At 74.1% G+C, this 113801-nt stretch carries 95 protein-coding genes and 5 tRNA genes (1 of these 100 running past the window's edge); 41 read left to right on the top strand and 59 right to left on the bottom strand.

Going from position 1 to position 113801, the window contains the following annotated elements; translation table 11 throughout:
• A protein-coding gene (locus tag AB6N24_RS00500; protein WP_412867508.1) for a glycoside hydrolase family 15 protein crosses the window boundary here: on the top strand, positions 1-1770 show its 3' portion. Its footprint begins 69 nt before the window's first position; the window shows 1770 of its 1839 coding nt (coding positions 70-1839); its start codon lies beyond the left edge, outside the window; its stop codon occupies positions 1768-1770.
• Complete coding sequence (locus AB6N24_RS00495; RefSeq protein WP_412867507.1) at positions 1767-2474, top strand: MBL fold metallo-hydrolase; 708 nt, start codon at positions 1767-1769, stop codon at positions 2472-2474. The genes AB6N24_RS00500 and AB6N24_RS00495 overlap by 4 nt, the downstream gene beginning before the upstream one ends.
• A gap of 109 nt (positions 2475-2583) precedes the next feature.
• On the opposite strand, the gene AB6N24_RS00490 is transcribed toward AB6N24_RS00495, so the two are convergent.
• The gene (locus tag AB6N24_RS00490; RefSeq protein ID WP_412867506.1) at positions 2584-3435 is read right to left on the bottom strand and encodes an aldo/keto reductase; all 852 of its coding nucleotides are present in this window, start codon (positions 3433-3435) and stop codon (positions 2584-2586) included.
• 67 nt (positions 3436-3502) lie between these two features.
• Here AB6N24_RS00490 and AB6N24_RS00485 point away from each other — a divergent pair, with 67 nt between their 5' ends.
• Together AB6N24_RS00485 and AB6N24_RS00480 are read left to right on the top strand one after the other, a co-directional pair.
• Positions 3503-3799, top strand: coding sequence for a YciI family protein (locus AB6N24_RS00485; protein ID WP_412867505.1), 297 nt, complete (start codon positions 3503-3505; stop codon positions 3797-3799).
• A 198-nt stretch (positions 3800-3997) separates the two neighbouring features.
• A complete protein-coding gene (locus tag AB6N24_RS00480; protein ID WP_412867504.1) occupies positions 3998-5248 on the top strand; it encodes a BaiN/RdsA family NAD(P)/FAD-dependent oxidoreductase in 1251 nt (416 codons plus the stop codon).
• A 90-nt stretch (positions 5249-5338) separates the two neighbouring features.
• Here AB6N24_RS00480 and AB6N24_RS00475 read toward each other — a convergent pair whose 3' ends face one another.
• From AB6N24_RS00475 to AB6N24_RS00425, 11 genes are all read right to left on the bottom strand, one after another.
• Positions 5339-6073 (bottom strand): Type 1 glutamine amidotransferase-like domain-containing protein, encoded by a 735-nt coding sequence (locus AB6N24_RS00475; RefSeq protein ID WP_412867503.1) that lies wholly within the window; start codon positions 6071-6073, stop codon positions 5339-5341.
• A gap of 115 nt (positions 6074-6188) precedes the next feature.
• Positions 6189-7247 carry a TerC family protein gene (locus tag AB6N24_RS00470; RefSeq protein ID WP_412867502.1) on the bottom strand — a complete coding sequence of 353 codons (1059 nt, stop codon included), beginning with the start codon at positions 7245-7247 and terminating at the stop codon, positions 6189-6191.
• A gap of 320 nt (positions 7248-7567) precedes the next feature.
• Positions 7568-9673 (bottom strand): excinuclease ABC subunit UvrB, encoded by a 2106-nt coding sequence (uvrB, locus tag AB6N24_RS00465; protein ID WP_412867501.1) that lies wholly within the window; start codon positions 9671-9673, stop codon positions 7568-7570.
• A gap of 137 nt (positions 9674-9810) precedes the next feature.
• Positions 9811-10449 carry a pyroglutamyl-peptidase I gene (gene pcp, locus AB6N24_RS00460; RefSeq protein ID WP_412867500.1) on the bottom strand — a complete coding sequence of 213 codons (639 nt, stop codon included), beginning with the start codon at positions 10447-10449 and terminating at the stop codon, positions 9811-9813.
• Positions 10446-11075, bottom strand: coding sequence for a dephospho-CoA kinase (gene coaE, locus AB6N24_RS00455; RefSeq protein ID WP_412867499.1), 630 nt, complete (start codon positions 11073-11075; stop codon positions 10446-10448). The genes pcp and coaE overlap by 4 nt, the downstream gene beginning before the upstream one ends.
• Before the next feature lie 97 nt (positions 11076-11172).
• Positions 11173-12654 (bottom strand): 30S ribosomal protein S1, encoded by a 1482-nt coding sequence (rpsA, locus tag AB6N24_RS00450; RefSeq protein ID WP_412867498.1) that lies wholly within the window; start codon positions 12652-12654, stop codon positions 11173-11175.
• Positions 12655-12853: 199 nt separating this feature from the next.
• A complete protein-coding gene (locus AB6N24_RS00445) occupies positions 12854-13879 on the bottom strand; it encodes a 6-phosphofructokinase (protein WP_412867497.1) in 1026 nt (341 codons plus the stop codon).
• Between the two features lie 127 nt (positions 13880-14006).
• The gene (locus AB6N24_RS00440; RefSeq protein ID WP_412867496.1) at positions 14007-15752 is read right to left on the bottom strand and encodes an ABC transporter ATP-binding protein; all 1746 of its coding nucleotides are present in this window, start codon (positions 15750-15752) and stop codon (positions 14007-14009) included.
• A 5-nt stretch (positions 15753-15757) separates the two neighbouring features.
• Entirely contained in the window at positions 15758-16696 is a 939-nt protein-coding gene (locus AB6N24_RS00435) for an ABC transporter permease (RefSeq protein ID WP_412867495.1), read from the bottom strand.
• Positions 16693-17697, bottom strand: a complete 1005-nt coding sequence (locus AB6N24_RS00430; protein WP_412867494.1) for an ABC transporter permease — start codon at positions 17695-17697, stop codon at positions 16693-16695. The genes AB6N24_RS00435 and AB6N24_RS00430 overlap by 4 nt, the downstream gene beginning before the upstream one ends.
• A gap of 15 nt (positions 17698-17712) precedes the next feature.
• Positions 17713-19350, bottom strand: a complete 1638-nt coding sequence (locus AB6N24_RS00425) for an ABC transporter substrate-binding protein (protein ID WP_412867493.1) — start codon at positions 19348-19350, stop codon at positions 17713-17715.
• Positions 19351-19520: 170 nt separating this feature from the next.
• On the opposite strand from AB6N24_RS00425, the gene AB6N24_RS00420 reads away from it, so the two are divergent.
• Complete coding sequence (locus AB6N24_RS00420) at positions 19521-20336, top strand: class I SAM-dependent methyltransferase (RefSeq protein WP_412867492.1); 816 nt, start codon at positions 19521-19523, stop codon at positions 20334-20336.
• Between the two features lie 163 nt (positions 20337-20499).
• On the opposite strand, the gene AB6N24_RS00415 is transcribed toward AB6N24_RS00420, so the two are convergent.
• From AB6N24_RS00415 to polA, 3 genes are all read right to left on the bottom strand, one after another.
• Positions 20500-22158, bottom strand: a complete 1659-nt coding sequence (locus AB6N24_RS00415; RefSeq protein ID WP_412867491.1) for a solute symporter family protein — start codon at positions 22156-22158, stop codon at positions 20500-20502.
• Complete coding sequence (locus AB6N24_RS00410) at positions 22155-22490, bottom strand: DUF485 domain-containing protein (RefSeq protein WP_412867490.1); 336 nt, start codon at positions 22488-22490, stop codon at positions 22155-22157. The genes AB6N24_RS00415 and AB6N24_RS00410 overlap by 4 nt, the downstream gene beginning before the upstream one ends.
• A 181-nt stretch (positions 22491-22671) precedes the next feature.
• Positions 22672-25428, bottom strand: a complete 2757-nt coding sequence (gene polA, locus AB6N24_RS00405; RefSeq protein ID WP_412867489.1) for a DNA polymerase I — start codon at positions 25426-25428, stop codon at positions 22672-22674.
• Here polA and AB6N24_RS00400 point away from each other — a divergent pair.
• Positions 25427-25843: a PaaI family thioesterase gene (locus AB6N24_RS00400; RefSeq protein WP_412867488.1), complete on the top strand. Its 417-nt coding sequence runs from the start codon at positions 25427-25429 to the stop codon at positions 25841-25843. The two genes, polA and AB6N24_RS00400, sit on opposite strands and share 2 nt — an antisense overlap.
• Here the strand turns inward: AB6N24_RS00400 and AB6N24_RS00395 are convergent.
• Positions 25756-26472 carry a GNAT family N-acetyltransferase gene (locus AB6N24_RS00395; RefSeq protein WP_412867487.1) on the bottom strand — a complete coding sequence of 239 codons (717 nt, stop codon included), beginning with the start codon at positions 26470-26472 and terminating at the stop codon, positions 25756-25758. The genes AB6N24_RS00400 and AB6N24_RS00395 overlap by 88 nt on opposite strands.
• A 331-nt stretch (positions 26473-26803) precedes the next feature.
• Between AB6N24_RS00395 and AB6N24_RS00390 the strand changes: the two genes are divergently transcribed.
• Genes AB6N24_RS00390 through AB6N24_RS00375 form a run of 4 tightly spaced genes read left to right on the top strand, consistent with a single transcriptional unit; the run spans position 26804 to position 31011 of the window.
• Entirely contained in the window at positions 26804-28210 is a 1407-nt protein-coding gene (locus AB6N24_RS00390; protein ID WP_412867486.1) for a branched-chain amino acid ABC transporter permease, read from the top strand.
• A 14-nt stretch (positions 28211-28224) separates the two neighbouring features.
• A complete protein-coding gene (locus AB6N24_RS00385; RefSeq protein WP_412867485.1) occupies positions 28225-29211 on the top strand; it encodes a branched-chain amino acid ABC transporter permease in 987 nt (328 codons plus the stop codon).
• Complete coding sequence (locus AB6N24_RS00380) at positions 29201-30160, top strand: ABC transporter ATP-binding protein (RefSeq protein WP_412867484.1); 960 nt, start codon at positions 29201-29203, stop codon at positions 30158-30160. Before AB6N24_RS00385 ends, AB6N24_RS00380 begins: the two co-directional genes overlap by 11 nt.
• The gene (locus AB6N24_RS00375; RefSeq protein ID WP_412867483.1) at positions 30157-31011 is read left to right on the top strand and encodes an ABC transporter ATP-binding protein; all 855 of its coding nucleotides are present in this window, start codon (positions 30157-30159) and stop codon (positions 31009-31011) included. Before AB6N24_RS00380 ends, AB6N24_RS00375 begins: the two co-directional genes overlap by 4 nt.
• A 519-nt stretch (positions 31012-31530) precedes the next feature.
• On the opposite strand, the gene AB6N24_RS00370 is transcribed toward AB6N24_RS00375, so the two are convergent.
• Together AB6N24_RS00370 and AB6N24_RS00365 are read right to left on the bottom strand one after the other, a co-directional pair.
• Positions 31531-32790 (bottom strand): ABC transporter substrate-binding protein, encoded by a 1260-nt coding sequence (locus AB6N24_RS00370; RefSeq protein WP_412867482.1) that lies wholly within the window; start codon positions 32788-32790, stop codon positions 31531-31533.
• 197 nt (positions 32791-32987) lie between these two features.
• Positions 32988-33665 carry an ANTAR domain-containing response regulator gene (locus tag AB6N24_RS00365; protein WP_412867529.1) on the bottom strand — a complete coding sequence of 226 codons (678 nt, stop codon included), beginning with the start codon at positions 33663-33665 and terminating at the stop codon, positions 32988-32990.
• A 111-nt stretch (positions 33666-33776) separates the two neighbouring features.
• Here AB6N24_RS00365 and AB6N24_RS00360 point away from each other — a divergent pair.
• The 5 genes from AB6N24_RS00360 (at position 33777) to AB6N24_RS00340 (ending at position 35589) form a co-directional block, all read left to right on the top strand.
• A tRNA-Leu gene (locus AB6N24_RS00360) sits at positions 33777-33850 on the top strand.
• Positions 33851-34091: 241 nt separating this feature from the next.
• Positions 34092-34478 (top strand): hypothetical protein, encoded by a 387-nt coding sequence (locus tag AB6N24_RS00355; protein ID WP_412867481.1) that lies wholly within the window; start codon positions 34092-34094, stop codon positions 34476-34478.
• 55 nt (positions 34479-34533) lie between these two features.
• A complete protein-coding gene (locus AB6N24_RS00350) occupies positions 34534-34665 on the top strand; it encodes a hypothetical protein (protein ID WP_412867480.1) in 132 nt (43 codons plus the stop codon).
• Between the two features lie 236 nt (positions 34666-34901).
• Positions 34902-35420 carry a SixA phosphatase family protein gene (locus AB6N24_RS00345; protein ID WP_412867479.1) on the top strand — a complete coding sequence of 173 codons (519 nt, stop codon included), beginning with the start codon at positions 34902-34904 and terminating at the stop codon, positions 35418-35420.
• A gap of 19 nt (positions 35421-35439) precedes the next feature.
• Positions 35440-35589 (top strand): hypothetical protein, encoded by a 150-nt coding sequence (locus AB6N24_RS00340; protein ID WP_412867478.1) that lies wholly within the window; start codon positions 35440-35442, stop codon positions 35587-35589.
• 52 nt (positions 35590-35641) lie between these two features.
• On the opposite strand, the gene AB6N24_RS00335 is transcribed toward AB6N24_RS00340, so the two are convergent.
• Both AB6N24_RS00335 and AB6N24_RS00330 read right to left on the bottom strand, forming a co-directional pair.
• Positions 35642-37183: an MFS transporter gene (locus AB6N24_RS00335; RefSeq protein WP_412867477.1), complete on the bottom strand. Its 1542-nt coding sequence runs from the start codon at positions 37181-37183 to the stop codon at positions 35642-35644.
• 318 nt (positions 37184-37501) lie between these two features.
• Positions 37502-38254 (bottom strand): NAD(P)-dependent oxidoreductase, encoded by a 753-nt coding sequence (locus AB6N24_RS00330; RefSeq protein WP_412867476.1) that lies wholly within the window; start codon positions 38252-38254, stop codon positions 37502-37504.
• A gap of 96 nt (positions 38255-38350) precedes the next feature.
• Here AB6N24_RS00330 and AB6N24_RS00325 point away from each other — a divergent pair, with 96 nt between their 5' ends.
• The 4 genes from AB6N24_RS00325 (at position 38351) to AB6N24_RS00310 (ending at position 43554) form a co-directional block, all read left to right on the top strand.
• Complete coding sequence (locus tag AB6N24_RS00325; RefSeq protein ID WP_412867475.1) at positions 38351-39067, top strand: TetR/AcrR family transcriptional regulator; 717 nt, start codon at positions 38351-38353, stop codon at positions 39065-39067.
• Positions 39068-39169: 102 nt separating this feature from the next.
• On the top strand, positions 39170-39838 hold the full coding sequence (locus tag AB6N24_RS00320) for a GAP family protein (protein ID WP_412867474.1): 669 nt from the start codon (positions 39170-39172) through the stop codon (positions 39836-39838).
• A gap of 16 nt (positions 39839-39854) precedes the next feature.
• Entirely contained in the window at positions 39855-41657 is a 1803-nt protein-coding gene (locus AB6N24_RS00315) for a SulP family inorganic anion transporter (protein ID WP_412867473.1), read from the top strand.
• Positions 41658-41958: 301 nt separating this feature from the next.
• Complete coding sequence (locus AB6N24_RS00310; protein WP_412867472.1) at positions 41959-43554, top strand: CYTH and CHAD domain-containing protein; 1596 nt, start codon at positions 41959-41961, stop codon at positions 43552-43554.
• A 75-nt stretch (positions 43555-43629) separates the two neighbouring features.
• Here the strand turns inward: AB6N24_RS00310 and AB6N24_RS00305 are convergent, their stop codons facing one another.
• The 5 genes from AB6N24_RS00305 to AB6N24_RS00285 form a co-directional block, all read right to left on the bottom strand.
• Complete coding sequence (locus tag AB6N24_RS00305; RefSeq protein WP_412867471.1) at positions 43630-44061, bottom strand: VOC family protein; 432 nt, start codon at positions 44059-44061, stop codon at positions 43630-43632.
• Positions 44062-44228: 167 nt separating this feature from the next.
• On the bottom strand, positions 44229-45176 hold the full coding sequence (locus tag AB6N24_RS00300) for a carbohydrate ABC transporter permease (RefSeq protein ID WP_412867470.1): 948 nt from the start codon (positions 45174-45176) through the stop codon (positions 44229-44231).
• On the bottom strand, positions 45176-46099 hold the full coding sequence (locus AB6N24_RS00295) for a carbohydrate ABC transporter permease (RefSeq protein ID WP_412867469.1): 924 nt from the start codon (positions 46097-46099) through the stop codon (positions 45176-45178). Before AB6N24_RS00295 ends, AB6N24_RS00300 begins: the two co-directional genes overlap by 1 nt.
• Positions 46099-47358, bottom strand: a complete 1260-nt coding sequence (locus AB6N24_RS00290) for an ABC transporter substrate-binding protein (protein WP_412867468.1) — start codon at positions 47356-47358, stop codon at positions 46099-46101. Before AB6N24_RS00290 ends, AB6N24_RS00295 begins: the two co-directional genes overlap by 1 nt.
• A 31-nt stretch (positions 47359-47389) precedes the next feature.
• On the bottom strand, positions 47390-49564 hold the full coding sequence (locus AB6N24_RS00285) for an alpha-galactosidase (protein ID WP_412867467.1): 2175 nt from the start codon (positions 49562-49564) through the stop codon (positions 47390-47392).
• A gap of 279 nt (positions 49565-49843) precedes the next feature.
• Between AB6N24_RS00285 and AB6N24_RS00280 the strand changes: the two genes are divergently transcribed.
• Positions 49844-50983: an ROK family protein gene (locus tag AB6N24_RS00280; RefSeq protein WP_412867466.1), complete on the top strand. Its 1140-nt coding sequence runs from the start codon at positions 49844-49846 to the stop codon at positions 50981-50983.
• 5 nt (positions 50984-50988) lie between these two features.
• Here the strand turns inward: AB6N24_RS00280 and AB6N24_RS00275 are convergent, their stop codons facing one another.
• Complete coding sequence (locus AB6N24_RS00275; protein ID WP_412867465.1) at positions 50989-51492, bottom strand: GNAT family N-acetyltransferase; 504 nt, start codon at positions 51490-51492, stop codon at positions 50989-50991.
• Between the two features lie 65 nt (positions 51493-51557).
• Between AB6N24_RS00275 and AB6N24_RS00270 the strand changes: the two genes are divergently transcribed.
• From AB6N24_RS00270 to larC, 3 genes are all read left to right on the top strand, one after another.
• Complete coding sequence (locus tag AB6N24_RS00270; protein ID WP_412867464.1) at positions 51558-52214, top strand: trimeric intracellular cation channel family protein; 657 nt, start codon at positions 51558-51560, stop codon at positions 52212-52214.
• A 186-nt stretch (positions 52215-52400) separates the two neighbouring features.
• On the top strand, positions 52401-53840 hold the full coding sequence (gndA, locus tag AB6N24_RS00265; protein ID WP_412867463.1) for an NADP-dependent phosphogluconate dehydrogenase: 1440 nt from the start codon (positions 52401-52403) through the stop codon (positions 53838-53840).
• A gap of 154 nt (positions 53841-53994) precedes the next feature.
• On the top strand, positions 53995-55416 hold the full coding sequence (gene larC / locus AB6N24_RS00260) for a nickel pincer cofactor biosynthesis protein LarC (protein WP_412867462.1): 1422 nt from the start codon (positions 53995-53997) through the stop codon (positions 55414-55416).
• 94 nt (positions 55417-55510) lie between these two features.
• Here the strand turns inward: larC and larB are convergent, their stop codons facing one another.
• The 3 genes from larB to uidA all read right to left on the bottom strand — a co-directional run bounded on the left by larB (position 55511) and on the right by uidA (position 58992).
• Positions 55511-56203 (bottom strand): nickel pincer cofactor biosynthesis protein LarB, encoded by a 693-nt coding sequence (gene larB / locus AB6N24_RS00255; protein WP_412867461.1) that lies wholly within the window; start codon positions 56201-56203, stop codon positions 55511-55513.
• Positions 56196-57077, bottom strand: coding sequence for an ATP-dependent sacrificial sulfur transferase LarE (gene larE / locus AB6N24_RS00250; RefSeq protein WP_412867460.1), 882 nt, complete (start codon positions 57075-57077; stop codon positions 56196-56198). Before larE ends, larB begins: the two co-directional genes overlap by 8 nt.
• Positions 57078-57210: 133 nt before the next feature.
• Positions 57211-58992, bottom strand: a complete 1782-nt coding sequence (uidA, locus tag AB6N24_RS00245; protein ID WP_412867459.1) for a beta-glucuronidase — start codon at positions 58990-58992, stop codon at positions 57211-57213.
• Positions 58993-59118: 126 nt separating this feature from the next.
• Here uidA and AB6N24_RS00240 point away from each other — a divergent pair, with 126 nt between their 5' ends.
• The 3 genes from AB6N24_RS00240 to AB6N24_RS00230 all read left to right on the top strand — a co-directional run bounded on the left by AB6N24_RS00240 (position 59119) and on the right by AB6N24_RS00230 (position 62928).
• On the top strand, positions 59119-60354 hold the full coding sequence (locus AB6N24_RS00240; protein ID WP_412867458.1) for a LacI family DNA-binding transcriptional regulator: 1236 nt from the start codon (positions 59119-59121) through the stop codon (positions 60352-60354).
• An 80-nt stretch (positions 60355-60434) separates the two neighbouring features.
• A complete protein-coding gene (locus tag AB6N24_RS00235) occupies positions 60435-61727 on the top strand; it encodes a lactate racemase domain-containing protein (RefSeq protein WP_412867457.1) in 1293 nt (430 codons plus the stop codon).
• 124 nt (positions 61728-61851) lie between these two features.
• Positions 61852-62928, top strand: coding sequence for a DNA polymerase IV (locus AB6N24_RS00230; RefSeq protein ID WP_412867456.1), 1077 nt, complete (start codon positions 61852-61854; stop codon positions 62926-62928).
• A 60-nt stretch (positions 62929-62988) separates the two neighbouring features.
• Here the strand turns inward: AB6N24_RS00230 and AB6N24_RS00225 are convergent, their stop codons facing one another.
• Together AB6N24_RS00225 and AB6N24_RS00220 are read right to left on the bottom strand one after the other, a co-directional pair.
• Positions 62989-64446, bottom strand: coding sequence for an amino acid permease (locus AB6N24_RS00225; RefSeq protein ID WP_412867455.1), 1458 nt, complete (start codon positions 64444-64446; stop codon positions 62989-62991).
• 168 nt (positions 64447-64614) lie between these two features.
• The gene (locus AB6N24_RS00220) at positions 64615-65079 is read right to left on the bottom strand and encodes an HNH endonuclease (RefSeq protein WP_412867454.1); all 465 of its coding nucleotides are present in this window, start codon (positions 65077-65079) and stop codon (positions 64615-64617) included.
• A 183-nt stretch (positions 65080-65262) separates the two neighbouring features.
• Here AB6N24_RS00220 and AB6N24_RS00215 point away from each other — a divergent pair, with 183 nt between their 5' ends.
• A complete protein-coding gene (locus AB6N24_RS00215; protein WP_412867453.1) occupies positions 65263-65520 on the top strand; it encodes a hypothetical protein in 258 nt (85 codons plus the stop codon).
• Positions 65521-65531: 11 nt separating this feature from the next.
• Here the strand turns inward: AB6N24_RS00215 and AB6N24_RS00210 are convergent.
• The 9 genes from AB6N24_RS00210 to fucP form a co-directional block, all read right to left on the bottom strand.
• A tRNA-Arg gene (locus AB6N24_RS00210) sits at positions 65532-65607 on the bottom strand.
• A 36-nt stretch (positions 65608-65643) separates the two neighbouring features.
• A tRNA-Met gene (locus AB6N24_RS00205) sits at positions 65644-65720 on the bottom strand.
• A 50-nt stretch (positions 65721-65770) separates the two neighbouring features.
• A tRNA-Pro gene (locus AB6N24_RS00200) sits at positions 65771-65843 on the bottom strand.
• A gap of 58 nt (positions 65844-65901) precedes the next feature.
• Positions 65902-65974: transfer RNA gene (locus AB6N24_RS00195), tRNA-Arg, on the bottom strand.
• A 326-nt stretch (positions 65975-66300) separates the two neighbouring features.
• A complete protein-coding gene (locus tag AB6N24_RS00190) occupies positions 66301-66453 on the bottom strand; it encodes a hypothetical protein (protein WP_412867452.1) in 153 nt (50 codons plus the stop codon).
• 134 nt (positions 66454-66587) lie between these two features.
• Positions 66588-67166 (bottom strand): DUF4334 domain-containing protein, encoded by a 579-nt coding sequence (locus AB6N24_RS00185; protein WP_412867451.1) that lies wholly within the window; start codon positions 67164-67166, stop codon positions 66588-66590.
• On the bottom strand, positions 67163-68035 hold the full coding sequence (locus tag AB6N24_RS00180; RefSeq protein ID WP_412867450.1) for a DnaJ family domain-containing protein: 873 nt from the start codon (positions 68033-68035) through the stop codon (positions 67163-67165). Before AB6N24_RS00180 ends, AB6N24_RS00185 begins: the two co-directional genes overlap by 4 nt.
• Before the next feature lie 172 nt (positions 68036-68207).
• Entirely contained in the window at positions 68208-69236 is a 1029-nt protein-coding gene (locus AB6N24_RS00175; RefSeq protein ID WP_412867449.1) for a substrate-binding domain-containing protein, read from the bottom strand.
• 14 nt (positions 69237-69250) lie between these two features.
• Positions 69251-70579, bottom strand: a complete 1329-nt coding sequence (gene fucP / locus AB6N24_RS00170; protein WP_412867448.1) for an L-fucose:H+ symporter permease — start codon at positions 70577-70579, stop codon at positions 69251-69253.
• A 134-nt stretch (positions 70580-70713) separates the two neighbouring features.
• Here fucP and AB6N24_RS00165 point away from each other — a divergent pair, with 134 nt between their 5' ends.
• A complete protein-coding gene (locus AB6N24_RS00165; RefSeq protein WP_412867528.1) occupies positions 70714-72261 on the top strand; it encodes an ATP-dependent DNA ligase in 1548 nt (515 codons plus the stop codon).
• On the top strand, positions 72258-72584 hold the full coding sequence (locus tag AB6N24_RS00160) for a hypothetical protein (protein WP_412867447.1): 327 nt from the start codon (positions 72258-72260) through the stop codon (positions 72582-72584). Before AB6N24_RS00165 ends, AB6N24_RS00160 begins: the two co-directional genes overlap by 4 nt.
• Positions 72585-72636: 52 nt before the next feature.
• On the opposite strand, the gene AB6N24_RS00155 is transcribed toward AB6N24_RS00160, so the two are convergent.
• Positions 72637-73620, bottom strand: coding sequence for an endonuclease/exonuclease/phosphatase family protein (locus tag AB6N24_RS00155; RefSeq protein WP_412867446.1), 984 nt, complete (start codon positions 73618-73620; stop codon positions 72637-72639).
• A gap of 421 nt (positions 73621-74041) precedes the next feature.
• On the opposite strand from AB6N24_RS00155, the gene AB6N24_RS00150 reads away from it, so the two are divergent.
• Both AB6N24_RS00150 and AB6N24_RS00145 read left to right on the top strand, forming a co-directional pair.
• Complete coding sequence (locus AB6N24_RS00150) at positions 74042-78055, top strand: endo-1,4-beta-xylanase (RefSeq protein WP_412867445.1); 4014 nt, start codon at positions 74042-74044, stop codon at positions 78053-78055.
• Positions 78055-79323, top strand: a complete 1269-nt coding sequence (locus AB6N24_RS00145) for an endo-1,4-beta-xylanase (RefSeq protein WP_412867444.1) — start codon at positions 78055-78057, stop codon at positions 79321-79323. The genes AB6N24_RS00150 and AB6N24_RS00145 overlap by 1 nt, the downstream gene beginning before the upstream one ends.
• An 84-nt stretch (positions 79324-79407) precedes the next feature.
• Here AB6N24_RS00145 and AB6N24_RS00140 read toward each other — a convergent pair whose 3' ends face one another.
• Positions 79408-80763 (bottom strand): S8 family peptidase, encoded by a 1356-nt coding sequence (locus AB6N24_RS00140; protein WP_412867443.1) that lies wholly within the window; start codon positions 80761-80763, stop codon positions 79408-79410.
• A 140-nt stretch (positions 80764-80903) separates the two neighbouring features.
• Here AB6N24_RS00140 and AB6N24_RS00135 point away from each other — a divergent pair, with 140 nt between their 5' ends.
• Both AB6N24_RS00135 and AB6N24_RS00130 read left to right on the top strand, forming a co-directional pair.
• Entirely contained in the window at positions 80904-83645 is a 2742-nt protein-coding gene (locus tag AB6N24_RS00135; protein WP_412867442.1) for a CHAT domain-containing protein, read from the top strand.
• A gap of 184 nt (positions 83646-83829) precedes the next feature.
• Positions 83830-84282 (top strand): hypothetical protein, encoded by a 453-nt coding sequence (locus tag AB6N24_RS00130; RefSeq protein ID WP_412867441.1) that lies wholly within the window; start codon positions 83830-83832, stop codon positions 84280-84282.
• Here AB6N24_RS00130 and AB6N24_RS00125 read toward each other — a convergent pair.
• The 8 genes from AB6N24_RS00125 to AB6N24_RS00090 form a co-directional block, all read right to left on the bottom strand.
• Positions 84279-84872, bottom strand: a complete 594-nt coding sequence (locus AB6N24_RS00125) for an RNA polymerase sigma factor (RefSeq protein WP_412867440.1) — start codon at positions 84870-84872, stop codon at positions 84279-84281. The genes AB6N24_RS00130 and AB6N24_RS00125 overlap by 4 nt on opposite strands.
• Positions 84873-84972: 100 nt before the next feature.
• Positions 84973-85371: an OsmC family protein gene (locus AB6N24_RS00120; RefSeq protein WP_412867439.1), complete on the bottom strand. Its 399-nt coding sequence runs from the start codon at positions 85369-85371 to the stop codon at positions 84973-84975.
• Between the two features lie 103 nt (positions 85372-85474).
• Positions 85475-85621, bottom strand: a complete 147-nt coding sequence (locus AB6N24_RS00115; RefSeq protein ID WP_412867438.1) for a hypothetical protein — start codon at positions 85619-85621, stop codon at positions 85475-85477.
• Entirely contained in the window at positions 85618-86271 is a 654-nt protein-coding gene (locus AB6N24_RS00110; protein WP_412867437.1) for a DsbA family oxidoreductase, read from the bottom strand. The genes AB6N24_RS00115 and AB6N24_RS00110 overlap by 4 nt, the downstream gene beginning before the upstream one ends.
• Positions 86272-86383: 112 nt before the next feature.
• On the bottom strand, positions 86384-87055 hold the full coding sequence (locus tag AB6N24_RS00105; protein ID WP_412867436.1) for a thymidine kinase: 672 nt from the start codon (positions 87053-87055) through the stop codon (positions 86384-86386).
• A gap of 27 nt (positions 87056-87082) precedes the next feature.
• Positions 87083-88357, bottom strand: coding sequence for an alkaline phosphatase family protein (locus AB6N24_RS00100; protein WP_412867435.1), 1275 nt, complete (start codon positions 88355-88357; stop codon positions 87083-87085).
• Positions 88354-88929, bottom strand: a complete 576-nt coding sequence (locus AB6N24_RS00095; RefSeq protein WP_034633606.1) for a DUF5998 family protein — start codon at positions 88927-88929, stop codon at positions 88354-88356. Before AB6N24_RS00095 ends, AB6N24_RS00100 begins: the two co-directional genes overlap by 4 nt.
• A gap of 41 nt (positions 88930-88970) precedes the next feature.
• On the bottom strand, positions 88971-91718 hold the full coding sequence (locus AB6N24_RS00090) for a bifunctional acetate--CoA ligase family protein/GNAT family N-acetyltransferase (protein WP_412867527.1): 2748 nt from the start codon (positions 91716-91718) through the stop codon (positions 88971-88973).
• 272 nt (positions 91719-91990) lie between these two features.
• Here AB6N24_RS00090 and AB6N24_RS00085 point away from each other — a divergent pair, with 272 nt between their 5' ends.
• On the top strand, positions 91991-94462 hold the full coding sequence (locus AB6N24_RS00085) for a DNA gyrase/topoisomerase IV subunit A (protein WP_412867434.1): 2472 nt from the start codon (positions 91991-91993) through the stop codon (positions 94460-94462).
• A 247-nt stretch (positions 94463-94709) separates the two neighbouring features.
• Here the strand turns inward: AB6N24_RS00085 and AB6N24_RS00080 are convergent, their stop codons facing one another.
• Positions 94710-95741, bottom strand: a complete 1032-nt coding sequence (locus tag AB6N24_RS00080) for a GNAT family N-acetyltransferase (protein WP_412867433.1) — start codon at positions 95739-95741, stop codon at positions 94710-94712.
• 307 nt (positions 95742-96048) lie between these two features.
• A complete protein-coding gene (locus tag AB6N24_RS00075) occupies positions 96049-98175 on the bottom strand; it encodes a DNA gyrase/topoisomerase IV subunit B (protein WP_412867432.1) in 2127 nt (708 codons plus the stop codon).
• Positions 98176-98340: 165 nt separating this feature from the next.
• On the opposite strand from AB6N24_RS00075, the gene AB6N24_RS00070 reads away from it, so the two are divergent.
• Together AB6N24_RS00070 and AB6N24_RS00065 are read left to right on the top strand one after the other, a co-directional pair.
• Positions 98341-98568 carry a DUF7455 domain-containing protein gene (locus AB6N24_RS00070; RefSeq protein WP_258723523.1) on the top strand — a complete coding sequence of 76 codons (228 nt, stop codon included), beginning with the start codon at positions 98341-98343 and terminating at the stop codon, positions 98566-98568.
• A gap of 305 nt (positions 98569-98873) precedes the next feature.
• On the top strand, positions 98874-99770 hold the full coding sequence (locus tag AB6N24_RS00065; protein WP_412867431.1) for an NAD(P)H-binding protein: 897 nt from the start codon (positions 98874-98876) through the stop codon (positions 99768-99770).
• Positions 99771-100028: 258 nt separating this feature from the next.
• Here the strand turns inward: AB6N24_RS00065 and AB6N24_RS00060 are convergent, their stop codons facing one another.
• The 3 genes from AB6N24_RS00060 to AB6N24_RS00050 all read right to left on the bottom strand — a co-directional run bounded on the left by AB6N24_RS00060 (position 100029) and on the right by AB6N24_RS00050 (position 103504).
• Positions 100029-101540 (bottom strand): RNA polymerase sigma factor, encoded by a 1512-nt coding sequence (locus tag AB6N24_RS00060; protein ID WP_412867430.1) that lies wholly within the window; start codon positions 101538-101540, stop codon positions 100029-100031.
• Positions 101541-101881: 341 nt separating this feature from the next.
• Positions 101882-102280 (bottom strand): universal stress protein, encoded by a 399-nt coding sequence (locus tag AB6N24_RS00055; RefSeq protein ID WP_412867429.1) that lies wholly within the window; start codon positions 102278-102280, stop codon positions 101882-101884.
• Between the two features lie 96 nt (positions 102281-102376).
• Positions 102377-103504 (bottom strand): DUF4192 domain-containing protein, encoded by a 1128-nt coding sequence (locus tag AB6N24_RS00050; RefSeq protein WP_412867428.1) that lies wholly within the window; start codon positions 103502-103504, stop codon positions 102377-102379.
• 138 nt (positions 103505-103642) lie between these two features.
• Between AB6N24_RS00050 and AB6N24_RS00045 the strand changes: the two genes are divergently transcribed.
• Together AB6N24_RS00045 and AB6N24_RS00040 are read left to right on the top strand one after the other, a co-directional pair.
• Positions 103643-104200, top strand: coding sequence for a hypothetical protein (locus tag AB6N24_RS00045; protein WP_412867427.1), 558 nt, complete (start codon positions 103643-103645; stop codon positions 104198-104200).
• Between the two features lie 19 nt (positions 104201-104219).
• On the top strand, positions 104220-105338 hold the full coding sequence (locus AB6N24_RS00040; protein ID WP_412867426.1) for a polyprenyl synthetase family protein: 1119 nt from the start codon (positions 104220-104222) through the stop codon (positions 105336-105338).
• A gap of 63 nt (positions 105339-105401) precedes the next feature.
• On the opposite strand, the gene AB6N24_RS00035 is transcribed toward AB6N24_RS00040, so the two are convergent.
• Positions 105402-105821 (bottom strand): Rv2175c family DNA-binding protein, encoded by a 420-nt coding sequence (locus AB6N24_RS00035; protein WP_412867425.1) that lies wholly within the window; start codon positions 105819-105821, stop codon positions 105402-105404.
• 162 nt (positions 105822-105983) lie between these two features.
• Between AB6N24_RS00035 and AB6N24_RS00030 the strand changes: the two genes are divergently transcribed.
• Positions 105984-107228 carry a LysM peptidoglycan-binding domain-containing protein gene (locus AB6N24_RS00030; RefSeq protein ID WP_412867424.1) on the top strand — a complete coding sequence of 415 codons (1245 nt, stop codon included), beginning with the start codon at positions 105984-105986 and terminating at the stop codon, positions 107226-107228.
• Positions 107229-107276: 48 nt separating this feature from the next.
• The gene (pknB, locus tag AB6N24_RS00025) at positions 107277-109289 is read left to right on the top strand and encodes a Stk1 family PASTA domain-containing Ser/Thr kinase (RefSeq protein WP_412867423.1); all 2013 of its coding nucleotides are present in this window, start codon (positions 107277-107279) and stop codon (positions 109287-109289) included.
• Between the two features lie 166 nt (positions 109290-109455).
• Here the strand turns inward: pknB and AB6N24_RS00020 are convergent, their stop codons facing one another.
• From AB6N24_RS00020 to AB6N24_RS00010, 3 genes are all read right to left on the bottom strand, one after another.
• Entirely contained in the window at positions 109456-110808 is a 1353-nt protein-coding gene (locus AB6N24_RS00020) for a class II 3-deoxy-7-phosphoheptulonate synthase (RefSeq protein ID WP_412867422.1), read from the bottom strand.
• Positions 110805-112025 carry a pyrophosphate--fructose-6-phosphate 1-phosphotransferase gene (locus AB6N24_RS00015; protein WP_258723534.1) on the bottom strand — a complete coding sequence of 407 codons (1221 nt, stop codon included), beginning with the start codon at positions 112023-112025 and terminating at the stop codon, positions 110805-110807. Before AB6N24_RS00015 ends, AB6N24_RS00020 begins: the two co-directional genes overlap by 4 nt.
• 145 nt (positions 112026-112170) lie before the next feature.
• Entirely contained in the window at positions 112171-112968 is a 798-nt protein-coding gene (locus AB6N24_RS00010; protein WP_412867421.1) for a lysophospholipid acyltransferase family protein, read from the bottom strand.
• 76 nt (positions 112969-113044) lie between these two features.
• Between AB6N24_RS00010 and AB6N24_RS00005 the strand changes: the two genes are divergently transcribed.
• Positions 113045-113677, top strand: a complete 633-nt coding sequence (locus AB6N24_RS00005) for a hypothetical protein (protein ID WP_412867420.1) — start codon at positions 113045-113047, stop codon at positions 113675-113677.
• The last annotated feature ends 124 nt before the right edge of the window (positions 113678-113801 follow it).

Raw genomic sequence — 113801 nt, 5'->3', positions numbered from 1 at the left:
GTCTCCCGCCGCGGCTCGGTCGACTGGCTCTGCCTGCCCCGGTTCGACTCCCCCGCGTCGTTCGCCGCGCTGCTCGGCACGCGCGAGCACGGGCGGTGGCTGCTCACCGTCCCCGACGCGACCGACGTCACGCGCACCTACGCCGGGGACTCCTTCGTCCTGCGGACGACCTACACCTCCCCCACGGGCACCGCGGTCGTCACGGACGCGATGCCCGTCGGCGACGGTCGGGCCGACCTCGTCCGGCGCGTCGAGTGCACCGCGGGCACGGTGGCCGTCGAGCACGAGTGGGTCGTGCGCTTCGGCTACGGCGCGATCGTGCCGTGGGTGCATCACGTCCACGACGTCAACGGCGTCGAGGGCATCCAGGCCGTCGCCGGACCCGACTCGCTGCTGCTGCGCGGGGACCGCCTGCCCGTGCCGCACGGGCGGGTGCACCGCGACGAGTTCGAGCTGGCCGCCGGTGAGAGCGTCGAGCTCGCCGTCACCTGGACGCGCTCGTGGGACGAGGTGCCGCGGCGGCTGACGATCCCCGACCGCGTCGACGCGACCCTCGGGGCATGGGGCGAGTGGGCCCGGCGCTGCGACTACACCGGCTCCTACCGCCCGCAGGTGGTCCGCTCGCTGCTCGTGCTCCGCCTGCTCACGCACGCGGAGACCGGAGGCATCGTCGCGGCGCCGACCACGTCGCTGCCCGAGGACTTCGGCGGCGAGCGGAACTGGGACTACCGGTTCTGCTGGCTGCGGGACGCCGCGATGACGCTCGAGGCGCTGCTCGAGCACGGCTACCGCGACGAGGCGACCGCGTGGCGGGGCTGGCTCCTGCGGGCCGTGGCCGGCGACCCGGCGGACCTGCAGATCATGTACGGCGTCGACGGCGGGCGCGACCTGCCGGAGCGCACGCTCGACCACCTGCCCGGCTACGCGGGCTCGCGCCCGGTCCGGATCGGCAACGCGGCCGTCGGGCAGACCCAGAACGACGTCCTGGGCGAGGTGATGTGCGCGCTGCACGAGGCGCGCGCGGGCGGGCTCGCCGAGTCGGACGACTCGTGGGCGATGCAGCGGCACCTCGTCCGGGACCTCATGACGAGCTGGCGCGAGCCGGACCGCGGGATCTGGGAGGTCCGCGGCGAGCCCCGCCACTTCACGCACTCGAAGGTCATGTCCTGGGCCGCGCTCGATCGCGCCGTGCGGGCCGTCGAGGACCACGGCCTGCCCGGACCGGTCGACGAGTGGCGCCGCGAGCGCGACGCCGTGCACGCGGACGTCCTCGAGCACGGCTGGGACGAGGGGCTCGGGACGTTCGTGCAGCACTACGGCGCGACCCACACCGACGCGGCGCTGCTCCAGATGCTCCAGGTCGGCTTCCTGCCCCCGGACGACCCGCGCATGGTCTCGACGGTGGCCGCGATCCGGCGCGAGCTCGAGGTCGCGCCGGGCTTCGTGCTCCGCTACCGTGCCGAGCGCACCGACGACGGGCTGGGCGGCAGCGAGCACCCGTTCCTGGCGTGCTCGTTCTGGCTGGCGGACGCGCTCGCTCGCCAGGGCGACCTCGCCGGGGCGAGCGAGGTGCTCGACACCCTGACGGCGCTCGGCGGCGAGCTCGGCCTGCTCGCGGAGGAGTACGACCCGGTCGAGGGGCGCATGGCCGGCAACTACCCCCAGGCGCTCTCGCACCTCGCCCTCGTGCGCGCCGTCCGCAGCCACGACCGGGCGCTCTCCGGCGCGGAGCTGCTGCCGGTCGGCACGACCCCCGACGGCGCGTCGTGACGTACACCGGGGACGTGCGCCCCGGCGGCCCGGCGGACGTGCGCGAGCTCGACGAGGTCGTGGTCCGCAAGCTCGCCGTCGGGCCGATGGCGAACAACGCCTACCTGCTGACGTGCCGCCGCAGCGGCGCGCAGCTCCTGGTCGACGCCGCCGACGAGCCCGCCCGGCTCGCCGGGCTGCTGCACGACGTCTCCGCGGCCTCCCGGCTCGACGCAGTCGTGACCACGCACCAGCACGCGGACCACCACCGTGCGCTCGCGTCGGTCGTCGCGCTCACCGGCGCGCCGGTGGCCGCCGGGGCGGACGACGCCGACGCGATCACCGCCGCGACCGGGGTCCCCGTCCAGCGCCGGCTCCGGCACGGCGACACGCTCACGGTGGGGCACCTGGTCCTCGAGGTCGTCGCGCTGCGCGGGCACACCCCCGGCTCGGTCGCGCTCGCCTACCGCGAGCCCGAGCACGTGCAGGCCGAGGAGGCCGTCGCCGGGCGGGTGCACCTGTTCACCGGGGACTCGCTCTTCCCCGGTGGCCTGGGCGCGACCGGTGGGGACGCCGCCCGGTTCGCGGCGCTGCTGCGCGACGTCGTCGACCGCGTGCTCGACCGGTTCGGCGACGACACGTGGGTCTACCCGGGGCACGGCGCCGACACGACGCTCGGCACCGAGCGACCGCACCTCGACGAGTGGCGCGCCCGCGGCTGGTGACCGGGACGGGCGTCCGCCCGGCACCGGCGCCGGGCGACGGGCGGTCGTCGGGCGTCGGCCGGGCAGCGGTGCGACGTGCTGCGCCGGACGTGCCGGGCGGGTGCCGCGCTCAGGCGCCGAGGACGTCGGGGTCGGGACCGACCCGCTCACCGCGGTCGAGCCCGGCGACGAGCCGGTGGTCCTCGTCGGTGAGCTCGAAGCCGAAGACGTCGACGTTCTCCCGGATCCGCCCGGGCGTCACCGACTTCGGGATCACGAGCGTGCCCAGGTCGAGGTGCCAGCGGAGCACCACCTGCGCGGGCGTCACCCGGTGGCGCCGGGCGACGGACACGATCACCGGGTCCGCGAGCACGCCGTTCCCGGCCCCGAGCGGCGCCCACGCCTGCGTCGCGACGCCGAGGCGCGCGTGGTGCTCCCGCAGCGCACGCTGCTGGAGGTACGGGTGCAGCTCGACCTGGTTGAGCACGGGCACGACGCCCGAGTCCTCGACGATGCGCGCGAGGTGCGCGGGCTGGAAGTTCGAGACCCCGATCGAGCGGACGCGACCGTCCTCGCGGAGCCCGACGAGCGTCTGCCACGTCTCGACGTAGAGGTCCTGGCCCGCGCACGGCCAGTGGATCAGGTAGAGGTCCGGCGCGCCGACGTCGAGCCGCGCGACGGAGGCGTCGAACGCGCGCAGCGTGCGCTCGCGTCCCTGGTCGTCGTTCCACAGCTTGGTGGTGACGTGGAGCTCGTCGCGCGGGATGCCCGACTCCCGCAGCGCGCGACCCACGCCGGCCTCGTTGCCGTAGAGCCTCGCCGTGCCCACGAGCCGGTACCCGGCGGCGAGCGCGGTCGCGACGGCGTCGCGCGCACCGTCGTCGTCGACCTTGTACACCCCGAGCCCGAGCTGCGGGACTGCGGTCCCGTCGAGCAGCGCGACGTCGGGGACCGGGGGTTGCGTGGGAGCGGTCGTGGTCACACCCGCACTCTCTCACCGGCCCCGGCGGCCCGCGAAGCCGGGCCGGGCGGTGCGGCAGGATGTCGGCATGTCGATCTTCGCCGTGCAGTACACCTATGACGAGCGCCGCGCCGAGCAGGACGCCGTGCGCCCCGAGCACCGCACGTACCTGCGGGGGCTCGCCGCGCAGGGCACGCTGCTCGCGTCGGGGCCGTGGGCCGACGGCGACCCGGGCGCCCTCCTCGTGTTCCGGACCGACGACGAGGCGACGCTCGACGCACTGCTCGCCGCCGACCCCTTCGCGCGCGAGGGCCTCGTCGCGTCGACGACCGTGCGGGGGTGGAACGTCGTGATCGGCGGCTGGCCGGAGCCGGCGCCGCGCTGACGGTCCTCGGCCCCTCCTGACGCGCGGCACCGGGTCGACGGTCGGTCGACCCGCCTCACGCCCGCGCCGCGCCGACCGTCCACCGCCCGCCGGACGGGCCCGGCACGTCCGCACGCACCCGGCGCTCGCCCCGGACCGGCGGGCACTGGGCTAGCGTCAGCGGGTGCGTCCCCTCCGCCTGCCCGCCCGGCCCTGCTCGTGAGCACCGCAGCGGTGGTCGGCGGTGGGCCGGCCGGGCTCGTCGCCGCCGAGGTGCTGGGCCGGGCGGGAGTGACGGTCACCGTCTACGACCGCATGCCCTCGCCGGCCCGCAAGCTCCTGCTGGCGGGGCACGGCGGGCTCAACATCACGCACTCCGAGGACCCCGGGCCGTTCCTCGCCCGGTACGGCAGCGCGTCCGAGCGCCTCGCACCGGCGCTCGCGACGTTCGGCCCGCAGGACCTGCGCGACTGGTGCGCGGGGCTGGGTGAGCCGACGTTCGTCGGGTCGAGCGGGCGCGTGTTCCCGCGGTCGTTCCGTGCCACGCCGCTCGTCCGCGCCTGGCTCGCACGCCTCGCCGACCTGGGGGTCCGGATCGAGCGGCGGCACCGGTGGACCGGTTGGGGGGAGCAGCCCGGAACCCTGCGCCTCACGCGGGCGGACGGGTCGGAGACCGAGGTCACGAGCGACGTGACCGTCTTCGCGCTGGGCGGGGCGTCGTGGCCGCGGCTCGGATCGGACGGCGGGTGGATCGACCCGTTCGTCGAGCGGGGCGTCGTGGTCGCGCCGCTGCGGCCCGCGAACGTCGGGGTGCAGGTCGGCTGGACCGCCACGTTCGCGGACCGGTTCGCTGGGTCCCCCCTCAAGCACGTGGCGCTGTCCGTGCGCGGGGGGTCACCCGGCGCCGGCACGTCACGGACCGTGCGCGGCGACGCGATGGTCACCCGCAGCGGTCTCGAGGGCGGACCCGTGTACGCGCTCGGCGCCGCAATCCGGGAGGCGCTCGACGCCGACGGGCGAGCCACGCTCGAGGTCGACCTGCGCCCCGACCACACGGCCCGGCAGCTCGCCGACCGGCTGCGCGAGCGGCGGCGCCCCAAGGACTCCGGCGCGACCTGGCTCCGCCGCGCGGTCGGCCTCGACCCCGCCGGCATCTCGCTCGTCCGCGAGGCGGGCGGCGGTCCCCTCCCGAGCGACGCGGACACGGCCGCCACGCTGGTCAAGGCCGTGCCGGTCGAGGTGACCGGGACGATGCCGATCGACCGCGCGATCTCGACCGCCGGCGGCATCGCGTGGGCCGAGGTCGACCGGGCGCTCATGCTGCGCCGGCTGCCGGGCACGTTCGTCGCGGGCGAGATGCTCGACTGGGAGGCACCCACCGGCGGCTACCTGCTGCAGGCGTCGTTCAGCACCGGGGTCGCCGCCGCGCACGGGGCCCTGGCCTGGCTCGACGGCACCGCGGCGGGCTGACCCGCCGGGACGGGCGTCGCACTGTCGGGACGTCACCGCCGCGGCGTGCGACGGCGTCCCGGTGCGGCCCGACGCGCGTACCGGAGCGGCTCAGCGGGTCGCGGGCAGGCGCCGCGGCTCGAGCCGCTCCTCGACGGCCCGTGCGCCGTCCCGCCGCACGACGTACGCGCCCTGCCCCGGCCGCTCGGAAACCGCCTCGACGAGCTCCGTGCCGCGGTACACGAGCCCGACCCCGTCGTCCGTGCAGTGCGTCGTCGGCAGCGTCCCGTCCGCGACGAGCGCGTGCACGAGCGGACGGCGGCGCGCCTCGGAGTCGTAGTGCACGCCGTTGCCGTACGGCAGCAGGGCCAGGCCGTTCGTCACGGGGCGCAGCTCCGGACCGAACGAGTCGGTCGTGCCGCCGACGTACCAGCAGATGGACCCGGCGCTCACGCCGGCCAGGACCACGCCGGCCTCCCAGACGCGGCGCAGAATCTCGTCGAGCCCGTGCACGCGCCAGACGGCGAGCAGGTTCGCGACCGAGCCGCCACCCACCCAGACGACGTCCTGACCGAGGAGGTGTCCTTCGACGTCCTCGATGTTCGGCATCGAGAACAGCGTCAGGTGCGTGAGGTCGACGCCGGCGACCTGCGCGGCGTCCTGCAGGTCCGCCCGCCCCCACGCCTGGTCCCCGCCCGCGGTGCCGAGGTGGCACACCCGCGGCCGTCCCGCCCGGCCCGCGAGGTCGATCGCGTGGTGGACGAGCGGTCCGAGCTCGAGCCGGGTCCGCCGGCCGGCGACGTAGCCGCCCGAGGTCGCGACGATGGTGGGGGTGTCGGCAGTCATGGCGGCACGCTACCGAAGCGAGCACCGGCCGCCCCGGACGACGCGACGCCCGGCCCACCCGCGGGTGCGGGCCGGACCGGGCGCTGCGTGGTGCCCGCCGCGTGCGGGCGACGGCTCAGCTCGCGGAGCTGGTGACCTCGACCGGGTCGTCGTCGCCGCGGTCGGCACCGACACGGCCCGCCTCGGGGCGCGCGTCGTTCCGGGTCTTGAGCAGGCTCGCGACCGTCGCGACCGTGAGCGTCGCGAGGATGACCGACAGCGAGAGCCACGTCGGGATCTCCGGCGCCCAGTGGAACGGCTCGCCCCCGTTGATGAAGCCGAGCTCGTTCGTGTGCATCGCGTGGAGCACGAGCTTCACGCCGATGAAGCCGAGGATGACCGAGAGCCCCTGCGACAGGTACACGAGGCGCTCGAGCAGTCCGCCGAGCAGGAAGTAGAGCTGGCGCAGGCCGAGGAGCGCGAACGCGTTGGTCGTGAAGACGAGGTACGGCTCCTGCGTGAGGCCGTAGATCGCCGGGATGGAGTCGAGCGCGAAGAGGATGTCGGTGCTGCCGATCGCGGCCATCACGAGGAGCATCGGCGTGACGAGCCGCTTGCCGTCGATCACGACCGTCAGGCGGTCGCCGTGGTACTTCTCCGTCGTCGGCAGGACGCGCTTGAGCATGCGGACCGCCAGGCTGTCCTTCTCCTCGACGGCCTCGTGCTCGACGTCACCGTCGTGCTTCTCGCGGGCGAGCTTGATCGCCGTGTAGATGAGGAAGCCGCCGAAGACGTAGAAGACCCACGACCACTCCTCGATCGCCGCGGCGCCGAGCAGGATGAACACGGTCCGGAGCACCAGCGCGATCACGACGCCGACGAGCAGGACCTTCTGCTGGTACGCCCGCGGCACCGCGAACTTCGTCATGATGATGAGGAAGACGAACAGGTTGTCGACCGACAGGCTCTTCTCGGTGACGTACCCGGCGAAGTACTCGCCGCCGAACGTCCATCCGGAGACGACGCCGACGCCGACCCCGAACAGGATGGCGATCGCGACGTAGAACACCGACCACGTCGCGGACTCGCGGAAGGTCGGCTCGTGCGGCTTGCGCACGTGGGCGAAGAAGTCGAACAGGATCATGCCGACGACGAGCGCGGTCGTCGCGCCCCACACCCACAGGGGAACAGACACAGGTACACCTCCGGTACACAACGGGTACCGGAGGTCTCTCCCTGTCCTGACGCTCGGCGTCCGGACCGACGCGACCGGGCCGACTACGGAGTCGACCGTGATGACGAGCGCGTCGTGGCGGGATACTCCCCTCCAACGTGGTCGAGCATAGGTCATCCACCACCGTCGTCGCGCGCCCGACGCAAGGGACCTACGTCACACGCGGGAATGGCTCCGCTCCGACCACCGCGCACGCGACAGGGCCAGTGGTGCGCGACGACGACGGCGCGCGCAGGCGCGGACGGCCCGCCCAGGACGCCGGGCGGGGTGCATCGCCGAGGTCAGGCGGTGGCCGCCTGCATCTGCCGGAGCTCGCGCTTCAGCCCCGAGATCTCGTCACGCAGCCGCCCGGCGAGCTCGAACTGGAGCTTCCCGGCAGCGGCGTGCATCTGGTCCGTGAGCTCCTGGATGAGGTCCGCGAGCTCGCTCGCCGCGGCCCCCGTGAGCTTCGTGCGCTCCGTCCGGGTGCCGGCCTTCGAGCCCAGCCCGGGGACGGGTGCCTTGCCGCGGCTGGACTGCCGCCCTGCGCCACCGAGCAGCTCGGCGGTGTCCGCGTCCTCGCGGGCGAGCAGGTCGGTGATGTCGCCGATCTTCTTCCGCAGCGGGGTCGGGTCGATGCCGTGCTCGAGGTTGTAGGCGACCTGCTTGGCCCGGCGCCGCGTCGTCTCGTCGATCGCGAGGGCCATGCCGTCGGTGATCCGGTCGGCGTACATGTGCACCTGGCCGGAGACGTTACGGGCCGCACGGCCGATCGTCTGGATGAGCGACGTCCCGGACCGCAGGAAGCCCTCCTTGTCGGCGTCGAGGATCGCGACGAGCGACACCTCGGGCAGGTCGAGGCCCTCACGCAGCAGGTTGATGCCGACGAGCACGTCGAACTCCCCCATGCGCAGCTCGCGGAGCAGCTCGACGCGGCGCAGCGTGTCCACCTCCGAGTGCAGGTAGCGCACGCGGACGCCCTTCTCCAGGAGATAGTCGGTCAGGTCCTCCGACATCTTCTTGGTCAGGGTGGTGACGAGCACGCGCTCGTTGCGGTCGGCGCGCTCGCGGATCTCGTGCAGCAGGTCGTCGATCTGACCCTGGGTCGGCTTGACGACGATCTCCGGGTCGACGAGACCCGTCGGGCGGATGATCTGCTCGACGACGCCGTCGGACATCGACAGCTCGTAGTTCCCCGGGGTGGCCGACAGGTACACCGTCTGCCCGATGCGGTCGACGAACTCCTCCCAGCGCAGCGGGCGGTTGTCCATCGCCGACGGCAGCCGGAAGCCGTGGTCCACGAGGTTCCGCTTGCGCGACATGTCACCCTCGTACATCGCACCGATCTGCGGGACGGTCACGTGGGACTCGTCGATGACCAGCAGGAAGTCCTCGGGGAAGTAGTCGATCAGCGTGTGCGGCGCGGTCCCGGCCTCACGACCGTCGATGTGCCGCGAGTAGTTCTCGATCCCCGAGCACGAGCCGATCTGCCGCATCATCTCGATGTCGTAGGTCGTCCGCATGCGCAGCCGCTGCGCCTCGAGCAGCTTGTTCTGCCGCTCGAGGTCCGCGAGCCGCCACTCGAGCTCGGCCTCGATGCCGCCGATCGCCCGCTCCATGCGCTCGGGGCCGGCGACGTAGTGCGTCGCCGGGAACAGGTGCACCTGCTGCTCCTCGCGCAGCACGTCGCCGGTGAGCGGGTGGAGCGTCTGGATGGCCTCGATCTCGTCGCCGAAGAACTCGATCCGGATCGCGTGCTCCTCGTAGACCGGGATGATCTCGACGGTGTCCCCCCGCACGCGGAACGTCCCACGCGTGAAGGCCATGTCGTTGCGCGTGTACTGCATCGCGACGAACCGGCGCAGCATCTGGTCGCGGTCGACCTGGTCCCCCACCGAGATCTGGACCATCCGGTCCACGTACTCCTGCGGCGTGCCGAGACCGTAGATGCACGACACGGACGCGACCACGACGACGTCGCGCCGGGTGAGCAGCGAGCTCGTCGCCGAGTGCCGCAGCCGCTCGACCTCGTCGTTGATCGACGAGTCCTTCTCGATGTACGTGTCCGTCTGCGCGATGTACGCCTCGGGCTGGTAGTAGTCGTAGTACGACACGAAGTACTCGACCGCGTTGTTGGGCAGCAGCTCGCGGAACTCGGTCGCGAGCTGCGCCGCCAGCGTCTTGTTGGGCGCCATGACCAGCGTGGGTCGCTGGAGCTCCTCGATGAGCCACGCGGTCGTCGCGGACTTGCCGGTCCCGGTGGCGCCGAGCAGCGTCACGTCCTTCTCCCCCGCGCGGACCCGCTTGGCGAGGTCGGCGATGGCGGTGGGCTGGTCGCCCGACGGCGTGTACTCCGACACCACCTGGAACGGGGCGACGGTCCGCTGCAGATCGGTCACGGGGCGCATGTCTCTACGCTACGTGCCGCCACCCACACGCACCCCCGCCGGACGGCCCCGTTCGCCGAGGGCGCGACGCGCCGGCCGGCACCGCCGCGCGGGCCCCGTCGAGACCCCCGGCCCGGCGGTGCCGGGCGCCGCACCCGTCAGCCGAGCGACCCCGCCGCGACCCGCACGTCGGTCGTCGTCGCGAGCGCGGCCCGCAGCACCGCGAGCAGCCCCCGCGCGGCCACGTCGACCTCGAGCGCCGGCTCCCCCACCCCGACCTGCTCCGGCAGCCGCGGCACGTGCACGAACCCGCTGCGCACGCCCGCCCGACCGTGCAGCAGGTGCTGCAGCGCGTAGAACGTCGCGTTGCAGACGTAGGTCCCGGCCGTGCCCGACACCTCGGCCGGCGCACCGGCCTCGCGCGCAGCGGTCCAGCACGCCTTGACGGGGAGCGTCGAGAAGAACGCGGCCGGCGCCCCGGCGATCACGGGCACGTCGACGGGTGCGGACCCGTCGGCGTCCGGGATGCGGGCGTCGATCACGTTGACCGCCACGCGCTCGACCCCGACGGCGGCCCGCCCGCCGGCCTCACCGGCGCACACCACGACCACGGGCGCGAGCTCCGCGACCGCCGCGCGGAGCTCCTGCCGCGCCCGGCGGAACGACACCGGCAGCACCCGCACCGCGAGCGTCGCCGGGCCGTCCCACGCGGCCTCGACCCGCCGTACCGCCTCGAGCGACGCGTTGACCGACTGCCCGTCGAACGGCTCGAACGCCGTCAGCAGGACCGTGCTCACCGCACCTCCGCGGCCAGCTCCTCGGCCCGCTCGGCGGCGAGCCGCGCCCACAGCGCGTCGACCTGCGCACGCAGGTCCGCGTCGGTGCCCGTGCCGTCGAGGACGACGTCGGCTGCCGCGGAGCGCGTCTCGTCGCTCGTCTGCGCGGCGATGCGGCGCTCGGCCTCGTCGCGCGCGAGCCCACGGCCCTCGACCAGCCGCTCGAGGCGCTGCCCCACGGGCGCGTGCACGACGACCAGGACGTGGAACTCGTCCCCCCGGCCCGTCTCGACGAGCAGCGGGATGTCGTGCACGACGACCGCGCCGGCGTCCGCGGTAGCCGCCGCCGCCTCGCGCTCGGCCGCGAGCCTGCGGACGACCGGGTGGATGATCCCGTTGAGCCGCTCGAGCGCAGCCCCGTCGGTGAACACGAGCGCCGCGAGCGCGGCCCGGTCCAGGGCGCCGTCGGCGTCGATCACGCCCGGCCCGAACGCCTCCGCGACCTCGTCGAGGCCGACCGAGCCGGGCTCGACCGCCTCCCGCGCCAGCTGGTCGTAGTCGATGACGACCGCACCCAGCTCGGCGAGGCGACCTGCCGCCACCGACTTTCCTGCTGCGATCCCGCCGGTCAGTCCGATGCGTTGCATCGGACCATCCTGCCCGACGCGGAGGCGGACGCACGACGGGCCGGCCACCCGAAGGTGACCGGCCCGTCGTGGTGAGCCCGCGGAGGGGCTCGGTGGATCAGTTGCCCGTGAGCTTCTCGCGCAGAGCGGCGAGCGCCTCGTCGGACGCCAGCGTGCCACCGATCTCCTCGACCGGAGCCGACGAGTACGTGGACGCCGACGCGCCGCCGCCGGTGCTGCCACCGTCGCCGTTCGCAGCCTCCGCGTCGGCCTTGCTGGCCTCGGCGACCTGCTTGCGGTGCGCCTCCCAGCGCTCGTGGGCCTGCGCGTACTGCGCCTCCCACACCTCGCGCTGCGCCTCGAAGCCCTCGAGCCACTCGTTCGTGGTCGGGTCGAAGCCCTCGGGGTACTTGTAGTTGCCCTGCTCGTCGTACTCCGCCGCCATGCCGTACAGCGCGGGGTCGAAGTCGTCGCTGTTCGGGTCGACGCCCTCGTTCGCCTGCTTGAGCGACAGCGAGATGCGGCGACGCTCGAGGTCGATGTCGATGACCTTGACGAAGACGTCGTCGCCGACCTGGACGACCTGCTCCGGGATCTCGACGTGGCGCACGGCCAGCTCCGAGATGTGCACGAGGCCCTCGATGCCGTCCTCGACGCGCACGAACGCACCGAACGGGACGAGCTTCGTGACCTTGCCCGGGACGACCTGGCCGATGGCGTGCGTGCGGGCGAAGGCCTGCCACGGGTCCTCCTGCGTCGCCTTCAGCGACAGGGAGACACGCTCGCGGTCGAAGTCGACGTCGAGGACCTCGACGGTGACCTCCTGGCCCACCTCGACGACCTCGGAGGGGTGGTCGATGTGCTTCCACGACAGCTCGGAGACGTGCACGAGCCCGTCGACGCCGCCGAGGTCCACGAACGCACCGAAGTTGACGATCGAGGAGACGACACCGGGGCGGACCTGGCCCTTCTGCAGCGTCTGCAGGAAGGTCGAGCGCACCTCGGACTGCGTCTGCTCGAGCCAGGCGCGGCGCGAGAGGACGACGTTGTTGCGGTTCTTGTCGAGCTCGATGATCTTGGCCTCGATCTCCTTGCCGACGTACGGCTGGAGGTCACGGACCCGACGCATCTCCACGAGCGAGGCGGGAAGGAACCCGCGCAGGCCGATGTCGAGGATGAGGCCACCCTTGACGACCTCGATGACGGTGCCGGTGACGACGCCGTCCTCCTCCTTGATCTTCTCGATCGTGCCCCACGCGCGCTCGTACTGCGCACGCTTCTTGGACAGGATCAGCCGGCCTTCCTTGTCCTCCTTCTGGAGGACCAGGGCCTCGACCTCGTCGCCGACCTTGACGACCTCACCGGGGTCCACGTCGTGCTTGATGGACAGCTCGCGGGAGGGGATGACGCCCTCGGTCTTGTAGCCGATGTCCAGGAGCACCTCGTCGCGGTCGACCTTGACGATGGTGCCCTCGACGATGTCGCCATCGTTGAAGTACTTGATGGTGGCGTCGATCGCGGCGAGGAAGTCCTCGGCCGAGCCGATGTCGTTGATCGCGACCTGCGGCGTGGCGGGCTTCGCGGGGGTGGAAATGCTCATGTAGGGATGGGCTCCGTTGCGGACAGGATGTAGGACGGACAGGGATGCTGCATGGTGTGCGGTGCCGACCGTCCCGAAAGGGGTTCACGGGCGGGATCCCTGCGGGGACCCTCACGAGCAGACCGTCGCCAAGGCGCGCGGCACCGCCGTCTACCTTATCGGTCCCGCGTGGAGCGGGTCAAAGGCAGCCGGGACGACCTCAGGCCAGCGCGCGCGCCACCTGCAGCAGCTCCGCGGGCACCTGCTTGACCTTGCCGGCGATCTCCGCGAGCGGCACGAGCACGACGTCCTCGCCGCGCAGCGCCGTCATCATGCCCGTCTCGCCCCGGCTGATCGCGTCGATGGCCGCGGTGCCGAAGCGGCTGCCGAGGATGCGGTCGTTGTGCGTCGGGATGCCGCCCCGCTGGACGTGCCCGAGCACCGTCACGCGCGTGTCGAACCCGGTGCGCTCCTCGATCTCGACCTTGATCCGCTCGCTGATGGCGCCCGCGACGATCTCGCCGAACTTCCCGACCGGCGCCTCGTAGGACATCGCGCTGCCCTGGAGCGGGACGGCACCCTCGGCGACCACGATGATCGAGAAGCTCGCGTGCGCACGGTGGCGGTGCTTGAGGAACTTCACGATCTTCTCGATGTCGAACGGCTCCTCGGGAGCGAGGACGAGCTCCGCCCCCGACGCGATCCCGGCGGTCGCGGCGATCCACCCGGCGTGGCGGCCCATGACCTCGACGAGCATCACGCGGTTGTGGCTCTCCGCGGTCGTGTGCACGCGGTCGAGCGCCTCGGTCGCGGTGCCGACGGCGGTGTCGAAGCCGATCGAGCGGTCCGTCCCCCACACGTCGTTGTCGATCGTCTTGGGGATCGCGACGATCCGGACGCCGGCCTCGGCGACCTTGCTCGCGGCGTGCAGCGTGCCGTCGCCGCCGATGCAGATCAGCGCCTCGATCCGCTCGGCCTCGAGCGTCGCCAGCACGCCGTCCATCCCACCGTCCTTGGCGTGGGGGTGGTACCGGGCCGTGCCCAGCAGGGTCCCGCCCTGCGTCAGCACGTTGCGGATGTGCTGACGCCCGAGCGGGAAGACGTCGCCGTCGACCACGCCGCGCCAGCCGTTGCGGAAGCCGATGATCGAGTGACCGTACTCGCCCTCACCCTGCTTGACGACGGCACGGATCGCCGCGTTCAGCCCGGGGACGTCGCCGCCGCCCGTGAGCAGTCCGACTCGCACTGGAACTCCTTGGTTGCAGGGGGTGGGGTCGAGGGCGCGTCCTCGAGCTCCTCGTCCGCCAGCGTAGCCAGTGCGCCGGCTGCGCACTGAGCCTTCCGTCCCAGGTGAGGCGGCCGGTCCAGGACTCTCAGCCGACGAGACCGAGCTCGAGGTCCCGACCCGGGATCGCCTCGAGCAGCGTGCGCGTGTACTCCGTCTGCGGGTCGTCGAAGACGTCGTCCGCCGAGCCCTGCTCGACGATGCGCCCGCGTTCCATGACGCACACCTGGTCCGCGACCTGGCGCACGACCGCGAGGTCGTGGCTGATGAACAGGTAGCTCAGGCCGAGCCGCTGCTGGAGGTCCGCGAGCAGGCGCAGGATCTGCGACTGCACGATGACGTCGAGCGCCGAGACGGCCTCGTCGCACACCACGAGGTCCGGGTTGAGCGCGAGCGCCCGCGCGATCGCGACGCGCTGGCGCTGGCCGCCCGAGAGCTCCGCCGGGTAGCGCCGCAGCACGTCGGAGGGCAGCGCGACGTCGTCGAGCAGCTCCCGCACCCGTTGGCGCCGCTCGGTCGTCGAGCCGACGCCGTGCGCGCGCAGCGGCTCCTCGATGGTCCGCCCGATCGTGAACAGCGGGTCCAGCGAGGAGTACGGGTCCTGGAAGATCGGCTGGACCCGGCGGCGGAACGCGACCTCGGCCGTGCGGTCCGCACCGCCGACGGCCTCGCCGTCGAAGCGGATGACGCCCGACGTCGGCTTCACCAGGTCGAGCATCATCTTCGCGACGGTCGACTTCCCCGAGCCCGACTCCCCCACGACGGCGACCGTGCGCCCGCGCGGGATCACGAAGCTCACGTCGTCGACCGCGGTGAAGCTCTCGGAGCGCGAGAACAACCGGCGCCCGCGCAGGCCGTAGACCTTGGTCACGTGGTCGACCTCGATGATGTGGTCGGTCTTCGCCGACGCAGCCGTCGCGGCCGCCGGCATCCCGTCCTCGTCCCCGCGCGACACCGCGAGCAGGTCGGAGGTGTCGTCGACCCCCGCCGCCTTCGCGAGCTGGATGCGCCGTGACGCGAGCGACGGCGCCGCGGCGAGCAGACGACGCGTGTACTCGTGCTGCGGGTCGCGCAGCAGGTCGGCGGCCGGACCCGTCTCGACGACCTTCCCGCGGTACATCACGACGATCCGGTGCGCGCGCTCGGCGGCGAGCCCCAGGTCGTGCGTGATGAGGAGCACCGACGTCCCGAGCTGGTCCGTCAGCTGCGTGAGGCGGTCGAGGATCGTGCGCTGGACGGTGACGTCGAGCGCCGAGGTGGGCTCGTCGGCGATGAGCAGCCGCGGCCGGCACGCGAGGCCCATCGCGATGAGCGCGCGTTGGCGCATGCCGCCCGAGAACTCGTGCGGGTACTGCTCGGCGCGCCGCTCGGCGTCCGGCAGCCCGGCCTCCTCGAGCAGCTCGATCGTCCGCGCCCGGGCCGCGCGGCCCTTCGCGACGCCGTCGTCCTCGAGCGCCTCGGCGATCTGCGACCCGACCCGGCGCACCGGGTTGAGGTTCGACATCGGGTCCTGCGGGACCATGCCGATCTCGCTGCCGCGCAGCCGCGCGATCTCGCCGGGCCCCATCGCGGCGACGTCACGGCCGTCGAACAGGATGCGGCCGCCGGTCACGGCCCCGTTCTGCGCGAGCAGCCCGATGACCGCCGCGGCGGTCGTCGACTTGCCGGAGCCGGACTCCCCGACGATCGCGACGGTCTCGCCCGCGCGCACGTCGAAGCTCACGCCCGAGACGGCGACCGAGGGACCCGCGTCCGTGGTGAAGGTGACCTCGAGGTCCTGGATGCTGAGCAGCGGCACGTCCGTGCCGGTCCCGGGTGCGCTCGGAGCGCTCACCGTGGTCACCTCTTCCTCGAGCGGGGGTCGAGGGCCTCGCGCAGCGCCTCGCCGAACAGGGTGAAGCCGAGGGCCGTGACCGCGATGCACGCGCCCGGCCACAGCGCGAGCCTCGGGGCCACCTCGAGCTCGTTCTGGGCGGCGGTGAGCATGCGGCCCCACTCGGCCGTGGTCGGTGCGCCGCCGCCGAGACCGAGGAACGACAGCGCCGCCGCCTCGATGACCGCGGTCGCCAGCATGAGCGTCGCCTGCACGATGACGGGCGAGACGCTGTTGGGCAGCACGTGGTTCATCGTCACGGTGCGCCGGCTCAGGCCGAGCGAGCTCGCCGCGAGCACGTAGTCCTGCCCGCGCTGCGCGAGCATCGACCCGCGCAGCAGGCGCGCGAAGATCGGGACCTGGACGACGCCGATCGCGATGATGACGCTCGCGGACGTCTGGCCGATGATCGCCGCGATCGACACCGCGAGCAGCAGGCTCGGCACCGACAGCATGAGGTCGACCCCGCGCATCGTGACGGTGTCGACCCAGCCACCGAACGCGCCGGCCATGAGCCCGAGCAGGATGCCGCCGATCAGGCCGACGAGCGTCGACAGGACGCCGACGAGCAGCGAGGCCCGCGCACCCCAGACGAGCTGGGAGAACAGGTCGGCGCCGTACCGGTCGAGCCCGAGCGGGTACTCCTCGGAGGGTCCCGGGATGTACGTCGGGCGCACCTCGGCACGCCCGGGGAGCTCCCCGGGCCCGTAGTTCGCGATCCACGGCGCGAAGATCGCGACGAGGACGAACGCGAGCACGATCGCCGCACCGACGATCGCCCCCGGGTTGCGTCGCAGCCGCCGGAACGCGACGCGCCACAGGGACGCGCCGACGTCGGCCGGGTCGTCGGCGCCGGCGCGGGGGTCGCCCGCCGACGGGGCCGTGGTCAGGTCCGCCTCGGTCATCGGGTCCTCATCCTCGGGTCGATCACGCCGTAGGACACGTCCACGGCGAGGTTCGCGAGCGCGTACACGATCGCGATGATGAGCACGAAGCCCTGGAGCACGGCGTAGTCGAGGTTGAAGATCGCGTCGGCGAGGAAGCTGCCGATCCCGGGGAACGCGAAGACGGTCTCGGTCAGCACCGCCCCGGAGAGCAGCAGGCCCACCTGCAGGCCGATGGTCGTCGACACCGGGAGCATCGCGTTGCGCAGGATGACGCGGCTGCGCAGCCGCGACCGCCGCAGGCCCTTCGCGCGCGCCGTGCGGACGTAGTCGGCGTTCTGCACCTCGATCACCGAGGCGCGCGTGATGCGCGCGATGATCGCGAGCGGGATGGACCCGAGGGCCACGGCCGGCAGCACGAGGTGGACGAACGCGTCCCAGGCCGCGTCCCACTCACGCGTCAGCAGCCCGTCGAGCACGTAGAAGCCCGTCGGGTGCGTCGCGACCATCGACGGGTCCTGCCGGCCCGCCGACGGGAACCAGCCGAGCTGGACGGCGAAGAGCCACTTGAGCAGGAAGGCGAGGAAGAACACCGGGATCGTGACGCCGATCAGCGACGCCACGACGGTCGCGTGGTCGGTGAGCTTCCCCTGCCGGCGCGCCGCCACGTACCCGAGCGGGATGCCGACGCCGATCGCGATGATCAGCGCCAGGACCGTCAGCTCGATCGTCGCGGGGAACCGGTTGAGGAACTCCTCGAGCACGGGCCGGTTGGTCCGCGTCGACGTCCCGAAGTTGCCGGTGACGAGCTCGCCGACGTACGTCAGGTACTGCTTCACGATCGGTTCGTTGAAGCCGTAGAGCTCGTTGATGCGCTCGACGGCCTCCGGGGTGGCGCGCTCCCCCAGGAGGGCCGTCGCCGGACCTCCCGGGAGAGCGCGGACCCACAGGAAGAGCAGGACCGACAGTCCGAGCAGGGTGGGGACGAGGAGTGCGATCCTCTGCAGGACAAGTCGGATCATCGAGCCTGCACGCCCTCAGTCCTCGATGGTGATGACGTTGTAGACCTCGTCCTGGACCGGCGACGCCGGGTACCCCTGGATCTCGGGCTTGAACGCCAGCGACGGGACCGGGTGCGCGAGCGGGACGCCCGGGAGCAGGTCCATGATCTGCGCGTTGACCTCCTCGTAGGCGGCCTTCTGCTCCTCGGCGCTCGGCTGGTACCGCGCGTCGCCGAGGGCCTGGAAGAGCTCCGGGTTGTCGAAGCCCCACTCGTTCGACTTCGCGCCGAAGAAGACGCCGACGAAGTTGTAGGTGTCGTTGTAGTCACCGGTCCAGCCGAGCAGGTGGATGCCGTGGTCCGGCGTGCCCTGCATGCGGTCGAGGTAGTCGGGGCTCCAGGGCTCCGGGACCGGGTTGACCGTGATCCCGACGGCCGCGAGGTCCGCGCTGATCGCCGTGAAGACCTGCTCGGGCGTCGGCATGTACGGCCGCGACACGTTCGTCGGGTAGTTGAAGTCGATGGTGAGGTTCGACTTGCCGGCCTCGGCGAGGAGCGCCTTGGCCTTCTCCGGGTCGTAGTCGTACGTCGCGACGTCCGGGTTCCAGCCCGAGACGCTCGGCGGCACGAAGTTCGTGGCGACCTCGGTGCCCTCGGGCAGCGTCTGCGCGACCAGCGACTCCTTGTTGATCGCGTGGGCGATCGCCTGGCGCACCTTGAGGTCCGCGAGGTCGGGGTTCGCCTGGTTCATCGCGAGGTACAGGATGTTGAAGGGGTCGCGGTTGACGATCTGGAAGCCGGCCTCCTCGAGCGCGTCCACGTCGGCCGGGCCGACGAGGTCGTAGCCGTCGATGTCGCCGGCCTGCAGCGCCTGCCGGCGCGCGGTCGCGTCGGAGATCACGCTGAAGACGATGCGCTTGACCTGGCCCTGCTCGCCCCAGTAGTCCTCGTTCGCCGTCAGGACGACCTGCTCCCCCGGGTTCCACGAGTCGAAGACGTACGGGCCGGTGCCGGTCGGGTGCGCGGTCGCGTACTCGGGCAGCACGGGCGCGTCGCCCTCGCCGGTCACGCCGTCGGCGTCGTACTCCTCGAGCGCGGTCGGCGACTGCATCGAGAACGACGGCAGCGACAGCGCGGAGACGAGCTCGGGCAGCGGGCTCTTGAGGTTGATGACCGCGGTCGTCGCGTCGGGAGCCTCGCAGCTCTCGTACTTGCCGGTGCCGTTGAGGCTCTCGGTGTCGCTCGTCGCGAACCCGCCGTTCACCTTCTGCCAGTAGTACGACAGGCTCTCCGACTGCAGGACGCCCGTGAAGTTGTTCCACCGCTCGAAGTTGAAGCACACGGCGTCGGCGTCGAAGTCCGTGCCGTCGTGGAACTTCACACCCTCCTTGAGCTGGAAGGTGTACTGCAGGCCGTCCTCGCTCGTCTCCCAGGACTCGGCGAGCAGCGGGGCCGGGTCGGGCGTGCCCGGCTCGGTGCCCACGAGGCCCTCGAAGATCTGGCGCCCGACGCGGAACGACTCGCCGTCGTTGGCGAAGGCCGGGTCGAGCGACGCGGGGTCGGCCGACGCTGCGAAGATGAAGGTGTCCCGCGCGCCGTCCGACGTCTCCTCGGCGGTGCCGCCGCCGTCGCGGTCACTCGCCGCACATCCGGTCAGGACGAGGCCTACGGCCACGCCTGACGCTGCGAACCTCAGGAAGGTCCTCACACGATCACCTCTCGTCGACGGTCCGCCCAGGCACACGTGCGCCTGGGCGGGGAGGCCCCGACCGTAGGTGCAGGTGGTCACGCGGATGTTACGCACCGGTATCCAACTGGAACCCACAGAAAGTACATCAGCCGAGCATGAACTCCACACAGCCCGACGATCCGCTGGCCGACGCCGGGTACCGCGACGTCCCCGCCGAGGCCGGCGGGCGGGCGGGGCGGACGTGGTGGGACGCCAACGCCGCCGACTACCTCGCGGAGCACGGGGACTTCCTCGGCACCGCCGACTTCTGCTGGTGCCCCGAGGGCCTGCGCGAGGCCGACGCCGGCCTGCTGGGCGACCTCACCGGTGCGCGCGTGCTCGAGGTCGGCGCGGGCGCGGCGCAGTGCTCCCGGTGGCTCGCCGCCCGCGGGGTCGACGTCGTCGCGACCGACGTCGCGCACGGCATGCTCGCCGCGGGAGCAGGGTACGACCGGCCCGGGCGCCCCCCGACGCCGCTCGTGCAGGCCGACGCGCGCGCGCTGCCCTTCGCCGACGCGAGCTTCGACGTCGCGTTCACGGCGTTCGGGGCGATCCCGTTCGTGCCCGACGCGGTGCGCGTGCACCAGGAGGCGGCCCGCGTGCTGCGTCCCGGCGGCCGCTGGGTGTTCTCGGTCACGCACCCGCTCCGCTGGGCGTTCCCCGACGACCCCTCCGAGCACGGGCTGACCGCGTCGCGCTCCTACTTCGACCGACGGCCGTACGTCGAGACCGGCGAGTCCGGGGCCGTGCTCTACGCCGAGTACCACCGCACGCTGGGGGACCACATCGCCGACCTCGTGGCCGCGGGCTTCACGATCGACCGGCTCGTGGAGCCGGAGTGGCCGGCGGGGCACGATCGCACGTGGGGCGGGTGGGGACCGGTGCGCGGGCGGCTGCTGCCCGGGACGGCGATCTTCGTGACGCACCGCTGACCCGCCCCGCCGTTCGCGGGCCGCCGGCGCGGCGCTGCGAGGCCGCGGAGAGAGGCCGCCGGCGCGCCGCTGCGAGGCCGCCCGCGCGCCGAGGTCGCGGCGCGGGAGTCCCCGCACCGCGACCTCGGACACGTGCTGCGCCGGACGACCGGCTCGGCGCCGGCTAGTGCACCGTCGCCTTCTCGGCGCCCGCCCCGGTGAGCGAGCGGACCTCCATCTCGGCGAACTTCTCCCGGTCCGGCCGCTCCTTGCTCAGCAGCGTGCCGAGGATCCCGAGCAGGAACCCGAGCGGGATCGAGACGATCCCCGGGTTGTCGAGCGGGAACCAGTGGAAGTCGACCGACGTGTCGCGGATCATCGACAGGCTCGCCCCGGTCGCGGGGTCGACCTTGCCGGACACGACCGGCGAGAACGCGATGAGCACGACGCAGGAGATCAGGCCGCCGTACATGCTCCAGAGCGCCCCGGTCGTGTTGAACCGCTTCCAGAACAGCGAGTAGATGATCGTCGGCAGGTTCGCGCTGGCCGCGACCGCGAAGGCGAGCGCGACGAGGAACGCGACGTTCTGCCCGTTGGCGAAGATGCCGCCGACGATCGCCAGGATGCCGATCACCACGACGGTGATCCGGGCGACCTTGACCTCGCCGTCCGGGTTCACCTCGCCGTGCTTGATGACGGACGCGTAGATGTCGTGCGCGAACGACGCCGCCGCCGTGATCGTCAGACCCGCGACGACCGCGAGGATCGTCGCGAAGGCGACCGCCGAGATGATCCCGAGCAGCACGACGCCGCCGAGCTCGAACGCGAGCATCGGCGCCGCCGAGTTCACGCCGCCCGGGGCCGCCTTGATGGCCTCCGGCCCGACGAGGGCACCCGCGCCGTACCCGAGCACGAGGGTGAACAGGTAGAAGACGCCGATGAGCCAGATAGCCCAGACGACCGAGCGCCGCGCCTCCTTGGCGGTCGGGACGGTGTAGAAGCGCATGAGCACGTGCGGCAGGCCCGCCGTGCCGAGGACGAGCGCGAGCGCGAGCGAGAGGAAGTTGAGCTTGCTCATGCCCGACGCGCCGTACTGCTTGCCCGGCTCGATGAGCGCCTCGCCGCCCTCGCCCGCCGCGTCGACCGCACCCTGGAGCAGCGCCGAGAAGTCGAAGCCGTACCGCGCGAGGACCCAGACCGTCATGATCCCGGCGCCCGCGATCAGCAGGATCGCCTTGATGATCTGCACCCAGGTGGTGCCCTTCATGCCGCCCACCAGGACGTACAGGATCATGAGGGCGCCCACGACGGCGATCACGAGCCCCTGGCCCGCGGTCCCCTCGATGCCCAGCAGGAGCGCGACGAGACCGCCCGCACCCGCCATCTGCGCGAGCAGGTAGAAGAACACGACCGCGAGGGTCGCCAGCGCCGCCGCCATCCGCACCGGGCGCTGGCGCAGCCGGAACGACAGGACGTCGGCCATCGTGAACCGACCGGTGTTGCGCAGCAGCTCGGCGACGAGCAGGAGGGCGACGAGCCACGCGACGAGGAACCCGATCGAGTACAGGAACCCGTCGTACCCGTTGATCGCGATCGCGCCGCAGATGCCGAGGAAGCTCGCGGCCGACAGGTAGTCGCCGGCGATCGCGGTGCCGTTCTGCGGGCCGGTGAACGACCGCCCCGCGGCGTAGTAGTCGGCCGCCGTGCTGTTGTTCTTGGACGCCCGGAAGACGATGACGAGCGTCACGACGACGAACGCCCCGAAGATCGCGATGTTGAGGACCGGGTCCCCGATCTGCTCCGACTCGGCGGCGAGCACCGCGGAGCCCAGGACCGCGCTCATACGATCTCCCCGTCCTCGATGTGGCGGCGGAGCCGCTCGGCGACGGCGTCCTGCCGCTTGTTGGCCCAGCTCGCGTAGATCATCGTGATCGCGAAGGTCGAGACGAACTGGCCGAGGCCGAAGAGCAGGCCGACCGTGATGTTGCCGGTGACCCGGATGCTCATGAAGTCGTGGGCGTAGGCGGCCAGCAGCACGTACAGCAGGTACCAGGCGAGGAAGAACGCCGTCATCGGGAACACAAAGTTCCGGAAGCGCCGGCGCAGCTGCTGGAACTCCTGGGAGTTCTGCACGCGTTCGTAGTCGGTCTCGGGATGCTCTACCACGTCGGCCATACGTCCTCCGAGGGGGTTCGGGAGGTGGCCTCGTCGCCACCCGGCGACCACTGTGGCGTAGTTCACACCGGATTGCCAGAGATGTGGATACCGTTCTCTACGGCTCCGACCAGGCCAACGGCGCGCCGCTCCCCCGGCCGGGGAGGCGACGCGCCGCGGGGCCAGCGGTCGTGCGCGTGCCTCAGTGACCCGCCTCGTGCCAGCTCGTCCCTACCCCGACCGAGACGTCGAGCGGCACCGACAGCTCGGCCGCCGAGCCCATCTGCGCGCGGACGAGGGCCTCGACCTCCTCGCGCTCCCCCGGCGCCAGCTCGAGCACGAGCTCGTCGTGCACCTGCAGCAGCAGCCGCGAGCCGAGGCCGCGCGCCGTGAGCTCGCGCTCGACACCGAGCATCGCCACCTTGATCAGGTCCGCCGCGCTGCCCTGGATCGGGGCGTTGAGCGCCATCCGCTCGGCCATCTCGCGGCGCTGCCGGTTGTCGCTCGTGAGGTCCGGGAGGTAGCGCCGCCTTCCCATGATCGTCGCCGTGTACCCCGTCGCGCGGGCCACGTCGACGACGCCGGTCAGGTACTCGCGCACGCCGCCGAACCGGGAGAAGTAGTCCTCCATGAGCTTCGCGGCCTCGCCGACCTCGATGTTCAGCTGCTTGGACAGCCCGAACGACGACAGCCCGTACGCGAGCCCGTAGCTCATCGCCTTGATCTTCGAGCGCATCGCGGGCGTGACCTCGTCCGTCGGCACGGAGAACACCCGCGAGCCCACGTAGGAGTGCAGGTCCTCGCCCGAGCGGAACGCCTCGATGAGGCCCTCGTCGCCGGACAGGTGCGCCATGATGCGCATCTCGATCTGCGAGTAGTCCGCCGTGAGCAGCGTGTCGTAGCCCGGCCCGACGACGAACGCGCGCCGGATCTGGCGCCCGGCCTCGGTGCGGATCGGGATGTTCTGCAGGTTCGGGTCGGTCGAGGACAGGCGCCCGGTCGCCGCGATCGTCTGCTGGAACGTCGTGTGGATGCGCCCGTCGTCCGCCACCGAGCGGAGCAGCCCCTCGACGGTCTGGCGCAGGCGGATCGCGTCCCGGTGCGCGAGCAGGTGCTCGAGGAACGGGTGCTGCGTGCGCTCGAACAGGTCCTGGAGCGCTGCGGCGTCCGTGGTCCAGCCGGTCTTGTTCTTCTTGGTCTTCGGCATCTGGAGCTGGTCGAAGAGCACCTCCTGGAGCTGCTTCGGGGAGCCCAGGTTGACCTCGCGGTCGATCACCGCGTACGCCTCGGCCGCCGCGTCCTTGACCGCGGCGTCGAACTCCGCCTCGAGCCCGGAGAGGTAGCCGGTGTCGGCCGCGATGCCGCGGCGCTCCATGCGCACGAGCACGTCCTCGAGAGGCAGCTCGAGCTCGGCGAGCAGCGCGGCCGCACCCCGGTCGGCCAGCTCGCCCTGCAGCACCTCGGCGAGCTCCACGACGGCGGCCGCCTGCCCCGCCGACCTCTGGTTCTCGTCGGAGCCGTCGAGCTCGAGGTCGAACGCACCCTGCGTCCCGGAGTCCGGCGACTCGGCGGCGGACAGCTCGCGGTGCAGGTAGCGCACGACGAGCGACGGGAGGTCGTAGGCACGCTGGTCGGGGTGGCACAGGTACGCCGCGAGCTCGGTGTCGAACACGACGCCCGCGAGGTCGAACCCGCGGCCGACGAGCGCGTGCCACGCGTTCTTCGCGGCGTGCACGGCCTTCTCCGCGTTCGGCTCCGCGAGCCACGCCGCGAGCGTCGCCTCGTCCGCCGGGTCCAGCGACGCGAGGTCGAGCGCGATCGCCGACGACCCCGCGTCGGCGATCGCGACGCCCCACGCGTCCCCGCCCGAGGGTCGGGCGCTCCCCCGCACGTCGAGGCCGAGCGTCCGGCCCGCCCGCTCCGCGAGCCACGCGGCGAGGCCGCCGGGCTCGAGCCGGTCGAGGGGCACCGCGTCCCCCGGCTCGACCGCCGGCGCCGCCTCGGGCAGCGAGGCGAACAGCCGCTCGCGCAGCGCCGTGAACTGCAGCGAGTCGAACACGCGGTGCATCGCCTCGCGGTCCCACGGCTGCACCCCGAGGTCCTCGGGCTGCAGCGGGAGCTCGAGGTCCGTGAGCAGGTGGTTGAGCCGGCGGTTCACGATCACCTGGTCGAGGTGCGCGCGCAGGCTCTCCCCCGCCTTGCCGCCGATCTGGTCGACCGAGGCGATGATCCCGTCGAGCCCGCCGTACGCCGCGATCCACTTCGCGGCCGTCTTGGGGCCGACACCAGGCACGCCCGGGAGGTTGTCGCTGGTCTCGCCCACGAGCGCGGCGAGGTCGGAGTACCGCTCGGGCCCGACGCCGTACTTCGCGAGGACCGCCTCGGGTGTCATGCGCGTGAGCTCGGACACACCGCGGATCGGGTAGAGCACCGTCACCGCGTCGTTGACGAGCTGGAACGAGTCGCGGTCGCCCGAGCAGAGCAGGACCTCGATGCCGGCCGCGCGAGCCTGGGTCGCGAGGGTCGCCAGCACGTCGTCGGCCTCGTAGTTCTCCTTCTCGATCACGGGGACCCGCATCGTCGCGAGGATCTCCTTGATCAGCGGCACCTGGCCCTGGAAGGGCTGCGGCGTCTCGTCGCGCGTGCCCTTGTACGCCGGGTACTGCTCGGTGCGGAACGTCGTGCGGCCCACGTCGAACGCGACCGCGAGGTGCGTCGGCGCCTCGTCCGCGAGGATCTTGGCGAGCATCGACGTGAAGCCGTAGACCGCGTTCGTGGTCTGGCCGCTCGTGGTCGAGAAGTTCTCCGCCGGCAGGGCGAAGAAGGCGCGGAACGCCATGGAGTGCCCGTCGATGAGCAGCAGGCGCGGGGCGCCCGGCGCGGGGACGAACGGGAGGGCGGTCGCGGCGGGGGCGCCGGCTGGCGATGCGTCGGTCACGGGTGCCAACCTATCGGGCATGACTGACGCTGGCCGCGAGCCGCAGCACCCCTCGACCTACCCCGGGACCCTCATCGAGCGCATGGGCATCGTGATCCAGGAGGTCGGCCCGGACCGCGTCGTCGGCACGATGCCGGTCGAGGGCAACACCCAGCCACAGGGGCTCCTGCACGGCGGGGCTTCGGCCGTGCTCGCCGAGACGCTCGGGTCGGTCGCGGCGAACGCGCACGCGGGCGAGGGCCGGATCGCGGTCGGGATCGAGCTCAGCGCGACGCACCACCGCTCGGCGCGCAGCGGGCTCGTGACGGGCACCGCGACCGCGGTGCACCTCGGGTCGACCCTCGCGACCTACGAGGTCGTCGTCGAGGACCCGGAGTCGCGACGCGTCTGCACCGCGCGGCTGACCTGCATGCTCATCGCGGACCGCCGCGGCTGATCGGCGCTGGCGGCCGGTGGCACGAAGCGCACCTCGGCCGTCTCGGACCGGGCGGCGGCCCGGACCTGTCGGCGCCGCGCGATGAGGTCCTCGAGCCCGCGCGCAGCCCCCCGGCGGACGACCGGCGCGCCCGCGGAGTCCCCCGCGAGCCGGCGCTGCAACGAGCTCGTGCTCACCACCCGGTACGCCGCCGCGGGGGCGAAGCCCAGCCGGGCGAAGAACCGGAGCATCCCCCGCGCCCCCGGCAGCGGGGCCGCGTACACCTCGCTCGCGCCGGCCTCCGCCGCGAGCTCGAGCGCGCCGGACAGCAGCGCGTGCCCCAGGCCCCGGCGCCGCGCGTCGGGTGCCACGTAGAGCGCCTCGAGCGTCAGGCTCGCCTCGTCGGTGAACGGGCTCGGCCCGACGAGACGCCCGAGCAGCAGGCCGCTCGTGCGGCCGTCGAGCGTCCCGACCAGGACCTGCCCGCCCGGCGTCGCGAGCAGCGTGCCGATCTGCTGGCGGAGCCGCTCGCGATCGTTGCTGCACAGCTGCGCGCCCACGGTCGACTCCGCGCGCGCCACGAGGCACAGGTCCACGATCTCGGGGAGGTCGCCCGGCTCGGCGGGACGGACCTGGACACCAGGGCGCACGGACGTCGGCCTCCTCACGGTGCTGGCGGGTCGCGGGTGGGGGGTCCGGCGACCAGGGCGACGATGCCCCTCGATCATGGCAAAGCCTGCCCCGTCTGCCTAGTCCGGTTGGACGCCCGACCGGATGACGTCTGCGCGAACGTCCGAAAGGTCACACCGGATGGGGAAAGATGGTCGAATGGCGCTCGCACCACCGCGCGTCGTGTCACATGGCGGACACAAACCCCACCTAAGGTCCTGCCCACTTGGAGGACCGCGCCACCCCGGCAACGTCGCCGGGAGAGAAGCACGCCCCACCCTGATGCCAGAACACCACGGATGGAGGTCCCAGGTGCGCCGAGTCGCGACCACGGGCCGTTCCCAGCACCGCGCGCGCCGCAACCTCGCGCTCGCGGTGCTCACCTTGCTCCTGACCACCACAGCAGTGCTCACGTCGTCGGGCGCGGCCACCGCCGCCACCGCGGCGCAGTGCGTCACCGACGCGTCGACCGCGTGCGTGGGCGGCACGATCCGCACCGCGGCGGGCGAACCGGCCGTGGGCGTCCAGCTCACCGTCGACGGCCCCGGCGGGACCGTCGAGGCGGAGACCGCGGCCGACGGCCGCTGGTCCGCTGCCGTGACCACCGCGGGCGACTACGTCGTCACCCTCGACGAGGAGACGCTCCCCGCAGGCGAGACCCTGCGTGACCCCGCCGCCAACCCGCGCACCGTCGCGGTGCGGCTGGGCTCGTCGGCCGGGGCCCTCTTCCCGCTCGGCGCCCCCGCGGCCGGTGGCGGGTCCGGCGCGACGCCCGAGCCGGGCGCGAGCGCGGCACCGGGCACGAACGCGCCGTCGAGCGGCACGTCGGGCGGCATCACCGCGCAGCGCGTGCTCCAGCAGACCGTGAGCGGGCTGGTCTTCGGGCTGCTCCTCGCGCTCGCGTCGGTCGGCCTGTCGCTCATCTACGGCACGACGGGCCTGAGCAACTTCGCGCACGGCGAGCAGGTCACGCTCGGCGCCCTGCTGGCGTACTTCGGCGTGCAGGTCCTCGGCCAGCCGCTCGTGGTCGCCGGGATCTTCGCCGTCGTCGTCGGCGCGGCGTCCGGCTGGGCGCAGGACGCCGGCATCTGGCACAAGCTCCGCAAGCGCCGCCTCGGCGCCACGCAGCAGATGATCGTCACGATCGGCCTGTCGATGGTCCTGCAGTACACGTTCCAGTACTTCGTGGGCGGCGGTCCGCTGCGCATCGTGCGGGAGAACCCGATCCCCGTGCGGATCGGCCCCGTCCTGCTCAACCAGCAGTCGATCTACTCGGCGCTCATCGCGCTCGTCGCGATCGCGGCCGTCGGGTACTTCCTGCTGGCGACCCGGACCGGACGAGCGACCCGCGCGGTCTCGGACAACCCCGCGCTCGCGGCCGCGTCGGGCATCTCCGTCGAGCGCATCGTGCGCATCGTCTGGACGCTCAGCACCGGCCTCGCCGCCCTCGGCGGCGTGCTCCTCGGCCTCTACTTCAACGCGACCGCGTGGAACATGGGCGGCGCGATCCTGCTGCTCATGTTCGCCGCCGTGACGCTCGGCGGGCTCGGCACCGCGTTCGGCGCCCTCGTGGGGTCGATCGTCATCGGGCTCGTCGTCGAGCTGTCGACGCTCGTGATCCCGTCGGACATGCGCTACGCCGGGGCGCTCGTGATCCTCATCCTCGTCCTTCTCATCCGACCCCAGGGCATCCTGGGCCGGGCTGAGCGCATCGGCTGACGGAGGCCTCCCCCATGGACTGGACCAGAATCCTGACGAACGTCGCGGGCGAGATCATCGCCCCGACCACGGCCGCCTACGCGCTCGCCGCCATCGGCCTCAACGTGCACTTCGGCATGACCGGGCTCCTGAACTTCGGCCAGGCCGGCTTCATGCTCATCGGCGCCTACGGCTTCGCGATCGCCTCGATGGCCGGGTGGCCGGTGTGGGCGGCGGTCCTCGTCGCGATGGCCTGCGCCGTCGTGTTCGCGCTCGTCCTCGGCATCCCGACGCTCAAGCTCCGCGGCGACTACCTGTCGATCGTCACGATCGCCGCGGCGGAGATCGTCCGCCTCGTCGGACGCTCGACCTCGCTGACCTGGCTGACCGGCGGCAACGCCGGGCTCGCGGGCGACAGCTTCAAGGGCCCGTTCCAGGACCTCTCACCGCTGCCCGACGGCAACTTCGGCATCGGGCCGTGGGAGTACTCGAACAACCTCTCCAACAGCTGGTGGGTGCGCATCGTCGGCTGGGCGCTCGTCGCGCTCGCGTGCCTGACGATCTGGCTGTGGATGCGCAGCCCCTGGGGCCGTGTGCTCAAGGGCATCCGCGAGGACGAGGACGCCGTGCGCTCGCTCGGCAAGAACGTCTACTCGTACAAGATGCAGGCGCTCATCCTCGGCGGGACGTTCGGGGCCGTGGCCGGGATCGTCTACGCCCTCCCACGAGCGGTCCAACCGGACTCCATGGGCCGCCCGATGACGTTCTACATCTGGACGATCCTGCTGCTGGGCGGCGCCGCGACGGTGTTCGGCCCGGTCCTCGGGTCGATCCTCCTCTGGACCACCCTCATGCTCATCAAGACGGTGCTGCGCGACGTCGTCCCCACGACCGTCATGCGTTCGGAGCAGATCGAGATGCTGGGGTGGGTCCTCGTCGGGCTCACGCTCATGCTGCTCGTGATCTTCCGACCACAAGGCATCCTCGGAGACCGCAAGGAGCTGGCGATCGATGTCCGCTGAGACCCCCACACCCACGGCGACGACCGGGGTCGCCACGAGCCGCAAGGCGCAGGTCGCCCGCGACCTCGCCGACGTCCCGCACGCCCCCGGCGCGCCGAAGCCCGACGCGATCCTCGTCGCGGAGAGCGTGACGCGGACGTTCGGTGGCATGACCGCCGTCGACGTCGACCACCTCGAGGTCCAGCGCGGGGCCATCACGGCCCTCATCGGACCCAACGGCGCCGGCAAGACGACCCTGTTCAACCTGCTCACGGGCTTCGACCGGCCGAACACCGGCACGTGGAGCTTCGAGGGCCGCTCCCTCGGACGGGTCCCCGCCGGCAAGGTCGCGCGTGCCGGCATGGTGCGCACCTTCCAGCTGACCAAGGCGCTGTCACGCATGACCGTGATCGAGAACATGCGGCTCGGTGCGACGGACCAGCCCGGGGAGAACCTCCTCACCGCGCTCGTGCCGCCGCTGTGGCGCAGCCGCGAGGCCGAGATCACCGCGCAGGCCGAGGACCTGCTCGCGCGCTTCAAGCTGCTCGAGAAGAAGGACGACTTCGCGGGCTCGCTGTCCGGTGGTCAGCGCAAGCTCCTCGAGATGGCGCGGGCGCTCATGACGAAGCCGACGATGGTCATGCTCGACGAGCCGATGGCCGGGGTGAACCCGGCGCTCACGCAGTCGCTGCTCGGCCACATCGAGACGCTCCGCGACGAGGGCACGACCGTGCTCTTCGTCGAGCACGACATGCACATGGTGCGTCACATCTCCGACTGGGTCGTCGTCATGGCGGAGGGACGCATCGTCGCGGAGGGCCCGCCCGAGACCGTCATGCACAACCAGGCCGTCGTCGACGCGTACCTGGGAGCACACCACGACACCGACCTCGGGGACGACAGCCTGCTCACCGACGACGTCGCCGAGCAGCTCGAGGCCGAGGCCCTCGTCGAGAAGGAGCAGCGATGACCGCCCAGCCGAGCGCGACGAGAGACGACCTGCACCGCGGGGCGCCCGCGGGCGAGCCGCTGCTGGCCGCCACGGACCTGATCGCCGGGTACCTGCCGGGCGTCGACATCCTCAACGGGTGCAACCTCGTGTGCCACCCCGGTGAGCTCGTCGGCATCATCGGCCCGAACGGCGCCGGGAAGTCCACGCTGCTCAAGGCCCTCTTCGGCCTCGTCACGATCCGCTCCGGCACCGTGACGCTCCAGGGCGAGGACATCACCAACCACCGCGCCGACTCCCTCGTGCGCCGCGGGGTCGGGTTCGTGCCGCAGAACAACAACGTGTTCCCCTCGCTGTCCATCGAGGAGAACCTGCAGATGGGCGTGTTCCAGGCGCCCAAGACGTTCAACGAGCGGTTCGACTTCATCGTCGACCTCTTCCCGACGCTCGGCGAGCGGCGCAAGCAGAGCGCCGGGTCGCTCTCCGGCGGCGAGCGCCAGATGGTCGCGATGGCGCGTGCGCTCATGATGAACCCGTCGGTGCTGCTGCTCGACGAGCCGTCCGCGGGCCTGTCCCCCGTGCGCCAGGACGAGACGTTCCTGCGGACGCGGCGCATCAACAAGGCCGGCGTGTCGGTCGTGATCGTCGAGCAGAACGCCCGCCGCGCGCTGCAGATCTGCGACCGCGCGTACGTGCTCGACCAGGGCCGCAACGCGTACTCGGGCCCGGGTCGCCAGCTCATGAACGACCCGAAGGTCATCGAGCTGTACCTCGGGACGCTCGCGACCGACGTCGAGAGCGCCGCGAGCCACACCGCGGACGGCCCGGCCGTCTCGACGGCCAAGCCGCTCGGCGGTGACCCGACGCTCTGACGCCGGGCGCAGGACGCGACGAAGGGCCGGGGTCGAGGACCCCGGCCCTTCGTGCTGCCCGGCGGGCGGGGCGAAGTCCCGGGGCGCGGGCGCCGGTGCATGACGCCCGTCGCACGCGGCCCCGTCGGCGTGGCCGTCGCGCCCCCGGGTCGGGTGGCGGCCCGAGTGCGGCGTAGCGACACCTGCGTCGGGTGCGCACCCTGCAGGGCTGTCGCTGCCGACCAGGACCGGTGTGCCCCCACAGTGTTGCCGTGGCGAGCCCGCGACACGGGTGCCGCGCCGGGCTGCCGTGCCCGATGCGGGCGCGTCGGTCCCGCTGGGCGCCGGCGGCGCGGCTGCCCGAGCCCCGACCTGAGCCGTGACGGGCCCGGGTCGACGAGCGCCGCGCGTCGTCGGCCCACGCAGCGAGCGGGACGGCGCAGGCACGACGACGGCCCGGTGGGATGTCACCCACCGGGCCGTCGTCGTGCGGTGCGGAGCCGCGGGTGACGTCCTCGCGGACGTCACCCGGGGGTCAGGTCAGAGCTCGCCGAACTCCGCCTTGATCCACGTGTACTTGTTGTCCTCGCCGTACTTGTAGATCCCGATGAACGCCGACGACGGGTCGTTGTCGTCGTTGAACGAGCCGGCACCGGAGACCGCCTTGTACGTGATCTCGTCGCCCGCCTCGAGCGCCTCGATGCCCTCGGCGAACGTGGAGACCTCGGTGCCACCGTTCGCGCCGGAGACCGCCGCGAGGTTGGCCTGGATGGTCTTGCCGTCCGTGCCGCCGCCCTTGACGGCCGCGAGGGCCGACAGGATCGTCGCGTCGTAGGACTCCGCCGCGTACGAGAAGTCCTTGAGCTCGGGGTCGATCTCCTTGAGGCGGCCCTGGAACTCCTCGTCCGGGAACGCGCCGGGGAGCGTGCCCTGCGCACCGGTCAGCGTGCCCGGCTCGAGGTCCGCCGAGTAGTCCGACAGGTTGCCGTCGACGAAGTACAGCTTCGAGGTGTCGAAGCCCTGCGCCTTGAGCTCGGGGACGATGAGCTTGGTCTGCTCGAACGCGATCACCGCGAGGGCGTCCGGGTTCGTCGCGAGCGCGTTGCTCACGATCGTGGCGTAGTTCTGCTCGGTCGGGTCGAACTCCTCACCGGGGTTGCCGTAGGTGAGCGTGCCGCCCGCGTCCTCGATCGTGGACTTCAGGACGTCGCGCAGCGACGTGCCGTAGTCCTCGTTGAAGACGAGCGCCGCGACGTTGGTGTAGCCGTCGCCGAGGATCAGGTTGCCGAGCGCCGCACCCTGGAGCAGGTCCGAGGGCGCCGTGCGGAAGTAGAACGGGTCGCGGCCCGAGAGGTCGGTCGCGGTGTTCGCCGGGGAGATCTGCACGACCTCGGCGTTCGTGATGTCGTCCACAACGTTGCGCGTGACCGACGACGACGCGGCACCGATGATGACCTGCACGCCCTTGCCGAGGAGGTCCGTCACGGACTGCGTGGCGACCTCGGCGTGGTCGGCGTCGGAGGAGTCCGCGTGCTCGACGGTCACGTCGTTGCCCAGGACACCGCCGGCCTCGTTGATCTCCTCGACGGCGAGGTTCACGCCGGCGATCTCGGGCGGGCCGAGGAACGCGAGCGAGCCGGTCTGCGGGAGCAGGGTGCCGATCACGAGCGCGTCGGTGCTGCCGGCGGCGCTCGTCTCCGACGGCTCCTCCGACGTTCCCGAGTCGGAGGAGCAGGCGGTCAGAGCGAGGGCGAGCGCGCCGGCAACAGCAAAGGCGCGGAGCCCGGTCGATCGAGTCATACGAGGTACCCCTTCGGTCACGGTCCTCTCGGCACGAGTGCCGAGGGTCGAACTGTGCGGGAAAGGTACCCATCCTTTGTGTCCGCGATGTGACTTGTACCGTCTCGGCTCATCTTGTTGCCGAGTTGTAACCAAGAGCGCACACGTGAGAAAGGCCCGGAACCGGTCGACCGGTCCGGGCCCTTCACCTGTTCGGGTCAGTCGCTGCCGCCGCCGACCTGCTCGATGACCGCGTCGGCGACCTCGCGCATCGTGAGGCGACGGTCCATCGACGTCTTCTGGATCCAGCGGAACGACTCGGGCTCCGTGAGGCCCATCTTCGTCATGAGCAGGCCCTTCGCCCGGTCCACGCGCTTGCGCGTCTCGAACCGCTCGGCGAGGTCCGCGACCTCGGACTCGAGCGCCGTGATCTGCGCGTACCGGGAGATGGCGATCTCGACGGCCGGGAGCAGGTCCGCGGGCGAGAACGGCTTGACGACGTAGGCCATCGCCCCGGCGTCGCGCGCCCGCTCCACGAGCTCGGTCTGGGAGAACGCGGTGAGCAGCACGACCGGCGCGAGGTGCGCCTTGCCGATCCGCTCCGCGGCGGAGATCCCGTCGAGCACCGGCATCTTCACGTCCATGACGACGACGTCCGGCTTGAGCTCGGTCGCGAGCTCGACCGCACGCTCGCCGTCGCCGGCCTCGCCCACGACGTCGAAGCCCGCCTCGCGCAGCGTCTCGACGACGTCCATGCGGATCAGCGCCTCGTCCTCCGCGACGACCGCACGGCGTGCCGGACGCGCCGGCGCCTCGTCCTGCGGCTCGGGGGCCGACGTCGGCTCCCCCGTGGCGGTCAGGTCGAGAGCGGTGGCCGACTCGTCGGTGGAGGGCATGCTCGGCTTCGCGTCCTTGGTGCTCACGGCGCACAGCCTAATGCCGGAACCCCAGGTTCGGGCACGACGGGCGCACGTCGGCCCGGGCGGGTCGCGGTACCCTGCTGCGCGGCCCCGATAGCCCAATCGGCAGAGGCGTTCGGCTCAAACCCGATCCAGTGTGGGTTCGAATCCCACTCGGGGCACTGCGTCTGCGCAGGTCGGACCCTGTGGACCTCCTCACTCGAATGGCCCAGCCGTGCTGCCTTCGGGCGACGATCTGGCGCGCCGAGCCTCGGGCGGCGGCAGCGGGGGACGCGATGCGCGCTCGACGAGCTGAGCGCCGCACGCAGGTGACGGGTTGCAGCCGCCACGTCGGAGAGTGGACGAACCGCCTGGACTCCCCGATGATGACGAGGACGCGTGTCGAGGCATGGGGGCGATCCGGTGATCCCGAAGCAGACGGCCGCCAGCGTCGAGCTTCCCGCATCGACCTCCGTCGTCTGGCGCGTTCTGACGAGCGTCGTCGAGGGTGACCAGGGCGAGGTCTGGCACCTCGAGCACACCGACGTCTCGCTCGACGTGGTCGCCCCCGGTGAGGCCGCCGACGGGTCCGCGCGATGGGAGGGACTCGACTTCCGAGTCGCCGTGCACCTCGTCCCGATGGCCACGGGCGGGACGCTCCTGCTGCTGACCGCCGATCCCGTCGCCGAAGCACATGGCGTGCGCGCGACTGCGCACGCCTCGGCGTCGCACCGCCTCGCGCGACACGACCTGGAGAAGGTGGCTCTGGCCGTCGGCCGAAAGATCGCTGAGCTCGACGACGGTCCGTAGTCACCGAACTGCTGGACCCGACGAGAAGCGCGCCCGGATCGAGGCCGTCCGCCCCGTGCTCGCCCAGTTCGACGACGACGGCACGGACCACGCCGTCGTCGGCACACCGGACCCGCTGATCATCGGCCCCGCCCAGGTCGTGCCCGGCGCGGCCGACGAGGGCGCGCGACCGTTCCCGACGCCCTGAGCTCTCGTCCCGCGGTCCCGACCTGACGGGCCGGCCGCGGGAGGACGCCGACGGCGACGGCAGGGACGCGCCTGGGTCGTTGAGGCGCGAGGCACATGAACGTGTGCCGAACGCTGCGCGACCTCGCGGGCGTCGTGCACCGTGCGGCCCGGTTCACGGTGTGAACTGGTGACACGACGCGAGTACCGAGGTCGGGCAGCGGGCCGTCGCCTGCGCCCCTCGCCCGAGGAGGACCGATGTTCGTTCTGGTGCGGCACGCGCACGCGGGTGACAAGCACCGCTGGACCGGACCTGACGTCGCACGCCCGCTCACCCAGCGCGGCCAGGTGAGTGCCGCCCACGTCGCCGACACGCTCGCCGCCCTCGGCGTCACGCGCCTGCTCAGCAGCCCGGCGCTGCGCTGCGTCCAGACGCTCACCCCGGCTGCCGGGCGCACGTCGATCCCCATCGAGACGATCCAGGCGCTCGCGGTCGGCGCGCCCGTCGACGAGCTGCTCGTGCTCCTGCGGTCCCGGGCTGCGGTCGGTGCTGCGCTGTGCACGCACGGAGAGACCCTTGCCGACCTGTCCGCGGCGTGGCTCGCCTCGGGTTCGGTCCGCATCGACGACGCCGGGCCTGGCGACGGACTCGCCTCGACCCCCAAGGGCGCGTGCTGGGTGGTCGAGGGCTACCCCGGCCCCGACGCGGCGGCGCGCTACGTGCCACCCCTGGGTGCTGACGCCGACGAGCCGTCCCGGGGCCCTGATCGGGCCTGAGCACCCCACGGTGCCGCCCATGAGCACCGAGACGTACGGGCAGCTCGTCGACGAGGCCCGCGCCCGGGCGGGAGCCGTCGCCGGCACCGTGGCCGACAGGGACGAGGTGGCGCAGGCGCTGCGCGGGCTGCGCTGCCCGCGCCTCACGGCGGTCTTCGTCGACGGCTGAGCGCCGCCGTCGGACCGACGTCCCACCGGTCACGGCGCCCGCTGCCCCGTCGTCAGCCGAGCCCCATCCCGTCGAGCGGGGCGGACGCTCTCAGGTCGGGCAGCCGCAGCATCCGGAAGGAGTTAGCGAGCCCGAGCAGCCCCGCCAGGAGCGGCACCAGCAGCGCCACCTGCAGCGAGCGGTCCCGCGCCTGCGCGTTGATGGCCAGGACCTCGGCCTCGACGTCCGCGGGCTGCCCGGTGAGCTGCTGCTCGAGCTGCGTGTTGCTCATCACCTGCGCGTCCTCCTCGAGCACGGCGGCGATCTGCTGCTGCTCGGCGACGGGGATGACCTCGCTGCTCTCGCTGAGCTGCGAGAAGTTCAGCGACAGCGCCGCCAGCATGATCCCGCCCGCCATCGCCAGCCCGAAGGAGAGACCGAAGGACCCGGCTGCGGAGTTGACGCCGGCGGCCTCGCTGACGCGCTCCTCCTCGACCGGGGCAAGCGTGTAGTTGTTCAGCTGCGAGACCAGCAGCCCGAGACCGCAGCCCACGACTGCGAGCGGGAGCGCGAGGTACCAGCCGCTGTCCACCCGCGGGACGAGCGGCATCATGGCGACGACCCCGACGCTCGTCAGCAGGAACCCTGTCCGGATCACCGCCGCGGGCCGCCGGTCGCCGGCTCGTCTGCCGGCCACCAGCGCCGTGCCGAACATGGTCAGGGAGAGCGGGGCGAGCGCGAGGCCGGCCTCCAGCGCGTTGTACTCGAGCGTCATCTGGAGGAACAGCGGCAGCGCGATCATCGCCCCACCCAGCGTGACCTGCTGCAGCATCTGCCCGGACACTCCTGCGGTGAAGTTCGGGTGGCGGAACAGCTCCGGGTCGAGCAGCGTCACCCGCCCCGCACGCTTGCGCCGGACGAGCCACCGGGCGAGCGTCGCGAGGGCGACGGCGCCGACCACCATGAGCAGGCCGACGTACTCCCCGCCCTCCTGCCAGACCAGGATCCCGAGCACGACGCCGCCCATGCCGAGGACGGAGAGGACGGCGCCGCCGACGTCGACCCGCCTCGAGCCGGTGTAGGGGACATCCCGGACCAGCCGGATCTGGCTCAGGACCACGGCGATGATGACCGCCTCCAGCGCGAAGCCGACGCGCCACGACAGGAACGTCGTGACGAAGCCGCCGAGCAGCGGGCCGATCGCGGCGGCGATGGCCGCAGCGGCTCCGACGAGCGCGTAGGCCTGCTTCTGCGCGGCACCGGAGAAGTTCCCGTGGATCAGCGACTGCATCGCGGGCAGCAGCAGAGAGGCCCCGAGCCCCCCGATGACCGCCCAGAAGACGACGATCGCCGTGAGGCTCTGCGCGAGCGTCATGGCCAGGGCCCCGACGGCATAGGCGAGCAGGCCCAGGACGTACGCGCGCTTGCGCCCGATCAGGTCCCCGACCTTGCTGTTGATGAGGATGAACGCAGCCGAGACGAGCGCTTCGAGCGCGATCGCGGACTGCACGCCGCTCGCCGTGGTGCCGAGGTCGGTGACGACGGCGGAGATCGACACGTTCATCAACGACGTGTCGACCACCAGCACGAACATCGCCGCTGCGAGCAGGAGCATCAGGCGGCGGCTCCCCGAGCCCTCGCGCGGCGTTCCTGCGTCGGGCCCTGGACCGACGCGGTCTCCTCGGGTCACGGCCCTCCGTCCGGTCCTGGTCCCTGCGGCGAGCCCGGCGGGCCGTCGCCCGTGGGAGGACGTGCCTCGAGCGCCGAGTTCGATCGATCTCCCGCACGGTAGGGACGCCGCCGCCGCGGCGCCTCACACCCGACGGGTGAACACCGCGCTCGTGGCCACCGCCCCGCCGGCGTCACTGCCTCCGCGGGACGTCCGCCGTCGGACTCGGGAGGAGGGGCCCCGGAGCGCGCGGGCAGCTCCGCGTCACGGCACCGGAGCGGAGCCGACCGGTCCGGCTGCCGCGAGCGCTCGCTGCGCGGACGGCGTGGCGCGGCCCACGATCGCCGGCGCGACCCCGACGAGGGTGTCGTCGGTCAGCGCGTCGACCATGAACCTCGCGAAGTCGACCCGGCGGGTCATGTTGCTGGCCAGCGCGGGGTCGCCGACGTGGCGGCGCCAGATCGGCAGCCCCTGGCTCTCGCCCTCCTCGAGGTCGCTGCCGCGCACGACGGTCCAGCGGGTCGCGCTCGCGAAGATGCGCCGGCACGCCTCGACCTGGTCGTCCAGGTCGGCGACGCGGAGCAGCCGGGCCACCGGCCCGAAGACCCGCACGGTGGCGCGCAGCCGCAGCGAGTAGCGGTCCCGGCCGTCGGCGGAGATGTGCCAGCCGCAGGAGAAGACGAGCCGGGCGCCCGGAGCCGCGTGGTCGAGCACGGCCTGCGCGGTGCCCGTCGAGTAGCCCGTGAGCCCCCACGGGACCAGGACCGTGAGCACGCCGTCGCAGCCGTCGACAGCGCGCGCGATGACGTCACGGTCGTCGGTCGCACCCGGGACGACGGTGATGCGGCCGGCGACGTCGTCGAGCTTGGGCACGCTCTGCTCGCGGCAGACCGCGACGACGTCGTAGCCGCGGTCGAGCGCGTGGCGGACCATGTACCGCCCCAGCTTGCCGGAGGCACCGACGACGCAGACCCTCCGGGCCGGTGCGGGGCTTGCAGGATCGTGGGGCTGACTCATCTCGGTCTCCTCGTTCCCCGGGCTTACGAGTGTAAGGCTGGTGTCTCGACGTTAGACTTACACTCGTAAGGGCGTCAACCGTCTGGAGGGCCCGCCGTGCCGTCAGCTTCGCCCCGCCGCCCTGCGCTGAGCCGCGCCCGGGTCATCGAGGCCGCGGTGCAGGTGGCCGACGCCGGAGGTGTCACCGCGGTCACGATGCGCCGGGTGGCCGAGCACCTCGGCGTCGAGGCGATGTCGCTGTACCACCACGTCGCGAACAAGGACGTGATCCTCGACGCGCTGGTCGACCACGTCTTCGCCGAGATCGACCTCCCCTCCGCTGGCGAGGAGTGGCGGTCGGCGATGCACCGCCGGGCGTCCTCGGCGCGTGCCGCGATCCGGCGCCACTCCTGGGCGCTCGGGCTGATGGAGTCCCGGCGGAACCCCGGGCACTCGACGCTGCGGCACCACGACGCCGTCCTCGGCTGCCTGCGCGGCGCCGGGTTCTCCGTGGCCGAGGCAGCGCACGCCATCTCGCTGCTCGACAGCTACGTCTACGGCTTCGTGCTGCAGGAGACGACCCTGCCGTTCCAGACCAGCGCTGAGCTCGAGGACGTCGCAGCAGGCCTCCAGGCCGCGATGCCGGCCGGGGAGTACCCGCACCTGACCGAGCTCATGGTCCAGCACGCCCTGCGGCCCGGCTACGCCTACGCCGACGAGTTCGACATCGGGCTCGACCTGATCCTCGACGGCCTCGCACACCGGCTCACCGCACCGCAGGTCGGGGCTCCTCCCCCGGACCGGGTGAGGCGACACGCCTCGGGCGCCTCGTAACGTCGCGGAGCCGCAGCCGTGCGGTCCACGACCCGGGCTCCGGGTCCAGGCGGGGGGCTGTGTGATGAGCATCCAGCGAGCGGTCGTGCGGGTGGCAGGCTGATGGGGCCGGCGATCGGGCAGTCGCTGCCCGTGGCCGTCGGCATCCTCCTGTCGCCGATGCCGATCGTGGCGGTCGTCCTGATGCTGGTGACGCCACGCGCCCGGACGAACAGCGTGGCGTTCGTGCTGGCGTGGCTCGTGGGCCTCTTCGTGGCGGGCGCGGTCGTGCTGCTCGTGGTGGGCGCGGCGTCCGGGGACGCGGGTCCCACCCCGGTGTGGTTGTCGTGGGTCAAGATCGTGCTGGGCCTGGGCGCGGTGCTCGTGGCCGTCCGGCAGTTCCGGGGCCGACCCCGACCAGGCGTCGAATCACCGGCGCCGGCGTGGATGGCGGCGATCGACGCCTTCACCCCGGTCAAGGCCGCCGGGTTGGGGCTGCTGCTGAGCGTCGTGAACCCGAAGAACCTCCTGCTGCTGGTCTCCGGTGCGGCGGCGATCGCCGGAGCGACCTCGGACCGCGGCACCCAGCTCGCCGCGCTGGCGGTGTTCACCGTGGTGGCGACCCTGGGCGTGGCGGCCCCGGTCGTCGTCTACCTGGCGACGGGCCCGCGCGCCGCCCACCTGCTCGAGGAGGTCCGGGTGTGGATGGTGCACAACAACGCGGTCATCGTGGCCGTCCTGATGCTGGTGATCGGCGCGAAGCTGGTCGGGGACGGGGTGAGTGCCCTGTGACGACCGACCCCCCGCGATGACCTCGGCTCCGGACGGGTCCGGCGCCCGCCCGCGGCCGGCGACGCGGGTGCTGTTCCCCAGCCTGCAGGGATACCGGCGCTCGTGGCTGCGCACGGACGTCCTCGCGGGGCTCACCGTGTGGGCCGTCCTCGTGCCGGAGTCGCTGGCCTACGCCACCATCGCCGGGGTGCCGCCGGTCGTGGGGCTGTACGCGGCAGTGCCCGCACTGGTCCTCTACGCGGCGCTCGGCAGCTCCCGGCACCTCGTGGTCGGGCCGATGTCCGCCACCGCCGCGCTCTCGGCGAGCGTCGTGGCCGTGTTCGCCCGGGGCGACGCCGCGGCGTTCGTCCTGCTCACCTCGGCCGTCGCACTCGTCACGGGCGTGCTGTGTGTGCTCGCTGGTCTCGCCCGGCTCGGGTTCCTCGCGTCGTTCATCTCCGAGCCGGTGCTCAAGGGGTTCATCGTCGGACTCGCGCTGATCATCATCGTCGGCCAGGTGCCGGCGCTGCTCGGGGTGGAAAAGGGCGCCGGCAACTTCTTCGAGAAGGCCGCCGCGGTGGTCTCCGAGCTGGGCGACGTCCACTGGCTCACCGCCGCGCTCGGCCTCACCGCGCTCGCCGTCGTCCTCCTGGTCAAGCGGTTCGCACCCGCGGTGCCCGGGTCCCTGCTCGTGGTCGGCCTGGGGGTGGCCGCCGTCCTGCTCCTGCGGCTCGACGAGAACGGCGTCGACGTCGTCGGGCCGATCGAGGCGGGACTGCCCGCGCTCGGCGTCCCCGCGGTCGACCGGACCACCTGGACCGACCTCGTGGGACCGGCAGCCGGCGTCATGCTCGTCGGCTTCGCCGAGGCGCTCGGCGCCGCCAAGACCTACGCCGCGCGGGCCGGCTACGACATCGACCCCGACCGGGAGCTCCTCGGCATGGGCGCCGCGAACCTCGGCTCGGGGCTGGCCGCCGGGATGATCGTGAACGGGAGCCTGTCCAAGACCGCGGTCAACGGCGGCGCCGGGGCCCGCTCCCAGCTCTCCGGACTCACCGCCGCGGCGCTCACCCTGGTCACGCTGCTGTTCCTCACCCCGGTGTTCGAGTCGCTGCCCGAGGCGGTCCTCGCCGCGGTCGTCATCGCCGCCGTCGTCGAGCTCGTCGACGTCCGGGCGCTGCGCCGGCTCTGGGGGCTCGCCACGCCCCGGATGCGCCGCCTCTACGGTCCCGCCGCCCGCTACGACGCCTACGCCGCGCTCGCCGCGATGGCCGGGGTCCTCGTGCTCGACACCCTCCCCGGACTGGTGATCGGGATCGTGCTGTCGATGTTCCTGCTGCTCGCGCGCGCGTCCCGACCGCACGTGGCCGTCCTCGTGCGCAACCGCGACGGGGTGTGGGTGGACGGGGCGCGGCGCGCCGCCCGGCGCACCGCTCCGTCCGGTCCGGCGCCCCGTGCGGGTGAGCCGCGTGCGCCGTCGGCCGGACCGGGACCCGTCGACGGAGTGCTCGTGGTGCGTCCGGAGTCCGGCCTGTTCTTCGCGAATGCGGAGAACGTGCGCACCCGCGTGCGCGAGCTCGTCGCAACCCAGCGGCCGCACGCCGTCGTGCTCGACGCCGAGACCGTGCCGTTCGTCGACTCCGCCGCGGCGGAGATGATCGTGACCCTCGACCGCGACCTCGCCCGCGTCGGCGCGACCCTCGTCGTCGCCCGCGACGTCGGCCAGGTCCGCGACGTCCTGCGCGGCACCGCCGACCTCCCCACCCTCTACCCGGACGTGGACACCGCGGTGGCGGCGGTCACCGCCTCGGCGGCGCCGGGGACGGCGGACACCTCGTGATCCGGGTCCTCGCCCGCGCGCCGACCTCCCGGCGTCAGCGGCCCTGGAGATCCTCCGCGCGCCGGCAGCACGAGGGACGCAGCCACGCGGTCGTCGCGGAGCCCGGCCACGCCGACGCCGACGCCGACGCCGACGCCACGACGATCCTCCGCACCGTGCTGACCGGGCCGGGCCACGGGTCGGGGCCGCCTCGGCGCGAGCACCCCCGGCGGCCCGGTGCGGCACGTGCCCGGGACCGCGGCCCCGCCCGAGCTCGTCCGTGGGGGCGACGCGGGCGCGACGGCGCGGTAAGACTGGGCAGATGACCGAGATCCACCGTGAGGTCGAGGCGAAGCTCGCCGCCGACGACGCGTTCGACGTCCCGAGCCTCCTCGAGCTGGTGCGGTCCTCCGACGCCACGGTCCCGTGGGTCGAGGGCGAACGCGAGACCTACGTCCTGCGCGCGACGTACTACGACACCGACGACCTCGCTCTCGCGCACCACGGCCTCACCCTGCGCCGCCGCGCCGGGGGCGGCGACTCCGGCTGGCACCTCAAGGTCCCCGACGCGGACACGGCGCGGTCGGAGGTGCGGCTGCCGCCCGGGCGCGCCGGCTCGCCGCTGCCCGAGCCGTTGCGCCGCATGCTCCGGGCCCGGACGCTCGACCGGCCCCTGGTGCCCGTCGCCAAGGTCACGACGCGGCGGACCGTGCGCCGGCTGTTCGACCCGACCGACCGCCCGGTGCTCGAGCTGGCCGACGACCGTGTCAGCGCCCGGCGGGTGCTCCCCCTCGGCGGCACGGGCGACGCCACCGGTCCGGAGGTCACGTGGCGCGAGCTCGAGGTCGAGGCGCTGGACGGCGGGACGACGCTCGTGGACGCCGCCGCCGCCGAGCTCGTCTCCCGTGGGCTCCGCCCCTCCCCGCACACGTCCAAGGTGGCCCGCGTCCTCGGGCTCGATCTGGGCGGCCGGGCCGGCGACGACCGGGGGCGCGCACGTCGGCCTGGGCCGAGGTCGAAGCCGGCGCGCGCCGCGACGAGCGAGGTGGCGCTGGCGTACGTGAGCGACCAGGTCGAGCAGCTCCGCACCCAGGACCTGCTGGTCCGGCTCGACGCCCCCGGGAGCGTGCACAAGATGCGCGTCGCGACCCGTCGCCTGCGCAGCGCCCTGGTCACCTACCGGAAGGTGTTCGACCGTGAGGTGGTCCAGCCGCTCGTCCCGGAGCTGAAGTGGCTGGCGGGCGTGCTGGGAGCCGTGCGCGACGCCGAGGTCATGCGCGAGCGCGTCCTGGGCTCCCTGCAGGGGTCGCCCGTCCACCAGCCGGGAGCGGACGCCGGCACCGACCGCGAGCGCGACCTGCGCCCGTGGGACCACGCCTACGAGGCGGCACGCGAGTCCCTGCTCGTCGAGCTCGACGGCGAGCGGTACGGCCGCCTGCTGCACGCGCTCGAGAGCGTCGTGTCGGCGCCTGCCGTGACGGAGCGCGGGCGCCGCCCCGCCCGGAAGGTCGTGCGGCGCGGGGTGGCTCGGGAGTACGACGACGTGCGCCGCCTCGTGCGGCGGGCGGAGACCGTGACGGAGCTCGGCGAGCGTGAGGAGGCCCTGCACGACGCCCGGAAGGCCGCCAAGCGCGCCCGCTACGCGGCGGAGCTCGCGGCTCCCGTGTTCGGGGACGAGGCGCGCGCATTCGCCGCCGCGATGGAGAGCACGCAGGAGGTGCTCGGCCGGCACCAGGACTCCGTTGTCCTCCGCGAGCGCCTGCGCGACCTCGCCGCGAGCGCGGCGGACCCGATGACGGCGTTCGAGTACGGGCGGCTCCACGCCCTCGAGCAGGTCCGGGCCCGCGAGGCGGAGGACCGGCTGCCGTCGGTCTGGCGCAAGGCGAGCCGCAAGCGCCTGCGCCGCTGGCTCCGCTGAGGCCCGCCGCCGGGGAGCGACCACCACCGGCTCCGACCACGACGCTCCCGCCCGCGGCGCCGCGGCCGGCCCGGGTCAGGCCTCGGGATCGACCAGCACCCCGCCCCAGTCCTCCGGTGCGACGTCGGCCGTCGTCTGCGTGAACGTCCACCGGTGCCCGGCGAGGTCGGCGACCTCGTACTGCCGCTCGCCGTACGGGTGGTCGGTCGGCTCCGCGAGCACCTGCGCGCCGTGTGCCCGCGCGCGTGCGCAGTGCGCGTCGACGTCCTCGACCCGCACCATGACCGACTCGACGACCTCGCCGGGCCCGGGCGTCCGGCGCTCGCCGCCCGCGCTCGCGACGACGTCGCCCTCGCCGCAGCGGAGCTGGACGCGGTGCCCGCCCCCGATCCGGAGGCGCTCGACGAACCCGAACGCCGCGACGAGCCAGGCGACCGCCGCCGGCACGTCGGGGTACGGGAGCACGGGCACGACTGCGGACGCGGGCATCGACCGGTTCGGTGTCATCCGGCCAGTCAACCCCGTCCGGCCGCGGCCGCCCAGGGGTCCGGGACTCGCGCCGGCGGGGTCGTGGGCCGCGGGCCGCCGCAGCGCGGAGCGGCGCCCCCCGGCGCACGACGACGCCCTCGTCGCACGCGGCGGCGAGGGCGTCGTGGTGACCGGTCAGCGCGCCGTCACTTGATCGCGCCGCGCGTGACGCCGGAGATGACCCAGCGCTGGGCGATCACGTAGACCAGGAGGAGCGGCGCCATCGCCATGAGGTAGGACGCGAACGCCACGGTGTAGTTCGTCGTGAACTGGCTCTGGAACACGTACTGCACGAGCGGCAGCGTCGCGCCGCGGGGGTCGGAGACGATGACCAGCGGGAGCAGGAAGTCGTTCCACGCCCACAGGCACGTGAGGATCCCGACCGTCGCGTTCATCGGGGACAGCAGCGGGAAGATGATCTTCCAGAACAGCGTCCACGTGCTCGCGCCGTCGACGATGGCGGCCTCCTCGAGCTCGCGCGGGATCGAGTTGATGTACGCGACGAAGATGAAGATGTTGAACGACAGGCCGTACACCACGTAGAGCAGGATGAGGCCGACCTGGTTGTCGAGCCCCAGCAGCGCCGTCTGCTTCGCGACCGGCAGCATGAGGATCGGGAACGGCACGAAGAGCGCCGAGATGAAGTAGAAGAACAGCCCCTTGAACAGCCGCCGGTGCATGTTCCGGGCGATCGCGTAGGCGACCATCGAGTTCGTCAGCAGCGTCAGCACGACCGCGCCGACCGTGATCACCGCGCTGTTCAGGGCGGTGCGGGGGAACTCGGTGAGCTGCCACGCCTCGGCGAAGTTCCCCCAGGCGAGCTCGGTCGGGAGCGCGAACCCGGTGCCGCCGAGCTGGTCCTGGGTCTTGAGCGCGGTGACGACCGTGAAGTAGAGCGGGATCAGGATCGTCAGGCTCAGCACGATCAGCAGCGCGGTGAGCCACCAGTTGACGCGGTACTCCTCGCGCGACCGGCGGGGGCGTCGTGCCCGGCCGCCGGGCCGTCCGGGGAGGTCGGGGCCGTCGGGGTCGGCGCCGCGCGCCGGCCGTGGGGGTGCGGCGATGGTGTTCGGTCCGCTCGTCGGCGTGGTCATCACACGGACACCTCTCTGCGCTGCAGGACCCGGAGCTGGAAGACCGCGAACGCGACGATCACGATCATGAAGAGGACCGCGTTCGCGAGCTGGTAGCCGTACTCGCCGCCCTGGAAGCCGCCGCGGTAGATGAGCACGCCCACGGACTGCGTCGAGGTTCCGGGGCCGCCGTTGGTCAGCGCGATGATGTGGTCGAAGACCTGCAGGAAGCTCTTGAGCGCGAGCACCATGTTGATCGTGAAGAACCCGGCGATCATCGGGAACGTGATGCTGCGGAACTGCCGCCAGGAGCTCGCTCCGTCGAGCGAGGCCGCCTCGTAGAGCTCCCCGGGCACGGTCTGGAGACCGGCGAGGTAGATGATGATGTTGAACGCGGTGGCCTGCCAGACGGCGAGGACCAGGATGCCCACCCACGCGAGCTGCGGGTCGGCGAGGATCGACGTCGAGAGCCGGTCGATCCCGAGCGCCGTGGCGATCGCCGGGATCGACCCGGAGAACAGGTACTGGAACACGTACCCGATGACGAGGATCGAGAGCACGTTCGGCACGAAGTAGGCGCCCCGCAGCGTGTTCTTCCACTTGATCTTGCCGTTGAGCCCGATCGCGATGGCCAGCGCGAGCGCGTTGACCAGGATCGTCGCGAGGAACGCGAAGCGGAACGTGAAGCCGTAGGCGGCGCGCACCTGCGGGTCGGCGAACAGCGCGACGTAGTTCTCGAGCCCCACGAAGCTCCAGTCCCCGTAGCCCGGGGAGTCGGTGAAGCTGTAGAACACGCCCTGGAGCACGGGGATGGTGTGGAAGACGAGGAACAGCACGACGGCCGGCAGGACCATCCAGTAGAAGGTGCGCGGGATGCGGTTCCGGTCCGGCCGGTGGGCCGGCGAGGAGGTCCGCGCGGGGGGCGCCTGCGTCGACGTGGCCATCAGGAGCTCACCGCCCCGAGGCCCCAGGTGCGGCGCTGCGCGACGCGGTCCCACGCGCCGTCGAGCCCGTCGAGGAACGCGTCGGCGTCCTCGTCGATGAGGAACTGCTGCAGCAGCGGCCCGAGCGGGATCGCCGGGATGAACTGGTGGTCGTCGAAGCCCACGAGACGCTCCTGGTCGATGTAGGGCTGGATCCCGGCGAGCGCCGGGTCCGGGTTGCTCGCGCCCTCGAGCGCGGGGATCGCGACCTGCTGCTCGGCGTAGTCCTGCACGGCAGCGGGCTCCATCAGGAACTCGACGAGGCGGCGCGACTCCTCGGGGTGCGCGCCGCCGGCGCCCGCGGTCACGAGGACGTCGACCCCCGAGACGAGCCGGGTGTCGGCCGGGTCGTCCGTCGCCGGGAGCGGGAAGCTCCCGACGGTGAAGTCCGGCTCGAAGCTGCGGATCTGCGGGACGGCGTAGCTGCCGAGCAGGAGCATCGCGGACTCCCCCGCCGCGAACGCCACGGTCCCCTCCTGGTACCCGAAGGCCGCAGGGTTCGGCTGGGTGTACTCGAACAGCTCGAGCTCCTTCTCCGCGGCCTCCCGCCAGCCCTCGGCGAACGTGGTGTCGCCCGCGAACCGCGCCTCGAAGAACCCCTCGGGCGCGGTCTGCGCGGTCAGCGGGGCGAGCGGCGCCTGCGCGGTCCACGCATCGGCGAGCATCGCGTAGAACGGCGTGATGCCCGCGTCCTGGAACGTCTGCGCCGCGGCGAGCAGCTCGTCCCACGTCTGCGGGACCTCGACGCCCTGCTGCTCGAACAGCTCGACGTTGTACAGCACGCCGCTCGCGTTCGCGGCGAACGGGATGCCGTTGACGGCGCCCTCCTCGCTCGCGCCGAGGTCCTGCAGGATCTCGACGTAGCCCTCGTTGAGGTCCTCGAGGATCGGGTCGTCCGCGTAGTTCTCGAAGATGCCCGCCGAGGCGAGCTCGCCGAAGGTGCCGTTGCCGTTGAGCGTCAGCACGTCCGGCACGTCGTTCTTCACGAGCCGGGTGCGCAGCGCGGTCTCGGGGTCGGGGACGTTGTCGACGATGACGTCGATGTCCGGGTTCTGCGCCTCGAACTCGGCGGCGCGCTGCTCGAAGTAGTCGACGGCCTCGGGCTTGAACTGGAAGAACGTGATCTCCGTCCGCTCGCCGGAGCCGCCGGCGCACGCGGCGAGCGTGGAGGCGGCGAGCCCGACGACGAGGAGCCTCGCGACGGTGCGGGGTGGTGCCATGACGGGTGCCCCTTCCGGGGGGTCGACGAGCTCAGTCGGCGGTCGGGCCGCTGGGTGCCCGGCGCACGTGCAGCAGCACGAGGCGCTCGGGGAAGAGCGACGGGACCTGGATCCCGACCGCTGCGAGGGTGCGGCCGCTGAGCCGCGTGCCGTCCGTCCACCAGGGGACGGGGTAGATCGCGTCCCCGTGCGCCGCGGCGTCGCCGGGCGGCAGCGGCCGGACGTCGTACGTCGCGGCCGGGTCGAGGCCGGGGAGCCGGACACGCCCCGGGGGGCTCGTGGCCGAGGTGCCGAGCGTCACGACGGCGAAGACCGCCTCCGTGCCGTCCTGCGCGACGACACCGTGCACCCACAGCGCAGGGTCGGGCGTGTCCGCGTGCACGACGGTGCCGCTGTGCAGCAGCGCGCGGTGCTCCTGGTGCGCGCGCACCCAGGTCGACAGCGCGGCGACGTCCGCGTCGTCCGCGCGCGTGAGGTCCCACTCGATGCCGAGGTGGGAGAAGAACGCGGTCCCCGCGCGGAACCCGAGCACGTGCGTGCGCCCGGTCGTGTGCGCGGTCGGCGCGCCGACGTGCGAGCCGATCATCTCGGGCGGCAGCAGCAGGCCCATGCCGGCCTCGATGCCCTGCCGCTCGAGCGCGTCGATCGTGTCGGACGCCCACACGCGCTCGGCGCGCTCCATGATCCCGAGGTCGGTGCGCCCACCACCGCCCGCGCAGGACTCGATCTCGAGCCCGGGGTGGCGGGCGCGCAGCTCGTCGAGCAGCCGGTAGGTCGCGAGCGTCTGCTCGTGCACGCCGGCCCGGCCGGTCGGCCACAGGCCGGCGTCGATCAGGTCGCGGTTGTGGTCCCACTTCACGTAGTCGACGGGGTGCTCGGTGAGGATCGCGTCGATCCGCTCGAGCACGTGCGCGTACGCGTCGGGGTGCGCGAGGTTGAGGACCTGCTGGTGGCGCGCGGACGGGCCCAGCCGCCCACCGGTCTGCAGGAGCCACTCCGGGTGCGCCCGGGCGAGGTCCGAGTCGGGGTTGACCATCTCGGGCTCGAACCACAGCCCGAACTGCATACCGAGCCCGCGCACGTGGTCGACGAGCGGCCCGAGGCCGTCCGGCCAGACGTCCTCGTCGACGTACCAGTCACCGAGCCCCGCGGTGTCGTCGCGCCGGCCGCGGAACCAGCCGTCGTCGAGCACGTAGCGCTCGACCCCGAGCGCGGCCGCGCGGTCCGCGAGCGTGCGCAGCCGGTCGAGGTCGTGGTCGAAGTACACGGCCTCCCACACGTTGAGCAGCACGGGACGCGGCGTCCGGGGGTGCTGGGGCCGTGAGCGCAGGTAGGCGTGGAACCGTCCCGCGAGCTCGTCGAGCCCGACGCCGTACGAGCCGTAGACCCAGGGGCTCGCGTACGACCCCCCGGGAGAGAGCCGCACCTCCCCCATGAGCAGCAGCTCGCCGGCCCCGAGCAGCCGGACGCCCGACGACGTCCGCTCCGCGAGCGTGCGGGTGTTGCCGGACCACGCGACGTGCACGCCCCACACCTCGCCGGAGCGGTAGCCGAAGCCCGTCCGGCCGGCGAGCAGCAGCACGGTCGCGTCGTGCGCCCGGCCGCGGCGGCTCTCGCGCAGCCGGGTCCCGACGTCGAACGGTGCGCGCTGCGGGGACCGCTCGCGCAGGTGACGGCCGGTGAAGTCGAGCACCTCGTCGGCCTCGGACGGCACGGGGAGCATCACGTCGAGCGAGCCGAGGGTGTAGGTCCCGGCGCCCGTGCTGGTGAGCGTGCTGCGGGTGCGCAGCAGCCCGCTGCCGAGGAGCTCGAGGTCGAGCGCGAGGTCGAGCCCGGCGACGTCGTCGCGCGCCGTCGTCCGTACGCGGTGCTCGACGCCGGCCTCGGGACGCCGCGCGTGCTCCGTCCGGGCGGAGGTGAACGCGACGGAGAAGTCGGCGCCGTCGCGGTGCCCCGTGATCCCGGGTGTCCCGAGCCAGCCGAGCGACTGCTCGGGGAGCAGCGAGACGGGCACCGGGGCGTCCGTCGAGCCGGGCGCGAGCGGGGGGACGCTCGCGACGCGCAGGTCGGCGAGCTCGCCGTCCGGGAGCTCGCCGAGGTCGGCGCCCCAGTGCAGGACGCGCGGCAGATGCCCGCCCTCGACGTCGAGCACGAGACTCACGCCCGCGGAGCGCAGGTGCAGCAGGGAGGGGTGCGACGGTGCCACGGAAGTCCAGACGTTGATCCGATCGGATGACTCTGAGTGTTGTCTCGGAAGTCCCGTGCCGTCAAGTCGAGACGCTCGTCACACTTTTCCGCACATAATGGCTCCACGGCTTCCACGACGGAGGTATCGTGGTGCGCACCGGCCCCCGTGGACTGGCAGGATGCGTCGCGCTGCGGCGTGCACGGGCGGCGTGGGACGACCGCGCGGCGCGCGGCTGGGGGCACGTCCCGGGCGCGACGGGTGACGGGTGACGGGCGTGACGGGTGCGAAGGAGAAGACATGACCGACGTCGCCGCGTGGGCGCCCGCGGGGGGCTCGACGCGCGACGTCGCGCTCGAGGTGCTGCTGCACGGCCCGCTCTCGCGCACCGAGCTCGCGCGCCGCCTCGAGCTGTCCCAGGCGAGCCTGACCCGGCTCACCAAGCCGCTGCTCGAGTCCGGCATGCTCGTCGAGTCCGAGCCCGCCCGCGACCCGGCCACCGGCCGGCCGGCGCGCCCCCTCGACGTCGTCCCCGGCTCTCACCACTTCGCCGGCGTGAAGCTCACGGGCGACGCCGCGCACGCCGTGCTCGTCGACCTGCGCGGCACGGTGCTCGCGCACGCGAGCGCACCCCTCATGCAGCACGAGCCGGACCGCGTCCTCGACGTGGTCGCCGCCCTGACCCTCGAGCTCGCCGGCAGCACGGACGTCACCGGCCTGGGGATCGCGCTCGGCGGCCACTCCCCCGACCACCGCTCGGTGCGCAGCGCGCCGTTCCTCGGCTGGGACGACGTGGCGGTCGCGACCCGTGCCGAGCAGGCGACGGGCCTGCCGACGGTCGTCGAGAACGACGTCGTGGCCCTCACGACCGCCGAGCACTGGTTCGGTGCCGGTCGCGGCCTGCGCAGCCTGGCCGTCCTCACGATCGGCGCGGGCGTCGGCTACGGACTCGTGCAGCACGGGCGGCTCGTGACGCACCGGGACAGCGGGCTCGGGCTCGTCGGGCACTTCCCGCTCGACCCCAACGGTGCGGTCTGCTTCGCGGGGCACCGTGGCTGCGCGAGCGCGATGCTGACGATCCCGTCGCTCACGGCGCAGGCGACGGTCGCCCTCGGCCGGCCCGTCGGCTACGACGAGCTGCTCACGCTCGCCCGCGGCGACGAGCCCGCGGCCCGGCTGATCGTGCGCGACGCGATCGGTGCGCTCGGCCGGCTCGTCGCCGCGGTCGCCAACCTCACGATGCCCGAGCGCGTCGTGGTGACCGGCGAGGGGGTCGCGCTCGTCGACGCCGACCCGGCAGCGCTGCGCGTCGCCGTGGCGCGGGACCGTGACCCGCGCACCTCGCCGCTGGACCTGGTGACCCGTCCCGGCGACTTCACGCAGTGGGCCCGCGGTGCGGCGGTCGTCGCGATCCAGGACTTCGTGCTCCGGGCACCCTGAGACCGTCAGCCGGCCGCGCCGCCCGCCTCTCGCCGCAGGTCGGGGTCGAGGGCGCACCGCATCCGGAAGTTCGTCAGCTCGACCCCCCGGAGCACGGGGTGCTGCTCGGCGACGACCACGAAGCCGTGCGCCTCGAACGCGGGGCGCGCGGTCAGGCTCGCGTTCGTCGTCAGCGCGTGCGCGCCGAGCTCCACGGCCGTCGCCCGCGCCCAGCGCAGGAGCGCCGAGCCGACGCCCTGCCGTGCGACGTCCGGGTCCACGAAGAGCATGTCGACGTACCCGTCCTCGTCGACGTCGGTGAAGCCGACGACGCGGCCGTCGACCTCCGCGACCTGGGTCCGGCTCGCCGCGCGCCGCTCGGCCCAGACCGCCGGGTCGATGTCCGGGCTCGCCCACGCGGCGACCTGCTCCGCGGTGTAGTCGCGGCTCGCGAGGACCGTGATCGCGCGGCGGAACACGTCGAGCGTCGCGGCGGCGTCGTCGTCGTCGCGGAAGGGGCGCAGGAGCACCTCCCGAGCGTAGCCAGCGGGCGTCGTGAGCGGCCGGGACACCGCGCGTGCGGTAGACCCGTGTCGTGACCACCACGACGACCGTGCTCCTCGTGCTCGACCTGGTGGGCACGTTCGCGTTCGCGCTGAACGGCGGGCTGACCGCGATCCGTGTGGCGCACGTCGACATCGTCGGCGTCGTGACGCTCGCGGCGATCACCGCCGTCGGCGGCGGCATCCTGCGGGACGTCCTGCTCGGCGCCCTGCCGCCCGCGACGTTCGTGGACTGGCGCTATTTGACGGTGGCAGCGGCCGGAGGGCTGGTCGCGTTCGCCTTCAGCCGCGGGCTCAGCCGGTTCAGCAACCCGATCGAGGTGCTCGACGCCGCGGGCCTGAGCCTTTTTGCGGTGACCGGGGCGGGCCGGGCGCTCGAGCTCGGCGCGGGGCCGATGCAGGCGATCATCCTCGGTGCGGTCACCGGGGTCGGTGGAGGGACGCTGCGCGACGTGCTGGTCCGGCAGGTCCCGAGCGTGCTGAGCAGCGGCGTCTACGCGATCCCGGCGCTCGTCGGTGCGGCGCTGGCCGTCGCGGCGGCGACCGGCGGGGTCGACGAGGTGCTCGGCCTCCCGGCGGCCCTCGGGGCGGCGGCGGTGTGCTTCACGATCCGGATGGTCGGCCTGCACCTCGGGCTGCACGCGCCGCGCCCGCCGGGCACCGGCCCGGGGGACGACGCCCGGGTGTAGCCCGGGGCCGCGCTCCGGCGGCCGCCTGGGTCCGCGCCGGCCGCGTGCTCCGCGCGGGCAAGTGACGACAACCGCTTGCCACCCGCGTGTCCGGCGACGGTGAATGGGGTGCGGGACGCCTGCGCGTCCCCTGCGGCGTCCGGGCACACGTCCGGGCCGTCACGCCCACGAGGAGAGGATCGTGCGATGCCCGAAGGAGCTGCTCAGATCGGTGTGACGGGTCTGGCTGTGATGGGTCGGAACCTGGCGCGGAACTTCGCGCGACACGGGTACACGGTCGCGGTGCACAACCGGTCCTACGCGAAGACCCAGTCCCTGGTCGCGGACCACGGGGACGAGGGCACGTTCGTGGCCTCGGAGTCGATGGCCGACTTCGTGGCCTCCCTGGAGCGCCCGCGCAAGGTCGTGATCATGGTCAAGGCCGGCCCCGCGACCGACGCGGTCATCGCCGAGCTCGTCCCGCTGCTGGAGGCGGGCGACATCGTGATCGACGCCGGGAACGCCCACTTCCCCGACACGGTGCGCCGGGAGGCCGAGCTGAAGGCCCACGGCCTGCACTTCGTCGGCAGTGGTGTCTCGGGGGGTGAGGAGGGGGCGCTGCTCGGCCCGTCGATCATGCCGGGCGGTTCGCGGGAGTCCTATGCGGTGCTGGGCCCGATCCTGGAGGACATCTCCGCGAAGGTCGACGGCGTCCCCTGCTGCACGTATGTGGGGCCGGAGGGTGCGGGGCACTTCGTGAAGATGGTGCACAACGGCATCGAGTACGCCGACATGCAGCTCATCGCGGAGGCCTACGACCTGCTCAAGCAGGGCCTGGGCGCTTCGGCTGCGGAGATCGGGGAGATCTTCGCCACCTGGAACGAGGGCGACCTGGAGTCGTTCCTGATCGAGATCACCGCCGAGGTCCTCGCCCACGTCGACCCCGCCACCGGGGCCGCGTTCGTGGACGTGGTGCTGGACCGGGCCGAGCAGAAGGGCACCGGGCGCTGGACGGTGCAGAACGCCCTGGACCTGGGGGTCCCGATCACCGGGATCGCCGAGGCCACCTTCGCCCGGGCCCTGTCCGGGTCGGTCCCGCAGCGCACCGCCGCCGCCGGGACCCTCGTCGCCCGCGCCGAGCCGTTCGAGGTCACCGACCGCGAGGCGTTCATCGAGGACGTGCGCCTGGCCCTGTATGCCTCGAAGGTCGTGGCCTACTCCCAGGGCTTCGACCAGATCGCCGCCGCGTCCGAGCAGTTCGGGTGGGGCATCGACCGCGGCGCGATGGCCCGGATCTGGCGGGGCGGGTGCATCATCCGGGCCCGGTTCCTCAACCGGATCACCGAGGCCTACCAGCGCGACGCGAACCTGCCCCTGCTGCTGGCCGACCCCTACTTCGTCGGGGCCGTCGGCAACGGCGTGGGCGCCTGGCGCCGGATCGTGGCCGCCGCCGCGTTCGCCGGCGTCCCGACCCCCGCGTTCTCCTCCTCCCTGGCCTACTACGACGGGGTCCGCGCCGAGCGCCTGCCCGCGAACCTGATCCAGGCCCAGCGCGACTTCTTCGGCGCCCACACCTACCGCCGCACCGACCGCGAGGGCACCTTCCACACCGAGTGGACCCTCGACCGCACCGAGAGCAACGCGTGAGCGAGGAGCCCGCCAGGGCCGAGCGCCGTGGGCACGCCTCGAGCCCCGACGACCCGGGCAGCGGACGTCGCGGCTCGTCCCGTGGTCCGGGGGTCGAGCCCGCGGTCGCCGGTCCACCGTTGCCGCAGGTCAGGTCGCAGTGCAGGGTGACGGCATGAGCCACGAACCCCAGGCGTCCCCCGTCGACCCCGGACGGGTGCTCTGGGTCGACGCGTCCGCCGGTGTCGCGGGCGACATGCTGCTCGGCGCCCTCGTCGACGCGGGCGTCGCGCTCGACGCCCTGCAGGCGGCGGTCGACGCGGTGATCCCGGGCTCGGTCCGGCTCACGGCGGCGACGGTCACGCGCGCCGGGCTGCGCGCCACCAAGGTCGAGGTCGAGGTGCTCGTCGACGACCCCCCGCACCGCACGTGGTCGACCATCCGCGGGCTGCTCGACGACGCCGACCTGGACCCGCCCGTCCGCGCCGCGGCCCTCGCGGCGTTCACGCGCCTCGCCGACGCCGAGGGCCGCGTGCACGGCGTCCCGCCCGAGGACGTGCACTTCCACGAGGTCGGCGCGCTCGACGCGATCGCGGACGTCGTCGGGTCCTGCGCGGGGGTCGTGAGCCTGGGTGCGGAGCACGTCGTCGTCTCCCCCGTCGCGCTCGGCTCGGGCACCATCGAGGCGCACCACGGCACCCTGCCGGTGCCTGCGCCCGCGGTGCTCGAGCTCGCGCGCGGCTGGGACGTCCTCGCGGGCGGCCGCGGAGAGCTCGCGACGCCGACCGGCCTCGCACTCGTGACCGCGCTCGCCTCGGCGTCGGGCCCGCTGCCCGCGATGCGCGTCGAGCGCACCGGGATCGGGGCGGGCACACGCGACCGAGCCGACCGCGCGAACGTGGTGCGGCTCGCACTCGGCACCGGCGCCGGCTCCCGGGCGCCGCTCGCCGGGGCGCGCGCGCAGACCGAGCCCGCGGTGGTGCTCGAGACCAACGTCGACGACCTCGACCCGCGGCTGTGGCCCGGGGTGCTCGCCCGCCTCCTCGCCGCCGGGGCGTCCGACGCGTGGCTCACGCCGATCCTCATGAAGAAGGGCCGCCCCGCGCACACGCTCCACGTGCTCGCCGACCCGTCGGTCGCCGACGCCCTCCGCGTGCTCGTCCTCGCCCACACGACGACGCTCGGGGTGCGCGTGAGCACCGTCGACAAGGACGTGCTCGACCGGGCCTGGGTCCCGGTCGAGGTCGACGTGACGGCCGCCCGTGCCGGTGCCCCCACCGCACGCGAGCACGAGCGCTCGCACACCCGCGAGCGTCCGGAGCCCGCCACGGCGTCCACCGGCGAGGGCCCCGGCAGCGGCGTCGTGCGGATCAAGGTCGGTCACCGCGCGGGCGTCGTCGTCCAGGCGATGCCGGAGTTCGAGGACGTGGCGGCCCTCGCCAGCGCGTCGGACGTGCCGGCTGCGCGCGTGCTGGAGGCCGCGCACTCCGCTGCCGCGGCTGCCGGGCTCGTGGCGGGCGCGTCGTGGGACGGCAGCCGGGCGGGCGTCGCCCCGGCGGACCGGGCGGGAGCGGACGGCTCGGCCTCGGAGGGGTGAGCGCAGGCCGCGCGCCCGTGCGCCCGCGCGCGTCCTGACGGCGGACCCGGCGCTGTGGTCCGCGCGCCGCCGCTCCGTCAGCCGACGTGCCGCGTCAGCCCGCGTGCCGCCACGGGGCCGCGACCTGCGCGGCGAGGTGCCCGGCGCCGTAGCCGTTGTCGATGTTGACCACCGCCACGCCGGGTGCGCACGCGTTGAGCATCGTGAGCAGCGGCGCGAGCCCCTCGAACGCCGCGCCGTAGCCCACCGACGTCGGCACCGCGACCACGGGCGCCTCGACGAGCCCGGCGACGACGCCCGGCAGCGCGCCGTCCATGCCGGCGACGACCACGAGCGCCCGGGCGGAGCGCACGAGGTCGAGGTGCCCGAGCACGCGGTGCAGGCCCGCGACGCCGACGTCCACGACGGTCTCGACGGGCCGCCCGAGGTGGCGTGCCGTGAGCGCGGCCTCGCGTGCGACCGGGAGGTCGGACGTCCCGGCGGCGAGCACCACGACGAGACCCCCGGTCGCCTCGGGCGGCTCCCCCGGCCACGCCACCAGCCGGGCGTCGGGGTCGTGCGCGGCGCCGGGGAGCTCGTCGAGCAGCACGTCCACCTGCGCGTCCGTCACCCGCGTGAAGAGCGTGCGCGCGTCGCGGTCGCGCACCTGGGCGGCGATGACGCGCACCTGCTCGACCGACTTCGACGCGCACAGGACGGCCTCGGGGAACCCGCGGCGCTGCGCGCGGTCGTGGTCGAGCTCGACGAAGTCCGCGAGCGCCGGCGGCGGTGCCCAGCGCTCAGGCACCGCGCACCCCGACGAGCGGGAGCGTGAACGCCCCGGACTGGACGCCGGCGAGGTCGACCGCGACGAACCGGAAGCCCGCGGAGCGCACGGCCCGCCACACCTCCTCGCGCAGCGCGTCGCTCACGACGGCCGCGAGGTCGCGCACCGGGACCTCGAGCCGCGCGACGTCGCCGTGGTGCCGCACGCGCAGGTCGCCGAGCCCGAGGCGGCGGAGCTCGGCCTCGGCGGCGTCGACCTGTGCGAGCTTCTCGGGGGTGACCTCCTCGAAGTGCGGGATCCGCGACGCGAGGCACGGCGCCGCGGGCTTGTCGGCGGAGGGCAGCGCGAGCGCGCGCGCGACCCGGCGGACGGCCGCCTTGTCGAGCCCGGCGTCGGCGAGCGGGCGCAGGACCCGGTGCTCGGTCGCCGCGCGCGAGCCGGGCCGGTCCGGGCGGCGCGCGTCGTCGGCGTTCTCGCCGTAGGCGACCGCGGTGAGCCCGTGCGCGGCGACGACGTCCGCGCCGATGCGCGTGAACAGCTCGTCCTTGCAGAAGAAGCAGCGGTCGGGCCCGTTGCGCCGGTACTCGGGGTTGTCGCCCTCGTGCGTCTCGACCTCGACGAGCGGCGCGCCGACGACCCGGGCGACGTCGTGCGCCGCGGACCGCTCGTCCGCCGCGAGGCTCGGCGAGACGCCCAGGACCGCGACGACGCGGGCCGCACCGAGCGCCTCGGTCGCCAGGGCGAGCACGGCGGAGGAGTCGACGCCCCCGGAGAACGCGACGCCGAGGCGCCCGGACGGCACGGCGGACCGCAGCGCCGCCGAGAGGTTCTCGACGGCGTCGCGGTCCGCGTCGTCCAGGAGCCGCAGCCACGGCCGCTCGACGTGCTGGGGCATCAGGCCTCCTGAGCCGGGATCGGGCGGGTCACGACCACGCGCTCGGCGCGGCCGGGGGCGACCTCTCCGACCCTAGCCGGGACGGCCGCGCGGGCCAGCGGGCGGACGGGCCACGCCCGCCGCGGCTGCACGGTCACGGCTGCCGGGTCCACCGCCGGCGCAGCGCGTGCGCGGCGGCCTTGGGCTGGCGGTCACGGGTGAACGCGCCCTTCTTGTTGCCGCCGACGCGCATCACGCCGGACGACGTCTGGAAGTCCGCGAAGTTCCACACGTGCTCGCCGACCACCGCGTCGACGTCGTCGAACACGCGGTGGTTCATCTCGAGGTACTCGACCTGGTACTCCTCGGTCCACGGCACCGGCGTGACCGAGTGCAGGCCGGGCAGGGTGTCCGCGCCGTACTCGGTGATGATGATCGGCTTGCCGTCGCCGGCCCACGCCTCGAGCTCCTCGCGCCAGGCGGCCTCGGCGGCGACGAGGTCGCCGCTGTTGACGTACCAGCCGTAGTAGCGGTTGAGCATGAGCACGTCGCCGAACTGGGAGACCTGGCACTTCCCGTGCGGCGCGAGCATGACGTTGACGAAGCCGACGGGCCGCGTCGGATCGAGCTCCTTGGTCAGGGCGAACAGCGGCTCGAAGTACGCGCGCGCCGCGTCGGTGTCCGACTCGGGCTCGTTCGCGATCGACCACAGCACGACGCTGGGGTGGTTCTTGTCGCGGGCGACCAGCTCGCGGATCGCCTGCGCGTGCACCTCGCGGGAGGTGTCGTTCACCGTCTCCGGGGAGAACGTCACGTAGCCCTGGGTGCCGAAGATCCCTCCCCCGAGGCCCATGTTCTGCCCGACGGCCGCGACCTCGTCGATCACGACGACGCCGTGGCGGTCCGCGTAGTCGTACACCTCGTCGGCGTACGGGTAGTGCGACGTCCGGAACGAGTTGGCGCCGATCCAGTCGAGCAGCGCGAAGTCGTGCACGAGGAACGCGTCGTCGTGGCCCTTGCCGCGCACGGCGCTGTCCTCGTGCTTGCCGAAGCCGGTGAAGTGGAACGGCTCGCCGTTGATGATGAACTCGATGCCACGGACCTCGACCGTGCGGATGCCGACCGTCTGGAGGTAGCTGTCGAGCGTCGCGCCGTCCTCGCCGACGAGCTCGACGTCGAGCTCGTGCAGGTACCCGTCGCCGGGCGCCCACAGGTGGGCGTCCTCGACGCGCAGCTCCCCCTGCTCACCCTCGCCCGTGGCCACGACGCGACCCTCGGCGTCGCGCAGCGTGACCCGCGTGGTGCGGGCGGCGTCGCCCGAGGACTCGACGGCCCAGCGCACGACCCCGGTCGTCCCGTCGAGGTCGGTGACCACCGTGACGTCGCGGACGTAGGTCGTCGGCGTCGCGTAGAGCCACACCGTGCGGTGCAGGCCCGCGTAGTTGAAGAAGTCGTGGAAGTAGCGCTGCCGGCGCCCGTGCGGCGTCTCCTCGACGACGCCCGGCGGGATCGTCTGGAACGAGAGCTCGTTGTTGACGACCGCGGTCACCCGGAGCTCCTCGCCGGGCACCGCGAGGTGCGTCACGTCCACCTCGAACGGCGTGTACCCGCCCTCGTGCTCGGCGACCTGCGTGTCGCCGACCCACACCACCGCTCGGTGCGTCGCGGAGTCGAAGCGCAGCACGATCCGCTCCCCGGCCCACCCGCGCGGGACCCGCACGGTCGTCTGGTACCAGGCGTCACCGACGTGGTCCCGCACCGCGGCGTCGGCGAGGACGTCGTTGTAGCTCGCGGGCACCGGGACGTCGACGGCCCCGTCGAGCGTGCCGGTGAACCAGCGGTCGCGGCGGCCCGCACCCTCGGCGTCGAGCCGGAAGCGCCAGATCCCCGCGAGGGACCTGCGCTCACGCGTCCGGGTGTCCTGGGGGCGAAGCATGGGTTCTCCTCTCCGCCGGGCGAGCCGGCGGGGCCGTGTGGGGTGTGCGTCCACCCCCATTCACCGCTGCGGGCGGCGCGGCGACAAGCGGTTGCCGCGGGTTGTCACCGCCCGTACGGTGCACGTATGCCCGAGGATCAGGGCCCGCAGCGCCGCGGACCGACGATCTACGACGTGGCCCGCGAGTGCGGCGTCGCGCCGTCCACGGTCTCGCGGGCCTTCTCCCGGCCCGGCCGTGTCAACGCCGAGACCGCGGCGCGCATCCGGGCGGTCGCCGAGTCGATGGGCTACCGCGCGAACCCGCTGGCTCGGGCACTCCCGACCGGACGGACGGCGCTCCTCGCGCTGATCGTCTCGGACGTGACGAACCCGTTCTTCTTCGAGATCATCCGCGGCGCGGAGCAGGCGGCGACCGCGGCCGGGTACACCGTCCTCGTCTCGGACGTGCAGGAGTCGGCGCAGGCGGAGCGGCAGGCGCTCGACCGGGTGCTGCCGCTCGTCGAGGGGGTCGTGCTCGCGACGTCGCGCATGTCCGACTCGACGATCCGGGTCATGGCCAAGCAGCGGCCCACGGTCGTGCTCAACCGGGTGCTCACGGAGGTGCCGAGCGTCGTGACCGACAACTCGCGGGGCATGCGGCGCGCGGTCGAGCACCTCGGGGAGCTCGGGCACCAGACCGTCGCGTACGCCGCCGGCCCCGAGGCGTCGTGGGCCGACGGGATGCGCTGGCGGAGCATGCGCGAGGCCGGGTACGAGCTCGAGCTCAAGGTCCGGCGCCTGGGCCGGTTCGAGCCGACGGTGCGGGGCGGGCTCGACGCCGCGCACGCGCTCGCCGAGGCCCCCGCCACGGCCGTGGTCTGCTACAACGACCTCGTCGCGATCGGGCTCATGCGCGGCCTGGCGGCGATGGGCGCACGGGTCCCGGCCGAGGTCAGCGTCGTGGGGTTCGACAACATCTTCGGGTCGGACTTCTGCAGCCCGCCCCTGACGACGGTCGCCGCGCCGCTGCGTGCGCTCGGGTCGCACGCCGTGCGCGCGCTCCTGCGCGAGCTGGGGCACACCACGCCGCACGCGGTGCGCGCGACCGTGCTGCCCGCCCAGCTCGTGGTGCGCGGCTCGACGGCCAAGCCCGGCCGGCGCCGGCACGCGTGGACGCGACCGGGAGCAGCAGCCCCCGCCCCGGCGACGGGCTCCGCGTCGGCGTCCACCGCGACGGGGTTCCCGTCGGCCTCCGCGGCGGCGGCGTCCGCGGCGACGTCGTCGTCCGCACCGGCGTCGTCGTCCACGACGGCGTCGTCCTCCTCACCGGCGTCGTCCTCCGCACGGGAACCGGCGCGCGGGGCGCCCGCCCGGCACGGCTGACCGGTTCCCGCCGACCGGACGTTGCCGCACGTTGCCACGGGGCGTTGCCCCGGCGGCCCGCGGGGGCGCAGGGTGGGCGGATGACAGCCCTCACCCAGCCCGCGGACCGCGTCGGCGCCCGGTCCGTCGGCGGACCCGGCCAGGTCCTCGACGACGCCACGGTCCGCGCGTTCGTCACGGAGCGCCTCGCCGAGATCGACCTCGCGGGCCGGACCCTGTGCGTCGTCGTGCCCGACGGGACGCGCAGCTGCCCGCTCCCCCTGCTGCTCGGGGCGGTGCACGAGGCCGCGACGGCCGCGGGGGCGGCCCACCTGACGTTCCTCGTCGCGCTCGGCACGCACGCCGCGATGGCGGAGCCGGAGCTCGCGCGCCACCTCGGGTACGCGGCCGGCGAGCTCGCCGGGACGTACCCGGGCACGACGGTGCTCAACCACGAGTGGTGGGACGAGGCGACGTTCGTGTCCGTCGGGACCATCAGCGCGGAGCGGCTCTCCGAGCTGTCGGAGGGACGCCTCGTGCGCGACGTCGACGTGCGCCTGAACCGGGCCGTCGTCGAGCACGACGTGACGCTCATCATCGGCCCGGTGTTCCCGCACGAGGTCGTGGGGTTCTCCGGCGGCAACAAGTACCTGTTCCCGGGTGTCGCCGTGAAGGACGTCATCAACGTGTCGCACTGGCTCGGCGCCCTGATCAGCAGCTCGGAAATCATCGGCACGCGGGGCATCACGCCCGTGCGCGCCCTGATCGACGAGGCCGCGGCGCTCGTGCCCGGCGAGCGGTACGCGCTGTGCGTCGTCGCGCAGTCCGGCACCGGGGCGCTGCACGCCGCGAGCTTCGGCAGCCCGCAGGACGCGTGGGCCGCCGCCGCGGACGTCTCGGCCGAGACGCACGTGCGGTACCTCGACGCGCCCGTGCGCCGCGTGCTGTCGGTGATCCCGACGAAGTACGAGGACATGTGGACCGGCGCGAAGGGGTTCTACAAGGTCGAGCCCGTCGTCGCCGACGGCGGCCAGGTCGTCCTCTACGCCCCGCACATCACCGAGATCTCCGTGATGCACCCGCAGATCCTCGAGATCGGGTACCACTGCCGCGACTACTTCGTGAAGCAGTGGGACCGCTTCTCGCACCTGCCGTGGGGCGACCTCGCGCACTCGACGCACCTGCGCGGCCAGGGCACCTACGACGACGAGCACGGCGAGCGGTGCCGGGTCACGGTGACGCTCGCGACGGGCATCCCGGAGGACGTCGTGCGCGCGGCGAACCTCGACTACCTGGACCCCGCGGAGGTCGACGTCGACGCGTGGGCCGCCGACTCCGACACGCTCGTGGTCCCGCAGGCGGGCGAGGTGCTGCACAGGCTCCGCACGCCCTGACGGACCCGCCGGGCGCGGGCGCGGGCCGGTCGGCCGGCGGCGACGCCCCGCACGGGCGAGGGTCCGCGCCGCGCGTTGGTGCGGCGCGCGTGCCGTGGCCGCCCGGCGCCGCCAGACTCGGGACATGAGCGCTCCGACGCCCTGGGTCCTGCACGTCGACCTCGACCAGTTCGTGGCCGCCGTCGAGGTGCTGCGCCGCCCCGAGCTCGCCGGGCGACCCGTGGTCGTCGGCGGGCGCGGCGACCCCACCGAGCGCGGCGTCGTGTCGACCGCGTCCTACGAGGCGCGCGCGCTCGGCGTGCACTCCGGCCTGCCGCTGCGGGTCGCCGCGCGCAAGGCGCCCGACGCGGTGTTCCTGCCCGTCGACGGCCCCGCGTACGAGGCGGTCTCCGACGAGGTCATGACGGCGCTGCGCGGGCTCGGCGTCGTCGTCGAGGTGCTCGGGTGGGACGAGGCGTTCCTCGGCGCGGTGACCGACGACCCCGAGGCCCTCGCCCGCCGGGCCCAGGAGACGGTGCTCGCGGCGACCCGGCTGCACTGCTCCGTCGGGATCGGCGACACCAAGGTCCGCGCCAAGATCGCGACGGGCTTCGGCAAGCCCGCCGGGGTGTTCCGGCTGACGGAGGCGAGCTGGTTCGACGTCATGGGCGAGCGGCCGACGATCGAGCTCTGGGGCGTCGGCACCAAGGTCTCCCGCCGGCTCGCCGGGCTCGGCGTCCGCACGGTCGCCGAGCTCGCAGCCGCCCCGACCGAGGCGCTCGTCGCCGAGTTCGGACCGCGCATGGGGGTCTGGTACCACGAGCTGGGGCACGGGCTCGGGCCCACGACCGTCGACGACCGGCCCTGGGTCCCGCGCGGGCACAGCCGGGAGACCACGTTCCAGCAGAACCTGGTCGCGCCCGAGCAGGTGCGCGCCGCGGTCGGCGAGCTCGCCCGCGCGGTCGTCGCCGACACCGCGGAGGACGGGCGCGAGGTCGTCCGCGTCGCGCTCAAGGTGCGCTACGCGCCGTTCGACACCAAGGTCGTGAGCCGCAAGCTCCCCACCCCGAGCCGCGACGCCGCGGAGGTCGTGGCCGCCGCCCTCGCGCTCGCCGAGGGCCTCGAGGAGCGCGAGGTGCGCCTGCTCGGGGTGCGCGCCGAGATGGCGATGCCGGACGACGCCGACCCGGCCGAGCGGACGCCGGTGCGCGGCCGGATCTGACGCGGGTCCGGGCGCGCCCGACCCGGCGCACCGAGCAGGCGCGCGTGATGCCGCTCCGCGTCAGTCGTCGGGCGCGTGCACGTGCGCGTGGTGCGGGCTGTCCGGGTTGAGCAGCGAGTGCCGGCGCCCGTACGCGAAGTACACGACGAGCCCGATCACGAGCCAGATCCCGAACCGCAGCCAGGTCTCCCAGTGCAGCTGCAGGATCAGGAACAGCGAGGCCAGCACCCCGAACGCCGGCACGAACGGCATGAGCGGGAGCCGGAAGGAGCGCTCCGCCTCGGGCCGCGTGTACCGGAACATGATCACCGCGACGCACACCACGACGAACGCGGACAGGATGCCGATGTTCGTGAGGTCCGCGACGGCGCGGATCGGGAAGACGCCCGCGAGCGCCGCGGAGCCGAGGCCGGCGATCCACGTGACCCGCTGCGGCGTCCCGTGCCGGTCGACGCCCGCGAACCACGTCGGGAGCAGGCCGTCACGGCTCATCGAGAACCACACGCGCGTGACGCCGAGCAGGAACGTCAGCATCACGGTCATGATCGAGAGGACCGCGAACACCGAGATGATGCTCGCGATCACCGGCAGGCCCACGTTCGTGAACGCCGACGCGAAGCCGGCGGTCGGGTCGATGTCCTCGTAGCTCTGCAGGCCCGTGAGCACGAGCGTGGCCGCGACGTACAGCAGCATCGCGATGATCAGCGACAGGATGATCGCCTTCGGCATGTGCTTGCGCCCGTCCGTGGCCTCCTCCGCGGCGGTCGACATCGCGTCGTACCCGAACACCGCGAAGAACACCGTGGCCGCGCCGGTGAGGACCGGCCCGAACCCGTTCGGCATGAACGGGTCGTAGTTGCCCGTGTCCACGTAGAACACGCCCAGACCGATGATGAACAGGATGAGCCCGACCTTGATCGCGACGGCGACGAGCTCGAACCGGCCGAACGTGCGGGTGCCGCGACTCAGGATGAACGTCACGAGCAGGCAGACGAGGACCGCGGGCACGTTGACGACGCCGCCGCCCTCGGGGCTCTCCGATATCGCCGTCGGCAGCTCGAGGCCGAGCCCGGCGAGGAACGCGTCGAGGTACCCCGAGATGCCGATCGCGACGACCGCGACGATCGCGATGTACTCGAGCAGCAGGTCCCAGCCGATGAACCAGCCGACGACCTCCCCGATCGCCACGTACCCGTACGTGTAGGCCGACCCGGCGCGCGGGATCATGCCCGCGAACTCGGCGTAGGACAGCGCCGCCGCCGACGACGCCAGCCCCGCGATCAGGAACGAGATCAGCACCGCCGGACCCGCCCCGGGGTTGTCGGCGTCGCCGTGCGCGACGAGCCCGGCGAGGGAGAAGATCCCGACGCCGATGATCCCGCCGACCCCGATCGCGGTGAGCTGCCACAGCCCCAGGCTCTTCGTGAGCCGCCCCGCCCCGCTCGCGCTCTCCACCTCCTCGATGCGGTCGACGGGCAACCGTCGCCAGATCGAGCGCTGCTCCCTCGACACGGCCATGCGTGTGCTCCCCTCGAGGACCGGGCGGCGCCGGAGCGTCGTCCACCGGACGCCTGCCTCCCGAGCCTCACAGCGATCCGGCCGTGCGTCCACCGGTCGCGGGCCGGCGCCGGCGCACGTCCCCGACGGGCAGGGACGGGCGCCGGTGCCGGTGCCGCGACGGCCTCGTCAGACCGGGGCGAGCGCCGGGCGGAGCGCGACGACCCGCTCGGGCACGTACGGCGTGACGAGCAGCGGCCGGCCCCACTCGGCAGGCGTCCGGTCGGCCTTCGCGTTGTTGCACGCCCGGCACGCCGCGACCGTGTTGAGCCACGTCAGCGCGCCGCCGCGCGACGCGGGGACGACGTGGTCGACGGTGTCGGCGCGCCCGCCGCAGTACGCGCACCGGTGGCGGTCGCGCGCGCGCACGCCGGCCTTGGTGCACGCGGCGGCGCGGCGCTGCAGCCACCCCATCGCGACGTACCGCAGCAGGCGGACCGTGGTCGGCAGCGGGTGCGGCCCGAACGTCGCGCCCTCGACGTGCTCCTCGACGATCGCGACCCCGCGGGCGAGCATCGTGATGGCGTGCTCCAGGGACACGTGGTGCAGCGGCTCGTAGCCGGCGTTGAGGACCTGCACGCTCCGGGTGCTCACGGTCCGTCCTTCCTCTCGTGGTGGGTCGGTGCTCTGGTCGGGGGGTCGTGGCTGCGGGCGGAGAGGACGGATGGCTACGGGCGGTACGTGTGGGGGCGGGGGCGTGCGGGTGGCGGGGGCGTGCGGGTGGCGGGGGCGTGTGGGTGGCGGGGGCGTGTGGGTGGCGGGGTGCACGGTGTGCGGATGGACATGGGCGCGGTCACCGACGACGACATCCGGGCTGCCCGGGACGCCTGGCTGCGCGTCCGCCCGCTGGGTGAGCGCGACGGACCGGAGTACGCGTTCCTCCTCAACCTCGTGCAGGCGCAGTCGCAGCAGCTCGCCGCGGCGTTCCGGGCCGAGCGCGCCGGGCGCGCGGAGCGTGCCGGTCGTGCGGACCCCGCGGACCGTGCCGGGGGTCAGGCGCGGACGGGTCGGCCGGACGGCTCGTCGCCCGGCTGAGCGACGGGCCGTGGTGCGCGCGGAGGGGATCGAACCCCCGACCTGCTGCTCCGGACGCAGCCGCTCTCTCCGCTGAGCTACGCGCGCGTGGGTCCGCGCGCCCGGCTGGTAGGCCGGCCGCGCTGGTCCCTGGGGCGGGTCTCGAACCCGCGACCTCCCCGATATGAGCGGGGCGCTCTGCCCTACTGAGCTACCCAGGACCGACGCCCGTCGTCCCGTGTCCCGGGACAGGTGGGCGTCGGGCGGTGCGTCGGGACGGAGGGACTCGAACCCTCGCTCGCCTGCTCCCGAGGCAGGAGGCCTAGCCGCTGGCCCACGTCCCGCTCCTGCCGTCGGTGCGGGCCGGCGGCGTGCACGGTGATGGGTCGCCGTGCCGACCTGTGCGCCCGGAGGGACTCGAACCCCCGACCTCCGCATCCGTAGTGCGGCGCCTCGTCCGTTGGGCCACGGGCGCAGGCTCTCGACGCCGCGCTCCTCCCGTCCGGGACGGTGTGCGGTCGTTCCTCTCTCGCTGTGCAGCTGTCAGACCGTCGTCCGCGGGAGGCGGGCGACGGCGCGAGCACGCCCCGGCGGCGGGGGTGCGGGTGGTGCGGCGTGCGGTCGTGCGGGTGGTGCCGTCGTGCGGGTGGTGCCGTCGTGCGGGTGGTGTCGTCGTGCGGGTCGGGCGGTCGTGCGGGGCGTGCAGGCCCGGCCCGTCCTCGGGCCCGGCCGGACATGCGAGGAGCCGCCTCGGGACGACTCCCGGGGCGGCTCCTCGACGCTGTGCCAGACGGCGTCTGGTCAGGTCACGGGGCCCTCCGCGGGCGGCGCGGGCGTGCGCATCGCACGGTCGAGCGGCTCGACGCTCGGGTACGCGGACGGCGCGCCGGCTGCGGGCGACATCACGCGGCGCAGGCCACGGGCCTGGTGCGTGCGCGTCGTGCGGCGGTCCATCGTGTGCTCCTCGTGCGTGGTGGCCGGTCGGGCGGTCGGTGCCGTTCCTCGTCGCGGCGAGCGGGGCCCGGAGAGGGGCTCGTGCCGACCGCGGACGGGAGCCTGCCACGACGCCCGGAACCCACGCACGGGTTTTACGCGGGCGCGCGGCGCAGCAGGAAGAAGAACGGCTCGGGCATGCCGCGCAGGTCCATGACGCCGAGCAGCGTCCGGTCGTCGACCCGGCGGAACACGTCGATGACCGGCACGGAGTCGTAGACCATCGCGGCGGTGCGCACCCCCCGGTGCTCGACGGTGCGCAGGCGCGAGCGCGGCGCGCGGGTGGCGAGCAGCGGGAGGACCCCCCGGAACAGCCGGTCGACGAGCGGGAGGCGCGCCAGGCCGGGTCGGCGGACGAGCAGCGCCAGCGGGAGCCGGCCGGGGTCGACCGAGCACAGCGCGCCCCCCGCGCCCCGGAACACGAGCGGGAACCCGTCCTCGGTCCCCGCGAACCGCTTGCCGTGCCAGCCGAGCCGCTCGAGCAGCCCGTCGAACGGGTGCCCGGTCGGGACCCCGGCGCCGAGCCACGCGCCGACGAGGTCGGTCACGTCCACCGCGGCCAGCCCGTCGAACAGCGCGAGGAGCTCCCCGGCCGAGCCGCCGTCGCGCAGCAGGTCGCCCGGCGGAGCAGCTCCCGGGGCGCGCGCCGTGGGGCCGCCCGAGTACGCCGTCACGCACCTCCCCCGTCCGTCGCGGCTCCACCCGGCGCGCTCGGAGCCCGCGAGCCGCGGTCCGCGGAGCAGCCGTCCGTCGTGCGCTCACCCGGCGCGCGGCGCCCCGTCGGGCCGTCACCCGCCGCGGACTCACCCGCCGAGCCCCGCCCCGGCGAGCCGGTGTCCCCGGTGCCTCCCTGCGCGCGTGACCGGCCGCGCAGCAGCGCGAGGACGCCCGACCGGGACCGGGCTGCGGCGCGGTGCTCGGCGGCGGCGCGGTGCTCGGCAGCCGCAGCCGCGGACTCCTCGCGCTCCCGCTGCGCCGCCTCGGCCCGGCGCACGCGACGGCGCTCGTGCCAGCGCGCGACCTCGGTCTCGACGTCGCGCACCGGCGTCACGACCGGCGGCCCGCCGAGGAGCTGACGCCGGGCGGCGACGACCCGGGCGTTGAGCTCCTCGACGAGCTCGCGCACGCGCTCCTCGGTCCGTTCCTGGTCGAGGCGCCCGTCGAGCGCCGCGTCGTCCTTGCGGAGCTGGAGCGCCTCGGGCAGGACGCCGGTGATCTGCTCGCGCTCGATCAGCGCCTTGAGCCACCAGTCCGGGTCGTGCCGGCCCGTGAGCCCGGGGATCGGCTTGCCGGTGAGGGGCAGGTCGTCGAACTCACCGCGGGCCATCGCCTGCCGCACGAGCTCGTCGGCGAACGAGCCGCGCGCCGCCATGCTCGGTGGCCTCGGCGCCGCCGGCCGGTCCTCAGCGCGGCCGGTCGCGGGCGACGCCGACGACTCCCCCGCGTCCTGCGCGGCGCCGGAGTCGGCGTCCTGGCGGTCCTGCTCGGCGAGCCGGTCGAGCCGGTACTGCACGGCGCGCCGGTGCGGGTCCTGGTCCTGCATCGCCACCCCCGTGCGGGCCGTCGGTCGTCGTCGCGCCGGCCGCGCACGGCCGTGCCACCACGCTACGACGACGACGCGCAGCACGCCGGGCCGAGCACTGTGCCGGGCGCGGGCCCGGCGTCCAGCCTCGGCGCAGACCGGTGCGTCCCGCCCGGCGCGGTCCGGACCGTCGTCAGCCCCAGCAGTTCCGCACGCCGAACGGCACGTTCTCCGAGCCGACCCCGGGCACCGGGTAGCGCGTGACCAGCGTGACGCCGGTGTCGAGGTACCCGCTCGGTCGGTCACCGCCGCGCACCGCCTCGGCGATCTGCCGGACACCCTGCGCGGCCATGTTCTCGGGGTACTGCTGCGCGGTGGCGTCGAGGTCCCCCGGGCGCACGGCGCTCTTCATCGCGGCGCACCCGCCGTCGATCGACACGACGACCGCCTCGGCCATGTCGATCCCGGCGTCCCGCATCACCGCGATCGCCCCGAGGGCCGCGGGCTCGTTGACCGTGTAGACCACGTTGATCCCGGGGTCCTCGGCGAGCAGCTCCCGCATCGCGACCCGCGCGAGGTCCTCGTCGCCCTCCGTGTCGACGGACCCGGAGATCACCGGGTCGCCCTCCTCGATCCCGAAGCCCGCGAGGAAGCCCTCGCGCCGGAGCTCGCCCGACGCGATCCCGGGCGCGAGGTCGAGCAGCGCGACCCGCGGCTCGATGCCGAGCTGGGCGACCTTCTCGCGCGCGTACCCGCCGACGAGCGCACCCGCGCGCTCGTTGTCCGTCGCGAACACGGCGTCGACCGCGCTCGTGGGGTCGGTCGGGGTGTCGACCGCGATGACGATCACGCCCGCGTCCCGCGCCTCCTCGATCGCCGGGACCACGGCCTCCGAGTCGGTCGGCGCGACGAGGATCCCGTCGACGCCGTCGGCCGTCATCCGGCGGATGGCCTCGACCTGCGACTCCACGTCGACGTCCGACGAGCCGGTCGCCGTCACGAGGTCGACGTCGTGGTCGTCGGCGGCGTCGAGCGCGTCGTTCTTCATCGCGACCCAGTACGGGTTGGTCTCCTGCTTCGTGATCAGCCCGACCGTGACGTCCTCCTGCTCCTCGCCGCTGCAGGCCCCGAGCGCGGCGACGAGCGCGCACGCCGCCCCGAGCGCGAGCGGGCGCGACCAGCGCGGCTGCGGGTGCGGACGGGGCCGACGTCGCGTGCGCATGGTCTCTCCTCGGTCTAGAGCGCGGGTGCGAGCTGGTGCGCGTCCTCGCTGCGGGTCGTGCGCAGGTCGAACAGCGCGTACGCGGCGACGACCGCGAGGCATGCCGCCGGGACGATGAAGCCGAGCGAGGTGCGGCCCGAGGCGTCCATGACCGCGCCCTGCACCATGGGGAGCAGCGCGCCGCCGAGGATCGCCATGACGAGGCCCGCGGCGCCGAACTTGGCGTCGTCGCCGAGCCCGCGCAGCGCGACCCCGTAGATCGTCGGGAACATCAGCGAGAGCGCGGCCGAGATCGCCACCACGGCGATCAGGCCCACGATGTTGAGCACGAAGACCGAGACGAGGCAGCACACGACGCCGAACACGGCCATGACCAGCAGCAGCATCGCGGGCCGGAAGATCCCGAGCAGGTAGACCATGACGAACCGTGAGACGAGGAAGACCAGCAGGCTGGCCTGCAGGAACCACCCGGCCTCCTCCGGCGCGAAGCCGACGACGTCCTGCGCGTAGATGATCGTGAACGTCCACGCGCACGTCTGGGCGGCGACGTTGAAGAACTGGGCGACGACGCCGAACCGGTAGTGGCGGTTGCGCCAGAGGCGGCGCCCGACCCCCGTGCGCGGCTGCGCGGCCGACTCCTCCTCGACGGGCACGCTCATCTTCTGGAACGCGATGAGCAGCCAGATCAGGACGAGCACCGCGGCGATCCCGACGTAGGGACCGAGCACCAGCCCGAGGTCCTGCTCCTGGCTCTCGCGGATCTCGTCGGGCGACATGATGACCTTGGCGGCCTCGGAGGTCAGCGCGGGCAGGATCAGTACCGCCCCGAGCAGGACCCCGATGTTGGCGCCGACGGGGTTGAACGCCTGCGCGAGGTTGAGCCGCTGCGTCGCGCTGCGCTCGGCGCCCATCGCGATGACGAAGGGGTTGGCCGACGTCTCGAGGATCGACAGCCCGGCGGCCAGCACGAAGAGCGCGATCAGGAAGAACTCGTACACGAGCAGCTGGCTCGCGGGCACGAACAGGAACCCGCCGACGGCCGCGAGCCCGAGGCCCGTGAGCACCCCCGCCTTGTAGCCGAACCGCCGGTTGATGAACGCGGCCGGCAGTGCGAGCAGGAAGTACGCGCCGTAGTACGCGAACTGGACCAGCGACGCCTGGAAGTTCGACATGGCGAAGATGCTGCGGAACACCCCGACGAGCACGTCGGTGAGGTTCGCCGCGGCTCCCCACGCGGCGAAGCACAGCAGCAGGAGGAAGAACGGGACCCGCAGCCGGCGATCGACGAGCGGCGCCTTCGCGCTCTCGGCCCCCTGCGGTTCGACCGCTGCCGGAGTGGCCACGGCGATCACTCTCCCCCGTCGGCGTGATCGTGCTCTGAGGCGAACATATGCCCGGATCGTCCGGAGCGACACCGGCCACGACCCCGAGAGCCCCCGGGCCGCGCGGGACCGCCCCGAGGTGCAGGATGGCGGGCGTGCTGCTCGCCGACGTCGCCGCCACGTCCACGGCCCTCGCCGCCACCCGTTCACGCCTGCAGAAGCGCGCGCTGCTCGTCGAGCTGCTGCGGCGGACGGCACCCGCGGAGGTGCCGGTCGTCGCGCGCTACCTCGCCGGGGAGCTGCGCCAGCGGCGCACCGGGCTCGGGTGGCGCTCGCTCGCCTCGCTGCCCGCGCCCGCCGCGCAGCCGACCCTCGAGGTGACCGCGGTCGACGCCGCGTTCGAGACGATGGCGGCGCTCTCGGGCCCCGGCTCGACGACGGCCCGCACCGCGCTCGCCGCTGAGCTGTTCGCGGCGGCGACCAAGCCCGAGCAGCGCCTGCTGCGCGGCCTGGTGTCGGGCGACCTGCGGCAGGGAGCGCTCGACGCGCTGCTGCTCGACGCGGTCGCCGATGCCGCGGGGGTCCCGCCCGAGACGGTCCGGCGTGCGGCGATGCTCGCGGGGAGCACGGAGCCGGTCGCGGTGGCGGCGCTCGGGGCGGCGTCGCCCGAGGAGGCCGTCGCGGCCCTCGGCGGGTTCGGGCTCACGGTCGGGCGCCCTGTGCGACCCATGCTCGCAGCGTCGGCGCCCGACGTGCCGACGGCGGTCGCCGGCTTCGACGGCCGCCCCGTCGTGGTCGACGCCAAGCTCGACGGCATCCGGGTCCAGGTGCACCGCGAGGGCGACGACGTGCGGGTCTTCACGCGGAGCCTCGACGACATCACCGCGCGCGTGCCCGAGGTCGTCGCGGTCGTCCGAGCCCTGCCGGTGCGCACCGTGGTGCTCGACGGCGAGGCGCTCGCGCTCGACGCGGCCGGCCGGCCCCGGCCGTTCCAGGAGACCGCCTCGCGCAGCGCGACCCGCGACGCCGAGCTCGCCGCGGAGGTCGAGCTGCGCCCGTTCTTCTTCGACGTCCTGCACGCCGACGGCCGCGACCTGCTCGACACTCCGCTCGTGGAGCGCCTCGAGGTGCTCGACGCCGTCGCGAGCACCCACGTGGTCGAGCGCGTCGTCGCGCAGGACGCGGACGCCGCGCAGGCGGCGTTCACCGGGTGGGTCGCCGCCGGGCAGGAGGGCGTCATCGTCAAGGACCTCGGTGCGCCGTACGAGGCGGGCCGGCGCGGGTCCGCGTGGGTCAAGGTCAAGCCGCGGCACACGCTCGACCTGGTCGTGCTCGCGGTCGAGCGCGGCTCGGGCCGGCGCAGCGGGCTGCTCTCGAACATCCACCTCGGCGCGCGCGACGGGTCGGGCGGGTTCGTGATGCTCGGCAAGACGTTCAAGGGCATGACCGACGAGATGCTCGCGTGGCAGACGCAGCGGTTCGGCGAGCTCGCGGTCGAGGACGACGGCTGGACCGTCCGGCTGCGGCCCGAGCAGGTCGTCGAGGTCGCGTTCGACGGCCTGCAGCGCTCGACCCGCTACCCCGGCGGGCTCGCGCTGCGGTTCGCCCGCGTGGTGCGCTACCGCGACGACAAGGGCGCGGGCGACGCGGACACCATCGAGACGGTGCGGGCACTCGCGGGTCCGGCCGGGGACGGCGCGTGACCCCGGAGCGCGGGCGGACGCCGGGCGGCGACGCCGTGCTGCTCGGCGACTCGGTGCTCGACAACGGCGTCGACGACACGCGTCTGACCGAGCCGAGCCACGCCGTGGTGCGCGGCGCCCTCGCGCTGTTCAACGACGTCCTCACGCGCGCCGCCTACGCCCGCGGGGTCGCCGTGCTGGACCTCCGGCTGGTGTGCGCCGAGGACGCCGACTTCGCGAACCCGATCGAGCCGTCCGCGCACGGCGGCCGCAAGATCGCCCGGACGATCGCGGCCTGGCTCGAGCCCGGGCGCGGGGCCACGCGCTCGACCGTCGTCACCTGAGCGCTCGGTCGTCACCGGCGGCGGCGCACCCTCGGACGGCGGTGCCGCACCCTCACCCGAGGTCGAAGGTCGCGACCACCGGCGCGTGATCCGACTCGGGGTACTTGCGGTCGACGGCGAACGCCGCCGACTCGTCGTGCAGCACCTCGTTGTGGATCTCCGTGCCGCGGTAGTGCGCGAGCAGGTTGCGGGTCACGAGCATGTGGTCGAGCATCTGCCCCCGGCCCTGGTGGTACAGCGTGACCCTAGAGGACTCGGGGACCGTGTTCTCGACGGGGACGAGCACGCGGTGCACCAGGTCCGGGTTGCCCGTGTCCTCGACGTTCCCGCGCACGGCGAGCACGGACACCTCGTCGGGCGCGGCGTTGAAGTCACCGGCGACCACCACGCGCGCGGCAGGGTCCGCGTCGAGGACCTGGTCGACGAGCCGGCGCGTCTCGAGTGCCTGGGCCATGCGCTTCATCGACGAGAGGAACGACCCCTCGGCCCAGCCGTCCGCCGTGCGCCACGTGAAGCTGTCGACGCGCTGCCCCGGGATGTCGGTCGCGAGCTTGGACTTCCAGTGCACGTCCACGACGTGCAGGGCCGTGCCGTCGGGGAGCTGCAGGACGACGTGCAGGATCGGTCGCTCGATCCCGACGACGACGGCGGCCGCGTCGGGCGGCACGGCCGTCAGGCGCCGGTACGTGAGCGGCGCGACGAGGTCGTTGCGGAGCTGCTGGACGGCGAGCACGGGCAGGTGGCTGACGACGACGAGATTCCGCTCGTCGAACACCTCACCGCCCTGCGTGCGGGTGCTCGTCATGGTGGCGCCCTCGAGCGGGGTGCCGCGGAGCAGCTCGGTGAGGGCGTGCAGCCCGCGCGGGAGCCCGTCGCGCTCCTGGCCGTTGACCTCCTGGAGGCACAGGACGTCCGCCCGCAGGCGGGCGACCTGCGGGCGCATGAGCAGGACCCGCTCGGCGAGGGACGGACGCGCGCCGGGCGGCGTCTCGTCGAGGTTCTCGACGTTGAAGGTCGCGATGCGGAGCTCGGCCATGACGCACTCCCGGTCCGGGTCGGCGCACCCGGGTCGCGGTGGCTGGTCGTCGCGTCGCCGTCGCGGCGTCGGCTCCCCCGGCCTGTCGGGGTCGCACCATCGGAGGAAAACCGGCCACCGTGCGGTGATACGCCGTCTCCCGGCCGGTGCCCCGCGGTCGACCGGCCGGTCCGCCAGGACCTCGCGGCGGGCGCCGGGGCCCTCTCCTGCACGTGGTCGGGCGCCCGCTGGTGCGGGAGCGCGACCACTCGGTAAGGATGTCGATACCGTTTTACAAAAATCGTTCTCCACCTCTGTACGCCGCGCTCCGCACCGCTTACGGTGAGGGCGCATCCACCCGGAATCAGTCGCAAAGGGGCGATAGATGACGCGTTCACCCGCGCGTTGGACAGCACGAGGGGCGGCCCTGCTGGCCGTGGTCATGGCAGCCGCCGTGGCCCCGGGCGCAGCAGCCGCCCCCACCACCACCGACCTGACGGCGGCCGCCGACGAGCCCGTCGTCGTCCTCGGCACCGACTTCGAGGACGGCACCTGGGCGCCGTGGACCCAGAGCGGCGCGGCGCCGCTCTCGGTCGTCGACGTCGACGGCGGCAAGGCGCTCCTCGTGAGCGGCCGGGCAGCGGACTACGAGGGCATCCAGTCCCCCACCGGGCTGCTCGAGCCCGGCACCACCTACACGTTCTCGATGCGGGCCCGGCTCGCCGAGGGCACCGCAGGCTCCGCGGGCGTGCGGTTCGTCGTCAAGCCCGACTACACGTGGGTCGGCAACACGACGATGACCGCCGACGCGTGGACGACCGTGACGGGCTCGTTCACGGCGCCCGCTGCGGCGGACCCCGCGGCGCTGCAGGTCTACCTCGGCACCGGCGACCTCGCGGCGCCCTACGACTACCTCGTCGACGACCTCGTGCTCACCTCGGCCGGCGGCGGCACCGAGCCGGACCCGGACGTCGTCCCGGGCGGCGCGGTCAACCCCGTCCCCACGCCCGTGACCACCGCGCGCGGCACCGGGAACGTCGCCGCGCTGACGTTCGACGACGGCCCCAACCCCGGCGAGACCGACGACCTGCTCGACCTCCTCGCCGAGAACGACCTGACCGCGACGTTCTGCGTCATCGGCCAGAACGTCCAGGCCGAGGGCGGCGCCGCGCTGCTGCGCCGGATCGTCGACGAGGGCCACACGGTCTGCAACCACACGACGACCTACGCCGACATGGGCAGCTGGACGCCCGAGCAGATCCGCGCCGATCTGGTGGAGAACCTCGCGATCATCCGCGAGGCCGCCGGCGACCCCGAGCTCGAGGTCCCGTACTTCCGTGCCCCCAACGGCAGCTGGGGCGCGACCCCGGCCGTCGCCGTGGAGCTCGGCATGCAGCCGCTCGGCCTGGGCAACGTCATCTCCGACTGGGACGGCAACGACCTGTCCGAGGAGACGCTGACCGCGAACCTGCGTGCGGCGGTCACGCCCGGCGCGATCGTGCTGGTGCACGACGGCGGCGGCGACCGGGCGAACGGCATCGCGGCCGTCCGCACGGTGATCGGCGAGCGGCTCGCGGAGGGCTGGACGTTCACGCTGCCCACGGGCGGCGCCGCTCCCACGGTCACCTCGCTGAGCAGCGACTTCGAGGACGGCCTCGACGGCTGGGTCCCGCGCGGCGACGCCGACGGCGACCCCACGGTCGAGCTCACCACCACGCAGGCGCACGGCGGTACGCAGGCGGCGCTCGTGAGCGGGCGCACGTCCCAGGGCGACGGCATCGGCCGTGACGTCACGGACCTGCTCACCGCGGGCACGACCTACGACATCAGCGCGTGGGTCCGCTTCGGCGCGGGTGCCCCGACCGACGACGTCTGGCTCAGCCTGCAGCGCACCGCCGACGGTGCGACGACGTACGACACCGTCGCGCAGCTCACGGGCGTGACGTCCGGTGCGTGGCACGAGATCCGGGCGACCTACCAGATGCCCGAGGCCGAGTCCGCGTTCCTGTACCTCGAGACCTCCTACCCCGACGGCTCGGCGGCCGACCTCCTGGTCGACGACGTCGTCATCTCCGCGAAGCAGCCCAGCGAGGTCCAGGACCTCACGCCGCTGCAGGACACCGTCGACTTCCCGGTCGGCGTCGCGATCGACAGCCGCGAGACCACCGGCCCCGCGGCCGAGCTGCTGCTGCGGCACTTCGACCAGATCACGGGCGAGAACCACATGAAGCCCGAGGCCTGGTACACCGACGCACGTGAGTTCCGCACGCACCCCGAGGCCACCGCGCTCATGGGGTTCGCGCAGGAGAACGACGTGCGCGTCTACGGGCACACGCTCGTGTGGCACAGCCAGACGCCGGCGTGGTTCTTCACGCACGAGGACGGCACGCCGCTCACCACGAGCGAGGCCGACAAGCAGGAGCTCCGTGACCGGATGCGGACGCACATCTACGACGTCGCCGAGGCGCTCAGCACCGGCGGCGGCTACGGCCTCTTCGGCAGCGAGACGAACCCGGTCGTCGCGTTCGACGTCGTCAACGAGGTCGTCTCCGACGGCCGCAGCGAGGAGGACGGCCTGCGCCGCAGCGAGTGGTACCGCGTGCTCGGCGAGGAGTTCATCGACCTCGCGTTCCAGTACGCCGACGAGGCGTTCAACGGCGAGTTCGCGGTCCAGGGCGAGCGTCCCGTGACGCTCACGATCAACGACTACAACACCGAGCAGGCCGGCAAGCAGCAGCGGCTGCACGCGCTCGTCGAGCGACTGCTCGCGCGGGACGTCCCGGTCGACGCGGTCGGCCACCAGTTCCACGTGAGCCTGGCCATGCCGGTCCAGGCCCTGGAGGACGCGATCGTGGCGTTCGACGACCTGGGTCTGCAGCAAGTGGTCTCGGAGCTCGACGTCACGACGGGCACGCCCGTCACCCAGGCGAACCTCGTCGAGCAGGGCTACTACTACCGCGACGCGTTCCGGGTCTTCCGCGAGCACGCCGAGGACCTGTTCTCGGTGACCGTGTGGGGCCTGACCGACGGCCGCAGCTGGCGCGTCGACTCGGGCGCCCCGCTGCTGTTCGACGACGGGCTGCAGGCCAAGCCCGCCTACGACGGCGCGGTCGACGGCGAGCTCCCGGCCCGTCAGCGCGCGGCCAACGCGTTCCGCGGCGACGTCGCGGTCGCCGCGGGCGCGACGGGCGTCGTCGAGTGGCGGCAGCTGCCGCTCCAGACGGTCGAGGACGTCGCGGGCTTCTCGGTGCGCTGGGAGGCCGACCACCTGTCGGCCTACGCCCGGGTCACCGACGCCACGGTCGACGCGTCCGACGCGGTCACCTTCGTCGTCGGCGACGAGTCGTACACGGTCGGGCGTGACGGAGAGTCCGAGGTCGAGGCCGTCGTCGAGGCGGTCGACGGCGGGTACGCGGTCGTCGCGCACCTGCCGCGCACGTCGGCCGAGGGCGACCAGGTGAGCTTCGACCTGCAGGTCACGGACGGCGAGAGCACCGCGGCGTGGAACCAGCCGGGTGTGCTCGGGACGCTCACGCTCGTCGAGGCCCTGTCCACCACCCAGGTGGTCGAGGCCGCGGCGGCGCCCGTGATCGACGGCCAGGTCGACGCCGCGTGGGCGTCGGCGAACGCCGTCACGACCGACAAGCAGATCGAGGGCGAGGGCGGCGCGACCGCGAACGTGCGGACGCTGTGGCGCGAGAACACCCTGTACGTGCTGGCCGAGGTCGCGGACCCGACGCTCGACGCCACGGGCTCCGACCCGTGGGTCCAGGACTCGCTCGAGATCTTCCTCGACGCGGGCAACGTCAAGAACGGTCCGTACCGCTACGACGACACGCAGATCCGGATCAGCTACCTCAACGAGACGTCGTTCGGGACGGGTGACGAGGCGTTCCAGCAGAACCGCCTCGTGAGCCGGACGAGCACCGTCGAGGGCGGATACGTCGTCGAGGCGTCGGTCAGCCTGCTCGAGGCCGGCGGCGTGGGGACGTTCCACGGCCTGGACTTCCAGGTCAACGACGCGACCGCCGGGGCGCGCACCGCGGTGCGGGCGTGGGCGGACCCGACCGGTCGCGGCTACCAGAGCACGGCCCGCTGGGGCGTCGCCGAGCTCGTCCCCGCGGTCGTCGTCCCCGAGCCCGACCCGAGCGTCACGGCGGACCGGAAGGTCCGGGCCGGCGAGCAGCTCGGCGTCACGCTCGAGGGCTACCTCCCGAGCAGCACGGTCGAGCTCGTGCTCGAGCGGCGCATCGGGCGCTGGGTCGTCGCACGCGTCGACCTCGGCGACGTCACGGTCGGCGCGGACGGCTCCGCGACGACCGAGGTCCGGGTCCCGCGCGGGGTCCTGCCGGGCAAGTACACCTTGCGCGGCACCGCGGGCGAGGTCACGGCCGACACCACGGTGACCGTGCAGCTCGCCAAGCCGTCCTGGTGGTGGGGCTGGTGGCCGTTCTGATGGCTGCTGATCTCCGGCACCGCACCGCCGACGCCACGCTGACCGTGCGTGGCGCCGGCGGGCGGCCCCTGGCCGACACCGAGGTCGTCGTCGAGCAGACGCGTCACGCGTTCGCGTTCGGCAACATCGGCTTCGACTTCATCGGCCTCGCGAACGACGAGACGGAGGCGCTCCCGGACAGCCCGTTCGGGGGCGCCCCGCCCGCGAGCGCCGCACGCCTCGCCGACCTGTTCCTCGACGTGTTCAACACGGTCACGCTGCCGTTCTACTGGGGTGGCTTCGAGCCCCGACGCGGTGAGCCGGACACGGCTCGGCTGCTGCGGACCGCGCAGTGGTTCGCCGAGCGCGGCGTCACGGTCAAGGGCCACCCGCTGGTGTGGCACACGGTGACGGCGGACTGGCTGCGCGAGCTCTCGACCGACGAGGTCGAGGCCGCGCAGCGGGCCCGGATCCGGCGCGAGGTCACCGACTTCGCGGGTGTCGTGGACGTGTGGGACGCGATCAACGAGGTCGTGATCATGCCCGTCTTCGACAACGAGGAGCACCGCAACGGCATCACGCGGCTCTGCTACGAGCGGGGGCGCATCGCGACGATCCGGATGGCGTTCGAGGAGGCGCGCGCGGCCAACCCCCGCGCGACGCTCCTGCTCAACGACTTCGACCTGTCGACCGCGTACGAGTGCCTCATCGAGGGCGTGCTCGAGGCGGGCGTCCGGATCGACGCGATCGGGCTGCAGAGCCACATGCACCAGGGTTACTGGGGCGAGGAGAAGACGCTGCGCATCCTCGACCGGTTCGCGCGGTATGGGCTGCCGCTGCACCTGACCGAGAGCACGCTGCTCTCGGGCGACCTCATGCCGGCGCACATCAAGGACCTGAACGACTACCAGGTCCCGTCGTGGCCCTCGACCCCGGAGGGCGAGGAGCGGCAGGCCGAGGACATCGTGCGGCACTACCGCACGCTCGTCGGTCACCCCGCCGTGCAGGCCGTCACCTACTGGGGGATCTCCGACGAGGGCGCGTGGCTCGGCGCACCGGTCGGGCTCGTGCGCGCGGACGGCACCCCCAAGCCGTCATACGGCGCGCTGCACGGGCTGGTCAAGGGCGAGTGGTGGCACGGGCCGACGGCGCTGCGCACCGACGCGTCCGGCCGGGTCGCCGTGCAGGGGTTCCTCGGCGACTACCGGGTCTCGGCGGGTGACGCGTCGGCGTCGTTCGCGCTGACCTCGCCCGGCGCCGTCGAGGCGGAGGTGTCCCTCCCCCGCTGACGCCACGCGACGGCCCGTCGCCGTACCTGCCCACCGGCTCTGCCCGGGGCGGGTGCGGGGCGGGCCGTCGTCGCTCTACCTGCGTCAGAGCGGGACGTCGACGAACGGCGGCACGTACCCCGTGCCGTCGGCGGCTCGGGCACCGGCCACGAGCGACGACCACGCCTCGCGGACCGGCACGCCCTGCTTCGCGGCACGGCGGGCGACGTGGCCCGTGAGCAGCGCGGCCGAGAACGACGTCCCGCCCCAGCGTCCCTGGCCCGAGAACTCCTGCACCGTGCCGTCGTCGAGCTCGACCGGGCCGGTCAGGTAGGTGCTCAGCAGGCCCTCGCCGGGCACCACGACGTCGATCCACGGGGCGTCCGGGGGCGTGAACGCCGTGAGCCTCGCCGAGCGCTTCCCCTTCTTCGACTCCCGGACCCGCGCGGAGCCGACCGCGACGACGTCGTCGAGCGCCGCCGGCCACGCGGGCTCGCGCGCGTCGACCCGCAGCGCGCCGTCCGGTCCGGTCCCCCCGACCTGCTGGGCGACGACCGGGTCCGCGTGGTTGCCGGCGCACGCCACGACCAGGACCTCGGGCGGGAGCCGGTCGACCGCCGTGGCGAGCGCGAGCGGCGCACGCGAGTCCGAGGTGTAGCACACGAGCGAGAGGTTGAGGACGTCGATCCCGCTGCGCCCGAGCGCGACGATGCCGCGCGCCACGTCCCACGACGACGCCGCACCCCGGTCGTCGAGCACGCGCCGCACCCGGACCGTCGCGCCGGGCGCACGGTGCAGCACGAGCCCGGTCACGAACGTGGCGTGCCCCGCCGCCACCGGGAACGGCCCGTCGCCGGAGACGAGGTCGTCGGGCGGGTCCGCGAGGTAGCGACCCGCGAGCGCCGGGTGGGGGGACACCGCGGTGTCGAGGACGCCGACCGTGATCCCCGCGCCCCCTCGCCCCCCGAGGCGCACGGCCTCGTCGGTCCGTTCCGGTGGCGGGCCGCCGCCGTGCGAGACCGTGCCGCCGCCGTTGGTGACGAGCCCGACGAACCGGTTCTTGCCCATCGTCGGGAACCAGCCGGAGTACCGGTCCCGGAACCACGCGCGCAGCAGCCGGAGGAGCTCGTCGGCGTGGTCGGGCTCGAGCCCACCGTCGACGGCCCGGCGCAGCGGCCTGGCGTACCCCTCGTCGAGCTCCGGCACCGTCGCGTCGTCCCGCACCGCGTCGCTCCCCGACCCCTGCGGCCGCGCACGCCACCCGTCGAGCAGCCCCTCGAGGTGCTCCCGCGGGAACGCGAGCCGGCTCAGGCCCAGCGCGTCGTCGCTCTCGTGGGTGCAGCCGGTCGCTCCCCAGCGGTCGAGCGCCGTGCGGACCAGCCCCTCGTGCTCGGCGGCGACGAGGACGTCCACGGTCGCGGACGGCGTCGCGGTGGGCCGCCTCGGGTCGTGCTCGGACATGTGCGCCTCCGTACCCGCCGGGATCACGCCAGTCTCCCAGCGGCCGCTCCGGCCCGGAAGGGACGAGCGCTGCCCGTTGACGAAGCGGCCCGCACGCGCGACCGTCGGAGCAGGACGCACGCGGTCGGGACGAGGCAGACGTGACGGGGCTCAGGGGCGACGCCGACGAGGCGCTGCGGCTCGCGGGGGTCGACCCCGCCGCCGCGGTCGTGCTCGCGAGCGACGTCGTCCCGGCGGCCAGGGCCGCGCGCGCCTGGGCTGCGGCCTGCGTCGCGGAGCGGGCCCTGGGCGTCGCGGCGATGCAGCAGTCCCGGCTCGACGACGCGTTGGTGCACCTGCGCGCCGCGGTCCGGGCCGGACGCCGTGCCGCCGACGCCGGGCTGACCGGCGAGGCGCGGATGAGCCTCGCGTCCGCGCTCATGCTCCGGGGCCGGCCCCGGCAGTCGGCGCAAGAGATCGGCCGTGCGCTCGCCGAGCTCGACGGCGTCGCGGCGGCCCGGGCGCTGACGCAGCGCGCGGCGATCTCCCAGGAGCTCGGCCGGCTCGACGACGCGTTCGACGACCTGCGGCGCGCGCTGCCGGTGCTGCGCCGGGCCGGCGACGTGCAGTGGGCGACGCGCGCGCTCTCGAACCGCGGGCTCCTGCACACCGCCCGGCGCGAGTTCGCCGCCGCCGAGTCGGACCTCGTCGCCGCGGGCCGGCTGTGCACGGAGCACGGCCTGCGGCTGCCCGGCGCGATCGTCGCGCACAACCTCGCCTGGGTGCACGCGCAGCGCGGCGACGTCCCGGCCGCGCTCCGGCACCTCGCCGCCGCGGAGACGGCGTTCACCGACCTCGGGCTGGCGCCGGGGTCGATCCTCACCGACCGCGCCGAGCTGCTGCTGTCGGTGCGTCTGGTCGACGAGGCACGGGCGACCGCGGAGGCCGCGGTCGCCGCCGACGAGCGGGACGGGCGGCGCAACCACCTGCCCGAGGCCCGGCTCCTGCTCTCGACGATCGCGCTCGTCCAGGGCGACGCCGAGCGGGCCCGGGCGGCGGCCGAGACGGCGATGCACGACTTCGGCCGGATGGGCCGCACCGAGTGGACGACCCTCGCGCGGTACGCGCGCGTCCAGGCCCTCGTCGAGGCGGACCGGGCCGTGACGCCGGCGCAGGTCCGCCGGGTCGCGGAGGCGCTCGCGCAGTCGGGGTGGGCGGTCCCGGCGCTCGAGGCACGCATCCTCGCGGCACGGCTCGCCCTGCGCCGCGGCGACGCGCCGGGTGCACGCCGGGACCTCGCCGAGGCCGGCCGGGCGCGCCGTGCCGGACCGGCGGACGCGCGCGCCCGGGCGTGGCTCGCCGAGGCGATGCTGCGCGAGCAGACGCGGGACCGCCACGGCGCCGTCGCCGCCCTGCGCGCCGGCCTGCGGGTCGTCGAGGACCACCGCGCCACGCTCGGGGCGACCGAGCTGCGCGCGCACGTCACGGTCCACCGCGGGGCGATCGCCCGGATGGGTCTGCGCCTCGCGCTCGAGGACGGTGACGCCCGGCACGTCCTGTGGTGGGCCGAGTGCAACCGTGCGACCGCGACCCTGCTGCGTCGGGTGCACCCGCCCGAGGACGCCGTGCTCGCCGACCTGCTCGCCCAGCTGCGCGCGACGATGACCTCGATCGAGGAACGGCGGACGGCCGGGGCCCCGACGTCGTCCGCGGTGCAGCAGCAGGTCACGCTCGAGCGCACGATCCGCGACCACTGCCGCGCCCTGCCGGGGCACGGCGGCGGCGCTCCCGTGCGCCCGCGACCCGTCCCCGAGCTGCAGGGAACGCTGGGCGGCGCGGCGCTCGTCGAGTACGTCGAGCACGAGGGACGGCTGCTCGCGGTGACGGTCACGGCGAGCCAGGTCCGGCTGCACGCGCTCGGGACGGTCGAGGAGGTCCGCGCGCAGGTCGAGCTCGTGGGGTTCGCGCTGCGCCGGCTCGCCGCGGGGACCGCGCGCCCGGCGAGCCTCGCGGCTGCCGAGACGGTGCTGGCCCGCGCCGGGGCCCGGCTCGACGCGCTGCTCGTGCTCCCGCTGCGCGGTGCGGTCGGCGACCGGCCGCTCGTGGTCGTCCCGGTCGGGGTGCTGCAGCAGGTGCCCTGGTCGGTGCTCCCGTCGTGCCGGGGCCGCGCCGTGAGCGTGAGCCCGTCCGCGGCGCTGTGGCACGCCGCCGCCGGGCGCGAGGCGCCACCCGACGGACGGGTCGTCGTCGTCGCCGGCCCGGGGCTGCCCGGAGCGCGGGCCGAGGCGGACGCGGTCGCCGCCGGGTACCCGGGTGCGCGGGTGCTCGTCGGCCCGGACGCCGCCGCGGGTCCCGTCGGCCAGGCCCTCGACGGCGCGGGCCTCGTGCACCTCGCCGCGCACGGGCGGCTGCGCTCGGACAACCCGATGTTCTCCTCCCTCACGCTCGCCGACGGCCCGTTCACGGTGCACGACCTCGAGCGCGTCCCCCACGCGCCGCACCACGTCGTGCTCGCCGCGTGCGACACGGCCCGGTCCGAGATCGTCGGCGGCGGGGAGATCCTCGGGTTCACCGCGGCGCTCCTCGCCGGCGGGACGGCGACGCTCGTCGCGCCCGTCGTCCCCGTGGCGGACGCCCAGACGGTCGCGCTGGTCGTCGCGTACCACCGCGAGCTCGGCCGGGGCCTGACCCCAGCCGACGCGCTCGCGCACGCCCAGCACGCGCTCGCCGGCGCGGACCCGCAGTCCCGGTCGGCTGCCGCCGGCTTCGTGGTGCTCGGGCACGGCGACCGCCCGGCGTCCGGAGCACCCGGGGCGTCAGCCGCCCCGGCCCTGGGTGTGACGCTGCCCCCGGCCGGCGCGGCGCCGGAGCTCGCACCCGTCGCCGCCGGCCTGCCCGCGTGAGCACCCGCAGCGCCCCGACGGGCACGACTGCCGACCCGGTGTATCAGGCCGCGGGGTCGCGGCTCCCCCGGGTGGTGCACCTGCACCAGGGGACGCGCGGAGCGCACCGCGGTGGGAGGCTGGGACCGGGCTCCGGTACCGACGGCGCGCTGCGAGCCCCGTGGACGAGTGGACGGTGACGGTGATGACGCAGCCACGATGGACCGACGACGACGAGCTCCTCGCGGACCTGCGCGACGCGCTCGGCGCGGGGACCCCGGTGAGCGGGCGCGAGGTCGACGCCGCCCGGGCCGCCTGGACGTGGCGCACCGTCGACGCCGAGCTCGCGACGCTGAGCTACGACTCGCTGCTCGACGACCGCGTGCTGGTGCGGGGGGCGGTGAGCGCACCGCGGAGCCTCGTGTTCGACGCGGCGGACCTCACGGTCGAGCTCGAGGTCACCGCGGGACGGGTCGTGGGCCAGCTCGTGCCGCCCGGGCCCGGCGAGGTGGTGCTGGAGACGGAGTCGGCGCAGGAGGCACCCGTCACCACCGACGACGTAGGGTGCTTCACCCTCGCCGCGGTCCCCGGTGCGCTCGTCCGGCTGCGCTGCACGACGCCGTCGACGACCGTCGTGACCGACTGGGTGCGCACCTAGCCCGCGGGCGTCGCCGCGATCCACGCCGCCACGGCCGGGTTCTCCCGGATGCGCTGCAGCGCGCGTGCGCGCGTCGGCCCGATGCTGCCGATCGGGATGCCGAGCCGGGCGCTGATCTCCGCGTAGCTCGGGGGTGGGTCCTCCACCAGCACCAGGAGCAGCTGCCGATGCTGCTCGGACAGCTCGGCGAACGCCCGCAGCAGCAGCTCGTGGCGCCCGGCCCGCTCCAGGTCCTCGACGACCTCCTCGTCGAGGCGCGCGGTGGCGGGCGGCTCGTGGTCGATCCCCGGGCCGAGCGGGTCCACGGGCTGCGTGCGCCGGCGCGTGCGCAGCAGCCGCAGGCACTCGTTGCGGGCCGTCGCGACGATCCAGCCGGGCAGGGCGGCCGGCTCCCGCAGGTCGTCGAGGTGCTCGACGAGGCGCAGCCAGAGCGTCTGCACGACGTCCTCGACGTCCGAGCCCTGCAGCCGGTAGCGGCGCACGATCCCGTGCACGAGCGGCGAGAACCGCACGACGAGGTCGTCCCACGCGGACTGCTGCCCCCGGCGCGCGGCGAGGACGAGCTGCTCGACGGAGGCGTCGTCCGCCATGGCCTGCCTCCCGGTCGCCGGCGAGACGGTACCGGCACCGCGTCGCGCCGGGTCCTCCCGAGGCTACGCCGGTGCGCCGCCGGGGTGCGCGGCGCGCCGGTCAGGCGGTCCGCAGCGTGAGCCGCTCCCCCGCGAGCGCCTTGGTGAACGGGCACAGCGCGGCAGCCTGCTCGAGCACGCGGTCCGCGGTCTCGGCGGGCAGCCCGGAGACCTCGAGCACGAACGACGACGTGTAGCCGGAGCCGTCACCCGACTCCAGGGTGACCGTCGCCTCGACGTGGGCGTCGACGGCCGACGCCCCCTGCGAGCTGGCCGCGACCTGGAGCGCCTGGTGCAGGCAGCCCGCGAGCGCCGCCGCCATGAGGTGCTCGGGCGACGTGGCGCCGTCCGACCCGTCGGCGTCCCCCGCCACGGCGAGGCCGACGTCGAGGCTGCCGTCGGGCGTGCTGACCCGGCTCCCCGTCGCGGTGGCGCGTGCCTCGTGGACCTGCTGCGTCATGGTGCTCTCGCTCTCGTCGTCGTTCCCCGTGCCTCTACTGTCGCCAGCGCCGGCCCGCCGTGCATCTCGGGGGCCGCACCGGGCGGGACGAGCGACGCGTCGGTCAGGTGCGAGACCCCTGGGCCTCCCCCGCGGACGGGACCGCGCAGACCCCGTCGACGCACGCCCCGGCGTCGTCGTCGCCGAGCGGCACGAGCGTCAGGCCCGCGAGGACCGGGACGGGGAGGGGTGCGGGCGACGCCGCGGTCATCGGGCGACCGCCCGCTCGTCGCGGACGCGCTCGAGCGCGGACAGGAAGACGTCGGGGCTCTGGGCGCCCGACACGGCGTAGCGGCCGTCGACGACGTGGAAGGGGACGCCGCGGATCCCGATCTCCTGCGCGGCCGCGATGTCCTGCTGGACGGCGTCGGCGTACCGGCCGGACTCGAGCGCCTCCCGGGTCCCGTCGGCGTCGAGCCCGACCTCCGCGGCCAGCGCGACGAGGTCGTCGACGCGCCCGACGTGTCGCCCCTCCTCGAAGTACGCCCGGAACAGCCGCTCGACGAGCGCGCCCTGGCGGTCGAGGGCCCGCGCGTGGTGGATCGCCTGGTGCGCGAGCAGCGTCTTGGTGTGCCGCAGCGCGTCGAAGTCGTACGCGAGGCCCTCGCCCGCGGCGAGCTCGGTCATCTGCGCGAGCATCTGCTCGACCTGCGCGGCCGGCAGCCCCTTGTGGCCCGCGAGGAAGTCGACCTCCGTGCCCTCGAAGTCGACGGGCGTGTCGGGGGCGAGCTCGAACGCGTGGTACTCGACGAGCACCTCGCCGTCGAACTGCTCGATCGCCGTCTCGAGGCGGCGCTTGCCGATGTAGCACCACGGGCAGGCGATGTCGGACCAGACGTGGACGGTCACAGGAAGGCTCACGACGGTCGTCAACGCCGGGCGCGCGTCGCTATTCCCGCACGCCGCGAGGTTCCCGCACGCCCACGGTTCCCGCACGTCGCGCCGGCCCGGCGCGACGGCGGTGCGGCGCGCGTCAGGCGCGGGCGGTGGGGGCGTCGTCCGCGAGCACGCCGAGCGTCTGCGGTGACGGCGAGGCCGCGCGCGCGGACACCGCGGTGAGCCGGTGACGGTGGTGGCGCCGGCACAGGACCTCGTACCCGACGGTGTCGGCGTCCGCCTCGACGTCCCCGACGACGACCTGCTCGCCCTCGACGACCATGACGCCGCCGACGGTCCGGGCGTTGTGCGTCGCACGCGCCCCGCACCAGCACAGAGCGCGCACCTGCAGCACCTCGACGCGGTCCGCGAGCTCGACGAGCCGTGCGGAGCCGGGGAACAGCCGGGTGCGGAAGTCGGTCGTGATGCCGAAGGCGAAGACGTCCACCTCGAGCTCGTCGACGACCGCCGCGAGCTGGTCGACCTGCTCGGCCGTGTAGAACTGGGCCTCGTCGCAGATCAGGTAGTCGACGGCCCGGCCGCGCGTGCGGCGCGCGACGACCTCGGCCCAGAAGTCGGTGGTGTCGGCGACCTCGTGCGCGTCGACGCTGAGCCCGAGCCGCGACGACAGCCGCGCGGCGCCGGCCCGGTCGTTGCGCGTGAACAGCACTCCGTCGCGCCCGCGGGCCTCGTGGTTGTGGTGCATCTGCAGCGCGAGGGTCGACTTGCCGCAGTCCATGGTCCCGGAGAAGAACGCGAGCTCAGCCACGGACCGCCCCGCCCGCGCGTGCCGCGCTCACGCCTGCACCGCGAGGAACGGCACGACGACCTCGTGCGGCGTGAGCGACCCGTGCACGCCCACGAGCTCGAGCGAGCCCGGGCTCTGGGTGCGCGAGTCCACGACCGTCGCCCGGCCCGCCATCGCGACGACGACGTCCCCGATGAGCGGGCGCACGTGCTCAGCGACGTCCCCGAACCACCCGGCCGCGATCGCGTCCGCCCCGGTCACGACGACGGCGGCAGGTCCGAGGGTCTCCCGCCAGCGCCCGACGACGCCGCGGGCGCGCGCCGCGACCTCGTCCGGGCCGGCGTCCTCCCCCGGTCGCGTCACGTGCAGGTGCAGCGCGCGCGGCTCCCCCGCGACGACCACCACGCCGTCCGCGAGCGCGGGCGTCGCCGCGACGTCCCAGCGCCGCAGCGGGTCGACGTCGACCATCCCGTGGTCCGCGGTCACGTACAGCGACGTGCCGCGCGGGAGCGACCGGGCGAGGCGGGCGAGCTCGCTGTCGACCGCGCTGAGCTCGTCGCCCCACTGGCTCGACCCCCAGCCGTGGTGGTGCCCGGCCTTGTCGAGGTCGCCCCAGTACAGGTAGACGAGGGACCTGCCGACGAGCTCGGCCGCCGCGGCGTCGACGCGCTCCGGCAGCGACTCCGCGCCGACGTAGCGCGCCCCGCGCAGCGCCGCCTCCGTGAGCCCGGACCCGGCGAACCGCGCCGGGCCCACGCTCGTGACCGCGATGTCGCCGTCCTGGAGCTGCTCGAAGACGGTGGGCTCGCGCTGCCACGCGTGCGGGTCGGCGCCGTCGTTCCAGGACACCATGTTCGCGAGCGCGCCCGTCCCGGGGACCCGGACGCTGTAGCCGACCAGCCCGTGCCGCCCCGCCGGGGTCCCCGTGCCGAACGACGCGATCGACGCCGCCGTCGTCGACGGGAACCCGGAGCGCAGCGCGGGCGAGCCCTGCAGCAGCGAGCGCAGGAACGGCGCGTGGCCGGCGCGCTCGCTGAGGTTGTGGCGCCCGAGCCCGTCGACCAGCACGACGCACGCGCGGCGCGCGTTCGGCAGCCCGAGCCGCCCGCGGGCGTCGGCGGCGCCGCGCACGTCACGGGCGCCGAGCGCGGCGGCGACGGCCGGCAGCACGGCACCGAGGTGGCGGCCCGGGAACGCGGGGACGAGCAGCCCGGCGGTCGACAGCGCCGCGCCGACCTCGGCAGCGGGGTCGGCGGGGGCGTCCGGGGCGGGCGCGTCGGCGGGCGTCGCGCCCGTCAGGGGCGACGAGGACGGCTCGGTCATCGCGGGCGGGAGGTCGCGGCGGACAGCGCGCGGGCGAAGGTCGACGCGGCGCGCACGGCACCCGCACCCTCGGCGACGGCCGAGACGCGGACGACGACGTCGTCAGGCGTGAGCGTGCCCGTGAGCCCGTGGTCGGCCTCGCAGCCCGCGTCCCCGCACGTCGCGGGCTCGAGGTCGACGCGCGAGACGGCGCCCCACCCGATCGCGAGCGTGAGCTCGGACGCCGCGTCGCCGGTGCGGTGCTTCTCGGGCTTGGCCACGACGTGCGTCAGGGCGACCGACCGCAGCTCGGCGAGCGGGACCGACTCGGTCGTGGCGGACGCGCTCGCCGACGGGTTCTCGCTGTCCGCCGGGTGGTCGTCGACGTGCGCGACGACGAGCCGCGACGGCGTCAGGACGAGCACCGTGACGTGCCGGCGCACCTCGGCGTCGTCGAACGTCGTCTCGGGGTGGACCAGGTGCGCCACGACCGGCTCGTCGGCGAGCGCGACGTCGAGCACGTCGGCGACGAGGTCCGGGTAGTACCCGGCCCGGTGGAGGTCGTGGCGGAGTTCGGTGAACGCGGCGGGCACGGGTCCATCCTCCCATCTCGCGCGCCCCCGCCGGCCCCGCGTCACGTCGGGAGCGCCCGCCGCGAGCCGTCGGCACGGTCCGCCGTCCCGAGCTGGGCCCGCGCGCCGAGCACGGTCGCGCCGTGCTCGGCGACGACCACGGGGTTGAGCTCGAGGCTGCGCAGCTCGGGCAGGTCGTCCGCGAGCACCGACAGCCGCGCGATGACGTCCTCGAGCGCGTCGACGTCGAGCGGCGGCAGCCCGCGGTACCCGAACAGCCGGGGCGCGGCGCGCGCGGCCCGCACGAGCTCGGCGACGTCGACGTCCGTGAGCGGCGGGACGGCGTAGCTGATGTCGCCGAGCAGGTCGGACGCGTCGCCCGAGAGCCCGAAGCTCAGCACCGGCCCGAACAGCGGGTCCTCGACCGACCGGACGACGCACGCGGCGCCGAGCGGGGCCATGCGCTGCACCTCGAGCGGCGCGCGACCGGGCTCGAGCGGGTGGCCGTGCGCGAGGGCGAGGACCTGCTCGACGTCGGCGCGCAGCTCGGCCTCGTCGTGCACGTCGAGCCGGACCCCGCCGAGGTCCGCGCGGTGCCGCAGCGCGGGGACGGTGGTCTTGAGGGCGACCGGCCAGCCGAGCCGGTGCGCGGCCTCGACCGCCTCGTCGGGCGTCGCGACGGGGACCGACTCGAGCACCGCGATGCCCGCGCACGCCAGCAGCTCGGCGGTCTCGGCGGGGCTGAGGTCCACCGCGTCGCCCGGCGTCACGCCCGCGAGCCTCGCGAGGACCAGGCGGCGGGCTCGGCGGGTGTCGACCCCGGCCGGCTGCACCGGGCTGCCCCGGTCCGCCGAGCGCCACGCCGAGTAGCGCTCCGCCTGGCCGAGCGCGAGGACGGCGTCCTCGGGGGTCGTGTACGCGGGGATCGTCCAGCGTCGCCCGTCGTCGTCCTCGGCGGTCAGGTCGTCGGTCGCGCCGTGCAGCCCGAGCATGCAGGCGACGGTGGTGCGCCCCGACCCGGCGGCGACGGCCGCGAGCGCACGCGAGACCCGCACCTGCGAGTGCCCGACGGTCGGCACGTGCACCGCGACGACGACGTCCACGGCGGGGTCCTCGTAGAGGCGCGCGAGCGTCGAGGCGAGCGCGTCGTCCTCGGCGTCCTCCCGCACGATCGCGGCCTTGCCACCGACCACGAGCCCGACCGCGGCGGCGGCCTCGGCGACGAGCGCCGCCATGGGCGCCGAGCTCGCGACGATCGCGACGCGCCGTCCCGTCGGCAGCGGCTGGAGCGCGAGCACCTGGGCGACCTCGAGCATCTGGTGGGTGTTCTCGACCCGGATCACGCCCGCCTGGCGCATGACCTCCTCGAGCGTGCGACGCGGGGCCCGGGTGGCGCGCACCGCGTGCCCGGGCGGGACGACCTGCCCCGAGCGGCCCGCGGTCACGACGACGACCGGCTTGACCGCCGCGAGCCGCCGGGCGACGCGGGAGAACTTGCGCGGGTTGCCGATCGACTCGAGGTACAGCCCGACGACCTCGGTCGCGTCGTCGTCGCGCCAGAACTGCATGAGGTCGTTGCCCGAGACATCGGCCCGGTGCCCCGCGGACACGAAGTGCGAGAGCCCGAGACGGCGCCGGCGCACCGAGCCGAGCAGCGCCACGGCCATCGGCGCCGACTGGCAGAACAGCCCGATCGTGCCCGGCGGTGGCGGGTCGGCGGCCAGGGACGCGTTGAGCACCCGCCCACCGGTCGACGACAGGACGCCGTACGAGCTGGGCCCGACGACGCGCATACCGGCGGCGTGCGCGGTGCGCAGCAGGGCGCGCTGGAGCGCCAGGCCCTCGGGCCCGGTCTCCGCGAACCCGTCGGACAGGACGACGACGCCGCGGACCTGCAGCCGCGCGAGCGCCCGGACGGCGCCGACGGCCTCGGCCGCGGGCACCGCGACGACCGCGAGGTCGACCGGCCCGGGCACGGACGCGACGTCGGGCCAGTGCTGCGTCGCGGCCCCGGGTGCGCCCGCGTCGGGGTCGGGCGCCTGCGCGACGACGTGCAGCTCGAGGTCGCCCTCGGCGCCCGCCTCGAGGTCCGCGACGACGCGACGCGCGAGCAGGTCGTCCATCGAGCCGGGCGCGACGTCCGGGGAGCCGACGACGACAACCGAGCGCGCCGACAGCAGCCCCTGCACGCTGCGGGCCTCGGCGCGGTGCTCGCGGTCGGCCATGACCGCGAGCGAGCGCCCGGTCGGGTCGATGTCGAACTCGACGGTCACGACGCCGTCCTCGAGCGACTGCCGGACCGCGTACCCGGCCTCGCGGAACACCGCGATCATGCGTCCGTTCTGCGGCAGCACCTCGGCGGTGAAGCGCCGGACCCCACGCTCCCGGGCGGCCGCGGCGAGGTGCTCGAGCAGCACGGACCCGAGCCCGCGCCCGTGGTGCGCGTCCGCGATGTTGAACGCCACCTCGGCGACGTCGGGCGCGATGCGGTCGTAGCGCGCGACGCCGATGATCTCCTCGTCCGCGGTCACGGCGACGAGCGCGACCCGGTCGGCGTGGTCGACGACCGTGAACCGCGCGAGGTCGCGGTCCGAGAGCCGGTCGAGGTTCGCGAAGAACCGCAGGTACGTCGAGCGCTCGGACTGCGCGACGTGGAACGCCTGCAGCGCCTCGGCGTCGCTCGGCCGGATCGGCCGCACGTGCGTCGTCGACCCGTCGCGCAGGACGACGTCGGCCTCCCACCCGGCCGGGTACGCCGGCGCGGGCACGGCGGACGTCACGGCCCCGTCGCCGTCGGTCACCTCACCCATGCCGTCCAGGCTAGTGCGCGGGCGCCCCGGCACGCGGTGGACCGCCCGGACGGCGGTGCCGCGCACCTCGCCCTGCCCCCGGCGCCGCCCGGTGCCGTGCGCGGTGTCCTGCGCGGTGTCCTGCTCGGTGTCCTGCTCGGTGTCCGACCCGCGTGGCATGGTTCGTGCACGCTGCCCGACGCGCGACAATGGCCGCGCCGCGTGCGCCCGTGCGCCGTCGGTCAGCAACCCCGGAGAACCCGCCCGCACGTCCCTCGAGGAGCCGCTCACCCATGGCGCGACGCAACGCGACCCCCGACGTCCCGCCCGAGGACCTCGTCGAGCGGATCGTCGACATCGACGTCGCGACCGAGATGGAGGGCTCGTTCCTCGAGTACGCCTACTCGGTCATCTACTCGCGGGCCCTGCCCGACGCCCGCGACGGCCTCAAGCCCGTGCAGCGCCGGATCCTGTTCCAGATGTCGGACATGGGTCTGCGCCCGGACCGTCCGTACGTGAAGTCGGCGCGCGTCGTCGGCGAGGTCATGGGCAAGCTGCACCCGCACGGCGACACCGCGATCTACGACGCGATGGTCCGCATGGCCCAGCCGTTCTCGCTGCGCCTGCCGCTCGTCGACGGCCACGGGAACTTCGGCTCGCTCGACGACGGCCCGGCCGCGCCCCGGTACACCGAGGCCCGCCTCGCCCCCGCGGCGGCGGCCATGACGACGGGGCTCGACGAGGACGTCGTCGACTTCGTGCCGAACTACGACAACAAGCTCACGCAGCCCGAGGTCCTCCCGGCCGCCATCCCGAACCTGCTGGTCAACGGCGCGAGCGGCATCGCGGTCGGCATGGCGACGAACATGGCCCCGCACAACCTCGTCGAGGTCGTCGCCGCCGCACGCCACCTCGTGGCGCACCCGGACGCGACGCTCGACGACCTCATGCGCTTCGTGCCCGGCCCCGACCTGCCCTCGGGCGGCAAGATCGTCGGCCTCGACGGTGTGCGGGACGCCTACCGCACGGGCCGCGGGGCGTTCCGCACGCGGGCCACCGCGCGGATCGAGAACGTCACCGCGAAGCGCAAGGGCATCGTCATCACGGAGCTGCCGTACACGGTCGGCCCCGAGAAGGTCATCGAGAAGATCAAGGAGGGCGTGCAGTCCAAGAAGCTCTCCGGGATCTCCAACGCGGTCGACCTCACGGACCGTCAGCACGGCCTGCGGCTCGTCATCGAGGTCAAGACCGGCTTCAACCCCGAGGCGGTGCTCGAGCAGCTCTACCGGTACACCCCGCTCGAGGACTCGTACTCGATCAACAACGTCGCGCTCGTCGAGGGTCAGCCCCGCACGCTCGGGCTGCGCGAGCTGCTGCAGGTGTGGGTCGCGCACCGCATCGACGTCGTGCGCCGCCGGACCACGTTCCGCCTCGCCCGTCGCCGCGAGCGCCTGCACCTCGTCGAGGGCCTGCTCATCGCGATCCTCGACATCGACGAGGTCATCCAGGTCATCCGCACGTCCGACGACTCGGACACCGCGCGCACCCGGCTGCGCGACGTGTTCGACCTGTCGGAGCCGCAGGCCGAGTACATCCTCGAGCTGCGGCTGCGCCGCCTGACGAAGTTCTCCCGGATCGAGCTCGAGAAGGAGCAGGAGCAGCTCCAGCGCGAGATCGCCGACCTCGAGACGATCCTGGCCGACGAGGAGCGCCTGCGCGGCGTCGTGTCCGAGGAGATGGCCGACGTCGCCGCGACCTACGGCACCCCGCGCCGCACCGTGCTGCTCGAGTCGGCTGGCGGCACGAGCGTCACCGGCGCCGCCGCGGCGTCCCGCTCGGCCACGCCGCTCGAGATCGAGGACTCGCCGTGCTGGGCGCTGCTGTCCGCGACCGGTCTGCTCGCCCGGACCACCGGTGCGGACGCGCCGCTGCGCGCCGAGGCCGGATCACGCCGGGCCAAGCACGACGTGCTGCGCGGTGCGGTCGCGACGACGGCACGGGCGGAGGTCGGAGCCGTGACCTCGCGCGGCCGTGTCGTGCGCGTCTCGGTGCTGCACCTGCCCTCGCTCCCGCCGACCGACGGCGCCCCCACCCTGTCGGGCGGGGTCCCGCTCGCGGAGGTCGTGACGCTCGAGGCCGGCGAGCGGGTCGTCGGGCTGGCCTCGCTCGCGCCGGACGCACCGACCCTCGCGCTCGGGACCGCGCAGGGCGTCGTCAAGCGCGTCTCCCCCGGCGACGTCCCGGGGAACAAGGACGCGTGGGAGGTCATCGCCCTCAAGCAGCTCGACGAGGTCGTGGGCTGCGCCGAGGTGACCGACGCCGACGAGCTCGTGCTCGTCGCGTCCGACGCGTCGCTGCTGCACTTCGCCGCGTCGTCGGTGCGCCCGCAGGGCCGTTCCGCGGGCGGCATGGCCGGGATCAAGCTCGCCGCCGGGCAACGCGTCGTGCACTTCGGCGCGGTGCGTCCGGGTGTCGAGGCGGCCGTCGTGACGATCGCCGGCGCCGCGAGCGCGCTGCCCGGGACGCAGCCGGGCTCGGTCAAGACGACGCCGTTCGACGTCTACCCGGGCAAGGGCCGCGCGACGGGCGGTGTCCGCGCGCACCGGTTCCTCAAGGGCGAGGACACCCTGCTGCTCGCCTGGGTCGGCCCGGTGCCCCCGCACGCCACGACGTCCGCGGGCCAGCCGGTCGAGCTGCCGGCGGTCGACCCTCGTCGCGACGGGTCCGGGCTGCCGCTCGCCGCGCCGGTCCACGCGATCGGCTGACGCGCCGCTGCACCGCCCGGGCGGGAGGCCGCACTGCCTGGCCTGGTGCGTGTCCGCCGCACGGCTCGGGGCGGGTCCCACGACAGGGCCCGTCCTGGCCGGGCCGCGCCGGTGCGTCGACGCCTGGCGCGTGCCTCGCATGCGGCGACCGGCGCGGGCTCCGCGTGACGCCGCCCGGCGCAGGCCCGCGTGCACGCCGCCTGGCGCGGACGGCGGGCGCCCTGCAGCGCCCCGCGCGAGCCGGTGGTCAGAGCTCGATCGACCACATCGACGAGCCCTGGAAGACCTCGTAGCCGAGGCTCGCGTAGAGCCCGTGCGCGCCCGACGGGTTCTCGGTGTCGACGCCCAGCTCGGCGTAGTGCATGCCGTCTGCGGCGTACGCGTGCATCGCCGCCGTCAACAGCGCCACCCCGAGCCCGCGCCCGCGCCACGCGCGCCGCACCCCGAGGAGCTCGGTGTACCCCGACGGATAGCCGGCGACGGCCCAGTCCTGCTCGTACCGGCCCGACAGCAGGTAGCCCGCGACCTCCCCGGTGGCGTCGTCGACCGCGAGGAAGCTCCACGACGGCGCGAACATGCTCCGGCCGTGGCTCCATGCCTCGGCGCTGCGCGGCTGGCTGCCCCAGTGGTCCGCGAAGGCCTCGTTGTGCGCGACGCGGGTCGCCTCGTCGAGCTCGGGCGACCAGGGCACGATGCTCACGCCGTCGACCTGCGGCACGTCGGGCACGCCGTCACGGAGCGGGCGGCGCATCTCCGAGTAGTAGCGGATCGGCGCGAAGCCGGCGCGGGCGTAGACCCGTGTCGCGGCGGGCGCGGCGTCCTCGAGGTAGGCGGCGAGCCGGCCCGGCACGTCCTTCCCCGACCCGGCGAGCAGCTGGCGCCCGCGCCCCTCGAGCCACGCGACGACCGCACGACCGACCCCCCGGCCGCGCCACTCGGGGTGCACGCCGCCGAGCAGGAACGCGCGCACGAGCGACTCGTCGCCCGGCGCGGTCGTGGCCTGCGCGTACGCGCGCATCACGCCGTCGCCGTCGAGGCCGACCAGGGTGTCGCTCGCGTGGTCCTTCCAGTCACCCTCGAACATCTCGACGACCTCCTCGAGGGAGCGCCGGAACGGCAGCGCGTCGCCCTCCTCGATCGCGGCGACGAGCCCGAACAGCGCCGGGGCGTCCTCCGGGACGAGCGGGCGCCAGGCGAGGCCGAGCTCGGCCGGGGGCAGCGGGGGCTGCGCAGGGGCAGCGGCACGGACGGCGATCGGGGCGAGGGACACGGTGCTCACCGCGCCACGATGCCGGTGCCATGACGGGACGGGCAAGGCGAATACGTGCACCGCGCGGCACCGGGCGTCACGCGACGGCGGCTCGGACGGGCCCGGGCCCTGCGGGCGACGCCGAGGCCCGACGCGCCGGCCTCACCGAACGCCTCGGGCTCACCGGACGGCCCGGGCTCGCAGGACGCCTCGGGCTCGCCAGACGGCCCGGGCTCGCAGGACGCCTCGGGCACCAGGACGCCGGGCCACGGACGGCCCCGACGGCCGGACAGCCCGGACAGCCCGGACAGCCCGGACAGCCCGGACGCAGCGTGCCTCACGCGTCGATGCGACTCCGGTCCAGCTCGTCCGCGCCCGCGATGATGAAGTCCTTGCGCGGCGCGACGTCCGAGCCCATGAGCAGCTCGAAGATCTGCTCGGCCCGCTGCGCGCCCTCGACCGTGACCCGGCGCAGCGTGCGGTGCCGCGGGTCCATCGTCGTCTCCGCGAGCTGGTCGGCGTCCATCTCGCCGAGGCCCTTGTAGCGCTGGATGTCGTCCTTGTACCGCCGCCCGGCCTTGTCGAGCTTCTTGAGCGTCGCGGCGAGCTCGGCCTCGGAGTACGTGTAGAGGTACTCGCCCTTCCGGCTGCCCACGGCGACGGTCTCGATGCGGTGCAGCGGCGGCACGGCGGCGAACACTCGGCCGGCCTCGACGAGCGGGCGCATGTACCGGAAGAAGAGCGTGAGCAGCAGCGTGCGGATGTGCGCCCCGTCGACGTCGGCGTCCGTCATCAGGACGACCTTGCCGTAGCGCGCCGCCTCGAGGTCGAACGTGCGCCCCGAGCCGGCGCCGAGCACCTGGATGATCGCCGCGCACTCGGCGTTCTTCAGCATGTCGGTGATCGAGGCCTTCTGGACGTTGAGGATCTTCCCGCGGATGGGCAGCAGGGCCTGGAAGTCCGAGCTCCGCGCGAGCTTGGCGGTGCCGAGCGCGCTGTCGCCCTCGACGATGAACAGCTCGCTGCGGGCGACGTCGTCGCTGCGGCAGTCCGCGAGCTTCGCGGGCAGCGAGGACGACTCGAGCGCGTTCTTGCGGCGCGAGATCTCCTTCTGCTTGCGCGCCGAGAGCCGGGCGCGCATCTCCCCGACGACCTTGTCGAGCAGCAGCGCCGAGTGCGCCTTGTGCTCGCGCTTCGTCGACGTGAAGATCGCGCCGAGCTCGGTGTCGATCACCTTCGCCACGATCCCGCGCACCGGCGCGGTGCCGAGGACCTCCTTCGTCTGGCCCTCGAACTGCGGCTCCGCGAGGCGGACGGTGATGACGGCCGTGAGGCCCGCGAGCACGTCCTCCTTCTCGATGCGCTCGCTCGTGTCGCGCGTCGAGATCTTGAGCCGGCGGGCGTTCGCCTCGACCTGCTTGCGCAGCGTGCGCAGCAGCGCGGTCTCGAAGCCCGCGAGGTGCGAGCCGCCCTTCGGGGTCGCGATGATGTTGACGAAGGTGCGGACCTCGGTCTCGTATCCCGTCCCCCAGCGCAGCGCGACGTCGACCTCGCACCGTCGCTCGACCTCCTGCGGGCTCATGTGGCCGCGGCCGTCGAGCACGGGGACGGTCTCCGTGAAGGTGCCCTCGCCCGTCAGGTGCCAGACGTCCGTCACCGGCGCGTCGGGCGCGAGGTGCTCGACGAAGTCGACCGTCCCGCCGGCGTGCAGGAACGTCTCCTCGTGCGGCCCGTGCTCTCCCGGCGTGCCGGGGACCCGGCGCTCGTCGCGCACCGTGATCGCGAGGCCCGGCACGAGGAAGCTCGTCTGGCGGGCACGCGTCACGAGCTCGTCGTAGGAGAACACCGCGCTCGTGGGGAACACCTGGCGGTCGGCCCAGTACCGCACGCGGGTCCCGGTGCGCCCGCGCGGCGCCTTGCCCACGACGGCGAGCTCGGAGCCCGAGACGAACGGCTCGAACGGCGCGTCGGGGCTCGGCGCACCCGTGTCGGCGAACGTTCCCGGCTCGCCGCGGTGGAACGTCATCCGGTGGGTCTTGCTCCCGCGGTCGACCTCGACGTCGAGGCGGGCGGACAGCGCGTTCACCACGGACGCGCCGACGCCGTGCAGGCCGCCCGACGCGGCGTACGAGCCGCCGCCGAACTTGCCGCCCGCGTGCAGCTTGGTGAACACGACCTCGACGCCCGTGAGCCCCGTCTTCGGCTCGACGTCCACCGGGATGCCGCGGCCGTTGTCCCGGACCTCGACCGAGCTGTCGGCGTGCAGGACGATCTCGATGCGGTCGCCGTGACCGCCGAGCGCCTCGTCGACGGAGTTGTCGATGATCTCCCACAGGCAGTGCATGAGCCCGCGCGAGTCGGTCGACCCGATGTACATGCCGGGGCGCTTGCGCACCGCCTCGAGGCCCTCGAGGACCGAGAGGTGGCGCGCCGTGTAGCTGGACTCCGCGGATGCTGTCGACACGAGGCCCGATGGTATCCGTCGGCGCCGACACGGGTCGCACGCCGGGCCGTCCGCGCCGCCCGTTCCGGGACATCTGGGGTGTTCCCGGGCGGGGTCGTGTACGCGGGGAGCGAACCACCCGTTCTGGAGGGGAAGTTTCCCCGGTGCGGATGGTTGTATGTCTATGTGACTGGGACGACGACCGAACCGCTGACCGTAGCCGACCGCTGCGACCGCTGTGGCGCGCAGGCCTACGTCCGTGTGCTGCTTCCCGTGGGCGAGCTGCTCTTCTGCGCGCACCACTACCGAGCGCACGCGCCGAAGTTCGCCGATGTGGCGACCCACGTGCAGGACGAGACCGACCGCCTTCTTGCCGAGCATGGAGCAGGTGCAGGAGCAGCAGCCGCGCGCTGACCTCGACCCTCGAGAGGGCGCCGACCGGGACACCCCGGCGGCGCCCTCTCGTCGTTCCCGGCCGTTGACCGGGTCCTGCCCCACGACCCGCGCGTGCCCGAGGGCGTCGCCGCGCCCCGAGGGCGTCGTGGTGCCCGAGGACGCCGTCGTGCCGGAGGAGATCGTCGAGCCCGCGGACGTCGTGGCGCCCGAGGACGTCCGGGCGGCCACCCCACCGGGGCCTGCCCTCCCCGCGACCCCGCCGATGTCGGTGCCTCGCGCGACGATCGTGCGGGTAGGCAGCCGTCGACCGAGAGGCGCGACCGATGACGATCGTCGTGACGACCCCCACAGGACGCGTGGGATCACGCGTGACCACCCTGCTGGCCCAGGCGGGTGAGCGCCCGAGGGTCCTCCTGCGCGACCGCACGCGGCTCGACCCCGCGCTGCTCGCGCTGTGCGACGCGGTCGATCTCGACCTCGGTGACCCGGACGCCGTCGCACGCGCCAGCGCCGGCGCGGACGCCCTCTACTGGGTCGACCCGCCCACCCCCGACGACGACCCGGTCGCGGGCCACGAGCGGATGGGCGCCTCGGCGGCCTACGCGGTGCGGACGAACCGCATCCCGCGCGTCGTGCTGCAGAGCAGCGTCGGGGCCGAGGCCCGGCACGGCTTCGGGGACATCGATGGGCTCGCGCGCACCGAGGAGCTCCTCGACGCGACCGGCGCGCACGTGACCCACCTGCGCTGCGGCTACTTCTTCACGAACCTGCTGATGGACGTCGACCAGCTCCGGTCCGGCACCCTGACGACGACGCTGCCGACGGACCACCCGATGCCGTGGGTCGACCCGCGCGACATCGGCGACGTCGCCGCGGCTCGCCTGCTCTCCACCTCGTGGACCGGGCGCACGACGCAGGGCGTGCACGGGCCGGCCGACCTGTCGTTCGACGACGTCGCGCGCATCCTCACCGACGTCACGGGGCACCGGGTCGTCGCGACGCAGGTCACCGACGTCGAGGTGGCGGGTGCGCTGCGGGGGTTCGGCCTCACCGAGGCGCAGGTCGACGCCGTCGTGGGGATGTCCCGCGGGCTGCGCGGGGACTTCGTCCCGGAGGACCGTCGCTCGACGCGCACGACGACACCGACGACGCTCGCGTCGTGGGCGCAGGAGCACCTCCGGCCACTCCTGGCGCGGGGCGCAGGCACCGCCGCGGGGTGAGGCCCGCGGGGCCGGCGCAGCACGCGTCCACGAACGGCGCCCGCGCGTGCGCACCGCAGAGCCGCACACCGGCACGCGAGGACCCGACGCGTGCACGGCGCAGAGCCGGACGCCAGGCACTGGCAGCCCGGTGGTGCGCGCCGTAGAGCGACACATCGGCGGCCGAGGGCCGGTGGACGCGCGGCGCAGCCGCACGCCAGCGCACGAAGGCCCGGTGCGTGTGCACCGGGCCTTCGTGACGTGCGGGGTCCTGCGGACTCAGTCGAGGTAGTCCCGCAGCACCTGCGAACGCGACGGGTGACGCAGCTTCGACATGGTCTTGGACTCGATCTGCCGGATCCGCTCGCGCGTGACCCCGTAGACCTTGCCGATCTCGTCGAGCGTCTTCGGCTGGCCGTCGGTCAGGCCGAAGCGCATCGAGACGACGCCGGCCTCCCGCTCGGACAGCGTGTCGAGGACCTGGTGCAGCTGCTCCTGGAGGAGGGTGAAGCTGACCGCGTCCGCCGGGACGACGGCCTCGGAGTCCTCGATGAGGTCACCGAACTCGCTGTCACCGTCCTCACCGAGCGGCGTGTGCAGCGAGATGGGCTCGCGGCCGTACTTCTGGACCTCGACGACCTTCTCGGGCGTCATGTCCAGCTCCTTGGCCAGCTCCTCCGGCGTGGGCTCGCGGCCCAGGTCCTGGAGCATCTGGCGCTGGACGCGGGCGAGCTTGTTGATGACCTCGACCATGTGCACGGGGATGCGGATCGTGCGCGCCTGGTCGGCCATCGCGCGGGTGATGGCCTGGCGGATCCACCACGTCGCGTAGGTCGAGAACTTGTAGCCCTTGGTGTAGTCGAACTTCTCGACCGCACGGATGAGGCCCAGGTTGCCCTCCTGGATCAGGTCCAGGAAGAGCATGCCGCGACCCGTGTACCGCTTGGCGAGCGAGACGACGAGGCGCAGGTTGGCCTCGAGCAGGTGGTTCTTGGCACGACGGCCGTCGGACGCGATCCACTCGAGCTCGCGCCGCAGCTTGGGCTCCATGGTGACGCCCGCGTTGAGGCGCTCCTCCGCGAACAGGCCGGCCTCGATGCGCTTGGCGAGCTCGACCTCCTGCTCGGCGTTCAGCAGCGCGACCTTGCCGATCTGCTTCAGGTAGTCCTTGACCGGGTCGGCCGTCGCACCGGCGGTGACGACCTGCTGGGCGGGGGCGTCGTCGTCGTCGGCGTCCGAGTAGACGAAGCCGACGCTCTCCTCGGTCGCCTCGTCGGCGGCGGCAGCAGGCTTGGCCGGCTTCTCGGCGTCCTCCTCGAGGTCGCCGGCGACGGCCTCGACCTCGGCGACAGCGGGCTCGACGTCCTCGAGCTCGACGTCCTCGAGCTCGACCTCGTCCTCGGCGACCTCGCCGTCGGGCGTGGCGGTCTTCGGGGCGGCGACCTTGGCCGACGCGACCTTGGCCGACGCGACCTTGGCACCGGCAGCCGCCTTGGCAGCGGACGGCGCCTTGGGGGCGGCCTTGGCGCGGGCGGGCTTGCGAGCGGCGGGGGCCTCGGCGGAACCGTCGGCGACGACGGCCTTGGCGGCGGGGCGCGTCTTCGCGCTCGTGGCAGCGACGGCGCGCGCCGCGGGGACGGGCTCCTCGACGGCGATCCCGGCGGTCGCGAGACCGCGGACGACGGCCTTGAGACGCTTGGCGTCCTGGACCTGGGCCTGCTCGCAGGCCGTGCGCAGGGCGACCGCGTCGACGCTTCCGTGGGTCCGGCCACGACGGACGAGCTCCTGCATGGCAGGATGCTCGAACTCACGCGGGAGTGCGGGGTGCGAAGGCTGGAGCGACACAAACGACCTTTCGGCAGCGAGAGACCCAGATCAGATCGGCGGGTGCTCCCATATTGTACCGGCCGCACCTCGGCACAGCGGGCCGAGAGGGCCGTTCGGGTCAGCGTGGACGGGGTCCCGGCGCAGATGGCGCGGAGACGCGACGCTCGAGGATCGCGCGTGGACCCGGTGCCCACCGCTCTCTCGAGACTGACGAGGTTGACAACGTGCGGGCGCAAGGAAAGATTCCCGCTGCCGGGAGACCCGGGGCAGCGGGGTCCTGCGCGGGCGCACCGCCCGCCGAGCGGTCAGCTCGCGACGGGCTTGACCGCGAGCACGGGGCACGGGGAGTCGAGCAGGATGCGCTGCGCGTTGGCGCCGAGGATGAGCTTGCCCACGGGGCTGCGACGACGCAGGCCGATGACGATGAGCCCGGCCCCGACCTCCTCCGCCGTGCCGATGAGGTCCTCCGCGACGTCCCGGCCACGGGCCAGCACGCGGACGTCGTGCTCGATGCCGCGCGACGTCAGCTCGGACCGGACCGCGTCGAGGGCCGCCTGGGTCTCCTGGCGGTGCTCGTCGGTCTCGTCGCCTCGCTCGCTGACCACCACGACGAGGGACTCGCCGCGCCGCTCGGCCTCGCCCGACGCCGTCTCGAGCGCCGCACGCCCCTCAGGGGTTGCCAGGTACCCGACCACGATGCCCATCGGTCCTCCGCTCTCGACGCACTGACGTCCTGCCCCTGCCGTGACGCTACCGGAGCGCGGGCCCCGCGACGAACGCACGCCGGACGACGGGCCTGGTCAACCGGCGCGTCGGACCCAGCCCGGGGGCATCGCGACCGCGAGCGTCCGGTCCAGGATGCGCGCCAGCCGGTGGTCCGGGTCCTCCTCCAGCGCGCGCTCGAGGAGCAGCCCCGCGCGGGCACCGTCCGCCTGCCACCAGGCGAGCAGGGCGAGCAGCGTGCACGCCGGTGCCTGCGCGCCGCGGCGACCGTGCCCAACGACGCGCTCGAGCACCGACACGTGGGCGGCGGTGAGCGCCGGCGGTGGGACGACACCACGTCGCTGGTCGACGATCCCGGCGACCGCCTCGGCGACGAGCGCGTCGGTCGCGCCCGGCGCCTCCCGCAGAGACCGCTCGGGGAGGTCCGGCGGACCGGGCACCATGCTGACGAGCACCGCGTCGCGCACCCGTGTGTCAGCGAGCGCGACGTCGAGGCGACCCAGCGCCGGCGCTCCCACGGACGGCGCCCCCGCGAGCACCACGGCGACCTCGTCCCGCCACGCCGCGAGCGACGCGAGGCGCCACGCCGTGAGAGCCGCCGGACCGTCGGCGAGCGCCCGCTCCCGGCGCCCGCGCCAGCGCGCCGCGACGCGTGCCACCGACCGGCGCGCGTCACCGCCCGCCGCGGGGATGCGCGCGACGTCGGCCCGGCAGTCGGCGACCGCGGAGCCGGCGAGCACGAGCTGAGCCCCGACGGCGGTCGACTCGAGGTCGCGCAGCGCCCGGCCGCCGGGCGGGCAGCAGCCGGCGTCGTCGCAGTCGAGCGCCAGGTAGCCGTCGGCCGTCACGACCCAGACGGCGACGTCGGACAGTCCCGCGGCCGCCGCCTCACGGAAGTGCTCCGCTGCGGCCCTCGCGACCGGCGGGCTGTCGGGACCGCGCGGGTCCTGGGCGGTGTAGAGAACCAGCACCGCGCGCCCGGCGCCGTCCGCGCCCAGGTGCGCGACGAGCCCGCGCGCGACCTGGGGGCCGTGCACCACGTCGCCCAGGTCGGCGAGGTCGACTCGGGCCACCAGGCCGATCCGCCCGCGGGGTGGTCGCAGGCTCACGGCGACGGCGCTCTCGTGCGGCCGGAACCCCAGCTGGTGCGGAAGGTAGGCGAGCATCTCCCGGGGCTCGCTGACCCGGATCGTCGTCGTGTCCATGTCGGTACCCAAGCGAGCCCGACCGCTCGTCGGGCGCCGTGCCCCGCAGCCTGTGGACCGCGTGTCGACCGACGGCCCCTGGGGTCGCCCGACCACCCGCGCGCCACGCACCGCGGGGACGTTCGTTACGGTGTGCGCGTGCTCCGCCCCTCCCCCGCCCGACGTGCGTGCACGGCGCTCGTGTCGACCGTCGTCGCCGCGGGCGCGCTCGCCGGGTGCACCGCGGACGCCGAGCCGACGCCCGACCCCACCGGTACGGCCACCAGCACGGCCGCCGGAACCGCCGGCGACGCCGCACCGGCCCCGTCCCCGACCGAGGCGCTGCTCACCGCCGGGCCCGACGCCTCCTCCGCGGTGGGTCGCCTCGTCGACGGCTTCCCGACCGACCTCGTGACCGTGCCCGCCGACGCCGAGGTCCTCGTCTCCTCGGCACAGCCGCCGGACCCCGCTGGCTTGCGGGAGATCAGCCTGAACCTGCGCAGCCCGCAGGACGCGGCCGCGCTGCTCGACGGCGTCCGGGCGACGGTGCTGGCCGCCGGCTTCGCCGAGACGGCGGGTGCGGCTGCCGAGCCGGGGCTCGCGGCGCAGGCGACGTTCAGCCGCAGCGAGGGCCAGGAGATCGTCATCGTGGGCGTCCTCGACCGGGACGGGGTGCGCACGCTCACGCTCGGCGGACGGGTGCGCACCGCCCCCTGAGCGCACCTAGGCTGCCCGCGTGACCTCCTCCCCCTCACTCGTCGACGTCGAGGACGTCCGCAGCCGCGTCGACGCTGCGCTCCGCCTCCACGTCGAGGACCTCCGTCCGAGCCTCGCCGCCTCGAGCGCCGACGCGGACCGGCTCGCCGGCGCCGTCGAGCAGATGCTGGGCGGCGGCAAGCGGCTGCGTGCCGCCTTCTGCTACTGGTCCTGGCGCGCGCACGGCGGCGTGCCGGGGACCGCGCGCGAGCAGGTCGTCGTGCAGGTCGGTGCGGCGCTCGAGCTGTTCCAGGCGGCCGCGCTCTTCCACGACGACGTCATGGACGACTCGGACACCCGGCGCGGGCTGCCCGCGGCGCACCGCACGTTCGCCGCGCTGCACGAGGACGCGGCCTGGTCGGGGGACGCCCGCCGCTTCGGCGAGTCGGCGGCGATCCTGCTCGGCGACCTCGCGCTCGTCCGCAGCGAGCACGTGTTCTCCCGGGCGCTCGACCCCGAGCCTGCTGCGCTGCGCTCGCGCGTGCGCGGCGTGTTCGACCTGATGCGCACCGAGGTCACGGTCGGCCAGTACCTCGACGTGCTGGCCCAGGCGCTCCCGTGGGGCGAGGACCCGCAGGCCGACGAGCAGCGCGCGCGCGAGGTGATCCGGTCGAAGTCGGCGCGCTACAGCGTCGAGCACCCGATCGTGCTCGGGGCGGCGCTCGCGGAGGCCGACGACGACGCGCTCGCGGCGTGCCGGTCCCTGGGGCTCCCCCTCGGCGAGGCCTTCCAGCTCCGCGACGACCTGCTGGGCGTCTTCGGCGACCCGGCGACGACGGGGAAGCCCGCCGGCGACGACCTGCGCGAGGGCAAGCGGACCGTCCTCGTCGCCCGCGCGATGGCCCGTGCGGTCGCGTCCGGGGACGACGGGACCGTCGCCCGGCTCCGCTCCGAGCTCGGGATCCGCGACCTGTCCGACGAGCGCGTCGCCGCCCTGGCCGCCGCGATCGCCGGCACGGGCGCGCCCGACGACGTCGAGCGGCTCATCGACGAGCTCGCGGGCGACGCCTTCGCGGCGCTCGACCGGCTCCCGCTGCACGAGCCGGGCCGGACCTACCTCGTGCGGCTCGCGCACGCGGCGGTCGACCGGCGCGCCTGAGCACCGGCACCTCCTCGCGCCGCCCGGGCCGCCGGGCCTCGGGCCGGGACCGGGCGCCGCGGCCTAGAGCAGCGCCTGGGCCTGACGGCGGACGGCGGTCTTGTGGCCGGTGCGCAGCGCCTCGATCGGCGTCGCGCCGAGCGAGTCGTCGTGCGTGAAGAGCCAGGCGACCGCCTCCTCGTCGTCGAACCCCGCGTCGGCCAGCAGCGTGAACGTGCCCTGGAGCGCGGCGAGCACGGTCCACTCCGGGGCGTCCGGACCGGTGGTCTCGCGCGACGGCGCGGACGGGTTGGCGAGGTGGCTCGGGACCAGGAACGCCTCCGGGACGGACAGGACGCGCGGGTCGCCGCGGCGGACCGCAGCGATCCGCCCCTCCTGCAGGAGCCGGCGGACCTTGCCCACGTCGAGGCCCAGGCGTTCCGCGACGTCGGGCAGCGGCAGCCAGGAGCCGACGAGCTGGTCGAGTGGTGTGGATTCAGTCACCGCCACAGGGTACGCACCCCGGAGATCACCCGTATGCGCGGAAATGACAATGCCGTAATTCCGGCACGGCGCTTTCGCGCCCGCATTCCCTGGGTTACGTTCGCAGTCGAGTCACACGAGTCACACAGGCACCATCCATCACATCTGCCACACGAGGTCGACATGACGCAGCACGCCACCGCCCCGTCCGCCGCGCCACGTCCGCGCACGGTCGACGCGCGGCCCCGCCCGCAGCGCATCGACCCCCGACTCGTGCGCCGCGTGGGGACCGGCACCGGTGCGACGCTCGTGCTGGCCGCCGCCGCGGTCGCCGCCTCGGCGAGCGCCGCGCACGCCGACGAGCAGTACACGGTCCGCAGCGGCGACACCGTGAGCCACATCGCGACGCGCACCGGGACCACCGTCGCGGCACTCGCCCGCGCGAACGCCCTCGCCGACGCCTCCCACATCCGCATCGGGCAGAAGCTCGTCATCCCGACCGGCTCCACGGCAGCCGCCCCGGCTCCTGCGGCGGCCCCCGCCGCTGCCGCCCCGGCCGCTGCGACGCACACGGTCGCGCGCGGCGAGACGGTGTCGCACGTCGCGAAGCGCTACGGCACGACGGTGGCCGCGATCGTCAGCGCGAACGGCCTCGACTCGCGGGCGTTCGTCCGTGCCGGCCAGACGCTCACGGTCCCCGGTGCCGCGCAGTCCGCGCCCGCTCCGGCAGCGCCGGCCGCCGCCGCCTCCGCCGCGGCGGCGGCGGCGACGCACACGGTCGGCTCCGGCGAGACCGTCTCGAGCATCGCGAAGCGCTACGGCACCACGGTCCAGGCCATCGTGGGCGCGAACGGCCTCGACAAGCGTGCGTTCATCCGCGTCGGGCAGAAGCTCGCCGTCCCCGGCGCGGCAGCACCCGCGGCCGCCGCCCCGGCCGCGCAGCTCGTCGGGAACACGTTCGCGGGGCGCACCTACGCGAGCCCCGTCGTGGCCGCCGCCAACGCGAACAAGGCCACCCTGCTGGCTGCCGGGGTCCCCTCGAAGGCCGAGATGCAGGCGAAGGTCGCCGCGACGGCGCGCTCGATGGGCGTGGACGCCTCGCTCGCGCAGGCCGTCGCCTTCCAGGAGTCCGGCTTCAACCACACGTCGGTGTCCCCTGCGAACGCGATCGGCACGATGCAGGTCATCCCGTCGTCCGGGGAGTGGGCCTCGCAGCTCGTCGGGCGCAGGCTGGACCTGCTGAACCCGGACGACAACGTCGTCGCGGGCGTCGCCATCCTCCGCTCGCTCGTGCGGACGAGCCCCGACCTGCCCACCGCGATCGCCGGCTACTACCAGGGCGCGTCCTCCGTGCAGCGCAACGGCATGTACGCCGACACGCGCCGCTACGTCGCGAACATCCAGACGCACATGACGCGCTTCCGCTGAGGCGCGGCCTCCACGATGTGAGGGCACGGCGACCGTAGACTCACCCGCGTGGGAGCCACCGTCACCGATCCGCTCGTGGGCCGCCTGGTCGACGGGCGGTACGAGGTCGTCTCCCGGATCGCCCGGGGCGGCATGGCGACGGTGTACCTCGCCGTCGACCGGCGCCTCGACCGGGACGTCGCGCTCAAGGTCATGCACCCGCACCTCGCCGAGGGCGGCGCCGGCTCGGACTTCGTCGCGCGCTTCCGCCGGGAGGCCCGCGCCGCGGCCCGTCTCACGCACCCCGGGCTCGTCGGCGTGCTCGACCAGGGCGTCGACGGCGAGACCAGCTACCTCACGATGGAGTACGTCGACGGCACCAACCTGCGCCGCCACCTCGCCGAGCGCGGCGCGCTGACCGTCGGCGACGCGCTCGGGATCCTCGAGCGCGTGCTCGACGCCCTCGGAGCCGCGCACCGCGTCGGCCTCGTGCACCGGGACATCAAGCCCGAGAACGTCCTCATCGCGGTCGACGGCCGCGTCAAGCTCGCCGACTTCGGGCTCGCGCGCGCGGTGACCGAGGTGACCTCGACGACGACCGGCACGGTGCTCGGGACGGTCGCCTACCTCGCTCCCGAGCTCGTGACGCGCGGCGCGAGCGACGCGCGCACCGACGTGTACGCCGCCGGGATCCTGCTCTACGAGATGCTCACCGGCCGTCAGCCCTTCACGGGCGAGACGCCGATCCAGGTCGCGTTCCAGCACGTGAACTCCGACGTCCCGGCACCGTCGGACCTCGTCCGGTGGCTTCCCGTCGAGGTCGACGAGCTCGTCACCGCGCTCGCGGCGCGCGAGCCCGAGGACCGACCGGTGGACGCGGCCGCGGCGCTCGACCAGCTGCGCCGGACGCGCGCGACGCTCGACGGGCCGACGCTCGCCCGGGCGGCCGAGGTCGCGCCCACGATCACCCTGCCGAGCGCGACGGACCCCCGGCCCGCGGAGGACGACGACCTCGCGACCGGCGAGACGTCCGCGGGGCTCGACGCCGCGCGCCGCGAGGACGAGACGACCCGGCTCGACGTCGCGGAGGCCGGCCGCACCGTGGCCCTGCCGATCGGCACCGGGCTGCGCAGCACCGTGGCGTCGACCCGGCACGACGGCGCACCGCCCGGCGCGGACCGGCCCACCGGCCGGCGACGGCGGTGGCTGGTCGTCACCGCGCTGCTCGTGGTGCTCGCCGCCGCCGGTGCGTGGTGGTACATGACGTCCGGCCCCGGCGCCTACACACGCGTCCCGGAGCTGATGAGCCTCACGCGCGACGAGGCGCTCGCGACGCTCGAGGAGCACGGGCTCGAAGGGAAGCCGGTCGACGCGTTCGACAGTGCCGCCCCGGTCGGCGCGGTGTTCGCGAGCGACCCGGCTCCCGGGGACCGGATCCGCAAGGACGGCTCCGTGACGTTCTCCGTGTCGAAGGGCCCGGACCTCGTCGCCGTGCCGGAGGGGCTCGTCGGGGCGATGCAGGCCGACGCGCAGGCCGCGCTCGAGGCGGCCGACCTCGTCGCCGAGTACGCCCCGGGCGAGGACCACTACGACGACAGCGCGCCGCTCGGCTCGGTGCTCGAGGCGTCGGCCGAGCCCGGCCAGCAGGTCGAGCGCGGCTCGTCCGTCGTGCTCACGCTGTCCGACGGCCCCGCCCCGGTGACGATCTTCTCGGTCGTCGGCGCGAGCCAGGACGAGGCCACGACGCAGCTCACGGACGCCGGGCTCGCGCCCGAGGCGGTCCCCGCGTGGTCCGACACCGCCCCCGCGGGGAAGGTGATCGCCCAGGAGCCGAAGGCCGGGACCGCCGGGCACCGGACCGACACGGTGACGATCACGGTGTCGCAGGGCCCCGAGCCCGTCGCGGTCCCCGACCTCACCGGCAAGCAGTTCGGCGAGGCCGAGGCGGCGCTCAAGGCCCTCGGGTTCGCCGTGAAGCGGGAGAACGTGCTCGGCGGCATCTTCGGCACCGTGCGCTCGCAGAGCACCCCCGCCGGCGAGAAGGTCCCCAAGGGCAGCACCATCACCCTGACCGTCGTCTGACGCCGGACGTCTGACGTCCCACGCCTGACGGGTGACGCCCCACCTCGGACGTCCGGCACCGGAACGCGCGCACGGCGCACGGCGCCGCCGCCAGCGCCGCCCGCGCACGAGAACGGCGCGTGACCCGTCGGGTCACGCGCCGTCGTCACGACCGGAGGGCCGGACCTCACGCCTTGCGGAGCAGCTCCACGACCTGGAACGCGAGCTCGAGCGACTGCTGGTGGTTCAGGCGCGGGTCCACGAGGGTCTCGTAGCGCCGCCCGAGGCCCTCGTCGTCGATCTCCTCGGACCCGCCGAGCACCTCGGTGACGTCGTCGCCGGTGAGCTCGATGTGCAGGCCGCCCGGGACGGTGCCGAGCGCCCGGTGCACCTCGAAGAACCCGGCGACCTCGTCCATGACGTCCGAGAACCGCCGCGTCTTGTACCCGCTCGCCGACGTGATGCCGTTGCCGTGCATGGGGTCGCATACCCAGGTGACGGGGCGGCCGTCGGCTGCGACCTTCTCCACGAGCGCGGGGAGCAGGTCGCGGATCTTGCCGGCGCCCATGCGCGTGATGAAGGTGAGCCGGCCGGGCTCGGCCGTCGGGTTGAGCTTGTCCATGAGCGCGAGCGCGTCGTCCCCCGTGCTGGTGGGGCCGAGCTTCACGCCGATCGGGTTCTGCACGCGCGAGAAGTAGTCGACGTGCGCCCCGTCGAGCTGACGCGTCCGCTCCCCGACCCACAGGAAGTGCGCCGAGCAGTCGTAGGGCAGCCCGGTGCGCGAGTCGATGCGCGTGAGCGGACGCTCGTAGTCGAGCAGCAGACCCTCGTGGCTCGAGAAGAAGTCGACCGTGCGCAGCGCGTCGAAGTCGGCGCCGCACGCCGCCATGAAGCGGATCGCGCGGTCGATCTCCGCGGCGATCTCCTCGTAGCGCGCGTACGCCGGGTTCGCCGTGAACCCGCGGTTCCACTCGTGCACGCGCAGCAGCGACGCGAAGCCGCCCGTCGTGAACGCACGGATCAGGTTCAGCGTCGAGGCCGACGTGTGGTACGCCTCGAGCAGGCGCTCGGGGTTCGGCACGCGGGCCTCGGGCGTGAACTCGTAGCCGTTGATGATGTCGCCGCGGAACGCCGGCAGCGTCACCCCGTCGCGCGTCTCGGAGTCCGAGCTGCGCGGCTTGGCGTACTGCCCCGCCATGCGGCCCATCTTGATCACCGGCAGGCTCGCGCCGTACGTCAGCACGACGGCCATCTGCAGGATCGTCTTGATCTTGTTGCGGATGTTGTCCGCGGTCGCGTCGGCGAACGTCTCGGCGCAGTCCCCGCCCTGGAGCAGGAACGCCTCGCCGCGGCCCGCGGCGGCGAGCTGGGCCCGCAGCGCGTCGGACTCCCCCGCGAACACCAGCGGCGGAACGGCGGACAGCCGGTCCGTGACGCGCGCGAGGTCCGCGGCGTCCGGCCAGCGCGGCTGCTGCGTCGCGACGAGCTCACGCCAGTGGTCGAGCCCCGCGACCACCTGCGGGTCCGCCTCGACGGTCACGAGTGGCCGCCGGGCACGAGCGGCTGGCCGATGTCGGCGAGCAGCGCACCGAACCACTCCTGCGACACGTCGAACGCCTTGCCGCCCGCGATGCGGGGGAACGCGATGGCCTTGAGCCGGTCGCCGTCCTCCTCGTCGTGGCCGATGACGCCCGAGTCGCCCTTGAGCGCGGCCTCGACCGCCAGGTCCGTCATCGACTTGATGAGGCGCAGGTCCTCGGCGTTCGCCGCGGCGGCGCGCGAGTAGTAGCCCGACTTCTGGACCATGACCTTCTCGGCGCCCAGCTTCTCGGCGAACTGCTTCGCGAACCACTGGCCCGGGTTGATCGTGTCGAGCTTGACGTGGCCGAACGGGTCGCGCGGGACCTCGGCGCCGGACGCCTCGAGCTGCTCGACGATCTCGTGCATGCCCGCACCCTCCGACAGGAAGATGTTGACGTTGCCCTGCTCGTCCATGATCGTCTTGAGGCGCGCCGCCTCGGCGTCGATGTCGAGCGCGAGCTCGGGCAGGAACACCGCGTGGATGTCCCAGCGCTCCCGCGTCAGGCCGAGGCTCGGCACCCACTCCTGCGCGTCGAGCCACTTCCGGTACTCCGCGGCCGCCGCTGCGGTGAGCCAGCCGCAGTGCCGTCCCATGACCTCGTGCACGATCAGCATGCGCGGTCCCGAGCGGTGCTCGCCGATGACGTTGGCCGCGAAGCCGGCGGCCTCCTCGGCCGCGGTCCAGGCGCCGAGCGACTGCTTGATCGGGACGACGTCGTTGTCGATCGTCTTCGGGAGGCCGACGACCGTCAGGTGGTAGCCGTTCTCCTCGAGGAACGCCGCGAGGTCCGCCGCGGTCGTGTTCGTGTCGTCGCCGCCGATGGTGTGCAGGACGTCGACGCCGTCGGCCTTGAGCTGCTCGGCCGCGACGTGCAGGGGGTTCTGGCCCTCCTGGACGAGCCCGCGCTTGACGCAGTCGGCGGCGTTCGTCAGCTTGACGCGCGAGTTGCCGATCGGGGAGCCGCCGAAGCGGTGCAGGAGGCCGGCCTTCGCGCGGGCCTCGGCGTCGACGACGATCTTGTCGCCCCGCAGGAGCCCGTGGTAGCCGTGCTGGTAGGCGATGATCTCGATCTCGGGCGCGATCTCGGTGTACCGCTCGATGAGGCCACCGACGGCCGAGGACAGGCACGGGGCGAAGCCGCCTGCGGTCAGGAGCGCGACGCGACGAACCGACATGAGACACACCTCTCGTTGTTTCTGCACAGCTGGCGCCCACAGGGTGGGGCGTCCCGGTGGCCCGTCGTCGGGCCCAAGGTCCGGGTTCGTGACGGCGGGACTGGTCGATCGGCGCCGGCCCGGGAGGCCCCGGACGCCGACCGGATCATCCTACTGACGCGCTCGCCTCGTCCTCGGGCGGTCCCGGCACCTGGACGTCGGGGGCGGGCCGGCCGCCGGGCGCCGTCGGGCCGGACTCGGCCACGGGCGCCGCCGCGGGGTGACCCGTCGCGATCCGGGCCTTCTGCGTCGCGGCGTACACGTCGACGTACTCCTGGCCGGACAGGCTCATGAGCGCGTACATGATCTCGTCGGTCACCGACCGCAGGATGAAGCGGTCGTTCTCCATGCCGCGGTACCGGCTGAAGTCGAGCGGCTCACCGATCACGACGCCGAGGCGCACCGGCTTGGGGATGACCCGGCCGAGCGGCTGCGCGACGTCGGTGCCCACCATGACGACGGGGACGACGGGCGCCCCGGACTCGAGCGCGAGGCGCGCGACGCCCGTCTTGCCGCGGTACAGGCGGCCGTCGGGGCTGCGCGTGCCCTCGGGGTAGATGCCGAACAGCCCGCCCTCGCGCAGCCGGTTCAGCCCGGTGCGCAGCGCGGCCTCGCTCGCCTTGCCGCCCGAGCGGTCGACGGGGATGGTCCCGACCCCACGGAAGAAGCCGGCCTTGAGGCGCCCCTTCATGCCGGTCCCGGTGAAGTACTCGGACTTGCCGATGAAGACGATCTCGCGGTCGAGCACGAGGGGCAGCACGAACGAGTCGATCACCGCCAGGTGGTTGCTCGCGAGGATCGCGGCGCCCTCGCTCGGCACGTTCTCCGCGCCACGGACCCAGGGGCGGAAGACGAGGTGCAGGAGCGGACCCACCATGACCCGCTTCATCAACCAGTAGAACAAGCTGCCACCTCTCGACCACGCCGCCCGGGGATGTCCCGCGCGGCCCGCACCGCATGTCCGACTCTAGAGTGCTCTCATGGCCGCACGCCCGGACGACCCCGACGACACCGTCCCCGATCCCGGGACGACTCCCGGCACCGCGGAGGGCACCGGTGGCGCCACCCCCGAGCCCGTCCCCGACGCGCCCCGCGAGCCCACCGACGACGAGCGCTGGGCGGCGATCGTCGCCGACCTGACCGGCGGGAACGACCCCGTGGGCGGCACGTCCGGGCCCACGAGCACGACCGGGACGGCCGCGGGTCCCGCCGTAACCTACCCCGTCGCCCCGGGGGTCCCGGACCCCCGCGTCATCCGTCCGGCCGCCGACGACGCCGAGCACGAGCGGCACGAGCCGCCCGAGCTCACCGGTCGGTCGTGGGACGGGACCACCCAGATGGACGCCGCCGACGCGGCGGACGAGGCCGAGGAGCACTTCGTCGCCCCCGACCCCGGCCCCGTGATGGGCGGCGACCCGCTCCTGACGATGGCGTGGTTCGCCGCCGCGGGGATGCCGATCTTCCTTCTCGTGGTCGTCGTGGCGTGGCCCACGGCCCCCGCCGCGATCATCCAGGCCGCGACGGCCGTCTTCGTGCTCGGCGTCGCGGCGCTGCTCTGGCGGATGCCCCACCGGCGCGACGACGCGGACGACGACACGGGCGCCGTCGTCTGACCGGGGCCGCCGTCATGCAGCCGGGGGCTGCGGTGCGACCGGCAGCCGTGGTGCGGCCGGCAGCCGTGGTGCGACCGGCGGCCGTGGTGCGACCGGCGACCGTGGCGCCCGGGCGGCCGCGCGC

It is taken from the genome of Cellulomonas jepli, assembly GCF_047229345.1.
Lineage (GTDB): Bacteria > Actinomycetota > Actinomycetes > Actinomycetales > Cellulomonadaceae > Cellulomonas_A.
Note: the sequence above shows the minus strand (reverse complement) of the source record. Positions and strands in the feature narration are given on the sequence as shown.

What these genes read in the sequence shown, in the direction of transcription:
- AB6N24_RS00485 (WP_412867505.1), top strand. Translation starts at nt 3,503, where the DNA reads ATGTCGATCTTCGCCGTGCAGTACACCTATGACGAGCGCCGCGCCGAG.
- AB6N24_RS00475 (WP_412867503.1), bottom strand. Translation starts at nt 6,073, where the DNA reads ATGACTGCCGACACCCCCACCATCGTCGCGACCTCGGGCGGCTACGTC.
- uvrB (WP_412867501.1), bottom strand. Translation starts at nt 9,673, where the DNA reads ATGCGCCCCGTGACCGATCTGCAGCGGACCGTCGCCCCGTTCCAGGTG.
- coaE (WP_412867499.1), bottom strand. Translation starts at nt 11,075, where the DNA reads ATGCAACGCATCGGACTGACCGGCGGGATCGCAGCAGGAAAGTCGGTG.
- rpsA (WP_412867498.1), bottom strand. Translation starts at nt 12,654, where the DNA reads ATGAGCATTTCCACCCCCGCGAAGCCCGCCACGCCGCAGGTCGCGATC.
- AB6N24_RS00435 (WP_412867495.1), bottom strand. Translation starts at nt 16,696, where the DNA reads ATGACCGAGGCGGACCTGACCACGGCCCCGTCGGCGGGCGACCCCCGC.
- AB6N24_RS00430 (WP_412867494.1), bottom strand. Translation starts at nt 17,697, where the DNA reads ATGATCCGACTTGTCCTGCAGAGGATCGCACTCCTCGTCCCCACCCTG.
- AB6N24_RS00420 (WP_412867492.1), top strand. Translation starts at nt 19,521, where the DNA reads ATGAACTCCACACAGCCCGACGATCCGCTGGCCGACGCCGGGTACCGC.
- AB6N24_RS00415 (WP_412867491.1), bottom strand. Translation starts at nt 22,158, where the DNA reads ATGAGCGCGGTCCTGGGCTCCGCGGTGCTCGCCGCCGAGTCGGAGCAG.
- AB6N24_RS00410 (WP_412867490.1), bottom strand. Translation starts at nt 22,490, where the DNA reads ATGGCCGACGTGGTAGAGCATCCCGAGACCGACTACGAACGCGTGCAG.
- AB6N24_RS00400 (WP_412867488.1), top strand. Translation starts at nt 25,427, where the DNA reads ATGACTGACGCTGGCCGCGAGCCGCAGCACCCCTCGACCTACCCCGGG.
- polA (WP_412867489.1), bottom strand. Translation starts at nt 25,428, where the DNA reads ATGCCCGATAGGTTGGCACCCGTGACCGACGCATCGCCAGCCGGCGCC.
- AB6N24_RS00385 (WP_412867485.1), top strand. Translation starts at nt 28,225, where the DNA reads ATGGACTGGACCAGAATCCTGACGAACGTCGCGGGCGAGATCATCGCC.
- AB6N24_RS00380 (WP_412867484.1), top strand. Translation starts at nt 29,201, where the DNA reads ATGTCCGCTGAGACCCCCACACCCACGGCGACGACCGGGGTCGCCACG.
- AB6N24_RS00375 (WP_412867483.1), top strand. Translation starts at nt 30,157, where the DNA reads ATGACCGCCCAGCCGAGCGCGACGAGAGACGACCTGCACCGCGGGGCG.
- AB6N24_RS00370 (WP_412867482.1), bottom strand. Translation starts at nt 32,790, where the DNA reads ATGACTCGATCGACCGGGCTCCGCGCCTTTGCTGTTGCCGGCGCGCTC.
- AB6N24_RS00365 (WP_412867529.1), bottom strand. Translation starts at nt 33,665, where the DNA reads ATGCCCTCCACCGACGAGTCGGCCACCGCTCTCGACCTGACCGCCACG.
- AB6N24_RS00345 (WP_412867479.1), top strand. Translation starts at nt 34,902, where the DNA reads ATGTTCGTTCTGGTGCGGCACGCGCACGCGGGTGACAAGCACCGCTGG.
- AB6N24_RS00340 (WP_412867478.1), top strand. Translation starts at nt 35,440, where the DNA reads ATGAGCACCGAGACGTACGGGCAGCTCGTCGACGAGGCCCGCGCCCGG.
- AB6N24_RS00335 (WP_412867477.1), bottom strand. Translation starts at nt 37,183, where the DNA reads ATGCTCCTGCTCGCAGCGGCGATGTTCGTGCTGGTGGTCGACACGTCG.
- AB6N24_RS00330 (WP_412867476.1), bottom strand. Translation starts at nt 38,254, where the DNA reads ATGAGTCAGCCCCACGATCCTGCAAGCCCCGCACCGGCCCGGAGGGTC.
- AB6N24_RS00320 (WP_412867474.1), top strand. Translation starts at nt 39,170, where the DNA reads ATGGGGCCGGCGATCGGGCAGTCGCTGCCCGTGGCCGTCGGCATCCTC.
- AB6N24_RS00315 (WP_412867473.1), top strand. Translation starts at nt 39,855, where the DNA reads ATGACCTCGGCTCCGGACGGGTCCGGCGCCCGCCCGCGGCCGGCGACG.
- AB6N24_RS00310 (WP_412867472.1), top strand. Translation starts at nt 41,959, where the DNA reads ATGACCGAGATCCACCGTGAGGTCGAGGCGAAGCTCGCCGCCGACGAC.
- AB6N24_RS00305 (WP_412867471.1), bottom strand. Translation starts at nt 44,061, where the DNA reads ATGACACCGAACCGGTCGATGCCCGCGTCCGCAGTCGTGCCCGTGCTC.
- AB6N24_RS00300 (WP_412867470.1), bottom strand. Translation starts at nt 45,176, where the DNA reads ATGACCACGCCGACGAGCGGACCGAACACCATCGCCGCACCCCCACGG.
- AB6N24_RS00295 (WP_412867469.1), bottom strand. Translation starts at nt 46,099, where the DNA reads ATGGCCACGTCGACGCAGGCGCCCCCCGCGCGGACCTCCTCGCCGGCC.
- AB6N24_RS00290 (WP_412867468.1), bottom strand. Translation starts at nt 47,358, where the DNA reads ATGGCACCACCCCGCACCGTCGCGAGGCTCCTCGTCGTCGGGCTCGCC.
- AB6N24_RS00280 (WP_412867466.1), top strand. Translation starts at nt 49,844, where the DNA reads ATGACCGACGTCGCCGCGTGGGCGCCCGCGGGGGGCTCGACGCGCGAC.
- gndA (WP_412867463.1), top strand. Translation starts at nt 52,401, where the DNA reads ATGCCCGAAGGAGCTGCTCAGATCGGTGTGACGGGTCTGGCTGTGATG.
- larC (WP_412867462.1), top strand. Translation starts at nt 53,995, where the DNA reads ATGAGCCACGAACCCCAGGCGTCCCCCGTCGACCCCGGACGGGTGCTC.
- larE (WP_412867460.1), bottom strand. Translation starts at nt 57,077, where the DNA reads ATGCCCCAGCACGTCGAGCGGCCGTGGCTGCGGCTCCTGGACGACGCG.
- uidA (WP_412867459.1), bottom strand. Translation starts at nt 58,992, where the DNA reads ATGCTTCGCCCCCAGGACACCCGGACGCGTGAGCGCAGGTCCCTCGCG.
- AB6N24_RS00240 (WP_412867458.1), top strand. Translation starts at nt 59,119, where the DNA reads ATGCCCGAGGATCAGGGCCCGCAGCGCCGCGGACCGACGATCTACGAC.
- AB6N24_RS00235 (WP_412867457.1), top strand. Translation starts at nt 60,435, where the DNA reads ATGACAGCCCTCACCCAGCCCGCGGACCGCGTCGGCGCCCGGTCCGTC.
- AB6N24_RS00230 (WP_412867456.1), top strand. Translation starts at nt 61,852, where the DNA reads ATGAGCGCTCCGACGCCCTGGGTCCTGCACGTCGACCTCGACCAGTTC.
- AB6N24_RS00225 (WP_412867455.1), bottom strand. Translation starts at nt 64,446, where the DNA reads ATGGCCGTGTCGAGGGAGCAGCGCTCGATCTGGCGACGGTTGCCCGTC.
- AB6N24_RS00215 (WP_412867453.1), top strand. Translation starts at nt 65,263, where the DNA reads ATGGACATGGGCGCGGTCACCGACGACGACATCCGGGCTGCCCGGGAC.
- AB6N24_RS00190 (WP_412867452.1), bottom strand. Translation starts at nt 66,453, where the DNA reads ATGGACCGCCGCACGACGCGCACGCACCAGGCCCGTGGCCTGCGCCGC.
- AB6N24_RS00180 (WP_412867450.1), bottom strand. Translation starts at nt 68,035, where the DNA reads ATGCAGGACCAGGACCCGCACCGGCGCGCCGTGCAGTACCGGCTCGAC.
- AB6N24_RS00175 (WP_412867449.1), bottom strand. Translation starts at nt 69,236, where the DNA reads ATGCGCACGCGACGTCGGCCCCGTCCGCACCCGCAGCCGCGCTGGTCG.
- AB6N24_RS00155 (WP_412867446.1), bottom strand. Translation starts at nt 73,620, where the DNA reads ATGGCCGAGCTCCGCATCGCGACCTTCAACGTCGAGAACCTCGACGAG.
- AB6N24_RS00150 (WP_412867445.1), top strand. Translation starts at nt 74,042, where the DNA reads ATGGCAGCCGCCGTGGCCCCGGGCGCAGCAGCCGCCCCCACCACCACC.
- AB6N24_RS00145 (WP_412867444.1), top strand. Translation starts at nt 78,055, where the DNA reads ATGGCTGCTGATCTCCGGCACCGCACCGCCGACGCCACGCTGACCGTG.
- AB6N24_RS00140 (WP_412867443.1), bottom strand. Translation starts at nt 80,763, where the DNA reads ATGTCCGAGCACGACCCGAGGCGGCCCACCGCGACGCCGTCCGCGACC.
- AB6N24_RS00130 (WP_412867441.1), top strand. Translation starts at nt 83,830, where the DNA reads ATGACGCAGCCACGATGGACCGACGACGACGAGCTCCTCGCGGACCTG.
- AB6N24_RS00125 (WP_412867440.1), bottom strand. Translation starts at nt 84,872, where the DNA reads ATGGCGGACGACGCCTCCGTCGAGCAGCTCGTCCTCGCCGCGCGCCGG.
- AB6N24_RS00120 (WP_412867439.1), bottom strand. Translation starts at nt 85,371, where the DNA reads ATGACGCAGCAGGTCCACGAGGCACGCGCCACCGCGACGGGGAGCCGG.
- AB6N24_RS00115 (WP_412867438.1), bottom strand. Translation starts at nt 85,621, where the DNA reads ATGACCGCGGCGTCGCCCGCACCCCTCCCCGTCCCGGTCCTCGCGGGC.
- AB6N24_RS00100 (WP_412867435.1), bottom strand. Translation starts at nt 88,357, where the DNA reads ATGACCGAGCCGTCCTCGTCGCCCCTGACGGGCGCGACGCCCGCCGAC.
- AB6N24_RS00090 (WP_412867527.1), bottom strand. Translation starts at nt 91,718, where the DNA reads ATGGGTGAGGTGACCGACGGCGACGGGGCCGTGACGTCCGCCGTGCCC.
- AB6N24_RS00085 (WP_412867434.1), top strand. Translation starts at nt 91,991, where the DNA reads ATGGCGCGACGCAACGCGACCCCCGACGTCCCGCCCGAGGACCTCGTC.
- AB6N24_RS00065 (WP_412867431.1), top strand. Translation starts at nt 98,874, where the DNA reads ATGACGATCGTCGTGACGACCCCCACAGGACGCGTGGGATCACGCGTG.
- AB6N24_RS00060 (WP_412867430.1), bottom strand. Translation starts at nt 101,540, where the DNA reads ATGCAGGAGCTCGTCCGTCGTGGCCGGACCCACGGAAGCGTCGACGCG.
- AB6N24_RS00055 (WP_412867429.1), bottom strand. Translation starts at nt 102,280, where the DNA reads ATGGGCATCGTGGTCGGGTACCTGGCAACCCCTGAGGGGCGTGCGGCG.
- AB6N24_RS00050 (WP_412867428.1), bottom strand. Translation starts at nt 103,504, where the DNA reads ATGGACACGACGACGATCCGGGTCAGCGAGCCCCGGGAGATGCTCGCC.
- AB6N24_RS00030 (WP_412867424.1), top strand. Translation starts at nt 105,984, where the DNA reads ATGACGCAGCACGCCACCGCCCCGTCCGCCGCGCCACGTCCGCGCACG.
- AB6N24_RS00015 (WP_258723534.1), bottom strand. Translation starts at nt 112,025, where the DNA reads ATGTCGGTTCGTCGCGTCGCGCTCCTGACCGCAGGCGGCTTCGCCCCG.
- AB6N24_RS00005 (WP_412867420.1), top strand. Translation starts at nt 113,045, where the DNA reads ATGGCCGCACGCCCGGACGACCCCGACGACACCGTCCCCGATCCCGGG.